The following is a 115343-nucleotide window of genomic DNA, read 5'->3' as shown; positions in this document are numbered from 1 at the left end:
CTTCAATATCAACAAAATAGTATATATAGTATTCCTCATACAGATGTTTCTGAATATATGAATGTTAGTTATCGTCATGTGCTATACGTCATTGAGCAATTCTGTGAGTTGGGAGTATTAAAAAAAGAAAAGGGAAAAGAATATATTATTTCTGACATAGAAAAATTGAAGGAATTACAGGAAAAGTAATAGGATAATCATTTGACACAGAAAGCGTTTTCAAATGGTTACCAAGATAACCTTTTGTCAGGGAACCACTGGGTTTTCGTGGCATCATTTTTGTCTGCTCAATAGAAGCCTTGGGGACGCTTGGGTTGTTTCCAAGATTATATATCCATACAATAATATATGCTGATAACACTATAAAATAAAAAGGTTTTCTTTAAGGAATAACCAACTCCTGTCCTATATAGATCACATCTACATTATCCACGCCGACATTTGCGCTAAGAAGATCCGAAAAGGATACGCCAAATCTCAAAGCAATAGAATACAAGGTGCCTCCTGGCTGTACCGCATAGGTACGGAAACTTCTTTCAGAAGGAATGATCCGAACATCTGTGCCGATGGTGACCACTGCATAGATGAAATTCACATCCTCATTGAACATACGGATGCAGCCATTAGATACGGTGTTACCAATCGAAGCAGGATTGTTGGTGCCGTGGATGCCATAATCCTTATAGAAGCGCATCCGTCGTGTATCGAATACACCATCTGGATTGGGGGCTTTTTCCGTGATTTTGAAAGTACCTGTAGGACTAGCTATACTGGGTTTACCAATAGCAACAGGATAAGCGGCTTGCAGTACTTGACCCCTTGATTCTAATCTTAATACTCCCATAAAGGGAAATGTTTTAGGAACACCTCCAAAACCACCTTTCTACTATCATATGTGGTAGGAAAGAGATTGGCGTCTACTATCCCAAATAAAACTTCGCACACTTTTTTTCATGAAAACAAAAGCAATTCATTATAATATATAATTACAGCCGAGTGCTGTGGAAGCAAGCTTAATGCGGCAGTTTTGAGACTGCGCGGTGCATTTGATCCATGATCCTATGTATGCCTGAGCTTGCCCTAAGAGAACTGATGTGTAGAAGGTTCAAATCCTTCCTCAAACCTCAGGGGTTTGTGTAGCTCAATTGGTAGAGCGGTCAGCTATGGTTGCACCTATGGTGTGGGGTTCGACTCCCCTCTAGGTTACCCTGTTAAGGTAAATTCAAATCAAGTGGCTGGATAAGAGGGCTTAGTCCGGCAGGAAATTATCCTGCAAGACAGGCAGAAACTGACCTTGTGCATAAAAGGATATCGTATGTAGGGTAGGCGAGTACTACTTTTAAATTGACTCAAAGGACTTACTGCCTTTCGGTTGATTTAAGGCATACTTAATTTGAGCCCGTCAGAATTTGTTTTAAGTCCCTTAAACAGTCCTGCGCAAATAGGACACCTGAATGTGTCTAAAATATAAACGAGGTGAGACGTATGAAGTACATAGTAAATACCCATGAGGTAGGTCTGTTGTTTGAAAATAACAGTTTTATCAAGGCATTACCTTCAAAAACCTATTATATGATGCCTTTTACAAAAAAATGGATACTTTCAGTAGATATGGCAGGTAAATTTGAAGTGGGGCACGAATTATCCCTGTTCTTAGATGATGATTTTTTGGCAAATAAATTGGATGTTATCAATCTGAAGGATAACGAAATTGCATTGCATTATGTTGATGGGAACTTCTGCGATATTCTTGTCTATGGCTCTCACGCCTATTTCAATACCATAAAGAAGCATACATTTGTTGTAATCGATACAAACTCTCCCTTTTTACCAGATCGTGTTGATCTGAATATATTCGGTAGAGAATATTTCAGAAAAGAGGGTTTTAAGTATATTCATTCATACAGTGTACCTGCAGGTAAAATTGGAATTCTTACGGTCAATGGTACGTTTTTAAAAATCCTTTCATCGGGAAGCCATTATTTCGTAAGGGGGATAAACACTGTAGAGGTAAGAATAGTAGATGGAAGGAAACAACTGCTTGAAATATCGGGACAGGAACTACTGTCTGAAGATAAAGTAACCCTTCGCATGAATTATATATGCCAGTATAAAATAGTAGATCCTGTCAAAGTAACCATGGAATTTGATGATTTTGAGCAGCAGCTGTATATAACCATGCAGCTTGCATTAAGAGAATATGTAGCTACCAGAAAGCTGGATGAACTTCTTGCACAGAAGCATGAAATAGGCAGTATCATACTTAATTCTGTCAGACATAAGCAGGATGAGTTTGGTATAGCGTTAATAGAGGCAGGTGTTAAAGATATTATCTTGCCTGGAGATATAAAAGAGATACTGAATACAGTCTTGATTGCGGAGAAAAAAGCCTTTGCAAACGTAATAACCAGGAGGGAAGAAACCGCCTCCACAAGAAGCTTGTTAAATACTGCAAGGTTAATGGAAGAGAATAAGACCTTGTATAAGTTAAAGGAGCTAGAGTATTTGGAGCGTATCTGTGATAAGGTTGGAAGTATCTCACTTTCAGCAAACGCTGGAATATTGGAGCAGTTAAGTCAACTGGTAGCACAAGAGAAATGAAAATAGGCCTTAGGCTGTGAACCTAGGGCCTATTGAACATATGGAACTGTTTTTGTACCCTTTCAATAAATTTGGTTCTAAAATCTGGAGGACCTAATACTTTTATAGCAGGTCCGTAGGAAAGGAGTAGAATTAAAAGCTCCTGCTCATCATCATCGGTATAATAGATTTTAATACTGCATTTACCAGATTCTTCATGAAAGCTGGAGATTCTTTCATAATTGGACAGGCCAATAAACACGCGTTCGAAGCCTTTGCGAAGATTATAGACCTCTATCTCAATAGGCTCTGTTTTGCGTTTGGCAGCGATGAAAGATTCATAATCCAACAGAAAGGATTGCTTGAGCACAGTTATCGATACGATTCTGGCAAGATTGATTTTCACATAGAGATTTTCCTTTTCTTCCTGTATGCGAATACCACATATGCGAAACTTATCATCACGAATTCCATACTCCAGTTTATAAGGCGCAAGTTTCATTGTCTTACGCTCACCCTTTGAAGTGTTAAAGCAGATTTTTAGTGCCCGGTTATCCCTTATTGCCCCAAGAATACACTTAAAATTAGAAATATATTTCTCATCGGCATAATCATCTCTATCCAAGGCAGTTTCTTTAAAGGCAATGTTATCCACATTAAAAAGGGGAGCCGTATCCCATAGGGCTTCATGGATTTCTTTAAGCATGTCTTCGTCAAAAAACAAATGGATCTTTTTATCAGAAAGGACACTTTTTATAAAGGACTTCTGCAAATTTGTCAAGGGCTTTGCAGGACTGGACTGAAGAATAGAAGCATAACCGGCGCCGGATTCTTTAAGCAGATTATATCCCTGTTTTCCCTGAGCGATAACCTCAGGGGTAAAATATAGATTGCTTTCAGAAAAACCATATTGTGCAACAATATCATGGATATCTTTCAGGGTAAGCTCAGACGACATTGCTTTTTTAAGTATTTTTTCTAACATCCAATAGTACAAGCCATATATTTCATTATAGATACTATCCATCGTTCACACCTTCTAAAAATAGATTGGCATATATCAGTCTTCATACATTGCCAGCATAGCATGAATATCTCTTTTAAACTGTGAAATGATATGGGCCTCGCTGCCCTCAATCTGAAGAATACGACCAATAAATGTTCTAAGCCATGGAACCATTTCAAGACTATCCGGTATGCCTATACTGTATTCAAAAATATTATCTTCTATTTTCGTAAGCGTACCATGTTGACCTTCTCTTCGAATACGTTCAAGTACATATTGTTCGGTAGCTTCATCTATTTGAAGACGCACAGTTAGGTTATGGAGTTTTTCTTTCGTTTGAGGGGTAATTGAAAAAGAATGTTTCATACGAAGTTGATAGTCCCTAAAAAGGTTGTCAAATTCAGGACAGATTTCACCAAAATCCACGTCCTTTATATAATCAATTCGTACTGTGGAGAATTTCCTGCTGTTCTCATGGTATATAGCTGCATAACGCCTTCCAGATTTTGTATTGCTTAAAATCTGAATGGGAACACAAGGATTTTTTCTATTTCTATCACCTTTAGCAGGGATCATTGTCAGCGTGACCATCCGTTTCATCTCTATGGCCTCAAGCAGTTTTAATACAATTTCATCGTCCAATGTCTGTGAAAAATAAATTTGTTTATAGATAAAAGGACTGTCCTGCTCATTGTTTATGGAATGACCCATGAAGCCTCCCGGCAAAATGTTTTTATAATAGGATAAAGCCATGTTGAGGCTTTCACTTGTTTTAGGGGAGAGACGATGAAGTGGGTTAGGTGGCAAAGAATAATGCAGGGTTTTGCCGGATTTTTTCCCTTCCAGTATACCGAGCTGGGTATACTCTTTAAGCTTATTGCGAATCGTCATGGTATCCATAGGCTCACTGGCGCTGAAGGCTGTAGTATAATCATCACTAATGATTTCAGCAACTTCTCTTACACTTAAGCTTGTATGCTTTGAAAAAATGTCGAGAATTACAAAGTGAAGAAAGCAATCTTTTTTTGTAAAAGACTTGGTTTGCCATACTTTAAAAAGTGGATTGGATGTTTTTGCAATGGTATTTGAGGATATTGAAATGCTTTTTCCTTTACTATCATGGGTTTTAACAATCAGTTCACTAAGATAACTTTCTATCCGTCTGCGCTCATTGTCATAAGTGCGTGGTGAAAGTCCATCGAAATCGCCTCTTCCTTTGAAGCCATAGATAAAGAAGTCCCTGGTAAAGGAACGAATTTTTTCAAAATTTTTAATAAGTTCCGTATATCCTGCCATAAGCCATCTCCAAAATAATTAAGTCATAATAAACACTAGCTTTGTTCGTTAAGGAGGTATCAACTAGATTATAACATGTAGACCTTTTACTTTCTATAAAATCCCTTCGCAAACTTTTTTAAAAGATTTATCAGATTTTCCAGTGTATAATAGAAACAAAGCTGAAAGGAGAAGGAATTTTATACATTGGTATGGAATAAATTATGAGGGAAATCTTTCCCTATAAAAAGAGTGTCTAGGACGCTTTCGCTAGGAAACCCTAGGTTTCCTTCGACGACAGCAAAGCTGTCTGAGCACCTTCCTGAAGGCGGCAGGGGATTTCATCCCCTACGGTGCTGGACCGTTAAGAATAAATTGTAGGGGCGACCTGTGGTCGTCCGTAGGATGAATTGTCATCCTAAATGGAGTGAAGGATCTTTGGGTCGCACTATCCAACTATTACGACTTAATTTTACCATAAGAGGTACACAAATAAAATGTTATGATTTCAACACTATTCTTTAACAGAGCATTTATAAAAAATGATAAGTTATGAGTGCGTGAAATGCGTACAAATAATGTGAGGTTAAGGTACAGTTTGTAAAAATTGTACTATATCTATGTGGATGAAAATTAAGAGAAATCATATACTACAAGATATTGTAAAAGATCTGAAGAAAATGAAGTTGTAAGATCAAAGGACGAATATGAAAAAGTGATATAACTATTGCACTATCAAGCAAAAGGAAGTTAAAGCGTAATAAAATATTGATACATTAAATATAGAAATTAAAATGCAGGGGTACTGATAAAACATCGTTTCCTAGATCTCAATATCAGTAAAACAAAAAGGTATATCGAATTTCGAGTATTTGGCTCAAAATTTGATATACCCCTTTTATTGTTTATAGGTCTAAATTATTGTACAACAGGAAAACCTTTATTGATCCATCCTTGTGGCGCATTGGATTCCATACCCATGCCGCCATTTAATGAAACTGCATCATAGCCAAGCATCTTTAAACCTGCTACGGTTTGACCGGCAGTTTGGCCTGTGTAGCAGTAGACTATAATTTTCTTATCCTTAGGTAATGTGTTGAATTTTTGTTCCATTCCCTTACCGAATGGAATATTCATAGCGCTTTCAATATGACCCTTAGCATAGTCTTCTGCACTTCTGATGGAAAGGAAAATCACACTATCATCCTTTGCATCTAATAGAGCCTTTGCATCATCTTCACTAATTTTGTAATTAGCATAAGTTGTACCTTTTACGTCGGCTAATCCTTTGAAATAGGCTTCTACTGCAGTTTTGACATCTGCAGGGATATCGGCAGGTGTTCCCTGTGGGAAATCATTGGATTCTGTTTCTGTGACATCTGCAATGCCTTCAACCTTAGATATACCAAAATCCCATCCAAGATTTACAGATTTTGCATCAAAACCTGCCATATTTAATAATGCTACTGCCTGACCAGCCGTTTGTCCTGTGTAGCAATATACCATAAGGGTTTTGTCTTTAGGCAATTTGCTCAGGTTATCGCTAATGGCTGTTCCCCAAGGCGCATTGACTGCCCCTTTTACATGCCCTTTATCATATACATCTGCCTGTCTGATATCTAAGATGAACATATCTTCTCCTGCTTTTACTTTGTCAATAAAATCCTTTTGACTAATTTTATAAACATCTTGAGGCATGTTTGCAAAGTAGGCATTTGCGGCTGTTTCTACTGCACTTGGAGCACTTGTCTCAGGAGCTGCAGGAGCAGGAGCCGGTGGCTCTTGTTTTGCTCCGCAGCCGGCTAAACTGAAAGATAAGCTTAAAATAAGTAGAGCTACAAGAAACTTAAAGCTATTTTTTTTCATCATTTCTCCCCCTTACAATCAATTACTCTGTTATTTTTTTGTCATAATTAATTATAGCAGAAAGACATACTTATCTTGTAATCGTTTTCCTTATATAGCATAAGCATTTGTTATAATCAATCCTTTTATAAAATGTAAAAGAACTAGGTTTTTCTAGTTCTTTTTAAGAGGGTTTATGAATTGTCCTGTTGATTTGACTCTACTTTTAAGCCTTCAGGTCTTTGAACTGGCAAGGAAGGATTTGCAGACCATTCTACCCAGGCGCCGTCATAGAGCTTAAGATTGCGATAACCGGCATTATAAAGAGCTAGATAGGTTTGTGCACCTCTGATAGAAGTCTTACAGTAAAGAATAGTAGTTTTTTCAGGGGTAATTCCCTTTTCGATATATTGGATCTTGATATTCTCAATGGATTTGTATGTACCATCCTTATAGTTGTTTTGGATATAATCAAGGAGGATAGAACCCGGTATCGTGCCCTCGTTGAATTCTTCTTCTGTACGGGTATCCAATAGAACAACATCCTTACTAGGGTCATTGACTTGTGCTTTTACATCTTCTATGGTAGCAATCATGTCTGTATTTTTGTCTTTTGCTGCATAGGTTGTTTCCATAATACCAGGTACATCTGAAGTAACCTCAAGACCAGCATTTTTAAGGGCTTTATATCCGCCGCTAACCACCTTTACATTTTCATGACCGTAAACCTTCAGCGTCCACCAAAGTCGAGCTGCATCCATATTGTTGGTATTGTCATAGATGATCACCGTAGTATCATTTCCGATTCCGCTTTTTCCTAATAGGTCTTCAATTTTTGTTTTTGAGACTAACATATTTGAAACGGGTACATTTATCGTAATATCCTCTCGCTTAATATTTACTGCGCCTTTAATATGTGCTGTTGCATATTCTTCTGCACTCTGCATATCGACTAAAACCGCGTGATTTTCATTTAACAAAGCTGATACGTTGCCTGCTTCAATAATATTTTGTCCGCTCCCCTCTACTTTTGTAGAAGTACACCCTATTGTCAAAAGCATTAAAGTAGCTATTAAAATAATAAATATCGATCTTACCATTCTTTTCATACTTTTGCCCCCTTCATATAGAAATCAATATTGTTAAATAATGCACAATTCTCCTTTTATTATACTTGATTCCTTTCTGCTATTGTTATAAGTTTTTCAAATATTATATCGAATTATTTGATACACCCATAGGGTCAAAGGCGTATATCCCAATTAAAAGAGTGTGCTATAATGATTTTAGTATCAATGCAAAGGAGTATGCTATGACAAAACAGAAGCAGTTGCATAAAAAATATTTATTATATGCTTTTTTTATCGGGTATTTTTTACTGAATACCATTTTTTTGACCAGATTTCCCTTTATACACTCTGACGAATCTTGGTTAAGCGGCTTATCTAGAAATATGCTGGAGAATAAAAGCTTTTCGGTGACAGAGTCCTTCTATGATTTAAAAATCAGGAATCCCCATGCTATAAAAATACTCTTTCATATGATTCAGGTTTTATTTATTCAATGCTTTGGCTATAGCCTGTTCAATATGCGTATGATATCGCTTTTATTTGGGTTGCTCTCTTTAGGGTATATGTATAAACTAAGTGCATATATTTTTAATTCTTCCAAGTGGGCTGTATTGGCCATGCTATTGCTGAGTATGGATATACAATTCATCTATGCCTCCCATTTTGCACGGCAGGAGATTTTGCTTGTTTGTGTATTATCATATGGACTATACTTTATGTTTTCTCGAATGGATGAAAAAGGATACAAAAAGGATCTTTTGCTTGGAGTACTGGTTGGACTAAGCATTGGACTGCATCCAAACAGTTTTGTGATTGCTTTGCCCTTTGGTCTTATTTATTTGTACCACATCTGCCTTACAAAAAGAACGCACCTAATGAATTTATTACTGTATGCTTTTACTGTAGTAGGCTTTGCAGCAGGCTTTGTGCTTTTGAGTATTTCCTTTGACCCCAATTTTATTAGAAATTATATGGCTTATGGACAAAGCGAATTTGAAGTCTTGCAGCCGATTTCTTCAAAAATACTCCAGGTAAAGTATTACTATCTGAAACTATTTTATCAAGTGAGTGGAACTTACTATACGCCCAATATAAAACTTCAAGCGATATTATTTTTAAGCGCCTTATTTTTTTCAACGATAATACTTTTTAGAAGGAAGGGGAGAGAGAAAGAGAATATTTTGTCAATTCTTTTAGGGATTTTTGCAGTAAATGGTGGGAATATAATCATTGGCAGGTATAATCAGACCAGTGTTATTTTTTTATTTCCATTATTTTATATTTTAGTTATTTATGCTGTGAAAAATCTGCCTATGCTTTATCGAAGACTGTCTGTTGGAATCATCTTTTTTTTGATTTTAATGGCAACAACGATGCAGATACTTCCTTTTGCTAATCCTACTTACGATCAATATATTGCTGAAATTTCTAAGGTTGTACCCTCTGATTCTGTTGTGCTTGCAAACCTCAATACAGAGTATTATTTTGAAAATGGGAAACTTTATGATTATCGAAATTTAGCATTTTTGAAAAATCATGAGATGGATTTTGAGGAGTATATTTATAAAAATCAAATTCAATATATTATTTATCCGGAAGAGATGGATTTTATTTATGATACCCGTCCGGTCTGGTATGGGCTTTATGGAAATTTGGTTTATTATGAAGAAATGAAAGCATTTTTAACACAAAAATGTGATAAAGTCTATGAATTCACCGACTCTGTCTATGGCATTCGAATCGTTAGATATATGAGTACAAAGGATTGGAAAATAAAGATTTATAAAGTCCGTGATAATTAATAATGGAGCAGATTTCTGCTCCATTATTAATTATATTGCAATCTATTTGCCATTGAACCGAATCAGCATATTGTTACCAGCTTCGTCGTATATGCCTAACTGGTCATAAGCACGTTTAATATTTGATGACAAATCCACAGCACTTTTTCCTTGAATGATCATATAGCCTGCTCTTTGGGTAGCATTGGCGATTTCTTTGATTTCTGTTCCAATTTGAAAGTTGTGCTTTGCCTGCAATACACCAGGGAGTTTTTTGATTTTCTCCATATCTGTTAAAGCTTTAATAATACAAGTCTTCGCAAAAAACATTTCTACGGAAACATGTTTATCCGTTGAATACAAGTCAAAGTGCTTGAGTCCAGTAGGATCGATAGTTTTTCCAAGGGCACTATCAATAAGCATATCCAAAAGATCAATGCCTATAATTTGTGGAACATATTCATCCTCATAGGCTCCTCCAATACGGCAGGCAATTTCATTGACTTTTATGCCTTCCTCGCCAATGAGCATTTGGAAATAGATAGGGCCATTTTTGATTTGAAAGGCGGCTACAATATTTTTTGTAATGGAGAGAATTTCATCATAATATTTTTTCATATATTTAGAGGGGAAATGATGACCGATACAAACACCGATATGAGGATAATTGTTAAAGGTTAATCGATCTACAATGGAAAAAACATAGGTTTCTCCATTAATTACCCAACCGCTAACGGTAATCTCATCACTGGGATAAAATCTTTCAAGTAAAATCTCCTTTTTCCGCGAAAAACTCAATACATCATCAAATAGATTGCGGATATCATTCATGGAATCTAATTTATATACGCCTCTTTGCCCTTGGCTGTCCAGTGGTTTAATGACGACTGGAAATTGAAAGCTATATAAATCACTGTCTGCAAAGTCTTTCTTTAATAGTGCAAATGCAACGGTAGGAATTTTATTTTGAGCAAATATTTGTTTCATCACTTTTTTATTCGTTACAGCCTTTGCAGTTTTTGCATCAATGGGAGAAGGAAGGTTAAGCGCTTCCGCAACTTTTGCGGCAGTATACACAGGCTGATCTGTTCCGATGGTAAGAACCCCGTCAATTCCATATTTTTTAGCAACTTGGATATTTCCATCAATATCAAAGGTACTAACGTTTTCGCTATAATCTCCATAGGCTTTCCCAGGAGCATGAGGATAGAAATCAGACACAATTACAGTATGGCCTTTTTCCTTTGCTCGCTGGATTACATTTAACTGAATGTTACTTCCACCTAAAACTAGAATTTTCATGGAACATACTCCTTACCATTGAATATTTTTTATTACAAACTGCGGTTTTTTCGGAAACGGCAAGTATTTGGAAAAACTTGAATAGTAGAGAATGACCTTTATAAATAGCTTGATTAATGTATAGGGGTTATAATTTGATTCTCCGCATTTCCTCTGGTCATGTATAACTGGAATGTCTGCTACATTGGATGTGACTTTAAAAATAATCGGCGCTAAATAGACGAAAGATGTTGTGTTCAAAATAAGCTGCTTTACAATATTTCTTCGCATGATTCGAAAACTGCTGACTTGAACACCAGAAGGTTTTGCACATATTTTGTTAAATAACCATCGAATCAGCTTGGTTCCAACGTTGCGATATTTGGGATGATTTTTTTTTATGGGAATACCAAAAACCACATCATAGCCTTCCTCCAGCTTTTTCAGAAGTTTTTCTATTTCCTCCGGAGGATGCTGTAAGTCATCATCCATGGTAATAATAAATGTACCTTCTGCATAATGCAAACCGCACATTAAGGCATTTTGCTGACTAAAGTTTCTTTCTAACTGTATAAGTTTAATCTGTGGATGGTGTTTTTTTAATCGCTGCAGTTCCCTATAACTATCATCTTGGCTATGATCATCCACAAGGATGATTTCATATTGTATAGTGCATAGTTTTTGAAGCGTATGCGTAAGCCGCAGAATCAACTCAGCAAGTGTTTTTTCACTATTATAAACAGGGATAACAACTGAAATCTGAATGACCATTTATAATTCCCCAAACGCGTCGAGACAGCTGGAAAGGTGTTTTTGTATATAGGCAAGCTGTTCTGCAGTCATCCCTGGATAGATGGGCAATCTTAGCAAACACTTGCTAAGGTTTTCAGTGAGGGGTAAATCATTCTGATGATAGCCGAGTTTTTGTCCTGCTGTGGAGCTATGCAATGGAACAAAGTGAAAAGCAGTAGCGATTCCTTTCTTTTTCAAATTGCCCATTAGCGTATTTCTCTCTCTCTCATTTCTACACAAAATGGTAAACAAATGAAAATTGGGTGTGCAGTCAATGGGTGTTTGAAGCATTTTAATGATTCCTCTATCCACATACCTTTTAAGAAAGTTTTCATAATAGCTGTGAATGGCTCTTCTTTTTTGAGTGATATGATCCATTGACTCGAGCTGCGCATATAAAAAAGCCATTAAAAGATCTGAGGGAGTATAACTTGATCCCATATCTACCCATGAATATTTATCAATTTCCCCAAGCATGAATTGCCTGCGATTGGTCCCTTTTTGCCTAATGATTTCAGCTCGATACAGAAGTTGCTCATCACTGGTATTTAACAGCAGCGCGCCTCCCTCTCCACAGGTATAGTTTTTTGTGCCATGAAAACTATAACATCCCATATGTCCCCAAGTCCCCAGATGCTTTTCTTTAAACTTTGCATTGACTCCTTGTGCAGCATCTTCAATAACATACAAATGATAGGTCTCTGCCAATGTCATTATCTCACCCATTTTACACGCAATTCCTCCATAATGTACAGGAATGATCGCTTTTGTGTTTTTGCTAATTTTCCTTTCTACGTCTTTTACATCAATATTTAAGGTTGCTTCTTCAATTTCTGCAAATACAGGCTTTCCTCCATGAAGCATCACTGCATTTGCAGTAGAAGGAAAAGAAAAGGAGGGCATGATGACTTCATCCCCTGGCTTTAAGTCTATCAATAATGCTGCCATTTCAAGGGCATGGGTGGCAGAAGTGGTCATGACCATATTTAGGATTTCAAACTTATTTTTCAGTAGGGATACAACTTTTTCTGTATAGTGGCCATCTCCACTAATTTGATGTTGTTCCATAGCCTCTCTGATATGGTTGATTTCTGTACCGATATAGTAAGGTTCATAAAAAGAAATATTCATAGCAAGCCCCCATTTAAATTGAGCGATACATTTGCAATCACAGATTTATTAGATATAGAAAGGGTAGTTTCTCAGAGGATTGATCATAAATATCTAACCACAGTTTAAGGATACTCGTACAAAATTTATATGTAAATGGTATAATAAAAGTAGTAAATAATGAATAAAGAGGGGATAACATGCGTGAGATAGATTGCTTAGGCGAATTTTGTCCGATTCCTGTTCTAAGAATTAAAGAAGCGCTAAAGTCAATGTCGGCTAATGATACAATAAAGGTTATTACAGATCACAGCTGCGTTTTGCAATCTATCTTAGACCACTATAGTAAAAAGAGTTTGAAAGTAGAATCTCAGGAAGTAATGAATGGTATCTGGGAGATATTTATCACAAAGCTTTAGCAAAAGCTTTGTTCTCCGATTTTCTTTATGTATTGAATAAACGCTTTTACACTGCTATTATGCAGTTTTTCTTTTTTATAGAGAATATAGATATCCTGCTTCATGTCAAAATCGCCAATGTAAATCTGCTTGAGCTGTTTTGTATAGATTTCTTTTTTAGCGGAGATATAAGGTACAATTGCAAGTCCATATCCTTTGATTACTGCTGATTTTAGTGATTCAATGGAGTCTAAAGACAGGGAAATATTAAAATGATCCAAGTTATAGCCTAAATCCATTAAATATCGATTGATCTGTTTTTGTTCTCTATGGATGTTGTTTAACATAAAGAGTGGATAGCTGATTAAATCCTTTAGACATACATCCTGTCGAATATTGAAGCCTTCTGATGCCACAACAATTAATTGTTCGGCCCCAACCTTTGCATAGGATAGATCTTTATCTTCGGGCTTCCCGTAAATAAATCCCACGTCACATACATCATTGAGAACATTCTGCTCGACCTGATTTGAAAAGGCTGATGCAAGATTAAATAGCAATTCAGGAAAATTTTGCTGAACGGTGTATAATGTACAGGGCAGTGCATAGGTCGCTAATGTTACATTAGAATTGATTCGTATGGTAGCATGATTGCTGCTGATGGCTTTTAAATCCTCAAGCATATTTCCATAGCCCTTGACTAAGGTTCTAGCATACTTTTCGACAATCTGACCTGCTTCCGTAAGCTCCACCCCTTTATTACTTCTGTTTAAAAGCTTATATCCCAACATCTCTTCCAATCGTTGGATTTGTTGACTTAATGCAGGTTGTGAAATGTGAAAATTAACTGCTACCTTCGAAATACTTTTCGCTGTGGCCACTTCATAAAAATACTTTAAATATTCAATATTCACTTGAATCCCTCCTGCTCAGCAGATACCCTAACTTCTTACCCATGATTTTTGTGTTATCTTTTTAACATTATTATAGCATAGACTTTACTATAATTATATCTTATACCCCAAGATGCATTATAACTTATCTTTATATTATATAATCATATCAAATAATCATAAATTTTCATCTATGATATAATGTATTTAGTCATCATTGTTAAAAAAGTATCGATTTTAAGGAGGGTGATGCTATGTCTGAATCAAATGTTAGCAGCCGTACTTCCTCCAGAAGAAGAGAAGGTGCCGGTAGAAAGCCTAAGAAAAAGCAACAGCCCTATGGGATTGCGCTACTGGTAGGCGTAATTGCATTTGGCATCTATCTATCAACGATCTCTGCTAAGCTTACTCTTTTCTGGATACTAGGTTGCTGCTTTGGGGTGATTCTTCAGAAGTCTAGATTTTGTTTTACGGCTTCCATGAGAGACCCATATCTTACAGGAAGCACTTCTGTTACTAGAGCTGTTCTGATAGCGTTTGCAGTAACTACCATCGGCTTTACAGCTATCAAATACGGCTATTATAGCAAGGGTTTGCCGATTCCTGGCCAAGGCTATGTAGTGCCAATCAGTTTAGCCACAGCTGTAGGCGCTTTGCTGTTTGGTATCGGTATGGTTATCGCTGGTGGCTGTGCTTCAGGGACACTCATGCGTGTTGGCGAAGGCTTTACGATGCAAATTTTATCTTTGATTTTCTTTGTCATCGGTTCCCTTTGGGGCGCTCATGACTATGGATGGTGGAAGTTAAATTTTATGCTGAAGGGACCAACGGTATTTTTACCCGATCTCTTTGGATGGTTTGGAGCAGTTGCTGTTCAACTTTTACTGATTGCTGGATTATATATCCTTGCTGATAAGTGGGAGAACAGAAATCAAGAGCAATAATATTCATAAATTGTTAAGGAGGATTATTTTATGAAAGAGGTAATGTTAGATTGTTTAGGAGAAGCTTGTCCAGTACCATTGGTTAAAACAGAAAACAAACTAAAAGAATTAGCAGTGGGTGACTTTTTAATCGTTCAAATTGACCATAGCTGTGCAATGAAAAATGTTCCTGAATGGGCAAGAAAAGAAGGGCACAATGTTGAAATTGAAGAAGTAGATGATGGGGAATGGGAAATTATTATTGAAAAGACCAAGTAGTTTTATTTGGGGGTGAAATTTTGAACCTTTATGAAAGCAAGTTTTATAAAATATGGGTGAAGGGTGCTTGGACCTATGTGACAGGCGCAATTCTTTTGTCGATTTTCCAGATTGCAACACTGGCCTCTACCGGTGATCCCTGGGGTGTTAGCGGAGCTTTTGCCAATTGGGGAGCTTGGCTCTACAGAGCGGTAGGCGGTAATGTAGATAAATGGTATTACTTTAGCAGTGAAGGTGCTCAGGCTACTTTAGAAGCTGGATTTTTAAAGGATCCTGGTTCAATTAGAAATCTAGGTACAATCGTAGGAGCTTTATTGGCCACCTTACTTGCTTCACAATTTAAAATTAAAAAGATTAAATCAGGCAAGCAAGTTGTGGCTGCGTGCGTGGGTGGTTTATTAATGGGATACGGAGCAAGGATTGCCTTTGGCTGCAATATTGGTGCATTATTTAGTGGGATTGCTTCATTATCATTATCAGGATGGGTGTTTGCTATTTTCCTATTTGCTGGTGCTGTAATAGGGAGTAAGCTGCTGGTAAAATTCTTTATGTAGTTTGGAGGGGTATTCATGCAGAAGAAAGTAGAGAAGTATGATGTAGTAATTATCGGTGGCGGAGCGGCTGGTCTGACCGCGGGTATTTACTGTGGTCGTGCCCGGTTAAAAACCCTGATTATAGAAAAGTCCTTGGTAGGAGGACTTGCAACATACACCAATGAAATAGAAAATTATCCTGGTTTTCCAGAAGGAACAACCGGTCTGGGCTTAATGGATCTATTTCACAAACAAGCGAAAAAATTTGGCGTGAGCTTTAAGTTAACAGATGTAAAAGGTGTGCAGCTAGCAGGTGAAACCAAGATCGTTGAAACCTTTAGAACTAATTATGAAGCAAAGGTTGTTATTGTTGCCTCTGGCGGGAAGCCTAGATTGACTGGTGCAAAAGGAGAAGCAGATTACTTGTATGACAAAGGGATATCCTTCTGTGCTACTTGTGACGCAGCTGCAAACACAGATAAAACGGTTCTTGTCGTTGGTAGTGGAGATGCAGCGATTGAAGAGGGTATGTTCCTCACGAAATTCGCAAAAAAAGTAATTGTCTCCGTACTACATGATGTTGGAAAAATGGATTGTAACGAAATTGCGAAGGAGCAAGCTTTATCTAATCCCAAAATGGAGTTTATTTGGAATACAGTAGTAGAGGAATTTGCAGGAGAAGGACATTTGCAAACCGTGATCTTGAAAAATTTAAAAACCAATGAACGTATTCCTGTTGAAGTAGATTCTTGTTTCTTATTTATTGGCTACCTTCCCAATACGGAAATATTCAAAGATATTTTGGATATGAATCGAGGGGGTTACTTAATTACCAATGAGAAAATGGAGACAAATATAGAGGGTGTATTTGCAGTCGGAGATGTAAGAGATAAGTTTCTTAAACAAGTTGCTACGGCTGTTGGAGATGGAGCCATAGCAGGTTTTGGTGCTGAAAAATATATAGCAGAAAGCGAACTTTTCCATCAGCAAATTATGAAAGATGATATAACTGGTATTATTTATATATATAATGCCGTCGACCCTAAATCCAGAGAATATTTAACGACTATAGAAAAAATGGAAGAGGAATATAAAGGAAAAGCTAGATTTACAAAGGTGGATATCTATAAATCTGCAGGTATAGCTAATCGACTAGGGGTAAAGGACGTGCCCTGTATTGTAATGATAAAAGATGGCAAAATCAGTGAGGTTTTTACAGATGGCTTTACAGAAAATGAGATTGCAGCAACAATCAATAAGTCAGTTTTAGTTTAGTACAAAGGGATTTGAGAATTTTAATAGAAAAACTTTACTTTTCAAAAACACACTTATTAAAAATTGAATGAGATAATCATAAAGCTTGCTTAGCTGATTTAATGCTATATTTAGAATTGAATCAGCTGGGCAATTGTTTTTTTATAGAAAAGCGAGGTTTTTTAATTAAAAGGGATCAGAAGAATTTAGTTGAATTTTGAAAAGGATATCGACAAAAAGAAATTTCTATGCTACAATTAGAATGAATTAAATTTAATTCATTCTAGCATGGAGGTTATAAAGTGGAAGATACAAAAGCTGATATATTTAATTGTGCGAAAGAACTATTCAGTACCAAAGGCTATAAAGATACCAACATTTCAGACATTACGAAAAAAGTTGGGATAGGGACAGGAACATTTTATAAATACTATGCCTCAAAAGATGAACTTTTTTTGGAGATTTATCTGAAAGAAAACGAAGAACTGAAAAAGAGTATTATGAAATCAGTAAAATTGGACGGAGATCCTATAAAAATTGTACAAGAAATAATTGCAAATAACCTTGACGGCATGAGATCGAATCCGATACTGAAGGAATGGTATAATAGGGATCTCTTCAGCAAGCTTGAGAAGGAATTTTATAAATTGGGCGGAATAAAGCGCATAAACGAATTAATGAACGGCAGTTTGATGGAAATAATAAAAGCGTGGAAAGCCCAAGGAAAGTTAAGGGATGATATAGATGACGATATGATACTGGCCATTTTTAGTTCCATACCTTATATTGACATTCATAAGGAAGAACTGGGAATACAATATTTCCCCCGAATTCTGGAATACCTAGAGGAATTTATAATGAAAGGTCTGACTGATTGCCGGCAAAAATAAATACGGTGTATTTATTTTTGTCAATAAGTGAATGAATTAAAAAATGTTCATTCGCAGCTAAAGCAATTCAAATCCAATATAAAGGGAGGATATCAACTTGAAAAATAATGATTATAGTATTAAGCTGAACAATTCGATAAGTGATTTCTTTCATGATGCCCTGAGGATTATCGTAAAAAAACCAGCAATGATGGAGTTTGTCCTTCAAAGCATTTACTTTCAGAAGAAAGCTGCTCAAACAAGGATGGAATATGAAAAGCAGGAACTTAAGGTTCCACCATATATGATCATCAGTATAACGAACCGATGCAATCTTGCGTGCAAAGGCTGCTATTCTAAGGCACAGCACAGACCAGTTGAAAAAGAGATGAGCTGTGATAGATTACAATCAGTAATTCTGGAGGCAAAAGGTCTGGGTATCTCGTTCATTTTTCTTGCGGGCGGTGAACCGCTTATGAGGCCTGACATCCTTGACATAACAAATGAAAATCCGGAAATAATCTTTCCTCTTTTCACAAACGGAATACTGATTACTGACGAGATCATTACTCGACTAAGAAATCAAAGAAATGTAGTCCCCATAATCAGTATGGAAGGATATGAAACAGATACAAATGAAAGAAGAGGCTCCGGTGTTTATGAACACCTTCAGAAAACGATAAAGAAACTGAAGCATTCCGGTATCTTTTTCGGTTACTCATTTACTGTTACAAGAAAGAATTTTGATACACTGACTGACGAAGCCTTTATCAATAAATTATTGGCATCGGGCTGTCAATTGTTTTTCTTTGTGGAGTATATTCCGGTAAAGGAAGCGACGGAGGATCTTGTGATTTTGGAAGAACAGCGGATTGCGCTTGCCCAAATTTTGGATTCCTTCAGGGCTAAATTCCCGGGACTGTTTGTAAGTTTTCCGGGCGACGAGAAGGATTATGGTGGATGTCTTTCGGCAGGGCGGGGATTTATTCATGTCAGTGCTGAAGGCGACGTGGAACCTTGTCCATTTGCGCCCTATTCTGATGTAAATATAAGAGAAGTATCATTAAAAGAGGCGCTACAGTCCGAATTGATGAAAAAAATCCGTCAAAACCATACCGGACTGAATGAACCGAAGGGCGGGTGTGCATTATGGAATAAACGGGAATGGGTAAAATCCTTGCTCTAAAAATAAAAAAGGTGGAAAAAAATAGATTGCTATGAAGAACAATAAAGTGGTACTTAAAAGTTCGTCAGGAAGTATTCGTATATTAAAAAATAACTGAGAATATTAATTGCCGCTGTACAGTAAAGAAAATGGTATTGTATACAATGATAACATTGTGTGCAATGCCTTTTTTTGTTACGATGGAATAAGAAGCTTTTATTAAATATTATAAAAATTTAGAGAGGTGATTGATATGACGAAAGCGGTAGATATTGATTGGAGCAAATTGGGTTTTAACTACATAAAGACAGATTACCGCTATATCTCTGTATGGAAGTCTGGAAGCTGGGACGACGGTAAGTTAACGGAAGACAATACCCTGACCATAAGTGAAGGCTCAGCGGCTCTTCATTATGGACAACAGTGCTTTGAAGGCTTGAAGGCATACAGAACAAAGGATGGGAAGATACAACTCTTCAGGCCGGATCAGAATGCAAAGCGTATGAAAAGCAGCTGCAGACGGCTCTTGATGCCTGAAATCCCAGAAGAAAAATTCATCGGTGCTTGTGTACAAGTTGTAAGGGCTAATGCACACTATGTACCGCCGTATGGCACAGGTGCTACCCTCTATCTCCGGCCTTATGTAATCGGAGTTGGGGACAATATCGGTGTGAAGCCTGCTCCGGAATATATTTTTGGCGTATTCTGCATCCCTGTAGGGCCCTATTTTAAAGGAGGCATGACGCCTGTCAACTTTATTGTTTCCGAGTATGACAGAGCAGCACCCTACGGAACAGGTGCTGCCAAGGTAGGAGGCAACTATGCCGCAAGCTTGATGCCCCATGAGGTGGCTGTAAAGAAAGGCTTTGCAGACTGTATTTACCTGGACCCTTTGACTCACCGTAAAATCGAAGAGGTTGGTGCTGCCAACTTCTTTGGAATTACTAAGAATAATAAATTTGTTACACCAAAATCCGAATCCATCCTTCCAAGTATCACGAAGTATTCTTTGATGCATGTGGCGAAAGAATATATGGGTATGGAAGTTGAAGAAAGAGATGTCCTGATTGATAAGCTGGATGAATTTGCAGAGGCCGGAGCTTGCGGAACCGCCGCAGTCATTACGCCTATCGGAGGGATAGAATATAATGGGAAACTTCATGTATTCCATAGCGAAAAGGAAGTAGGACCAGTCACTAAAAAGCTCTATGATATACTTTGTGGAATTCAATTCGGAGATGTGAAAGCGCCCGAAGGCTGGATCGTTGAAGTAAAATAAATGAGCTGTTATACATGATAGGAGAAGAAAAACATGGCAATAGAGAAGGTTAAAGAATATTTTAAACAATACGGCATGGCAGACAAGATCCTAGAGTTTTCTGAATCCAGCGCAACGGTAGAACTTGCCGCACAAGCATTACACTGTGAGCCTCAGCGAATAGCAAAAACACTTTCCTTTCATTTAGGGGATAGCGTGATATTAATTGTTGTAGCCGGTGATGCCAAAATTGATAATCGAAAATATAAAGAGCAATTTGGAGTAAAAGCAAAAATGCTTGATTTTAATGAAGTTGAAGCGCTGATCGGTCATGTTGTCGGAGGTGTATGCCCATTTGCCGTGAATAAAGAGGTAGAGATTTATTTAGATGTATCTTTAAAGCGCTTTGAAACCGTTTTTCCTGCTTGTGGCAGCGGGAATAGCGCAATTGAATTGACGATAGATGAGCTAGAGAAATATTCAAGGTTTCTTCAATGGATTGATTGCTGTAAAGGATGGAATGAGTTGTAAATTGGGAGAAAAAAGAATTGTGCCCGGTAGTGCAATCGGCTTACTGGCTATATGTCTGTTGATAGGAGACGCTGCTGATGAAACAAGGCAAGCGTACAATGAAGAAATACGTTATTTTGTAGAAAACAATAAAATAAGCGTGAATATCAGCCTCCGCTTTACTCATGGTTCTTATATCGGATATTTCATTGTAAATTACAAATACAGTAACAATAATCTTATCATAGAACAGATAAACTTTACGGCAGGAGGCCCTAATAGCTATAATTGAAATTTCTGTCTAAGGTATGTTAAAAACGATTAGTAAACTAAAATAAAAACAGTGATCCCTTTAGCACGCCCCCAATAAAGAAGTATTTGTACAGCACCCGGCATAGTCAGTTTTGGCTATGCCGTTTTCCTGTTCCTTTGCCGTTTTCCCTGAAAGCCGTTCCTGCCCCCTTATGGCGGCGTTTCCCCACATTAGCACGGTCCCCGCACTTCGGGTATTGGGGCCCCCACAAAGCTACGAGGCTTTGCGCCGACGAGGCCCGAAGTGCGGTTCATGGCTGTGCTTCTCCTGCGGTGGGATCCCTTTCGAACGGTCATTCACTTGTGCTGTCCACTGATGAACTAATCCAAGTGTATACTTTTTTGACCGCCCGTTCCGTATATCCACAAGGTTGGAAAACAGCCTGACGCTGGAGCAGTTGGAGAAGCAGACAGGTATTTCAAAATCCGCTTTGGGAAACTATGAAATAGAGGATTACAAGGACATCAGCCATACCAGCATTTTGACGCTGGCGAAATTCTACGGCGTGTCCGCTGATTAGCTGTTAGAGCTGACCGAAACAAAAAATCACCCAAATGCAGACCTTGCGGAACTACATTTGAGTGATGAAATGCTAGGGCTATTAAAAAGCAGGAAAATCAATACCCGCCTGCTTTGTGAGATGGCGGCGCATAAGGACTTTGTGAAGCTGTTGGCTGACATTGAGATTTATGTGGACGGCATTGCCCGTATGCAGATACAAAACCTGAATACGCTGGTGGATATGGCAAGGGTGAAAATCACGGAGAAGTATCAGCCTGGCGGGGAGGATACCCATATCCGGCTGTTGGAAGCCGCCAACTGGGGATTGATTATACCAAGCTGACACCGGAGGAATTTCAATTGCTGATGAAGGTATTGGCGAAATCCAAGCATTTGAATATTTCTAAGAGGAAACGCAGGAAGAAGCGGAAATAAACTTGTAATGCTTGGACTTATTTGGTAAGATCGTATGGAAAATAAATACTTGGCAGCACATCATGCCAGTTAAAGTTCAATAATCATATCTATATTTGGGAGGTACCTGAAATATGAAAAAAACGTATTTATTTGCTATATTACTATTTGTTACACTTTTAACAGTTTCGTGTACGAGGCCAGCTTCTGAAAGTGATAGGCATACGGATTCCATATTTCCAACGGCAATGAATGCAACACCGGAGCCAATGCCGCTTACTCCGCTGGAAGAGTATATTGCTCTTGTTGAAAGCTATATTGATGGTGCTTCATTTCAGCAGATGGACGAAAGCAGAACAAAACAAGTATCTGATATGCTGATGGGACATTACGATATCATAGGGCGAACAGCAGGAGATGGCATGGATTATTACTTGGCCGTCCGACGTAAGGATGCTCCCGTATATGATGATTTTAGCAGCATTGATATAGGATATTTTTCAGAAGCCGGTGTAAAGAATGAAGTTCTTCAAATCGGCTATTACGATAAGGATATTGATTCAAACATTCTATATGAGCTTGAAGGCTATGATCTTCTTGAGTTACCTTTTGGGAATAAAAACCTTGACTGCTTTTGCTTCAGTGAAAGCAAAAGCTCTGATGAATATGCAAATCAGACATTCATTCTTGCATTTACGCAAAATGGAAGAGATCGGCTTGATTTTATTAGAAAAAACGCAGGTTTGTCGTTATATAGCGCAAATTCTCCCCGCATTGAATTTTATTATCAAGACAAGGATACCATAAATTTCTATTCATCGCCATACTCCTGTTTCATCAACATAAGCGGCAATGAACTCGAAGAAATTAGCAGCCTATTCTCATCTTCGGAGGGTATAGATAATGTAAAATCACGACAAGATGCATGGAAGTATCTGCATGAAGAAGACAGCTCCATACGCTCAACAGGTGCCAGACTGCATATAGACGGGAAGCAATATGAGTTTATGGGCAATAGTAATTCAGCAGGTTATATCATGTCTACTATGGATGAGCAGGGATTTATTGCCCTTGAATACAACGAAGCCGTATATAGCTTTGTTATGGATAAAATAAAGAATGTCATGGAAATAGACTACGGAAGCTTTGATGCACAATGGTTTAAAATTCCTCTCAAGAGTGCCAGTATTGATTTTCCGGAAAGTGTAGAGCAAGCCGATGGCTCCTATACCACTGATTTGCGGTCGCAGACCGTAAATACTCCGGAAAAGCTCAATGCGTTGTCAAAGCTCATGAATAGAGCGATAAACAGCGAGGAGATATACGGTTTTTCCGGCTGTCCTTACATTGCTTCGATAAAGTTCACACGCGAGGACGGCGAAATTCTGCGTGTATTTATCGCTACCGATTCCTGTGATTCCATGACATATGATGGAAGGATAGGTTTCGAATATGGTAAACAGTCTGATATGGCGGAAATTTTTGATGAAGCTATGGCAGATAGGTTGCTAAATTAGTATTTTCTAATTTAGCTTAGCAGGGGAATGAAGCATTATGATGAGCTTATAAATCCTATCTTATCAATAGGGTTGATGCAAAAGAAAGAGTAATCCCGCAAAAGCATCTAAACGGCTTCGCTACGTTTGTGGCAATTGGTTGGTTTATGCAGTGGGCCCTGCCCCGCGCCTCCTCCAAAGAACAGGAATAGGGCATATGCTCCACGGACGGAGTTCTAGGGGGGACGCCTCTGGATACCTTGCGGGACTTTGGGCCAATTTGTCCCGAAGTTCAGACGATAGACGGGGCTTCATATACGCCCTGTCCGCTGCTGAAATCGGACTGTCATTGGCGGCTTTCCTGCCGTTTCAAACGCCCTTGCCCTCCCCGGCGGCAACGCTGGCAGAGCGTATAACACACTACACTTTGATTCGCAAAGTTGTGTGCCAAAGGGTGCCCCTTTGGAAACCCTATTTTGAGTGTCGCGGCTTTGCCCTACCCCTCAAAATACAAAAGACGGGTTATCAGCTTTACGCCGATAGTCCGTCTTTCGTTGTCACATTCCGCTTGCCGACTGCCCAATCTGAATCTTTCTCGATACTTTTTTATTAGGTGTCAGCCTTTGCAGCAGCATTGTTTTTATATAGTCTAAAGTTTACTCGGAGTAGTTGAAGAAGTATATATAAGAGTTTTATGTATTTATTTGTCATAATTGCTTGGTACAGCAGATGCATTGTAGATGACGAGTTATCCAGTTCATTAGAAAAAAACTTTGTAACGGATTGCTTAAAAAGAGCATTATCTACAAGAAAACCAGAGATTACAAATAGCGACCAGGGAAGCCACTTTACCAATCTACTTTTCGGTAATCTATAACGTTTCTAGATTATTATAATAAGATAAAATATGTTCAATAAATTTTTGAATAGTACTCGAACGAACATCCTTATGCGTGACAATAGCAGTGTTTCTTCTAATGGGATTATTTATCCTTAGCGTTGCTAAATTATCGTTTCCCGTAGCTACTTTTTTTGATAGCAGTGATACTCCATAATTCTCATTGATTAATCCCAATATTGTATCTACCTGATTCGATTCAAACGCAATTTTAGCGGGAATATTTAAATATTTAAGCGTAGTTTTTATCACAGTATTTAGGCTGTATCCATTGTCAAGTATAACAAGTTTTTCGTTAGCTAATTCACCCCAATCTATTTTCGTTTTCGAAGCAAGCTTATGATTCTTATTAACGATTAAATAGTATTCATCCTCTAAAAGTGTAAATAGATTTAAGTTTTCTAAAGAGTAATTTGAAATATTTGAACTATTTAAGAACGGGTATATGATGTGAGCGATAAACGCCATATCAATCTTACAACTGATTAGCATATCCATTAAGCATATAGTATCACCTTGTTTGATATTTATATCAAGACTTGGAAACTTATCTAAAAAAGAAGCAATTGGGGTTGTTAGTCCTACTTTACTCATATGTTCTATACTACCGATATTTATTGAGTGACTGTTACTATACAATTGTACTTTCTGTAGAGTATTGTAATATTCATCTAATAATATTTTAGCATGTTGTAGTAACTCTTCGCCTGCTAATGTTAGGGAAATGTTTCTAGTATTTCTATTAAATAGTTTAACACCTAACTCTTTTTCCAATTTTGCAATATGTTTAGATAATGAAGACTGAGATAATAATACCTCATTAGATGCTTCTGTAAAACTTTTGTTTTTGGCAATACTGATAAAATATTCAAGTTGTAAAAAATTCACATATCCACCCTCTTTTATTTTGGGATTGTTAACACCGCTAGCGTTCCCAAAGATTAGCAATCCAGAGTCTAAAATATAAGAAGCTTATTGCGGATAAACCTCCAATTATATAAACATGAGAAATGACCATCTATAAAAAAACCATTGCTGTCTAATCGCCTGTCTGTCCCAGATAAGGAGCGAAACATATCTGCCAAATGGCAGATCCTAATCAAACTTTCCAAATGCACCTTCTTAACTTATAGTTTTAAGCATTAATCTTAGAAATTTTGAGAGTCATAAAATGATGACTGTATGTATTTTAATAATTTACAGTTTTTCGTATACGATGATACTCTTTTTTTCTGAGATTTTTTGTTGTGCATAGTTTTCGAAAATTTCTTAAAACTATCTTGTTTTTTAAAGAATATAATTATTTCTATAAAAAATCAATATAAACAGAAAGATTTTCCTGTCATTTATTCTGAATGTGAATAAATGACAGGAAAAACTGAATTGATAGATGAGCTAAATTAAATTTATAATAAAAATGAACTAAGTGACTGTAATTATACGAAAGGAGAACGATTTCATTCAGTAACTAAAAAATTATTAAGAAATAGGAGGGAGAAAATGGAGCTTATTGCTTTATTATTTACTTTCATAGCATTAATGCTTCTTGGAGTTCCTGTAGCTATGACTATGTTTGGTGCCTCTATTGTGTACATAATAATGGACCCAACCCTAAGCTTAGCCAATATTGCCACTAAAGTGGTAGGTGGGGTAAGCTCATATTCTCTTTTGGCGTTACCATTATACGTTATGGCAGGGGAAATTATGAACTCTGCTGGAATAACTAGAAGATTATTTAATCTTCCATTAAGCTTCATAGGACATGTTAAAGGTGGCCTTGCTCATGTCAATATATTAGCGAGTATGTTGTTTGCAGGAATGTCAGGGTCTGCTATTGCAGATACGGCTGGTCTAGGTAAAATAGAAATGCAAGCCATGGAAGAAGAAGGTTATGATACGGGATTCAGTGCAGCAATAACAGCTGCATCATCAACTGTTGGGCCTATTGTACCACCTAGTACAACTTTAATTGTATATGCTACAGTGGCTGAAGTATCAGTAGCTAGATTGTTTTTGGGTGGATTAATGCCAGGTATTATTATGTGCACACTTATGATGATGTACGTCACATTTATTGCATCAAAACAATATAATTTTCCAACTAGAAGCAAAAACAGTTGGGAAGACAGATTTGTTGCGTTCAAAGAAGCAATTTTTCCTTTAATTACACCAGTAATTATAATTTTAGGTATTGTCACAGGAATAACAACTGCGACAGAAGCAGGCGCAGTAGCGGTGATTTATTCACTTTTTCTTTGTTATTACTATACTCGATTTACTCTTTCAAAATTTATAGAAATCATGAAAGCTGCATTTAATACAACAGCTCAGATTTGTTTTATAGTAATAGCATCAGCATTATTTGGATGGGTTATAACAATTGCAAAAGTGCCGGATTTAGTAGGGAATTATTTATTTGCCCTAGGTGCAAGTAAATGGATTGTACTCCTATTGATAAATATATGTTTACTTTTCTTAGGATGTTTCTTGAGTATTACATCTTCAATACTTATTGCTACACCTACGCTTGTTGTTTTAGCATCCATGTATAATATTGATTTAGTACACTTAGGTATTGTAATGACCTTAAACTTAACAATAGGATTGCTTACGCCACCAGTAGGTTGGAATTTATATATTGTCAGTGGACTTGCAAATATTTCATTCGAAAGAATGGTTAAATCAGTTATTCCATTGCTGATACCATTACTAATATCTCTATTGATTATTACTTATTTTGATCAAACGGTTTTATGGTTACCCAATTTAATTATTAAGTAAAAAGGAGAGATGAAAATGAAGAAAGTAGTAGGTTTAGTTTTAGTAGTAGCCATGTTCATGGTGTTGTTAGCAGGATGTAGTCAAAACGCTAGTTCATCTGGCTCATCACCAAGTGAGCAAAAATCACAGCAGACGGGGAAAAAAGAACCAATTGTTCTAAAGCTAGCAGTGGAAAGTGCGGTAGGTACACCAGGAGAAGTATCTGGACAAGATTTCAAAAAAATGGTAGAAGAAAAAACGAATGGTGAAGTGATGATTGATTATTATCCAGTAGGACAATTAGGTACGGGAGATGATTTAACAGAATTGCTGCAAACGGGTTCTGTAGATATGTCATGGAGAGCTATTGATTGGTATTCAAAATTTGAGCCAGGCTGGAATATACTTTCAATGGGATTTTTGTTTAGAGACCAAGAACACCTGAATATGTTTTTGACAAGTAGTAAAAATGAAGAATTCAAAGCAAATATAGTAAATAAGGCGGGATTAAGAGTATTAGCAGATAATGGCGTAGCTGCTCCAAGAGTCGTCATATCTAAAAAACCAATCAACACGCCTGAGGATATGAAGGGCATTAATATGCGGGTTCCTGAAATTGAGATGTATCTTAAAACATGGACTGGTGTAGGTGTTAACGCTGTTTCAGTACCTTGGGGAGAGGCATATATGGTATTACAGCAAGGTACAGTTGATGCGTTGGAGTCGCCGCTAGGTTCTATCTATGGCATGAAATTCCATGAAGCAGCTAAATATATTACAATGACTAATCATATTTACAGCCCATATGTAATGGTTATCAATGAAAAGTCATATAACAAGTTGACCGAGGAACAAAAGACAATTATTAGGGAAAGCGCTTTCGAGACAGGAAAACTATTTTCAAAATACGATTCGGAATCTGCTGATATAAAGGTACAAGAAATGATGAACCAAGGTGTAACCATCAATAAAACACCTGATATTGCTGCTTTTCAAGCTAAAATGGAAAGTGTAGTAGAAAAAAGTGAAAAGGACCGATTGTGGCCAGAAGGATTATATGATTACGTACAAAGTTTGAAGTAGTTTATATATATACTTATTCGTTACTATTAAGGGGTAGAAAGCTATTAGGTTAGTCTGCCCCTTGATTGTATCAGTGTAGAGTATGGGTAAAGTTTTTAATCATTTTGTTTTCTAATACAAAAATTGAACAGGATTTTAGCAAATGTCTATTTTGAAGTTAATCACTATATTAAGATAGGGAATTACACAAAGTTCAAGATAGTTCCAAGTGGAAGGAGTAATGTAATGTATTCAATATATAAAAAGATACAAAGTTTAATTATCAGAATGTTCTACATTATCGTTTATACAGCCTCAATTATAATACCAGTTATTTTAGCTATTCAAGTCATATTCAGATATTTTTTAAAAAGTCCAATTCCTGGAGTCGAAGAATTAGCTAGTGCATCATTTATTTGGCTTGTTATTTTTGGATCAGCTATTCTTTTTAAAGAAAAAAAGCATATAGCTGTTGATATGTTTGTCAGAAATAAATCGGAAAATATAAAAAAAATTATAGATATAGGCAATAACGTATTTATGCTCTTAATTTTTGCAGTATTGATATATAGCTGTTATATTTCAATACCAAATCAAATGTTTTACAAAACGGTGGTTTTGAAAATCTCAAGATCAACACACACCATTGCTTTGATGATCAGTTTCATTTTTATGTTGATGTGCTGTATAGAGAATATTATGAGGGGCTTATTGGGAGGACATATAAATGCCAAATAAGAAATATGCTGCAGATGTAATTGTTGTCGGAGGAGGATTGGCAGGAGTAATTAGCGCAATTATTGCAGCTAGAAATGGATATAAAGTTATTTTGATTGAGAAAGGAAGTTGTTTAGGCGGCATTGCCACTGCTAGTATGCTCGGAGAAATAAATGGAGCCTATTTGAATGGTGAGATAGTGGTTTCTTCTATTGGAGAAGAAATCATAAATAATCTTGCAAAAAGAGAAGCAGCATTATTTGAGGACAATATACCAATGACATCGAACCCTGCAATACAGGTTGATAGAGTTAGATACAACAGCGAATACTTGAAAATTGTATTAGATGAAATGGTTGCTAAGGAAAATATTCAATTATTCTTCTGTAGTAATATAAAAACAATTGAAAATAGTAATAATAATATCCAAATTACGCTGACAAATTTATATGAAGATTTGATTATAGATGGACGAGTACTAATTGATTCCACGGGTAATTCAGAATGTATTTATATGCTTAGAGAGAAAACAGTATCAACCTGTAAAGATAAGAAACAAGCTGTAACTGAAATATTTAAGATGGGCGGAGTTAATATCGTTGAGTTTAATAAACTCAAAACAGATGAAATACAGGATATAATATTAAAAGGTACTACAAGCTCTATTTTACCTAGTAATATTATGAGCATGCTAAGGGTTCCGGGTACAAATGATATTGTTATAAATTGTACGAGGTGTGAGAATATTGACCATGAGTCCATAGAAGATATTTCAATGGCATTGATCGAATTGCGTCAGCAAATCAACAGGATTATTCCGTTCATTAAAGAAAATGTGAGAGGATGTAAGAACGCTTATTTAAGTGGTATAGCATCGTCAATTGGAGTTAGAGACAGAAGAAGAATAGATGGTATGTATGAATTAACAGGAGATGATCTCATAGCCTGTAAAACTTTTAAGGATTCGGTTGCTGTAGGTGTCTATCCTGTAGATCTGCATGTGAGGACAAACAAAAACTCCAGTGTTGAATTTATAAAGATTGGCGGTAATGGGATATATAAAATACCGTATAGAAGTATGCTAACCAAAACGTTAGATAATGTAATAGCCAATGGTAAATGTATAGCAGCAGATGATGTAGCTTTTGGAGCATTTAGGGCTTTAGGTTCGATTATGAATATTGCAACAGCAGCAGGAGCAGCAGCATCTCTGGCGATTAAAAACAATAGCAGCGTAAAAAATGTAGATATTCAGGAATTGCAAGGAATGTTAAGAAAGTTAGGAGTTAAAGAAATTTGAATGAATTAATAACATTGAGTATCCGTTTAGTAAATCAGATTTTTTAGTTTGGAACTTAGTAATTGTAAAATTGATACGGTAAATCTTACCACAAGTAGCGGTACTTTTGGATAGGGTTTTGGAAAGGCTCTTCCTTTGGTTAGTAGCGAAAACATACAAAGGAAGAGTGTCTATTTTATGGAATCTTATGTGTTAGAGTTCTTGATATAGAAACGGAAAAGGCCAAAATATTAAAGCTGATTACTACTCCTTTTGTTATAAATAGAAGGGGTAGTTTTTTTCAATATAATAATTAATTATGGCTCAAGTTTTGAGGGAGATTGACCTTAATTCAAGAACCATCCCTTGTAATATGTAGTTAGAAGGATTATTCATTTTAAGATTTTAAAAGTCCGAACAATCATCAAAAAGGGTATATGCATTTTGAAGGATATAAATGTAACCGTCCCAGGGAAGAATTTTCTATACCCGACATTCAGACTATTATTCCATTTCAAAAGCATATACGTTTTGGCTGGTTGGGATCACTTATTCCCGTTTAACGCGCAAGGCTGTAATCTCTAGGGAATGGAATGGATAATCCTCCAAAACTATACTAAGGAGGAATTTCATATGAAAGGAGAATTTCCAGTAATAGGGGCTGATGTGGCAAAAGACTTTTGCTACTATGCTGCGCTTTCTCCAACAGGTGAAACTTATCTCAAACCATTTAAGGCTTTAAACACAGGAGAAGGACTAGCTTCAGTCATCAACCAAATAGAAAAAGTGGAGAAAGCCTTTAATAGGAAACCAGTAATCGTCTTAGAATCCACTGGTCACTATTCAAATCGCCTCGTCCACTTCTTCACACGCCATAACTTGAAGGTATATTTAATTAACCCTCTCCTATCTCATTCTATCAAAAATTCCACGGTTAGGAAAGTCAAAACAGATAAGGTAGACGCTGAGGAACTTGCAAAGATGTACTTCTTTATGAACTTAAAAGAACATCAAATGCAGGATGAGTACCTTGAGAACCTAAAGATATTAACCCGTACCCATTATCATCTTTCAGAGCAAAGAGTTAGTGTAATGAATCAGTTAAAAGCTGCTATCGAACAGGTTATGCCCGGATTTACAAAGGTTTTTAAAAGTATTTCCTGTAAAACATCCCTAGAATTATTAGTTCGTTATCCGTCTCCAACATCTTTTCTAGAAGGAACCAAAGATGATATTGTTCAAATCGTCAGAACTACCTCGAGAACATCTATGGCCTATGCTACGAAAAAATATGAACTCATTCTGAAGAGTGCACAGGAAGGGAAGGAGACTGGAATTCTATTAACTGCCTATGAACAAATCATCATTGTCTATGCAAATCATTTAAAGCATATTAATGAACAACTTGATTTGATAGATAAAAAGATAGAGGCTTTAGCAATCAACATACCTGCAATTCAGCTACTTCGTAGTATTCCTGGTATAGGTAAAAATCTAGCTCCTATCATAGCTGGAGAGATTGGAAGCATTGCAAGGTTTCAAAGTTCTAAGCAGCTTGTAGCCTATTGTGGCATTGACCCATCCGTTAAACAATCAGGTAACTTCATTGGGACAAAGAATAAATTTACAAAGGGAGGATCTAGATTTATTCGCAAGGCACTCTATATTGCAGCCACAGTAGCCATTAGACAAAACCCTAACGGGCAGTACGTCAACAAAGTTATTTATGACTACTATCACAAAAAGATACAGATCAAAGCTAAAAAACAAGCTTTAGGAGCAGTGATGAACAAACTCGTAAGGATCATATTTTCTGTACTTAAAAATGAGAATCCATTTGTCTTAATCACGCCTGAAGAGCAAGTGAAAATGCATCGGTCTAATGTGAAGATAGTAGCCTAGAGAAATGTATTAGCTAAACTGAATATTTTACTTTAGCTCTTTTAAAAAGTTCGGCAGAATAAAAGGGCTGATTCCTATGCCCCTTATCAGTAAATCGTTATTTAAAATTTACTCTTGACATCAGTTAGCTGGTCTGGATTGATATTGATAAGAAATAAAAAATTATTGAAAAACGATAAAAAATTATTGAAAAATTAGATTAAATCGTATAAGATAGATTCAGATATATATTCGGAGGGTCATAGAAAGGAGTTATGAAAATGAAAATAATCGGTGAGAAATCACTGGCATCGGCTGTAAAGATTTTACTGGATTTAATCTTTCTTAGCGGGATTGGAATACTGCTCTCACTGCCTGTCTCTGTACGATGGTATCTGGCTCATGTCCATGGCAGCAGGGACGAAAGGATGTACTATTTTCTACTTGGATTATTAGCAATTACAGGTATATTAGCCCTGGGCATTGTAAGAGAAATCCGAAGGATATTTAACACATTAAATGGAAAAGATCCCTTCATCATAGAGAATGTAAAGAGTTTGAAGCACATGGGCATATTTTCCTTTGCCATTGCGTTTTGTTATGGAACCAAAATATTCTTCCTAAATTCTTTTTTCACCATTATTATTTTGATGATCTTTGTGATTGCCGGATTTTTTTCAATTATTTTAGCAGAGGTTTTTCGGAAAGCCGTAGAAGTAAAAGTAGAGAACGACTATACCATATAGAAGGAGGGGTATCATGGCAATTATTATCAATCTAGATGTGATGATGGCCAAACGCAAAATAGGTGCCATGGAATTGGCCAATAGAATTGGGATTACCCCTGCAAATTTATCTATTTTAAAAAATAATAAAGCAAAGGCTATTCGCTTCTCTACTTTAGAGGCAATATGCAAAGAGTTGCGCTGCCAGCCTGGAGATATTTTAGAGTATGTAGAAAGTGAGGGGGATAATGAACAGGATGGAGAGACAGAAAGCTAGGCTGTTAGCATTAGTCGTATTATATCTGTGTATGATTGGGGCTGCTTTTAGATTATACTTGCTTTACCGGTACGGGTCTGTAGAAGATTTGCTGTTTATTATCAAACCTGTTGCATTTTTGGTGGAAAAAGCTTTGGGAATTAGATTTTATTATGATCAGGATCTTGGATTTGTGAGCCAACAAGGAAATGTGGTGATCAATCAAGCATGTTCTGGTATCAGATTTTGGATTGCTGTTTATTGTATGCTAGGTTTTTCCTTTGTATCCAGGGTGAAAAGTATTGGGAAAAAGTATATGATGACTTTCGGTTTTGTCTTATTTTCCTATGGGATCACAATTTTTGCCAATGCATCCAGAATTATTACAGCTATAGGAATTTTGAATTTGGCTATTGTTGAAAGTACCACTTCAGAAAGATTCCTCCATCAATCTATAGGGGTACTATTTTACTGGATCTATCTATGTATTATTTATGTTCTTTTTGAAAAGTTGATTAGAAAAGAGGGAAAATATGAAAAAGCTGTATAATCCGTTTTTTATCCTATTTACGGTAACCCTTCCACAGTTGTTAATGATGGGGATATTTGCAAGGATATTTTGGTTCTTACATACAGAATTTACAGAAAAACAAGTTTTTCATTGGACTGTATTTGGGAGCTTGCTGGGGATTGTTTGCTTAGGGTTTACCCTTTATGGAATTTTGCGATGGAAACAAAAAAAAGAACTGCAAATCTATGTTGCCTACGGCATATTTGTTTTCTATTTCTGCTTTTTAATTGCCTACTTTTTCATTTATACAGAAATGATTCCTGCTGCGATTCCATCTTATATGCTTATGGGGATAACTCCTGGTATCACCACATTAACCCTTACTATGCCGGCCCTGGCCCACGGTGCCTTGCTCATTATAGAAAATACTGTAGAGCACTATCAGATGCAATCTATTTTAAAGCCCTTTTTCTTTATGATCGCTATGCCCCTCTTCTGGTATCTATTGATGAATCTTTTGAGTATGGGAAGCTTATCAGGGATGCATGCATTTGAATATATGTTTCCTGTTATATTTGTAATAAGTTCGGCAGCATTTTTGCTTTTATTTGTGACCATTCTATATATTGCATTAAAACGAAAATCCAATCTTTGGAACCAGTATATAGGAGCCATGGTTTTTCTTGGTTCTTTAATGGGTTTAACTCTCAATCAATCCTTAGGGAATCTATTCGGAGATTTCTCTCATTTTGGATTCTATTTGTGTAATATGGCAGCAACCGGTGTGCTCATGATTCCACCCGTTACGAAGGCAAAAACAAGGCTGTTTATTTTCATGACAAAGGGGTGCCTGCTATGGTATAGTTTATACTTCTTTATGGTGTTTTTACCCTATATCCCCCTGTCTTTGATGGGTATTATTGTGTTTGGATTAGGAATATTGCTGCTGGTGCCTATCGTATTGCTATTTCTTCATATGCAGTCTCTATGGACAGATTATGGATATCTTCAGCAGTTCTACAATAAACGAAGGCTTATCGCCATTTTTGTCCTGCAGTTATTAGTGATTCCTACAATAATTGGGATTACAGTAAGACAGGATCAAAAAAATCTAAATCAGGCGCTACAGTATACTTATCAACGGGGCTATCAGGAAGAAAAAATGCCTTCAGTCAACAGACCGGGAATACGCCGGGCACTTCAAACCATCAAGCATATCAATGGAATGGATTCCGGAAGGAACAATTTTTTTACAGGGAGGACCAGTACACCCTATCTTACTTCCCTATATCATTATTATGTGCTGGATAATCTATCGATTTCACCGGATAAAGTGAGGAGATTGGAAGAAATATTCTTTGGAGAATATAGTGGTAGGGAAGTACTTGGAAGGACTGAAGCCAATACAAGTACAGATGTACGGATCAATGAAATCAAAAGCGAAACCCTATATGACCCGGAACAACAGGTATATCGGAGTTGGGTAAATTTTGAATTAGAAAATACCCTGGATCAGCTTAGCGAATTTTATAGCATTTTTACTATACCGGAGGGAGCCTATATCAGCAATTATTATCTCTATGTAGAAGGTGAGAAAAAATATGGAATGATTGCCGATAAGCGAGCTGCAAACTGGATTTATGAACAGAATAAGATACGCAATAGGGACCCGGGGGTATTAACCTATCTGTCCGGTAATGAAATCGAGTTTAAGATATTTCCATTTTTAGGAAATGAGGTCCGGAAAACAGGGTTTGAAATCCTCCATCGTGCGCCAATAGAGCTTAGGATTGGAAGCGAACGTTTATCTCTCCAAAGTGCTACCTCAGCCACCTATGCAGGGAAACCGGGAGATAGGACTCTCCATCCTCAGATCCAGTATCTAACAAAGGAAATGAAGGCGGAGCTTCCTCGTATGATTCGAAAACCTAAGTATTATTTTCTTTTGGATTATTCCAAAGGCAATGAAAAAAATACCGATGAATATATCCAGAGAGTGAAACACTTTATTGAAGAACAGGGAATTCATGAAGCAATAGGTGAAATCATTGGGGTTAACTTTGAGGAAAATAGAGTTAAATACCAGAAAGGCTGGGAAGATCAGCTTCAAGGAACAGAGATTAAAGGCGGGTTTTATACTGATTTTCCGGTAAAAAGAATATTGTATGAACACTATAGCTGGCATTTGGAAGAAGAGCCGATTTTTGTCATGGTAACAAATGCAATTGAGAAGACTATACTTTCTAAGGATTTCAGTGAGTTTAGATTTACAAACCCTGAGGGGCTTAAATATTACCACTTGGAAAATACAGAAAGGTTGATGGAGCACTCTTTGGAAATCCAGCCAGCCTATGATCAGGGAAAAGTTGCTCTGGAAATCCCCCAAAATCCTGTTTTACTATGGACGGGGGAGGATGGAAGAAATATCTATTTGCCTGATGATGGACAGGACAGCATAATATTATTGGAAGATCGTTATGATGTGACCCCGGATGAATTCAAAGGACCGGGCTGGGAGAATGGGGTTATGCTCCAAGCTCTGTATAGAAGCTATTTGCTGCATCCTGAGCAGTATTTCGAAAAATCTTTGTCACTTGTAAAAGGCAGCATTACCAGTCATGTGATGAGCCCGCTCACTTCTTTTATAGTATTGGAAAATCAGGCCCAGGAAAAGGTAATGTTAGAGAAGCAAAAACAAATATTAGAAACAAAAAAGCCCCTTGATATAGGAGATAGGATAGAGATGAATGAACCACCCTTGCTGATAATGATTTGTTTGGGAATAGGCTTCCTAATGATTAGGAAGCTTTGGAGGAAAAGAAAAATAAGCGGGGAATTATTCTAATTAAGGGTTGATGCTATATAATAAACAGCAGTATCCTTTTGGAATGGGATAAAGGCACCAGAGTAATGGAACATCATATACCTGAATCAAGTGAGGATGCACCTGACTTGATTCAGATATTTTTTAAAGGAATTACAGAGCTGATTTCTGTTAATTTATCTAGTTACTAGAGCGGCTTAATCAACTTGTGCAAGATGTTTAAAGAAAGGCCATTTAGTTCAAGAGCCCTTGCTAAATTTCTATAGAAGGAGGCAAACAACCATGGTTAAGATTTTTGATATTAATTATGACGAAATTAACATCATCAAAAACCTTTGGGAGAAAAACAGGCAGTATCATGAGGTAAATTCAGAACATTTCAAGGATTTGTACCATTCTATTGACTTCGATGAAAGAATGAAGGCTTTCGATGTATTTGATAAAGATACAATGGTAATAACTGTTGCCCAAAATGATGATAAATATATTGGCTACTGCATATCCACCATAAATGATGGGAAGGGAGAAATTGATTCACTGCATGTGGATGAGACTTGTAGAGGGAATGGAATTGGGAAGGAACTAATGATTAAACATATAGAATGGATGAAAGAAAAGAACTGTAAAGTGATTGGGGTGACGGTATCCCAGGAGAATGAATCGACAATCCTATTCTATAAGAAGCTTGGTTTCTATCCAAATACTTTATATATGCAACTCAAATAATAGATATGAATGTGCTTGCGCAATGCCGTATTATTCAGAAATGAATTTTACGGTATTTTTATTTTATGATTTAACGACGCTATACTGCATAATTTACAGTGGAGTATATTTCAAGGGGATTTCGAAAGAATTTACTGCACCACATTTGGGTCTAGTATTTTTATGATACAAGTTTAAATAAAGAAAAAGTAATCGAAGTACTTAGAAGAGCATAGACAAGAGAACCGTCCCCTTGTCTATGAATACTTTGCTAAGCCTAATAAACCTTGACAAAACATAAGTCTTGTGCTAAGATACAACTAAAACGAACGTCCGAATTAATTATAGGTTTGGAAGGATACAATAGTTTAGAGGCCATGCATTTAGTAAAAATGATATCAAAACAAATGAAAATAAGGAAAAGTTGCAAAGAAAGATGCCCAACACTTTACAAAAGAATTAGTAAAAAGAGGGGAAGAACAGAGAATTCAACTAAAAAAGCTCATTAAGAATGAAGTTAGAGAAGCTTTGAGTCATTTGAATGTAGCAACAAAGAAAAATATTATTACAGAAGATGAAATCAATTGATTAAAATAATAACTAGTATGAGTTAACCTTTCAATAAAACCACTAATGATAGGGCGGGAAGAATAGGATGATTAGCAGAGGATTTAGCATCAAAAGGTACAAGGAAATTATAATGGTTTTTTCTAAGCACGGTTTTGGTTTATTGATGGATCAGCTTGGGATTTTTAAGTATCTCAAGCTTAAAAGGGAGATTTCCGATACTGACGCTAAGTTTAACAATATAGGGCTTTCTGCAGGAGAAAGACTAAGGCTGTCATTGGAAGAACTTGGACCTGCCTTTATCAAGCTAGGTCAGATTTTAAGCACAAGGCCAGATATTTTCCCGTCTGATGTTATTGAAGAACTGAAAAAGCTTCAGGACTCGGTACCACCATTTTCATTTTCTGAAGTGAGAGCAGTAATTGAAAATGAATTCGAAGATGAGTTAGAAAATATTTATAAAGAATTCGAGGAGAAGCCAGTGGCTGCGGCTTCCATATCCCAGGTTCATTGTGGAAGGCTCAACACGGGAAAACTAGTAGCTGTTAAGGTTCAGCGACCAGGGATTGAAAAAATCATTAACCTTGATCTCAATATTTTAAAAGACTTGGCCTATTTTGTTGATCATCATACTCAGTATGGGAAATTGTACGATTGTAGTGGAATGGTGTTTGAATTTGAAAACATAATAAAAAACGAATTAGATTTCAGGAAAGAAGCGGAAAATGCTGAGATTTTCAAACAGAATTTCAGTCGGGATGAAGGGATTAAGGTTCCGGAAGTAAAATGGATTTATACTACAAGAAGTGTCCTTACCATGGAGTATATTGAAGGCATTAGAGTGGATGATTGTTCAGCCTTGGATATAGCTGGTATTGATAGAAAAATGCTGGCTAGGAAAATTGCTGCATCGATATGCAACCAGATACTAAGAGACGGTTTTTTTCATGCAGATCCCCACCCAGGAAATATTCAAATTACATCGGATGGGACTCTTGTATTTCTTGATTTGGGAATGGTAGGACACCTGAATGAGAATCGCAAAAGAATGATAACGGATTTTTTTATCGGGGTAACTTCAAGAGATAGCAGAATGGTGGTTAAGTCAATTATTGACTTAGATACAATGGAAAAGCACAGCGATATAAAGAAGTTTGAGAAAGATGTAGATAGAATTATTGAAAAATACTTAACATTGCCATTAGATAAAATGAAAATTGGAGATTTATTTCATGAAACATTCAATATTGCATTTTCAAATCATATAAAGATTCCTCGTGAATTTGCATTGATAGCCAAGACACTTGGAAGCCTCCAATGCTTGGTGGAAAGATTGGATCCTGATCTTAATGCTCTAGTTGTAGCAAAGCCTATTGCAAAAAAATTAATATACCAGTCTTTTTCCACCGAAAGGTTTAGGCATGACATGAAGAAAGATATTAGGAACTATAGAGATCTGTTTAAGGCGTTTCCCATCACAATGCTTGATTTTCTTAGAAAAATGGAGACTGATAATTTAGTATTACAGCATGAATTAAAAGATATAATGAATATTCAAAGATGCTTTAATAAAGGGATTAACAGGATGGCCTTTAGTATCGTATTGCTTGCTGTAAGCATTATTATAGCAGGAATCATTATAGGGTCTGGACTGAGTGCAAGTTCAGGAGAGGAAATGTATCTTTTAAGCGTAGGGGTTTTAAAAATTGGATTAATAATTGCTGTAATCATAATTTTAGGCTTAATTATTTCAGTAATGCGTGCAAACCGTCTATAGAATTCATTAGAAAAATATTAAACTTGGTATAAAGAGAAAGGAAAATAGAGACAGTTTTTGCAACGATTTGAGAAAAGAAGTTTATAAACAGGGAGGGGGTAGTTGTTTTTTTTGTTCCATTTATGGGTTTTGATGCTGCTTTGATTTTGTATTCTGCTAAATTGGTGGATAATATTATAAAAAGCCCTTATGCAGCGTAAAGCTAATAGTATTTCAATGTATTTTAACAAAAGTTAATGTATTTATATAGAATGTGGCGGATAAGACTTGCGTGGTTTTAAGGCAAATAGACTATTACTATGATAATAAGAAGTCTTATTATTTTTTCAACCAATTAACACGGACGTCTGAACAACATTTATAAAAACCGAAAGGAAAAACAATCATAAAAAACTGACATATGTTTGAGCAGTTTAGAAAAAGAGGGAGGTAAATCATTTGAACATCAGTAAAAAAAATATTCTGCTATTTTGCATTGTAACAATTGCTATATTCAGCTTGTTGGGATTTGGAGGGCAAAACCAGACAGAAGTAAAAGAGGGAAAAGTAGTAACAGTTCAAAAAATTATTCAGTCTAATTATCCGGTAGGCATTGATTATTTAGGATATGTCAAGGCTAAAGAAACAAAAAATTATTCATTCATAACAGGTGGAAGAATAGAGGAGATTTATGTTCGAAAAGGACAAAAAATTAAAAATGGAGATATTCTTGCAAAACTAGACACTACTTATTTGCAATATGCTAATTCTATTGAGAGCAACAATATGGCAATTGCAGAGAATACCCTAATAAAAACAAAGGAAAGTTATGATACCAATATAAAAAATACCGAGATAAATATAAAAACAATGGAAACGGCTATTGAGGCAGCAAAAATCGGCTTAGACACCTTTAAATCTCGTGTTGATGCCCTAGAAACCCTATATAAGCAAGGGAGTCTAGCAGAAAAAGAATGGGAAGTAGCAGTAGCCGAATACAAAGCTAAGGAATCAGAGTATGAAGGATTACTTGGATACTATGAAACTGTAAAGAAAGATTTTGAGAATTTAAAGCAAAATAAGGAAAAAGATATTCAAATAGCTTCAGCCAATATAGCAATGGTACAGACGGCCCAAGCTCGTGCGCAGGAAAATATTTCTGACGCAGTGCTAAAGGCTGATGCAGATGGATATGTTCTTGATATCGCTTTTAAAAAAGGAGAAATTGTAGGAGCGGGATACCCTGTGGTTATTGCCAAAAGTGAACAGTTGATTGTAACAATCGGGGTGTCCACAGAGGACTATGGGAAAATAAGTAAAGAAAGTAAAGTGAAAATAAACGATGTGCTTGACGGAAAGATAGATAGTATTGCTCTTTATCCCGATGAACAGACGCGAACGTATGCTGTAGATATTGCCTTTGAAGGAGAGCTTCCCATTGGTGAAATTGTAGATATTACTATATTACAGGAGGAAGAAAAAGGGAAATTTGTACCTATTGAGAGTGTATTTAATATAGATGGTATGGATTATGTGTATGTAGTAGGCAAAAACAATAGAGTCAGTAGACAGCAAATTATTGTAGAGGATGTAAAAGGAAGTCTGATAAAAATCTCAAATCTTGAAGAAGGCTTATTCGTAGTAACAGAAGGAATAAAAACTCTAAGGGAAAATGACATAGTGAAAACTGCAGAACCGGGAGAGGTAGATAAATAATGAAAAAGGGATTTGTAGAAATGATCATTGAGAAGCACTTGTTTGTAACTATTGTTATGGTGATGCTCATGATTTCAGGAATCTATTCATATGTAACGATACCAAAACAGAATTTTCCTGAAGTTGTCTTGCCTGTGGCTGCGGTAAATGTTGTATATCCAGGTGCTTCCGCAGAGGATATGGAAGAACTTGTGACAAAAAAGATTGAAAATGAGGTAATGAAACTTGACGGATTCGATTCCTGCAATTCTCAGACCCTTGATAATATTAGTATAGTTATGGTTTCACTAGATATGAATTTAAGTCAGGAGCGCGTTGATAAAAGCTTTGAAGAGCTGAGAAGAAAAATTGATGATTTAAAACCATCTCTTCCAAAGGGTGTAGCACAGGTTGTTGTTCAGACGGATATCATGGATACGGCAGGGGCATTGTTTACAGTTACAGGAGAAGGGGTTTCTGGTGATGAACTTGCGCAAAGGACCGAAGAACTAAAGGATAAACTTAAGCTCTTAGATGGCGTCAAAAAAATTGATATTACAGGTAAGCTGGAATCAGAGGTAAAAATTACTGTAAATAGTGTCAAATTGAATCATATAGGCATTTCCCTTACAGAATTAGCAAATATTATTTCTGCACAGAACAGTATAATTCCAACAGGAACAATTGATATAGAAAATAGCAAAATTACAGTGAATTCAAGCGGGAAATTTAAGAATATTGAAGAGATTAAAAATATTGTCGTGGATGTCTCTCAAGATACTGGCGCGATTTTAAAATTATCTGACATTGCAGAGGTCAATATCAAAACACCGGATGATATCCCTAAGTATCTATTCAACAAAAAAGAATCGACTGTATTGGCATTGTATTTAGATAAGGGTTTGAATGTAGTAGGTTTAGGAGATTCTATCCGAACTACGGTTGAAGAATTCAAAACTACACTTCCAGATAATATACAAGTAAATGAGGTATATTTTCAGCCTGATGTTGTCAATGATGCAATAAAAGATTTTATTAATAATCTTATTGCATCCATTGTGCTGGTTATTATCGTCATTATGTTAGGGCTAAATTTTAGAAACGGCATAGTTGTTTCAATTGTCATACCTATTGTGATACTTACTAATTTTATTATTATGAAACTTTTAGGGATAGATATCCAATTTGTGTCACTAGCTGCATTAATCGTGGTTTTGGGAATGCTGGTTGACAACTCCGTTGTAGTAAGTGATGCGATCCAGACCAGGCTGGATAATGGAGAGGATCGATTGAAAGCAGTAGTAAATGGAACACAGGACGTGGCAGTACCTGTATTTGTATCTATGTTGACAACCGTTGCAGGTTTCTTATCTCTGTTAACACTTACAGGTGCATATAGACAGCTGGCTTTTAGCCTCCCAACAGTAATCATTACCTGTCTCGTGATTTCTTTTGTGGTTTCTATGGTGATTACGCCCTTTATGTCCTATTCGTTTTTAAGAAAATCTGATAAATCCGAGGGAAAAGTTTCAAAAAAACTTGCAGACCTGTACGATAAAATCTTTCAAAGGGCATTTAGATGTAAGGGAAAAGCGCTTACAATAGCCCTTTTATTTATGATTGTGTGTATCAGTTCTCTTTTGGTGATTGATTTTCAAATTATAGGAAAAGCCAACAAGGATGTTATTACCATAGAGGTTATGGGAAACAATGAAGTGGATATTCGTAAAACAGAAGCGGTTATTCATCAAATACAAAATATTTTAGATGAACAGCCAGAGACCAGATACTATTTGTCGGGAATTGGGATTGGCGTGCCTAGATACGATTACTCAGTTCTACCAAGATCACAGTTTAATAATGTGGGGGATGTATTTGTAAAAATTGATCTTAAAAAGAGCAAAAGATTCAAAAATACCAGTGAAATAGTGGAATACTTGCAAGGTGAATTTGACAGTAGAGTAACTGGTGGTAAGGCTATTGTAGATGAGTTGGGAATTTTTGCTTTCACATCAAAACCAGTTGAAATGAAAATATATAGTGATGACTTAAATGATTTAAATGATGCTTCAGATAAAATAGTAGAGCTTATGAAAAATATTAAAGGCACAAAAAATATTGATAATGGAAGAGAAGTTGCAACCTACAACTACTATATTGATATGAACACCAATATACTTAGTTCATTAGGGCTTTCCAAGGCAGAGGCTCAAAATGAGTTGAGCATTGCCCTTATGGGAAGAGATGTGTCTATTTACCGTCAACAGGGTAAGGAATATAATATTGTTCTTGAAAGTGATATTGACAGTGAGAACAGATTAAAGAATTTTAAAGTAAAGGCTTCTGCTACTGGGGCAAAGTACAATGTTCAGCAATTCTCAGATGTGGCATTAAAACCACAAATCTCATCTATTAGCAGATTGGATGGACAGAGAGGAAGAGCAGTAGGCGCCTTTGTTGTGACTGGTTACAGCAATATAGCTATTCAAACAGAATTAGAAAAACAGATTATAAAACTAGATTTTCCTGATAATATCAGAATGGAAAAATCAGGAGAGAAAAAAGATTTTATGGAGGTACTGATTTCTATAGGAAAGGCAGCTGCTTTTTCAGTAATACTGATTTTAATGATACTGATCTTCCAGTTTAATTCCTTGAAAACGCCATTGATTGTATTAATTTCAGTGCCATTTGGAGCCGCCGCAGGTATCGCCGGGCTATATTTAACGGGTCAAAACATAACTTTCTTTGCACTTATGGGGGTACTAAGCCTCTTTGGATGCGCCCTTGCAAATGCCATTGTACTTGTTGAGTTTATTAATAGTGAAAGATTAAAGGGAGTTCCTACTGAAGAAGCTTGTAAGGTGGCTGGAGCAAAGCGTTTTAGGCCCATTCTCATGAGTACTATGACAACGGTACTGGGACTCTTACCTTTAGCAGCAGGAGGAGATACTTTGTTTATACCAATGGCAATATTACTTATAGTTGGATTGAGTGTTTCTATGATAATCAATCTAATTTTGGTACCCATTGTTTATGACATGACAGACAATTGGGAAAGGAAAAACATAAATAAATGGATGAAAAAAGAAAACAAAATAATTAAATTCTTGAAAAATCGGGTTAAGGGAAAACGAGAGATTGAAAGTTGATTTAATATACGTATATAATTGGTGAAGATATTAGGATTCCCAAATTAATCAAAGCATAGCAAATGTGTATGAATTCTATAAATTACAAAATATTAAGGCTGTTATCCAAAAACCATAAGGTTATTTGACAATTTGAATTTTTTTATTATACAATATAGTTGGACGGATGTCCGATTAATTTGGGAGGAATAGGATATGTCTATTGAATTAGAAAATATGACTCAATCTCAAAGGATACTGAAAGCAGCTTTAAAATGTATCGGTTCTAAGGGTTATGCCAATGTGTCATTACGAGATATTGCAGATGAAGCAGATGTGGTGTTAAGTCAATTGAACTATTATTATAAAAATAAAGAAGGGTTGTTTTCAGAAATAATAAAAACCCTGACTCAACAATATTTAAGCGAGGTTGAAGAAAATTTAAAAAAAGGTAAATCAGGAAAGGAAAGACTAAACTTTTTAGTTGAATACTTTCAAGAGATGTTAAGAACAAAACCTGAATTATTCACACTTCTTTTTGATTTAACTAGTATGTCTCTCTGGTCAGAGACTTTAAAAGAACTTCAAAATGGGCTTTTCAATAGTATCGTGGCTTTAATAGAAGAATATATTACCAGCGAATTTGCCGGCAAAGAAGAATTTAAGTTTGTTTCGCCTATGATGTTGTCTAGACTGATGTTAGGTACACTGTTTGGAACTTCCATACAGGTAATGCTTGCGAATGAAAAAGAAGATATGATTCGTTCCTTATCCACATTAAAAGTCCTGTTTGAATAAATAGGGCGAACTGAATCTGACGAAGAGTATAAAAGAATAGCCCTGCGCAATACGTATAAAGATTATTGTGCAGGGTTATTTCCTATGTTTATCAGTAGGCTTTAATTTAGCTGCGGGTTTCGATTAATTGATAATTAAGATCTCCGAATAGGTGAATGATTTTGTCGAGTTTTTGGCGAAAGTTTATAAATATTTAAGAATTTGTTTATATGAGGTTTAGGTTTGTGTTCTATAATTGAAAAATAGAATGAATATCGACATGAAGAAGGGGGAGATGATGGCATGAAAGAAGAAAAAGATCCTAAAAAGCCGATTATTTATTATTATATGGCAGCGATGATTATTGTGATGCTTTTAAATGCTTTTGTTTTTCCATTAGTGCTAAAGCAAAAGATTAATCAGGTTGACTATGGTACATTTTTAACACAAATTGAAAATGAAAAGGTAAAAGTTGTAGAGATAGAAGAGAATCAGATTGCGTTTATAGCTGTCGATGAAGAAGATAAGGAAAGTATATATATTACTGGCCGAATGGATGACCCGGAGCTGGTGAATCGTCTCCACAAGGCGAACGTTCAATTTTCTAAGGTTATTCCAAAACAGAATTCACCGTTGATGAACTTTATACTGACTTGGATTTTTCCAATCATTTTATTTATTGGAATTGGGCAGATCTTTGCAAACTCTATGCAAAAGAGAATGGGTGGCAATGCCATGACCTTTGGAAAGAGCAATGCCAAAGTTTATGTTGAAGCACAAACAGGAAAGACCTTTGCAGATGTTGCAGGCCAAGATGAAGCAAAGGAGGCTTTAACTGAAATTGTAGATTTCTTGCATAATCCGGGTAAATACAAAGATATCGGTGCCAGCATGCCTAAGGGCGTTTTACTGGTAGGCCCTCCCGGTACAGGGAAGACACTTTTGGCAAAGGCGGTTGCAGGAGAGTCGAAAGTACCTTTTTTCTCAATTTCGGGCTCTGAATTTGTGGAAATGTTTGTAGGGATGGGAGCGGCAAGAGTGCGGGATCTTTTTAAACAGGCACAGCAAAAGGCTCCTTGTATTGTATTCATTGATGAAATTGATACGATTGGTAAGAAACGGGATAATGGCGGTATTGGAGGGAATGATGAAAGGGAACAGACTTTAAACCAGCTGCTAACAGAGATGGACGGGTTCAATGGGGAAAAAGGCGTTGTGATTCTTGCGGCTACCAATCGACCGGAGACCCTTGATAAGGCTTTATTGCGTCCGGGAAGATTTGATCGTCGTGTACCGGTAGAATTGCCTGATTTAGCCGGACGTGAAGCAATTTTAAAGGTGCATGCTAAAAAAGTAAAGGTAGATAAAGAGATTGACTTCAATGCAATCGCAAGAGCAAGCTCCGGTGCATCCGGTGCAGAACTTGCTAATATCATCAACGAAGGTGCCCTTCGAGCAATTCGATGCGGCCGTAAGCATATAATACAAAGTGATTTGGAAGAGGCTGTAGAGGTTGTCGTTGCGGGTTATCAACGAAAGGGTGCTGTGATCTCGCCGAAGGAAAAGCAGATTATTGCATACCATGAAATTGGACACGCCATTGTTGCGGCAAAACAGACGGAATCTGCACCTGTGCACAAAATTACGATTATTCCCCGTACATCGGGTGCGCTGGGTTACACCATGCAAATATCCGAGGGGGAGAATGTACTCATGACGAAGGAAGAGGCATTTAATAAAATCGCAACCTATACCGGTGGTCGTGCTGCAGAGGAACTGATTTTCGGGACATACACTTCTGGAGCTTCTAATGATATCGAGCAGGCAACAAAGATTGCACGTATGATGGTAACACGTTTGGGAATGAGTAAAAATTTTGATATGATGGCATTAGAAACGGTTTCAAACCAGTATTTGGGAGGGGATGCCTCTTTAATGTGCTCTCCTGAAACAGCATCAAAAATTGATGAAGAAGTACTTGATATTATTAAAAAAGCCCATGAGAAAGCCATTAATATTCTAAAAGATAATATTGACAAGCTTCATGAATTATCCAGATATCTTATTGAAAGGGAGACGATCACAGGAGAGGAGTTTATGAAGGGATTAGCTGGATAAAACGATATGTAGGAATATATTATGAATAAAGAAACAATCATAGGTGGTAGAGGAAAATTCGTAATAGATGGAAAGAGGTACAAAGGATGATGACGATTAAAAAACGGCTGGGACTATCCTATGCTGCAATGCTGATAATTCCTATTGTTCTGACGACTATTGCGGGGATGATGCTGAACAGCTTATTCCTTTCTGAAGGAGGCTATCAGATACTGAAACACAAGAATCCTGTTGAAGTGCTGCTGGATCTGAGTCAGCGGGTTTCTTGGATGGTTAATAGCCAAATACTGGATCATCCGGACAAATTTATGGAAGCAAGTTACATTGAGAAAATGCAAAATGAAATTGGATTCAAGAATGCAGGGCTAATCGTCAGGAAAGATAATGATATTTTATACGTACCAAAATTTTTAGAGAATAAGCAAGCTCAGATTCAGCTTATGCCGTTCAAAGGCATTACAACAGATGAGATGAATGCACTAAATAAACAGCAGGATATTATTTATGTAAGGCTGCAGGATTTTTATTTTAGTGATCGCAGTGAAGGTAGTGTATATCTGGCTTTTGATACAGTGCCGCTAGAGGCTGAATATTTTAAGCTGCGGTCGATTTTTATCATTTTCGCTATCCTGAGCATGATCATTGCAAATGGCATACTGACGCTGCTGGTATATCACAGTATAATGAAACCTTTAAAAGAGTTGGAACATGCATCGAATGCAATCAAAGAGGGCAATTTTAATTATCGAATAAAGAATGTTTTTAATGATGAGTTTGGTGCAGTAATTTCGTCTTTTGAAGGAATGCGGGAGCAGTTAAAAAAGTCTCTGCAGGTGCAGCATCAATACGAAGAGAATCGAAAGATACTGCTTACCCATATATCTCATGACTTAAAAACACCCATTACTTCTATCAAAGGATATATTGAGGGGATCCGGGACGGTGTAGCCGATACCCCGGAAAAAATGAAAAAATATATTGATACGATTTATCGGAAAGCCGGAGATATGAATGAATTAATTGATAATCTATTTCTTTTTTCAAAATTAGATCTTCAGAAATATCATTTTGATTTCAAAATTTTTGATATTGTCCATTATATAAAAGATATGGGGGAAGAACTACAGTTTGATCTGCAGAAGAAAGCTGTAGTGCTGGATTTGGAATATCCTGACAAAGAAATAAGTGTCATCGGTGACGGCAATAATTTAAGAAGAGTGATTCTGAACATTATTGATAATGCTATAAAATATGCCGGACAAGATCAAATCCATATTTTTATCCGCATAAAGGAGTTGCAGGACCATGTTCTCTTAGAATTTAAAGACAATGGAAAAGGCATTTCTAAAGAAGCCCAGTCTTATGTTTTCGATGAATTTTATCGGGCAGATCCATCGAGAAATATGAATACCTATGGCAGCGGATTAGGACTGGCTATTATTAAGAAAATTATTGAGGAGCATGGGGGTAAGGTATGGATAGAAAGTGAAATCCACTGTGGAACAAGTATCTTCTTTACCTTAAGAAAAGTAACAAAGGAGGGGGTTATATGAAAAAGATACTAATCATTGAAGATGACATCAGCATTGCAGAGTTGCAAAAGGATTATTTAGAAATCAATCAATTCAAAGTTGATATAGAGACTACGGGGGATGAAGGGCTAAAAAAGGCATTGGAGAATCCTTACGATCTGGTTATTCTTGATCTAATGCTGCCTGGCAGGGATGGTTTTGAAATCTGCAAACAGATTCGATTGAAAAAAGAGATTCCCATATTGATGGTATCTGCTAAAAAAGAGGATATCGATAAGATACGGGGATTGGGTATAGGTGCAGATGATTATATGACCAAGCCCTTTAGCCCAAGTGAACTGGTGGCTAGAGTGAAAGCCCATATTTCAAGGTTTGAGAGATTAACCTCAGGAGATGAGGGCAAAAAAGAACAGATTGTTATTGGTGGCTTAAACATTGATAAAGCTTCCAGGAGAGTTTATGTAGACCAAGAAGAAAAACTGCTAACGACAAAGGAGTTCGAACTATTGTGCCTTTTGGCGCAAAATCCAGAGAGAGTCTTTAGCAAAGATGAAATTTTTGAAAAAATATGGGGATGGGATTCACTGGGCGATATTGCAACGGTAGTGGTGCATATCAGAAAGATTCGGGAAAAAATTGAAAGGGATCCGTCCAATCCCAGGTATATTGAAACCCTTTGGGGTTCCGGGTATCGGTTTAAGGCATAAATGCAGAAAACAGTGTTAATATAAAAATGTCATGAAGTCAGGGGGAATAAGAATGAATGTGTTTGTTCAATTGATATGGATTTTTGCACTGGCTTTGGTTATAAAACGTATTTTTAAAAAGATGATACCGGTGCGTGTAAGTCCATTAAAAGACAATGTGCGTAAAGATAGTGAATGGGGAGAAAAGAAGGACTTAGTGAAAGAGATTCATGCTCATAGGGAAAGACTTGTAGAAATGGTAGAGGATGAATATTGCAACGTATATATTCCAGAGGATAAAGCATACCCGGTAATAGATGTGCATGGAAAAACACATTATTTTTGCAGTTTGGAATGTAGAGAAAAATATTTGCTGGAACATAGACACTTGAAAGCGTCCTAGATCAGTGTAAAAGGTGATGGAACAATACAATTTGTACAAATGATATTTATAGGGAGAGTAAAATGAATAATGTTAAACTATTTACTGACAGTACATGTGATCTGTCGACAGAAATGCTTACGGAAAATGACATCTCTGTAATACCTTTATATATTACCTTCAACGAGTTAAGCTATAAAGACAGTATAGATATGAATACTGCGGAATTGTATAGCAAGGTAGATGCGCTGGGCATACTTCCTAAAACAGCTGCGCCAACACCTTCTGATTTTTTAAACGCATTTAAACCTTTTGTCGATGCCGGAAAGGATATTGTTTATATTGGTTTATCTTCCCAACTGTCTTCAACGGTACAGAATGCTTTGCTGGCTGCCCGGGAATTTCCAAAAGGGAAAGTAAATGTTATAGATTCGCTGAATTTGTCTACTGGAGTGGGAATACTGGTTATGAAAGCAGTAGATTTTAAAAGAGAGGGTTTATCTGCAAAGGAAATAACGGAGCGTATAAGTGAAATAGTGCCAAAGGGCAGAACTTTCTTTACCATTGATACTTACGAGTATCTATATAAAGGAGGAAGGTGTTCAGCAATGCAAGGGCTTGTCGGCAGCATGCTGCAGATCAAACCAATTACCAAGCTGGTTGATGGAAACATTGTTTTGTATGATAAACAGCGGGGCCGAAAAAAAGTACTGGCTTCATTGCTGCAAGAGATAAATAAGGACTTAGAGAGAATAGATCCCAGTAGAGTATTCATCGTAAATTCCTTTGCAAAAGAGGATGCAATATATCTGGAGCAAGAATTAAAAAATAAGCTTAATTTAGGAAATGTAGTTATAACAGATGCCGGCTGTGTGATTTCAAGTCACTGTGGCAAAAAAGCTTTAGGAATAAGCTATATAACCAAATAGGGTTTAGTATAATTAAGAAATAAAGACAGTGTAATAAAAGAAGTAGTACAAAATTGAAAAGAAATGGATAAGAATCCATTATCATTTCGAACACAGCTGTCATTAAATTTTCATATTGGGATGTGACTGGCATGCGAATGAATTATTTAGAAAAGAAAATATTTGATGCACTGTATGACGGAGTGCTCATTGCAGATCAGGATACGATCGTTAGATATATCAATCCTGCCTATACCAGAATAACGAAGGTAGAAGTTGACGATATTGTGGGAAAACCACTTTTAGAAGTTCGGCCAGGTGCACAGCTTCCTTCTGTCATAAAGAGCGGTAAAAAACTATTGAGAATTCCAAGAAAGGTTGGAGAGGTAGAGTATATTGTAAATATGGCGCCTATTATAGAGCAAGGGGAGATCATAGGCGGGATATCTATATTAAATGAGATCAATGATATCTATAAGCTAACAGAGGCATTAAATCAATCCAATATGATGATAAAAAAACTAGAAAAATATATGAAGACTATGGGAAAAGCAAAATATACCTTCGAGAATATTATTAGTATAGACAAAAATTCTTTAGAGACAAAGAATTTAGCCAAGAGAATAGCCAAAAAGGATTCCAATGTACTGATTACTGGAGAAAGCGGGACAGGTAAAGAATTGTATGCGAATGCCATACATAACGCCAGTGACAGGCAAAATGGACCCTTTATTGCAGTAAACTGTGCTACTTTTGACAGCAACTTGCTAGAAAGTGAGCTTTTTGGATATGAAGAGGGCGCATTCACAGGCGCTAAAAAGGGCGGGAAAATAGGGTTGTTTGAAGTGGCAAATGGAGGCACGCTATTTTTAGATGAAATTTCGGAAATGAATTATGGCCTGCAGGCAAAGCTGCTCAGAACCCTTCAAGAAAATACAATACGCCGTATAGGCGGATTAAAGGAAATTCCAATCGATATTCGAGTGATTGCTGCTACAAATAAAAGCCTTGAAAAAATGATAGAAGAAAATCGTTTTAGAAAAGATTTATATTATAGAATTGCTGTTTTTCCAATAAACATTTATCCATTAAGAGATAGACGGGAAGATATAAAATATCTGATAGAGAATTTTTTAGATGAAATGGGCAGAAAAATAAATAGGCAGGTCAATGTTTGTGAGGATGTAATGAAGCTCTTATATAGTTATGGCTGGCCAGGAAATATAAGGGAGCTGAAAAACACAATAGAGTTTGCGATAAATATGACAGATGAAGATATCATTAGACAAGAGCATCTCCCCAAAATTATTCAATCAGAAGGGGTTAAGAAAAATCTTGTGAAACTAAAAAATCTGGATGAAATTATTAAAGAAACTGAGATTGCAGAAATAAAAAAAGTGATACTTATTTATGGAGATACTGTAGAAGGGAAAAAGAAGGCTGCTGAAGCCTTAGGGATATCTTTAGCAACACTGTATAATAAACTAAAGCAATAAAAAGACATTTTGGAAATAAAGTTTCTAAAATTTTAGAAATCTGTTTTATCATTTCTAATATCTTAGAAATGATAAAAAGATATAAAGCGATTAGGTATAAGCATTTGTTTATACATCTATGCAGTAGGGGTATTTGCAGTCGGCAATAAGTAAAAAGAATAGAAAAAAGAGGAAATCCTTTGCGCATTTCTGTTCTATCTCCCTTTAAAAGCAGAGATGAATTTCTAATTATTTAGAAATTCATCTCTGCTTTTAAAGTTTTCTCTATTTAAATAGGATGGATGAATGCTTATATTTCCAAGAGGCGGCTCATCTGGAGAAATACCTAGAATTGCAATGGATTGATAAAAAACAAACATTAAATGGTTCTGGGCCGTATGAGATTTAAACTTGAAACTTTTTTAAAAAAGAGAGAATGGCATGATACTTGCTAAATTATTCATTTGAAAGAAAAAAATTAATAAGGAGGAATTTTGAATGTTAGCATTACTTGGTTTTTTTACGATTATTGTTTTATTAGCACTTATTATGACAAAAAAAGCTTCACCTGTAGTAGCACTTGTAGCAGTACCTACCATAACAGCGGTTGTTGGTGGATTTGGTGCAGATGTTGGAAAATTTATTACGGATGGCATCAAGTCTATAGCTCCGACGGGAACGATGTTTATCTTTGCTATCCTATTCTTTGGTGTTTTAACGGATGCAGGGACCTTTGAACCAATCATTAATAAAATACTCCAGGTAGTTGGAAAAGATCCCGTTAAGATAGCGCTGGGTACAGCAGTATTGGCAATGCTGGTTCATCTGGACGGATCGGGTGCAGTTACTTTTTTAGTGACAGTTCCAGCAATGCTGCCGCTGTTTGATGCCCTTGGAATGCAAAGAACCACTCTGGCTACGATTGTGGCATTGTCGGCTGGTACAATGAATATCCTACCATGGGGAGGCCCCACAATAAGAGCGGGAACTGCCCTGGAGGTACCTGTTACAGAATTGTTTAATCCTATACTTATTCCTTTCTTTGCAGGGCTGGCCTTTGTATTATTTGTATCTTACCGTCTTGGGAAGAAAGAAAAGGAACGGATTGGAAACTTAGATACTGCAAATATAAATGTGGATAGAAAAGTAGATGAAGAAAAGGCAAAGATTGCTCGCCCTCATCTTTTCTTTGTAAACGTTGCGATTATTATATTGGCTATTGCTGTTTTAATTATGGATATGCTTCCAGCTACAGTGATATTTATGTTAGCTTTTGCTATTGCACTAACCATTAACTATCCGAATGTAAAAGATCAGAGAGATCGAATTGACGCCCATGCAAAGGCGGCGCTTATGATGGCAAGTATACTCTTCGCTGCAGGTGCATTTATAGGGGTTATGCAAGGCTCAGGAATTATCAAGGAAATGGCTGCTTTCACAGTGTCCGTTATTCCTACTTCTTTAGGTAAGTTTATACCTGTGATTACAGGGCTGATTGCGATGCCTGCCAGTTTATTATTTGATCCGGACTCTTTCTATTTTGGCGTACTTCCGGTACTTGCAGAAGCTGCTAAAGGTTTTGGAATAGCAGGAATTGAGGTAGGAAAAGCGGCCATTATGGGACAGATGACTACCGGATTTCCTGTGAGTCCTCTAACAGGAGCTACATTCTTACTGGTTGGACTCACTGGTGTTGATTTGGGAGAACACCAGAAGAAAACGATCCCTTATGCTTTTGCAACAACAATCATCATGTTAGTTGTTGCCCTAGTTGTAGGTGCTATTAAACTATAGATTGCATAGCTGTGTTATTAAAATGGATATAAAAACTTAGGAGGTCAGTGGAATGAAAACAATTCGCATAGGTGCTGGTGCTGGATATGCAGGAGATAGATTAGAACCGGCATTAGAGATCATGGAAAAAGGCAGCTTGGACTATATTGTTTTTGAATGCTTAGCAGAAAGAACAATTGCTATTGCACAAGAGCAAAAATTGAAGGACCCTGGTAAAGGCTACAATGGACTTTTAGAATATCGTATGAATAAGGTACTTCCTTTATGTGTTGAAAAAAAGGTAAAAGTGATAACCAACATGGGAGCTGCCAATCCTTTGGCTGGAGCAAAAGCTATAAAAAAGATAGCTGAAGAGAAAGGGATCAAAGGATTAAAAATAGCCGCGGTATTAGGAGACAATATTTTTGAAAACATAGACAAGTATCTGGACTATGATGTACTTGAACTGGAAACAAAACTGGAAACTATAAAGGATCAAATTGTTTCAGCAAATGCCTATACGGGAGTAGATGGGATTGTAGAGGCATTAGAAAATGATGCAGATATTATTATCACCGGGCGTGTAGCAGACCCTTCCTTGGTTCTTGCGCCTATCATGTATGCATTTGGATGGAACTGCGATGAATACGACAAAATTGGAAAGGGGATCATGATAGGACACTTACTGGAGTGTGCTGGACAAATAACAGGGGGATATTTTGCAGATCCAGGGTACAAGGATGTAGATGATTTATGGAATCTTGGGTTTCCGATTGCTGAAATTAGCGAAAATGGGGATGTAGTAATCACAAAAGTAGAGAAAACAGGCGGAAATGTTACTACAGCTACATGTAAAGAGCAGCTAATTTATGAGATTCATGATCCCAGCACTTATATAACGCCGGACGGGATAGCGGATTATACCAATATAACCATGGAGCAGATTGAAAAAGATAGGGTGCTGGTCAAAGGTGCTACTGGCCGGCCAAAGACGGATACTTTAAAGGTAAGTATCGGATATAAAGATTGTTTTATAGGAGAAGGGGAAATGAGTTATGGCGGTACCGGCGCCTATGATAGAGCAAAGCTAGCGGGAGAGATTGTGGAGAAGCGGTTAAAGGCTACTGGTGTAAAGGTTGAAGAACTTAGGATAGACTATATCGGTATAAATTCCCTTTACAGGGATCAAATCAGTGATGCTATGTTCCACGACAGATCACTTTGCAAAGAGATACGCTTAAGGGTTTCAGGAAGAACAATCAATAGAAGTGATGCAGTAAAAATAGGCAATGAAGTAGAGGCATTATATACCAATGGACCAGCTGGCGGCGGCGGTGCTACCTTAGGGGTAAAAGAGATTGTCTCTATTGCTTCTATTTTTATACCAAGAGATGACATCCAAACGCAAATTCATTATGAGGAGGTTTAAGAAATGAAATTAAAAGAAATCGCCCATTCCAGAACTGGTGATAAAGGAAATATCTCAAATATTTCTTTAATTGTATTTAATGAAGCAGACTATAAGCTAATTGAAGAAAAGGTTACAGCAGCGCGTGTAAAAGAATGGTTTAAAGACATCGTGCAAGGAGAAGTGAAAAGATACGAGCTGCCTAAGTTAGGTGCCTTAAATTTTGTGATGGATAAGGCCCTCGGCGGCGGTGTGACTAGATCTCTTGCACTGGATAAGCATGGTAAAAGCCTTAGCTTAGCACTCCTTGAAATGGAAATTTAAATGAAACAGCTGCATTTTGAATGCAGCTTAGATTGATAAAAAGCAAACCCCTATATTCTTACGGTATAGGGGTTTGCTTTTTATCAATGGAATGGAAGGCTCATTAAAAGTTCAGTAACAGACCAGTAGCTATGGCGTATTGGAATACAAATAATAAGTATATCGGTCTCCCACATAATAAGTTTCTGTATACTCAAATATTTCGCCACTTTCTAAGAAGCTGGGGTGGACAATTTTAAGAAGTGCAGTATCATTAATTTCCAGGAGCTTTTTTTGTTCCACCGTAGGAAGTGTAGCATTTACAGCGTAATTTGAAACTTTTGGCAATATTCCTAAATCATCTTGAATGTATTGATAAAAGGAACCTTCTAAGGTACTGATGTCCAAGGCTGGCACGATATCACATTTTATATAAGTATAGCTTAATGCGATTTTTATTCCATCAGCTGTACGAATTCTAGAAAAATAATTGAAAGAAACAATGAAAGCGATGACACCGCATCATTATTTTATCGGTTCTCCGGTAAGCAGTTATACGCCGTCAGAGAAAGATTTGATTACTGATTTTGTAGATGATCCTTTCTTCTCTGTGTGGGAATATATTCAACCGCTGCAAATTGTCGCTGCACTGGCACCTATAGAATTGGGAATTAATCCTGATATCCCGGCTGATCCAAAGTTTCATCAGAAAATGGGAAGCAAATAAGTCAAAAAGGGTTGCCTAAAGCAGGCAACCTTTTTATAAAATTGGGGAAAGGGAGAAGGCAATATAGGCATGAATGGAGGCAGGCCATGTGTATCTATATTAAAGCATCGAAAATCTACTGTGAAGAGGGGGGGAAAAAGGGGTTTTTAAAGCTGGAAAAGGGAAAGTTTGCTGGTACATATGAGGAAATACCAAAGGGAGCCGAATACATTGATTATGGTAATCATCGTATTATTCCGGGTATTTTTGATACCCATAACCATGGGGCTATGGGTTACTCGGTTAAAATGAGAAAAACAAAAGACTGTATTGAAGAAATACGGGGCTACCTTAAAGCATTACCAGCCCATGGCGTTACAATGGTGTTTCCAACTGTAATGGGTGATTTTGGGCATGAGGCAATTGCGCAAGTGACGGAGGAAAAGCTGCATGGCGCAAGGATTGCAGGGATTCATTCCGAGGGGCCGTATCTAAGCAGGGTAGGAGAAAATGGCAGACCCAAGCCTTACCCGGAAATATCATTAGAGGCGACAAGGCACATTGTTAAAAGGTCGGGGGGAAAACTAAAATTATTTGCGCTGGCACCGGAAATCCACGGCACGGAAGAGGTAATTCAATACCTTATAGAACACAATATAACAGTAGCCATTGCGCATAGCAACTGTAATGCCATGCTGACACGGAAGGCTATTGATGATGGAATTACTGTAGCAACACACCTTGGAAATGTTATGACAGGAATTCATCATAGAGACATAGGCGTTTTAGGGGTCTGTTTATTGGATGACAGGGTAGATTGTGAACTCATTTGTGATGGTATCCACATATGTAATGATATGCTGCAACTGATTTTAAAATTGAAAGACAATCGCCGTATCATGATGATATCCGATGGCACACCCTTTTCAGGCGCGCCAGCCGGTATGTATGCAGGAGAAACTAACGGGTCTGTTTTACAGGTAGAAAAGGATGGACGTATATTAGATGAAGATGGCAGAATCAATGGAAGTTCAAAAACTGTTTTAGACGGAATAAGAAATCTGGTAGAAAATCTTCACATGCCCTTGGAAGAAGTTTTGCCCATGGCATCATTGAATCCATGCCGAAAATATGGATTTGCAGATACAAAAGGCTCTATTGCGCCGGGAAAAGATGCAGATTTTGTTGTCATTGACGAGGGGTTCCAGGTTGTTGCTACATATATAATGGGAGAAAAAGTATACAGTATAGGACAAAAAGGGGAGTTGTACAATCCAGACTTTATAGAGCTGAATAAATTATTATAATACAGCTGAATAGTGCCGGATACGGATAAAGGGGGAGAATCATGGCAGATAGGATTGATCGCTATAAGAGGATTAAAGCGGTAATATTTGATTTGGATGGTGTACTGGTGGATACAGAAGTGATATATGTAAAACGAATGGAGGAATTTTATAAAACACATGGCATAATGCTTCCAAAAAAAGCCTTGAATGCAACCGTTGGGGGCACCTTAGATGTTAGCTGGAAGAAATTGAAAGCGCATAGTCCAAAAGAATGGGATATTGAATTTTTTAGGAAAACCTATCGGGAATATGCTGCTACCCGGGAGTTTTGTTACAAAGAGCATCTAAATGAGGGGGCTATGGAGGTGCTAAAGGCACTAAAGAGACAAGGGTATCTAATGGCGCTGGCATCTTCCACACCAATGGAACGGCTAAACCGTGCAATGGATGAATGCAATCTGAAGCCTTATTTTACATCTGTTTTGAGTGGAGAAATGTTTGTTGAAAGCAAGCCCAATCCTGAAATTTACTTAAAATCAGCAGAACTGCTGGGATTTCCTCCGTCGGAATGCATTGTTGTAGAGGATTCTCATTATGGAATACAATCTGGAAAAAGGGCAGGCATGAAAGTTATTGCAAAGCGCGAAATGAAGCTTGAAATTGATCAGAGCAATGCAGACTATTTTATTCACGGCTTGAGGGAAATCATACCACTGTTAGAAGAAATTAATTCGTAGGACTGGAGTTTAAATTGAAAAACAATTCTGAAATGGCGTTTCAAAATCACTTGCAAAGGTCCCATGTATGTAGTAATATAAAATTAAAATGAAACAATGTTTCAAAGGGGGAAGGTATATGAATATCAAAGAAACAACCGATAAACCTAGTTTTTCTACAAATCAAATTCTGAAATTTGCAATTCCATCGCTGATTGGTTTATTACTATTTGTCATTCCACTTCCCTGGGGCGGCGGATCACTCACCATTGGAGTTGGATATCTGGCGTCACAGTTTAGTGCATCATTTGGCAAAGCCTTGCCAGGATTTATGGTATATGTTGTAATTACAAGTGCTGTTATTACGCTGCTCTCAACCATAATAAAACCCAAATTTATTTTAAACAGCAAATTTTTAAAGGACTTATTGATTGTTAATCCGCTTACATTAGCGATTCGAGTAATCGCAGCAGTATTTGCTTATGTAGTTTTATATTCTGTAACTGCTGTTGGATTTGATAAAATATCAGATCCGAATACCGGCGGTGTTGTTGTGAACGATTTATTTCCAGTCCTAGCAACCTGGTTTTTCTTCTCAGGATTCTTTTTGCCCTTATTAATGGAGTTTGGATCAATGGATTACTTAGGAACATTAATTCGTAGATTTATGAGACCCTTATTTAAGGTTCCAGGTCGTTCGGCTATAGATGCAATAGCATCATGGATTGGTTCAGGACCAGTAGGCGTTGTTATTACGGACAAACAATATCAGGAAGGTTATTATACTTCTAAGGAAGCTGCAATTATTTCTGTATGTTTCTCTCTAGTATCGTTGCCATTTGCAGTATTTATTGCAAGCTTTTTAGAGTTGTCCGTAAGCTTTATAGCTTTTTATGGTGCGATCAGCATTTCTTCTTTTATAGCTGCTATAGTTTTACCACGAATTTATCCTTTAAATAAGAAATCGGAGGCGTATTTTGAAGGTGTCGATGTTAAAATTAACGAGGAAGTACCATCAGGGAGAAGTATTCATGACTGGGCCCTTGAACGTGGTATTATTAGAGCTGAACAGGCTCCTAGTTTCATGGGAATTATTAGCTCAGGCTTAAAAACTGTTGCGGATGTATATTTTAGTTTAATGCCAATCGTTATGCTGCTAGGAACAGTTTCATTAGTCGTGGCAGAATATACGCCGCTGTTTAGTACGATTTCTAAACCATTAATTCCATTGTTTAATTTAATGAAAGTACCGGATGCCTCATTGGCAGCGTCCGCTACATTGGTAGGATTTGCAGATATGTTTTTACCGGCAATTTTTGTTAAGGGTTCTGAATTTGAAATTACCCGATTTATTATTGGTGCACTTTCTTTTACCCAGTTAATTTATTTAACAGAAACAGGTGCGATTATTCTCCGTTCTAAGATTCCAGTTAATTTTAAAGATCTACTGATAATATTCTTAGAAAGGACGGTCATTACACTGCCGATTATCGTTATTATGGCACATTTTATATATTAAAACAGAATGAATATCGCTAGATGTCGCCGATGAGGAATTTAGAAATATAAAAATATAAATAACCCGGTTCTATATTCGAAACTTAGTTTCGAATATATTTTGTCATCGTTATGAAACGGTGTTTCAATCTAAGCTTTGTTCCATAACGATCTCATGAAAGCCAAAAGTCATCTATTAAAAGGACAAAACATACAGGTATGGATGCTGACGAAGAGGGGGATATATTAATGAAACATAAATATATTGCTAAAAGATATTGGAAGGATGCTACAACACCTATGGGACAATCCGATGTGCTGGCAAAGCAATATAGTGATGTTATCGATTTAAGCCTGGGAGATCCGGATTTAGTAACGGATGATATTATTATTGAAAATGCATTAAAGGATGCCAAGCAAGGACATACAAAATATACCGATTTCCGAGGGGACATTGAATTAAGGAATGAAATACGAAAATATTACAGAGAGGAATATCAGCTGGAATTAGAAGATAAAGAGGTGATGGTGGTCACTAGTGGATGCTTGGGGATGTATCTGGCATTAGAGGCGATTATTGACGACGGAGACGAAGTAATCATTCATCAACCATGCTTTACACCTTATATGCAGCAGATTGAACTGGCAAGAGGGGTGCCGGTTATTTTAGATACCTATGAGCATGAAGACTTTCAAATTAGCATAAATCGCCTGGAACAACTCATCACAGAAAGAACAAAGGCGATTATAATAAATTCACCCAATAATCCTACAGGAATCTGTTTCACAAAAGAAACACTGGAAAAAGTTGCTGCTATTGCAAAGCAATATGATCTGGTTGTTATTGCAGATGACATATATGGATTGTATAGTTTTGAAGAACCTTTTATTCCTATCAGTACATTAGAAGAAATGAAAGAGAGAACCATTACGATTAACAGCTTTTCTAAAGATTTCACCATGACTGGATGGCGGATTGGCAATGTCTTAGCGCCAGCATATATTATAAAAACAATGCAGCAAATTAACGAAAATGTGGTATTCACAGCGCCCTCCATATCGCAAAGAGGTGCTATTTATGCACTTAGACACCGAAAGGAAATTCAACCTAGGATGCTGGAAGAATATAAAAAGAGAGTTTTCTATGCAGCCGATTGGATAAATAAAATATCAAATATGTCGGTGTTGAAACCAAGAGGAACATTTTATCTGTTTGCAAATATAAAGAAAACAGGGCTCTCATCAGCCGAAGCGGCTAATAGAATACTTCACGAAGCCCATGTACTTACATTACCGGGAACTGCCTTTGGAAATTGTGGAGAAGGCTATATTCGTTTAGCCTGTACCTGTACAACGGATAAATTAAGAGAGGCCTTTGAACGTATTTCGAAGATGGATATATTTAGAGATTAAAGACATGAACGTGGGAATCAAAAAAAGAGCAATTTTGCTCTTTTTTTAATTAGATATATTTAGTAGATTCTGAAATGCTTTTTGCACAATCCATTAGCTTCTGTTTGATTTTTTCCATTCCCTTAAACTTCAATCTGCTTGTTGGGCCGGATACGCTAATTGCTGCTATGATTTTTCCGTCTATATCCTTTATTGCAGAAGCAACACAGGACAAACCATATTCGTACTCTTCATGATCAAAAGCAATATCCTCTTCTATAATAGAACCTTTAATCTTTAAAAAATCTTTTATATCAATAATTGTATTGATCGTCCGTTTTTCAAGCTCATTCGATGAGAAATATTTTAGTAATTCTTCTTCTGTAGCATGTGATAAAAATATTTTTCCCATAGAAGAACAGTTTAATGGACTGATGGGGATAAGTTTTGATACTAAAGAGGAAGATTCCCCTTCTTCGCTGTAAACGGTTAAAACATTTTCTTCATACTTAATGCCAATATTTACGGTTTCACCGATTTCTTGAGACAGTTTCTTAACAATTGGGGATGAAATACTAATTAGATTCATTCTCTCTTTTGCTTTATTGCCATACTTAATCAACCCTTTTCCCAGAATATATTTGTCATTTTCAGATCTTTCTACAATATCCCACTTATGAAGGGTATTTAATATTCTAAATATATTTGCTTTAGGAAGATCAAGTTCTTTTGCTATCTGGGAAATGCCGACGGGATCTTGGTGGTTGGATATATAGTAAAGTATTTCGAAGGCCCGGTCGATCATTGTTATATAATTTGTGTCATTCATATCATGACGCACAATATCACCTCAAATTATTTATTCGGTACAGGTTTAGTTTTTAAACGCATGATGGAAAAAGAATTATTATAAGCAAAGGAAGTCAGTGATTCAAGTGTCTTTGAATATAGAATAACCAATATAAAGATTCGACAACAATTAGATTTCTCCTTTGAGGAAACTCTACAAATTTTATTAATGTTATATAGAGAGAATGACTTGCAGTCCGTATTGTTCCCGATATAAAAATTGAACTTCCGAATCACACATCTATAGGATTTATTGTATAATTGGAATATGGGATAGGTAGGAATGCTATAAACAACATATAACAGGAAATTTGCAGGTTTATTATATCTATTTGTAACTGCTTCAAATAATATAATGTAATTTGCAAATATTAAATAAAATACAAAACTATCTAGGATTTAGGGGTGAATTTAAATTTGAGTGCAATTGGACATATTCTCATTTGTGATGATCAATTTATTATCCATGAGACAATTCGTGCATATTTAAAGGCAGATGGATTTGCTTATGATTCTGCTTATGACGGAGAAGAAGCTTTGAAAAAAGCTTATGAAACGAAACCCGATTTGATTATTTTGGATATTATGATGCCAAAAATAAATGGAATTGAAGTGTGCCGCACCTTGCGCAAAACCACAGATGTACCAATCATTATGTTGACTGCTAAAGGAGAAGAAATAGACAAAATTCTGGGTCTGGAGTTGGGCGCAGACGACTATATTGTAAAACCCTTTAGCCCCCGGGAAGTAGTGGCACGTGTAAAAACAGTCTTGCGCCGCAGAACATCCCAGCGCAAAGAGAATGAGCCGATAATACGTTATGAAGGGTTAGACGTGAATATATCCTCCTATGAGGTGCGGTTAAACGGGGAAATTGTTCATTTTACGCCCAAAGAAGTGGAAATCTTGTATTTATTGGCTTCACATCCCGGACAAGTTTTTGATAGGGAACAGATCATCCAGAAGGTCTGGGGAGATGACTATTTTGGTGATACGCGAAGTGTAGATACTCAGATCAAGCGTATTCGTCAAAAACTTTCTTGTGAAGATGTAAAATGGAGTATTAAAAGTATCTATGGAGTGGGTTATAAATTTGAAGTGCAAAGCTAAAAAAGAATGATTTTAATAGAATGCAAGGACCTGTTCTATATGAATCCGCCATGAAGAAAGCTGCGTTGCAGGCTGCTTTAACTGCGGCAGAAAAGGAGTTATTGTGAAGAAGAATGTATTTATTAGACGTATTCTCGCATTAATTATAGGTACAGTTGTATTATACGCCATTCTCAATACCATAATCTTTGTACACATAGCAAACGATTTGTTCATAGAGATGCAAATGCGGGAGCTTAAGCCACGTGCAGAAGTAATTGCTAATTTAGTACTGAAATACCAGCAGGGATTGATGACAAAGAATGAACTTGATGAGCAGTTCTTAGTCAACAATGCAATATGGAATGCTGCTGTGTATGTGTATGACAAACAAGGCAATCTCATAATAAGAAATGAAGAAATCTTAAGAACACGACTTCCACGGGAAGCCCATCGGTATATAACCCCTGTACTGAATGAGGTCTTTGGAGAATACCTTGATTCTGTCTTGACCGGACGAGAAGTTATTGCTACGCAAAGTGAGAAAAATAGGCGTTCATTTCTTGTGGTAGGAGAGCCTGTTATCCATAATGGCACCATTACCGGGGCTGTTTTTCTCACCAAACTGCCGGAAGAGCTTTTAACAGCTCTGCTCGGTTTGAGGCGCTCGATGATGGTAAGTGCATTGGGTGTTTTATTATTAATGATTTTTCCGGTATACGCGCTTACAAGACATATTGTGAACCCATTGAAGCAGATGAGAGATGCAGCCATCAATATGGCAAACGGAAATCTTACAGAACAAGCAAATGAAGACTATAAGGGGGAATTTGGAGAGTTGGGACGTTCTCTCAATTATTTGTCAGCCAGACTGTCTGAAACCATTTCTGCTTTAGAGTTGGAACGAAACCGGCTCAAGCAGACTATCGACGGTTTATCGGAAGGGATTATTGCTATAGATGCAGTGGGAAATATTACACATGTTAATCCTGCAATTTATAATATTTTTGGTATCGGTAATGATGATGGACGTATGGGAATAATCCCTGTTGGAGACATATGGAAAGATTTTGATAGTGTCCTTTTGCAAGGAGATACGATCGTTCGTAGCCTGAAGTGGAAGCAAATGGTTCTAAGAATTACAATTTCCCCTTTAGAGGATGAACAAAATCATATTGTAGGAACAGTTGGTTTGTTCCGTGATGTTACAGAATCCGAGCGTCTAGAACAGACACGGCGTGAGTATGTTGCCAATGTGTCTCATGAACTGCGTACACCGGTATCTGCCCTGAGGGCATTGGCAGAAACTCTAGCCGATGGTATGGCTCCTGATGAAGATACGAAAAAACGTTATTATACCCACATGGTGCATGAAACAATGAGACTTACGAGACTTATCGATGATTTGCTTATATTGTCCCGGCTCCAGTCAGACCCCCATGCAGTACAGCGGGAAGCCTTTAAAATCAATAGACTTATGGCGGATGTAGCTGAACGCTATGCGATACTTGCCGGTGAAAAAGACGTCCGGTTTAATTTTACACTGCTTTCTGAGGACGTAGTATTATGGAGCAATATGGGTTTAGTGGAGCAGGTATTGATTATCCTCCTGGATAATGCCATAAAGTATACGCCCAAAGGAGGCAGCATTTCACTATATGCTTCTTTAGAGGAGGATATGGTTAAGGTATCTGTATCTGATACGGGAATAGGCATAGCTGCAGAGGATATCTCTTATATATTTGACAGATTTTATAAGGTTGATAAAGCCCATGCCACGCAGGGAACTGGATTAGGGCTTGCTATAGCCTTTGAAATCATTCAGCGGCTGGGTGAGCGAATCGTTGTGGAGAGCCATCCGGAAGAAGGCAGCACTTTTACTTTCACCTTGTCCCGTAATCCTGGGCCTGGAATCAAATCTTTATAAAATAGTACTGAAGTTTTTATACACTTCAGTACTATTTTTTTGTATAAATAGGGGTTGTAGGGGATGAAATCCCATGCCGTACTAAGGAGGGTGCTCAGACTGCGATAGCAGTCGTCGAAGGGAACCTAGGGTTCCCTAGCGAAAGCGTCGTAGACGCTCTTTTTGTATTGTCACAATCTTTCATACTCATGCCATTTTTTAGCCACATTGTTTTGATATCATTCTATTATCCCAATAAGAAATAAGGTGAATGAGATGAAACAAAAAAGAACAGTTTTGGTCTGCGTTACAGATCAAAAAAATTGTGAACGGTTGATTAAAGCAGGGCATATGCTTGCAAAATCACAAGACATGGAGCTTAAGGTATTAAGCGTCCAATCCCGCTGCAAATTAAAAAAAATTGAACAGGCGCCCTTGGAATATTTGTTTAATGTGTGCAAATCTCTGGATGCAGAAATGAAGGTATATTGGAGTGATAATGTTAACAACGTGGTTCATAATTATATCCTCAGCAACCGGGTAGCAGAATTGGTCGTAGGAGTACCTGAAAAGATGATGCAAGGCAACTTTGTTTACGATGTTCATCAAGCGTTTCCAGATATCCCTATATCTGTCATAGATGAATCAAATCTTATGAAGACTTTAAGTTTTCAGGAAGTATAAATTCGTGATGGAGAAAGTTAACCTTAAAAAAACTGTTTATTATAGGAGGATCATCCATGGAAAAAATAAAAAGACCTAAAAAAATGATGGTGATTGGCTCAATCGTGCTTGTAATCGCTATTTTGTTAACGGTTAGCGTTTTTTCTGCAGGAAGAGACAGAAGCACTTTTGTTACAGGCTATACTGAGCTTTCCAGAAATGAGCTGGTGAACAGCATTAGCGTATCTGGAACCGTAGAAAGTTATCATGCTCAAAATGTCTATTCCACTTTGAATTATCCGGTAAAAGAGATTAACGTAAGCGTAGGAGATTCAGTGAAATCAGGAGATATACTGGCAAAACTGGATACGGCATCATTAGAGCTGGATATTGCACAGCAGCGCAGTACGCTGGAAAATTCTCAAAAAACTGCAGCGATTGATTTAGATAATAAAAGGCGCACTTATGAGAACACCAGGAGCCAGCATGAAAATGGACTGAATGCAGAGCTGATTAATGCTGAAAATAGCCTTAAAACAGCGGAATCAGATCTTCAAACAAAACAGACAACTTATGAGAACAATAAATCTTTATTTGCGTCTGGCTTTGTCTCCCAGCAAGAATTGGATCAATCTGAAACAAATTATAAACTGGCTGTAAGCAATTATGAAAAGGCGGCGGCAACCCTTAAAACCACAAAGCTAAAATTGGAGCAGGATTTAAAAACAGCAGAAGCCAACTTTAAAAGTGCGGAAGCCAATTACAAAAATGATAGTCAGAGAATTGCCCTTCAAAAGCTTGAAAAGAATCTTGCTGATTCGGCGATAAAAGCACCGGTGGATGGAACCGTCACGGCGGTGTATGCCGTAGTAGGCTCTCCAGGTAATGGACTTTTATTTGTGATTGAAGATACAGAAAGTTTAATGGTTACTACCTACGTAAAAGAATATGATGCGGGAAAAGTGCATCCAGGGCAGCAGGTAACCATTAAATCCGATGCTACAGGCAATAGAATTTTAAATGGAGAAGTCGTTAAAATTTCGCCTGCATCTGCAAAAAATGCTGCTGGTGCAACGATTTCTTCCAGTACAGTGGAGTTTGAAACAGAAGTTGCAATTCTAGATTATGATCCGAAATTGAAAATCGGAATGAATACCCGCATCAATATCATTTTAGAGAAAAAGGACAGCGTTTATGCAGTACCCTATGATGCAGTTACGGTAAATTCTGATGGGCAAAATATTGTCTATGTGATTGCTGATGAGAATGGTAAAAAAATAGTCAAGGAGCAGATCATAGAAAAAGGAATGGAGACGGATCTATATACAGAGATTTCAGGAGATGGATTAGCTGACGGTGTCATAGTAGTAAATGATACGGCCAGTGTAAAACCTGGTGATGTGATTCATTTGCAAACAGCAGGGAAATAGGAGGCAAATATTATGAATGATATCATGATTGATGTTCGTGATCTGGTTAAGAAATTTTATATAGGCAGTCCAAACGAACTGGAAATTCTGAAAAATATATCGTTAGCAGTAAAAAAAGGAGAATTTGTATCCATTGTAGGGGCTTCCGGGTCCGGAAAAAGTACATTGATGAATGTGATTGGAGCCCTAGACCGTCCAACTTCAGGAGAATATGTTTTGGATGGAGCCCCTATCCAAAACATGACCGACAATGAACTATCGGATATCCGAAACAAAAAAATAGGATTTGTGTTTCAGACATTCAATCTGATACCGAGAAATTCTGCATTAAAAAATGTAGAACTGCCAATGCTTTATGCGGGGATGGATAGAAAAGAAAGAAGAGAAAGAGCAGAGGATCTTTTGGAGCTTGTGGGTATGGCAGATAGAATGCATCATTTGCCCAATGAGCTTTCCGGTGGACAAAAACAACGTGTAGCAATATCTCGTGCCCTTTCCAATGAACCAGCGATCATTTTGGCTGATGAACCTACTGGAGCATTGGATTCAGAAACGGGAAGAATGGTGATGGATCTTTTCCATAAGGTACATGAAGCAAAGGGAACGACCATCATATTAATCACACATAACTATGAATTAGCGGAAGAAACTCAGCGAATTGTGACGATAAAAGACGGTAAAATTCTTGATGAAAAGATGAATCTAAGTTATCGTACGGCTGAAAGAGAGCGGGGGGAGAGCTGATGAATTTAACAGAGAATATACTCCTGGCTTTGGCTGGTTTGAAGTCAAATAAGATGCGTGCATTGTTGACCATGCTGGGTATCATCATAGGAATCGCATCGGTTATAGCCATTGTAACGGTAGGAAATTCACTTACCGCTTCGATTACCTCTACAATGGAAGATATGGGGGCTAATTCAATTATGGTAAGTATAAGGGAGCGCGGGGGCGATGAATTTGATCGTGGACCTCGTATGCCTGGCTCTGCTGCTGCTACTCCCGAGGAGAGCGACCTTCTAACAGATGAAGATATAGAAGTATTTACATCACGATTTAGTGACAGAATTGAAACCATAAGTCTATCTCATGGCGTTGGCTCTGCTAAGGCTCAGGACGGAAGACTTTACGCAAATGTGAGTGTGACAGGCGTCAACGACGGATACCAAAAGGCGAGCAACGTAAAGGTTACTGCTGGACGATTTATTACGGAGCAAGATATAAAATCAGTAAAGAAAGTCGCGGTTGTATCTGATAAGCTGGTGAATAATATGTTCTCAGCCGGAATAAATCCTTTAGGCCAGGAAATAAAAATATATTCTGCTGATAGCATTGAGACTTATACAATTATCGGGATTTATAAGTATGAGACCTCATCCTTTATGCCCAGCCCTTCCTCAGAAAAGGACATGAGCACCAGCTTCTATATTCCAGTGAGCTTGGCAAAGCAGGATGCTGCAACGAAGAATTATCAGACATTTACAGTAGTTACAAAAACAGGCGTGAATGCTGCACTTTTTACGGAAGACATAAAAAACTATTTTTCAAAGGTCTATGAAAACAATACGAAGTGGGAGGCAAGTGCAATGAATATGGAAAGTGTCATTTCAAACATGACTTCCATGTTGAGCACTGTTTCCATTGCGATTTCGGTCATCGCAGCAATTTCACTTTTAGTGGGCGGCATTGGTGTCATGAATATTATGTTGGTTTCAGTTACAGAGCGTACCCGTGAGATTGGTACAAGGAAGGCTTTGGGGGCGAGAAACTCCTATATTAAAGTTCAGTTTATCGTGGAGTCAGTGATTATTTGTATGATAGGAGGGATTATTGGGATTATCCTAGGGTTAATCCTTGGTGCAGTAGGCGCTGCACTCTTAGGATATCCTGCGACGGCATCTCCTGGGATTATTCTTTTAAGTGTTTCTGTAACCATGTTGATTGGCGTGTTTTTTGGATATTATCCTGCCAATAAAGCAGCAAAGCTTGATCCTATTGAGGCACTCCGGTATGAATAAGGTTTAATAGATAGAAGATTCATCAATATAAGAAAAGGGGTTTCGCCATTTAGAGCGAAACCCCTTTATTGCATTTTGTGATTATAATATAGAGAAAGGCAGAGGGTTTACACCTCCATGATGATCGGTAGAATCATTGGTTTTCTCTTCGTTTTTGTATAGAGATAATCGCCTAATGATTTTTTGACATGGTTCTTAATGGTACTCCAATCTTTTCCTTGACACTCAGCAAGTCCACTTTTTGTAATTGCGCGTATTTCTGCAATCAGTTCCTCTGATTCCCGTACATAAATAAAGCCTCTGGAAATGATATCCGGGTTGGTTAGCGCCGTACCTGTTTCCTTATCAATCGTTATGATAATAATAACCATCCCATCCTGGGATAAGAGTTTTCGGTCTCTCAATACAATGTTTCCGACATCTCCAACACCCAGACCATCTACAAATACTTTACCGGAAGGTGCGTTGCCGGCAAGTTTTGCTTGTGAAGAATCTAATTCTAAGATATTGCCTGTATCCATGATAAAAATATCCTTTGTAGGCATACCTAATTGTTCTGCAAGAAGTCCATGATGTATAAGATGTTTATATTCACCATGCACCGGCATGAAAAATCTGGGCTTAACCAAGCTATGAATTAATTTTAATTCCTCTTGGCAAGCATGTCCTGAAACATGAATATCCGCTAATGATTCATAAATTACCTTAGCGCCCTTTTGAAACAAATTGTTAATTGTTTTTGAAACCATTTTTTCATTTCCCGGTATAGGTGTTGCGGATATTACGACTAAGTCTCCGGGAACGATCTCAACCTGTCTATGGGTGGCCGATGCCATTCTGGACAATGCAGCCATGGGTTCTCCTTGACTTCCTGTAGTGATGATCATTAGTTTTTCAAAAGGATAGCTATTGATATCGTTGATATCGATGAAAGTACCTTCTGGAGCACTCAAATATCCTAATTCCAGGGCAACATTCACTACATTGACCATACTTCTACCGGAAATCGCTATTTTTCGGTTAAAATTAACAGCTACATTGATGATTTGTTGAACGCGATGAATATTGGATGCGAAGGTAGCTACGATAATCCGTCCTTGGATATTTACAAATATTTTCTCAAAGGTTTCTCCTACAATTCTTTCCGACAATGTATAGCCCTCACGTTCAGCATTTGTACTGTCGCACATAAGGAGCAAAACTCCTTTTTTCCCTAATTCTGCAAATCGTGCTAAATTTATTGAAGCTCCTTCTATAGGGGTATAATCTACTTTGAAATCGGATGTATGCAAAACGATGCCAACAGGCGTATGGATTGCCAGGGCAGCAGCATCTGCAATGCTATGGCAAGAGTGTATAAACTCTACTTGAAACACGCCGAGTTCAATTGTTTGGCCTAGTTGAACCACTTCCAAAGTAGTGTCAGAAAGCATACGATGTTCTTCCAGTTTTGTTTTTAACAAGCCTAGAGTGAGTTTTGTTCCATAGACAGGTACGTTGAAATCTCTTAGTACATAGGGTAATGCTCCGATATGATCTTCATGTCCGTGTGTTAAGACAATCCCTCTAATCTTGTCTTTTTTGTTTCTTAGATAGGTAAGATCTGGGAGAACCAAATCAATACCCATCATTTCATCTTCAGGAAAAGCAACTCCACAATCTACGATAATAATATCTTCGTCATATTCAAAGACTGTAATGTTCTTTCCTATTTCACCCAATCCACCTAAGGGTATGACCCTTAACTTCTTTTTGCTTTTCGACATAATAATCTCCACCTTGATTTTATTTATATATATATATTGATCGATAGAACGTTAAATAAACCTGGTATTTTAAAACACTCTGTGTTCAAAAGAACTTCTTAATTATAAGCTATTTTAAACAATAAAACCACTTATATAGATCTGTGACTGAGAAATTTAACATTCAACCCGATTTTATTCCAGATCCTGGTAGGGGGGACTATGTGTCCTCTCGAAAATGAAGCGGGCAGACACACAGGTCTGCCCCTACGGTCTTGGATGGATAAATAAGGATCGGCGAGAGCGTCGATCCCTACATTACTGTTTTAGATTTACCTAGGGAACGGTGTTTCACCGTTCCGTTGAATATTAAACTTCTCAGGTATTCCTTGAAGCATATATTAGATATTTTACTTTTCACAAACAGCCACCATTAAATAATATTTTTTATCTGGTTTTGGGATTTCAATTGTCATATCGAGCTGATGATACATGGTGACTTTTCTAAATGGCTTTAATATATCCATGAATTCTTCTTCCGTATATTGATAGACATGATAGGGGTTGGAACAAGGGTGATCCTTGCCACGTCCGAAGGGAGTGGAAAGAATAAGGGTTCCACTGGGCTTAAGCAAGTTATATAGATTTTGTATAAACTTTGTGTCTCCATCGAAATGCTCAATGGTTTCAAAGCTTATAATAGTATCAAACTTTCCGTAAATATTATGAAGTTCTTCGTTCAATGCATCATCGACAAAATAAGATGCTCGCGGATAGTTATAATGATTTATGGCATAGTCGATGCTTTCGGAGCAGTTATCAATTCCTACATACTCTGTAATGGTGTGATTCCTATTTATTAGTATTTCACTGCCATAACCTACGCCGCAAGCGATGTCTAAAATTCTGCCCCTACAAAACTTCCGGGCAAATCTATAACGAAATAAATGTTCAAGCAATATTCCGCTCTTTGGACTCATTAATTTGGGGATCACTCTTTCTCCTGTATATTGCATGCTACTGTCCTTTCAGTTTGATTTACAACTATTTATAATTAAATAATATTTAATATAATTATACCAAATATATATAAATGATTCATAAGGTTAAAGTTCAAGATAGATAATTTCATAAAATAGGACTTATAAAAAATCTTCTGTGAAAATCCATGGAGGATTTTTTTGTTGGAAAATACGCCTTATTTAAGTAAAGAATATATTACCATCTGCAAAACTGAAACAAACGGACCTAAAAAAATTAGCAGGCACGTATTCTTTAACATCCGCAAAGGACAATTACAGACAGATAAAGGGAGGACAAATTTATGAAAAAAGCGATTATATCAGGATTGATGGCAGGATTATTGACAATTACTCCGGTATTTGCAGACACAACAAATATAGTAGAGGCTGCTCCTGGAATAACACCTGACAGTGTATTTTATGTAGTGGACAGATGGGTTGAGGATATTCAGCTTGCATTCAATGGAAATCCAGAAAAGAAAGCAGCGTTATTGCATCAGATGTCATTGGAAAGACTTGCAGAAGCGGAGAGAATGCTGGAGGAAAATAAAGAAGAGCATGTTAATACTGCATTTGAAGGATATATCTTTAAGTTAGAATTGATTCAAGAGATTATAGGAGAACTAATAATAAACGAAGATATTTCTGATGAAATAAAGGAAATGTTAAGCAATCGCTTAGAGGAGCTTACTGAGATTCGTGATGAAACGATAGCTGTAGTTGAATCAGAATTAAAAGTAAAAATAGAAGAGAAGGTCGACAGCGCATACTTAGTGGCTAATATCGTAAAAGGGCTGGATGTAGAGAAAGTCAAAGCACTAAGATCTGAAATGAAATTAGGTTATGGACAAATCGCCCATGTCTTTCGATTGGCAGATGCTGCAGACCTGTCTGTCGAAGAAGTGGCAGAACTGCTGAGTCAGGGAAAAGGTATCGGGCAAATAGCGAAAGAATTAAACGTACATCCCTCTGCACTAAAAGGAAAGAATAAAAAGGCAGTACATATTGATGTAAACATTACTGCTGAAAATGCTGATCAAGAAGAAGTGGAAGAAGATAAGGAAGGTCAGGAAAGTTTAGGAGCTAAAATAACAGAAACTGCTAAATCAGAAAAAGTAAAAAAACAAATTAAGACGATTCTAAAAGATTCTGAAAAGAAATATGGTACAGCGTTAGAAGCAGCTTCTCGAAAAGAAGGTACTGATGAAAAAGATAATCAGGAAGAAACTAAGACAGAATCACAAGAAAAAGAAGAAAATCCTAAAGTGAAGGGAAGCAAGGAATCGGAAAAAAAGAAAGAAGTTGTGAAGCAAGAAGAAAGGGTAAAATCAGAGAAATCAGAATCTGTTTCAAAAGACAATAACGGAAAGAAAAAGAATTAATATATGGTAAAATGCGATAGGCGATTCATTTTGGCTTATCGCATTTTGTCTATTATAGTGAAGTATGCGTTCCATTACTTGACAAGAGCAGAAAAATATTCAAAAATGGGATAAGACTTATTTTATTACTTTAGAATAGTGAGGTGGAAAAATGGATTTTAAAAAGCTGATAGGAAATGCAAAACAAATTGAAGGCTTTAAGTGCAGAGTCTGTCCTCAATGCAATGGTAAGGCTTGCAGGGGGGAAGTACCTGGACCTGGAGGCAAGGATTCGGGGATGGCTTTTATAAGGAATTATGATAAGCTGAATGAAATCAAGGTAAATTTAGATACCATATATGCGCCGGTATCTGTGGATACATCTCTGGAACTCTTTGGAAAGCCGTTTAGATATCCAATCTTTGCGGCACCGATTGGAGGATTGATCCCCAACTATGGTGATAAACATGGTATCGATGATTATCATTATTCCAAGGCTATCATAGAGGGCTGCAAGAGGGCTGGAACCATAGGCTTTACTGGAGATGGTGCAAAGGATGAATTTTATACAGAACCGCTTCGGGTAATCCAGGAAAATGAAGGATGGGGTATTCCTACAATTAAACCATGGAAACAGGAGGAAGTGATAAAACGAATTGAACTGGCGGAAAAGGCAGGAGTTCCAGCTGTTGCAATGGATATCGATGCAGCAGGGCTTATACTCTTAGCTATGGCAGGAAAGCCGGTGAGTCCAAAACCCGTCGAAGAACTAAAGGAAATTATTTCTGCAACGAAACTTCCTTTTATTTTAAAGGGTATTATGACTGCAAAGGGAGCAGAGAAGGCGCTGGAAACAGGAGCTTCTGGCATCGTAGTATCCAATCATGGCGGAAGGGTATTAGACCATACACCAGCTACTGTTGAGGTACTGCCTGAGATCGTAAGGGCTGTAGGTGGAAAAATGAAGATACTTATTGATGGAGGTATCCGTACAGGACTGGATGTTTTGAAGGTACTGGCTCTGGGTGCAGACGGTGTGTTGATCGGGAGGCCTTATGTGGTTGCCGCCTTTGGGGGAGCTGCAGAAGGTGTAGAGTTGTATACGAACCGGATTGGTGTTGAGCTGGAAGAGGCTATGCTTATGACGGGATGCGGCAGCCTGCAGGAAATCACTAGCGAAGTGATCTATAAGTAATTCTTACATCTTGTATCAAGTATTTTATATTGTAAATCATGTCTGCTGTAGAGGTCTTTGATCCTCTACAGTTTTTTTATGAAAAACGATAAAGGATTTGTAGGCTGTAATGGCTAGCGTGGGTAAATATAATTAAAATCATTTTGTTGAATAAGTATTGCTACATATTGGAGAACAATATATAATAAAAATGTACTCATTTAGTATGAAAGTATAATATTTGTCCATAAATTATTTACAGCGCTAGGGGGTGTAACCTGTGCCATGGCAACGCAAAGTGAGATCAAATACAATCGATTAATGGAAAAGGCGGAGGAACTTTTTATAAAATTAGGCTATAAAGCAGTTTCTATGGATGATATCGCTGAAGCAGCAGGTATAAGTAAAATGACAATCTATAAGCACTTCTCTTCAAAGGAAGATCTTTTCCTAAAGGTAACCTTTTCACTGATGGAAAAAAACAGCAGACTGATAGACCAGGAGATGAAAAACATATCTGGAGTATTGGAGAAAATAGATTTTCTTATGAACTATAATATGAAAGCCACAAAGGACTTCTCTCTTGCTTTTTATAGGGATGCAATGTCCATTCCTTATATTACAGAAAAGTTATTAGAAGAAAAATATAAAATTAGCAGAGAGATGTTTGAAAGGATTATTAGGGAAGGTATGGAAAAGGGAGAAATTAGAAAGGTCAATGTAAAATTTGTGACAGATATGCTGATTATGATTGTTGGCGGCTTTGCAGAATGTTTTTTAGACAAAATCAACAGTATGGAAGAAATAGATCAAGTGGTAGCAGATTTTTATGATTTTCTAAAATATGGCCTCTTAGGGGGACACGGGGTGAAATAAATATGAAGAAGGATGTCTTACTGAAAGTAGAAAAAGTCAGCAAACTTTATCAAATGGGGGAGGTGACAGTAGCAGCAGCAAGGGATGTATGTCTCGAGCTATATCAAGGAGAATTTGTTGTAATACTGGGGCCTAGCGGTTCAGGAAAGAGTACACTGTTGAATATTTTGGGAGGAATGGACTTACCCAGTGACGGAAACGTATTTATGGAAGGAGAAGACATTACTAAATATAACGATAGAAAACTGACAGCTTATCGCAGGGAAAAAATCGGGTTTGTCTTTCAGTTCTATAATTTGATGGCGAATCTAACCGCTAGAGAAAATGTTGAATTGGCTACAGAAATCTGTAAAAATGCCTTAGATATTGACGAGATACTGGAAGCCGTGGGATTGGGAGACAGAAAAGACCATTTTCCAGCCCAAATGAGCGGTGGCGAACAACAGCGGGTAGCGATTGCCAGAGCAGTGGCGAAAAATCCTGCATTACTGCTGTGTGATGAGCCGACAGGCGCCCTTGATTTCAAAACAGGAATAAAGATTCTTACGTTATTGAGGGAGATCAATGAAAAATATAATAAGACAATTGTCATTATTACCCATAACGTACCGATTGGAGAGATGGCAGACCGGGTCATTAAGATGCGGAGCGGGGAAATTATTGAGACAAAGGTAAATGACAATCCAATCCATCCTGAAGGGATTGAGTGGTGATGAAAAAATTAGATGTAAGATTGTTGAGATTAATTAAAAATTCTAAAGGACAGTTTATATCTATTGCAGTGATGGTAATTTTAGCATTGACCATCTATGTTTCCTTCAGTATGGTAGCGGATAACTTAAATGACTCCATCTTTCATTATTATGATGTTACCAATTTTGGAGATGTTTTTGTAGAAGTGGTGAGAATACCAAAAACTGCAATAGACCGGTTGCATAGCATAGAAGGAATAGAAGCAGCCCAGGGAAGAATCAGCAGTGATGTGCCTCTTCGAGTGGAAGATCCTAATGAAAAGGTAAGGGTACGGGTGGTTTCCCTTCCGAAAGAAGAAGGTGGGATTAACAGCATATATACCATTGAGGGAAGAGAAATAAAAGAAAATCCCAAAACCACAGCAGTACTTCAACAATTTGTTGATGCCAGGGGTATGGTGTTGGGAGACACAATTACCCCTTATATTGCCGGGCGAGAGTATCCTTTGGATATCGTTGGGATAGTAGGCAGCCCTGAGTATATTTATCTAATGGAAAATGAAGAAACACTGATGCCGGCGGCAGAAAAATTTGGGGTCATCTATGTGACAGAGGATTTTGCTCAATCGACTTTGGGATATCAGGGCAGCTATAACGAGGTAATGATTAAGATTAAGGATGAATACATCCATCGAATTGACAGTATAGTGGATGAAATCGAGGATCAATTGGATCGTTACGGAGTGAAGCGAATAATTAAACGGAAAGACCAGCTAAGTCACAGCATGATGATGCAGGAAGTAGAATCACTAGAAGCAATGTCTACAGCGATTACTTTACTATTTTTAATCTCAGCGGCAGTGATTATTAATATTATGTTATCTCGAATTGTGAAAAATGATAGGATGTCTATCGGCGTGATGAAGGCATTAGGATATAACAATTTGAATGTAATGGGACATTATACCAAATTTTCACTAGCAATGGGAATCGTTGGTTCTATTATAGGAATTATTCTCAGCATACCCATATCAGCGGCATTTACGAAAATGTATATTTACTATTTCAATATTCCTATGTTTCAGATGAAAATTTACTATATCTATATTGTATACGGAATCCTATTAACCAGTGTATTTTGTGTAGTATCAGGACTGATAGGGGCAAGAAGTGTGCTGAAAATAATGCCTGCAGACTCCATGCGGCCCGAGGCGCCTAGAGCTGGGGGCAGGATTTGGCTGGAAAAGATCAAATTTATTTGGAACCAAATCTCCTTTAGCTGGAAAATGGTCATAAGGAATATATTAAGAAATAAAAAAAGAGCTGCTTTTTTAGTCTTTGGAATTGCTCTGACCTTTGGAATTACTATGGTGCCGGTTTTCATGTCCTCTGTTTGGAACAATATATTTATGCTGCAGTATGGAGAGTTTCAAACAATGGATTACAATATTGATTTTGCCAGCCCCATGAATCATAATGCGCTCAGGGAATTATCCAAGATTATTGAAATAGATCATATTGAACCCAAGGCAGAGGTTCCCTTCGAATTAAGAAATGGCTGGAAAAAGAAAGCCGTTAGTATTATTGGGATACCCAGGAATACGCAATTTTATCATTTTAAAAGTCCGTTAGGTCAACCGGTAAATTTGCCCCAAAATGGAATTATTTTGGCGGAAAGGTTAGCAGATTCCCTAGGTGTAGGTATCGGGGATACAATTGTGATAAAAAACTTTATGCCGGATAAAAAGGATCAATTTATTGAAGTGAAAGGACTTGTTGAGCAATACTTAGGAACCAATGCTTACATGGATATCGAGGCAATGAATGATCTGCTTGGAGAAAAAGGGGTGATTACTGGAGCGTTAGTAGATTCCAGAGACGAGGTAGTGCCTAAGCTGCGGGATGTAAAGAATATCAGGCAAGTACAGTCGGTGGAAGATATGAAAAATAGCTTTCTAGAATTTATGGATATGATGATTTATTCTGTAGGTGTAATGATGTTGTTTGGCGGAATCTTAGGGTTTGCCATTGTATACAATGTGACTATTATCAGTATCAGCGAAAGAATGATGGAATTTTCCTCTTTAAGAGTACTGGGCTTTGAAAAGAAAGAAATATATAAGATGGTGAGTAGAGAAAACGGTACGATGACTTTATTGGGAATACTTTTTGGAGCGCCGGTAGGATATGGTATGTGTGTCGGTATTGTTTCTGCTTTATCAACGGATCTATACAGTATTCCAATTATGATCAACCCAAGCAGCTACATTATAACGGCATTGGCTACGGTCCTCTTTGTTACCATTGCCCAGTTGGCAACCATCCGAAAGATTTATAAATTAAATTTTATGGATGCACTAAAGAATAGAATTTCGTAATCTCAATTATGCGTAAGGGATGTGAGTAAAGTGAAGAAAAAAATCATTGGAATTATTCTTGTGGTTATAGCAGTTTCAGCAGGCGCAGTATTTATGATGAATAGAAGCAACGCTGTAGATGTAGAAGTTGCAGTTGTCGAAAGAGGAAATATTGCAGAGTATGTAGAGGAATTGGGTCTTGTCGTATCAGAAAATAAAGGAAATGTTTTTTCGCCGACGGCCGGTAAAGTAACGGAAGTATTGGTAAAGGTAGGGGATCCGGTAGAGAAGGGAGCCGTATTGGTGAAAATTGACAGTGAGCAGCTTACACGGCAGATCATGGAACTAGAGGCCCAAAAATCTGTGATTATGGCTCAATATAATGAAGCGAAGAAGCCTGCAGATAATAGGGAAATTGAGAAACTGGAACTGCAGTTAGCTACACAGGAAAGAAATGTGCGGGAAGCCCAGAGAAAAAGAGACAACAGCAAAACCTTATATGAAGCAGGGGCGCTTAGTTATGAGGAGTATCAAGCCGCTGTTACTGCATTAGAGACAGAAACTGCACAACTGGAAAGCTATAGACTGGATTTAGAACTGCTGAAGAAGCCAATTTCTGCGAATGTAGCCTCACAGTATGAGGCTCAGCTTCGGCAACTGGATATTCAAATAGAGGAGTTGCGAAGCAGAGGCCAAGACTTTGTGATTACTGCTCCGGTTCAGGGAACGGTTATGATGAAGACTGTTGAGGCAGGCACTTACCTGCAGCCTGGAACGCAGGTAATGGAGATTGGAGACCAAGAAGCTTTATACATTGAAAGCGACGTATTGGTGGCAGAGATTGGGAAAGTGAAGGTAGGTGCACCTGTAGAGATTTCTCATAAGGATTTAGGTATCGATGGCATGCAGGGAAGAATAAGAAAAATTCATCCCCAAGCTTTTAGCAAAATCTCCGATTTAGGAATTGAACAAAAAAGAATTAAGGTAGAAATAGATATAGAGGATGTCATTACAGGACTTCGTCCCGGATACGACTTAGATATTAAGATTATCATCAACAGTAAGGAAAATACACTGTTGATTCCTGAAAATGCAGTATTTCAGCAGAATGGCAAGGATTATGTTTTTGTTAATGAAAACAATACTGCCGTACTAAGAGAAATTCAAAAAGGAATTGAGAGCAAGAGGAAAGTAGAGGTACTCACAGGTTTCGAAGAGGGGGAAGAGGTTATTCTTTCGCCTAGTGAGAAATTAGAAAACGGAATAGCCATAAAAAAATTATAGATTTGCCTTAAAAGTGAGATTTTAAAAGATTTATTGGTTAGAATAATCCGGTACATTGTATCGGGTTATTTCTTTGGGAATTTTGAAATAGGATAATAGATGAAGGGAGAAAATAGCAGGGAAAAGTAAGAAAAAGAAGAATATATCTATTTATAGAAAAGGAGCTGAAATGAATGAAGAAGCCTCTGGTTATTGGACATCGAGGGGCTGCAGCCTATGCGCCGGAAAATACGATGGCATCTTTCCAAAAAGCGTTAACTTTGGGAGCTGGTGGTATAGAAATTGATGTACAGATGACTAAAGATGGCCGCTTGGTAATATGTCATGATGAAACGGTAGACCGTACTACCGATGGAAGCGGTGCAATTCAAGCACTAACCCTTAAGGAGATTCAGATGCTTGATGCAGGGAGTTGGTTTAGCGAGAATTTCCGAGGTGAAAAAATTCCGGTATTGGAAGAACTATTAGATTTTTTGCGGGGAAGGGATATCCTATTAAATATAGAATTGAAAAATGGCATTGTTCTATATAGGGGATTAGAGGAAAAAGTGTTGGAAGCACTCCGCATTTATCATATGGAGCATTATACCATCCTCTCCTCTTTTAATCATTATAGCCTGCTGAGACTTAAAGAACTAAATCCCCGTATAAAAACAGGCGTCCTGTATGTTGCAGGATTAGTAGAACCTTGGGAATATGCACGGCGAATAGGGGCAGATGCCCTGCATCCGATTTACTATAGTGTATTGCCTGAGATTGTGACAGGAGCGCAAGTACATCAAATGCCAATCTATACCTATACGGTCAATGAAATGAAAGACTTGGAACGAATATTCAGCTTAGGCGTAGCCGGGATTATTACGGATTATCCCGATCGTGGGAAAATTGCAGCCGATAAGGTTTTTAGAAAGGATTAGGATATTGGAGGGAAGTCAATGGAGCATTTTCATCGTTATGCCCAGCCTTTTGATTATGAAGGGGGAGAAGAAGGCTGTTTGCTCATTCATGGATTCACCGGCACTCCTGCACATATGAGATTGCTGGGGGAAAGTTTACATAAGGGCGGATATACTGTTAAGGGAATTTTACTAAAAGGCCATGGTACAAAAATGGAAGATATGGAGAAGGTTACCTGGCAGGATTGGCTGCAGGATGCAGTAACCGGCTATGAAGTTTTGCGCCGGACATGCAGTAAAGTTTACGTTATGGGCTTATCCATGGGAGGCGTATTGTCTCTTTTACTGGCGGAACAGTACCCGGTGGATAAAGTGGTGCCTATTGCTGCGCCTATAAGGATTTATGACCGAAAAGCTCATGGAGCACCCTTGTTGAAATATTTTCAGAAATTCAAAATGTGGGGAGGTAGTGGAGAATCGTCAGCGTCAGAGGAATTTACAGACTATAAATTGGGATACGATGGATTTTCTGTTGAAGCGCTGTGTCATTTGCTAAAACTCATGAAAATGGCGGAAAAAGGCCTTCGGCAAATTCAATGCCCGGCATTAGTGGTTCAGTCTAAGACTGACGAAACGGTTAGGCCTGTCAGCGCCCAAATTATTTATGACAGGATTAAAGCCTTCCAAAAAGAAATCCTTTGGCTCGAGCGCTCAAAGCATGTGTGTACTATAGGGCCGGAGCGGGAAATGATGCATAAAAAAATACATGAATTTCTACAGAGAACCTAGAATACTAAATTTTATAATAAATTACCTATTGGCACCTTCTGCCACCCCTTGTGCATATATTGATTAAAAGGGACTTTGTTTTTGAAAGTGAGGGGGATGGGATGACAGAGCATGAACAGAAAGAAGTTGTACAGCAGGGAATAGATTTAATAGGACAATATGGGCAGTTGTATGATTATCATAAAAAAATGGCAAGATATCACAACCAAAATTATCAGGCTATGGCTGGGAAGAGATTAAAGGTACGATCTCCCAAAAGTGACACAATGGCTGCTATTACAAGAAAAAAGATAGGGCGCTGGCCTTTGGACCTAAGCTACCCTGAAATCGGCGGGTTAAAAGATTTAGAAATTCAAAAAAGCATTAATGAACTTATTTTAAAGAAAAGTTATGATTTAGTAGAAAATCAAAAAAAAAGATCGAGAAATTTTATGCAAATACGGGGAGCCTATGAAGTAAAGTTGAATAAAAGAGGTTTGCTTAGTATCTATTTTACGAATTATGTTTTTAGTAAAGGCACTGCCCGTGGATTAACGCTGGCAGACTCACTGACTGTGGATTTAGACACTGGAAAGGTATATAACCTGAAGGATTTCTTCCAAGAGGGGAGCAATTATATTCAGCGCTTGAGCATACGAATTAAACATCAAATCAGAGTTGGAAAAATTCAGTTGATTACTGATTTTCATACGATTCATAGTGATCAACAGTTTTACCTGACAAATCAAGGCATCGTCATTTATTTTCAAACTTATGCCTATACGCCCTATTATTATGGAATCCCACAGTTTACAATTCTGTATCGGGATATGATAGATTTAATGATTGCAGACGGCCCATTACCCAGATTGTTTTGATTACTAAAGCAAAGCAATAAACAAAGAGAGCGGCTTTATAAATAAAAGGGGCTCTCTTTGTTTATTCTGAGCTAGAGAAAAATCTAGTATGATTCATTTTTACACCTCGATTCTAAAACTGTGACAATGAATATACTATAAAATATGCAGGGGATAAATATTGGGAGAAGGCAAAAGAGAAAGATTCTTATAATTTTTTTGCCTGAACAATGTGAAATGAAGTATACTAGTATTAAAAGAATTTAATTGTATAATGGCAGGGAGGAGATTCTATGAAGTTTACATTTGTACATAATAATATCAATGTTTTGGATTTAGAAAAAAGCGTGGATTTTTATAAAAAGGCGCTGGGACTAGTTGAAACAAGGAAGAAAGAAGCATCTGACGGAAGCTTTATATTGATATTTTTAGGGGATGAAACAACCCCTCACAAGTTAGAATTAACGTGGCTTCGTGATCGCACAGAACCCTATGATTTGGGAGACAATGAGATACACATTGCATTTACTACAGATGACTATGAAGCAGCTCATGCATTACATAAGGAAATGGGCTGTATCTGCTATGAAAATGAGGCCATGGGAATATATTTTATAGAAGATCCCGATGGATACTGGATCGAGATCTTACCGGAAAAAAGATAGGCTTCTTTAAGTAAAGAAAAACTAACCTTTCTATCAAAAAAGAACACAGATTTTTGTGTTCTTTTTTGATAGAAAGAATTCTAGTTATGACGCTGTTCCTCTTTCAGCATAGACATAAACACTTTTACGGAATCAGTGGTATCCTCTAACTTTTCTTTTAATATAGAAAAATTTTTGGATATCTTTGCGTCTTTTACAGTACTGTTATTGTCAGAGGACAGTAAAAGCTCAATACCGGCGATGTGTTCAAAATTCTCGTATAAGCTCGCCTCGATAGCTTTCATTTGGTTCATTACTTCATGCAGGGTTTTTCGATCGTCCACGGGATTCATCCTTTCTCCATGTATTCTATTTTATATTATAAACTTTTTTTTCGTCTTTCATGCTTCCTCTTGTTATGCCTTTGTATGCTGATTCATAGACTGCAAGCTCCGGACTCAATAATTCGGGCGAAAGAATCACAAAATCACTGCGGATTCATACATTGAATATAGGGCATAAACTGTTAAGGAGGTTTATCATGGTACAGTATCTTTCGCAGTTTAATTTAATTTGGGTAGGAATTATTGCCAGCCTTGCAGCGGGATTGGCCACTGGTGTAGGGGCTTTCCCGATTTTCTTTACAACAAATATATCAAAAAAGTTACTGGATGCATTGTTAGGAGTAGCGGCAGGTGTTATGCTGGCAGCGACCTCTTTTAGCCTGATTGTTCCTGCTATTGAGAAGGGTGGAGGAGGTATTAGAGGTTCTGCCATCGCTGTAGTCGGTATCCTTTGTGGAGGACTTTTTTTAGACTTTGTAGATAAATTTTTTCCAGATACAAACTTGCTTTCGAATGCCATGAACGGCAATGATAAGAAGAAAGCACAAATGCCTGTATTGTCACCAAAACTAAAAAAGGTTTGGATTTTTGTATTAGCGATTACCATTCACAATTTTCCGGAAGGCTTAGCTGTAGGCGTTGGTTTTGGGGATGGAGATATTATTAATGGTTTGAGTCTTGCGGTTGGTATTGGATTGCAGAATATTCCTGAAGGGCTTGCTGTAGCATTACCACTTTTAAGAGAAGGCTATAGCAAGAGGCGTGCTTTTTTAGTAGCCCTTGCAACAGGTTTGGTAGAGCCCATCGGGGGGATTATGGGTGTCGGACTGGTGCAAGTAGCAAGGCCAATATTGCCCTTTGCCTTAGCCTTTGCCGCGGGGGCAATGCTTTTTGTTATCAGTCATGAAATCATACCAGAAACACAAACCCAACAGGGCCATTCTAAACTAGCAACTCATGCACTGCTGATAGGATTTGTAGTGATGATGTTTTTAGACAATACATTAGGCTAGAAAAAGCATGCAGGTTAAAAAAATATCTGCATGCTTTTTCTATATGGATTATAGAAGGATTATTTAAAGTCTTAAAGAATAAAGAAAGGATAAAGGATTGTTGAGGAAAAAACTAAACAAGGAGAGGATCTCGTGAGTTATCTAATAGAAATCATAAGAAAAGCAGAACAGAATACAACTGTATGGACAGGAGGGACAACAACCCAATTGGCCATTTTTCCGAAGGATGCACTGTACAGTGAACGGAATTTTTTATGGCGGATGAGTTCCGCAAAGGTGGAGGTAGAGGAATCGGTTTTTACATCTCTTCCTGGTATACGGCGGCTGATCATGGTGCTGGAAGGTGAACTGCAACTGGATCATGAAGGACATCATAAGATTGCTTTAGCTCCATTTGAGCAGGACCGCTTTCGTGGAGATTGGACTACAAAGAGCCGCGGAAAGGTAACAGATTTTAATTTGATGATGGCAGATGGTTGGGAAGGGAGCCTGGAGGCAATTACTTTGCCAAAGGGAGCAGCTAGAAGATTTGCTTTGCCGGATAGCATTTCACCTGCTGCTGTTACAGAAGCGATATACTGCGTAAAGGGCAAAATTGATATTCGTGTGGATGAAAGGACTGAGACCCTTGAATCGGGAGATTTCTTTTCTCTTTTAAGTGAGAAAAAGACCAGCGTAGCATTGGCGATAATCAATTCTAATGAAAATGAAACACAGGTTGTACATGCAAGGGTATTTCATGAAGAATAATAAAGTGTTAAAAAAACAAAGATATGATAAAATTGATGTCTTTGTTTTTTTATTTAATTTAAAATAGTTTTGTTAAATAGGACATTTGTCCTTTTCCTGGAACTTAACCTTGGGTACACTAGAGCTATAGGATAAATAAGGATAACTAAAATAACTATGAGGATGGAAATGATGAGAAAGATCTATAATCCAAAACTGCTGGAATCCTATATTGAAAAGTATAATTTAAAAGATATATGCAGTATAGAAGTATTAAAAGCCATGGAGTTATTCAGCTATGAACGGGGTGAACAAATCTGTACAGTAGGCGAGCCACTTGACTGCATGTTTTTTCTAGTAAAGGGAAAGATGAAAGTTTACACAACCATGGAAAATGCCAAATCACTGTTGCTGAGATTTTATAATCCATTAAGCATTGTGGGAGATATGGAGTTTTTATCATCTTATAAAGTCCGCTGCAATGTAGAATCTTTAAAGGAATCCTTAGTTATTGGAATAAAGTTTGAAACGTTGATGCAGTATGCTTATGACGATCCAAAGTTTTTGAGATTTCTGAATAAAAATATTGTCCACAAACTCTATACGATTTCGAACATGACTTCAATGAATTTGCTCTATCCCGTCGAAAATCGATTTGCTAGTTATTTGCTATCTGTGAATGTAGATGAACAAGATTCTTTATACAGGGGCGAGATAAAAACTTCTAAGCTTACAGAAGTTGCAACTCTTTTAGGAACCAGTTACAGGCATTTGAACAGAACGGTACAAGATTTCATTGCAAAAGGGATTATTATAAGGGAAAAGGGTTTTATTTCGATTAAAGATATAGAAAAGCTAAAGCAATTATCCTATGGAAATCTCTATGAGTAAGAAAGGAAAGGAGACAGAAGGCTATGTCAGGTATGATATATTCTGCTCTGGCAGGGATACTGATCGGATTGCAAAGTATTTTTAATGCGAGAGTTGGTGAAAAGGTTGGATTATGGGGAGCAAATGTGCTGATACACGGGGTGGGATTTTTGCTTGCCTTGATAATATTTTTTAGTCTGCGGCAGGGGGATTTTAGCAGGATCAATGAAATTAACCGGTTATATTTGCTGGGCAGCACCTTTGGCGTTATGATTGTCTTCAGTGCCATGAAAGGGCTGTTGCTTTTGGGGCCAGTTACATCTATTTCTATTGTAATGGTGGCGCAGCTTATGGTAGCGGTGATCGCAGAGGGTTTTGGATTGTTCGAGACTGCCAAAATGAGCCTGAATCCAATGAAGATTGTAGGAATCTCTATGATGCTGCTAGGAATCTTTCTATTTAGATCTAAATGACAAATCTCCAGAAAGCCGTAAGGGGATTGGAAAAAGTAAAGAAGATGTTGAATAGCCCATAAGGGTATTCAGATATACAAAAAAGATTCGTTATTTACTAGCGAATCTTTTTTGTATGGGCAGATGTTTATAAAAATATTTGAATGAAATGAAAAAATTAAAATCTAAATTTAGAAAATTTTGAAAAATAATTTGAAAAATAATTTTGAGTTAAAAAAATAAGAAAGAAATTATCCGAAATAATAAAATTTTTTATTATTTTTAAATCCTTAATAAATGCGAGTTGGTATCGTTTGCCTAAAATCGCATAATATTTCATTATTCAGAAAATTTTAAGAATAGTTATTGACAGAATACCTGCTTGATTCTATAATAGATTTTATAGTTTTGCAAGCAAATGACTGGAGTTAAACAAAAATTGTAAAGATTATTTTTTTTTAGGAAAAGCTTGAGACAAAAATCTGTGCATTCATATTTATTAATAAAAATGAATAAATATGAGTTATTATCTTTCTCAAATTTCAAAATACTTGATATTTATTAAAGTTGGAATTATTTTTATCAGAAAAAAATGTCCTTTATTTTGATTTGTGAAAGCTAAAATATAAAAAAAAATGGGGGAATGAAGTGTGAAAAGAAAATCAGTATTACTGATCTCAATGCTTTTAATTGCAAGTTTAATATTTGCAGCTTGCGGTACTAAGCCTGCAGAACCAGCCGCTCCAGCGGCAGGGGAACAGCCCGCAGCAGAAGGGGATATTATAATTGGTGGTATCCTACCGATGACAGGTGCAATTGCAACCTTCGGACAGTCTTCTAAAAAAGGTGTAGATTTATTGGTTGAACAAGTGAATGCACAGGGTGGTGTTCTTGGAAGAAAAGTGGTATTTGTAGCTGAGGATACAAAAAGTACACAGGCAGATTCAGCTACGGCTATACAAAAACTTATCCAGCAAGATAAAGTAGTTGCTGTTGTAGGGGAAGTGGCCAGCTCAAACTCCTTAGCAGCTGGACCGATTGCACAAGACGCAAAGGTACCGATGGTATCTGGTTCTTCTACAAATCCTGCAGTTACAGAAGTAGGAGATTATATTTTCAGAGCTGCCTTCATTGACCCATTCCAAGGGGCTGTTATGGCAAACTTTGCGAGTAAAGATTTAAAAGCTGTGAAAGCAGCCATCATGACAGATGCAAACAGCGATTATTCTATCGGATTAGGAAATGTATTTAAGGAAGTATTTACAGCAAATGGTGGTTCTATAGTATCAGAAGTTTCCTTTGTTAGTGGAGATACAGACTTCAATACAATCCTAACAACGGTTAAGAACGCTAAACCAGATGTAGTCTTTGTACCTTCTTACTACGACACAGTTGGTTTGATCTTAAACCAAGCTAAGAACAATGTTGGATTCCCAGCAGAAGTGAAGTTCTTAGGAGGAGATGGTTGGGATTCTCCAGCATTATTCGAATTAGCTGGTGATGCGGCAGATGGCCACTATTTCAGCAACCACTACTCACCAGATGTGGATTCTCCAGAAGTAAAGGCATTTATTGATGCTTATCAAGCGAAGTACAATGAAGTACCTGATGCATTAGCGGCTCTTGCTTATGACGCTGCAAATATGATCCTTAAAGGCATTGAGAAGGCGGGTACAACTGAAGGACCTGCACTAAGAGATGCAATCGCAGCAATTGAGTTAAATGCAGTAACAGGTAAGATTAAGCTTAACGAAAAAAGAGATCCAGTGAAGAGTGCTGTTGTAATTATCGTTGAAGATCAAAAACAAAAGTACTTTACAACAGTAAATCCATAAGAAAGACTAAGAAAAGTGAGTGAAGAGGGGTATAGACCTACCCCTCTTTCATTTAATACTGGCAAGTCCTTATATTTGTCGTACTATGTAACAGAAATCGTCTAAGAAAAGGAGTGGGACTGTGGCAGAATTCTTACAACAGCTAATTAATGGGATTTCCCTTGGAAGCGTATATGCGTTAGTGGCTCTTGGATATACCATGGTTTACGGAATTGTACGATTGATTAATTTTGCCCATGGGGATGTCTATATGCTCGGCGCTTTTGCAGGATACTTTGCGATTAGAACCTTTAAACTGCCGTTTTTTGCAGCCCTAATCGCTTCAATGGCTGTTTGTGCGATCCTAGGGGTAGTAATGGAGCGGATCGCCTATAAGCCATTGAGAAATGCACCAAGAGTTGCAGCGTTGATGACAGCCGTTGGATTATCGATGTTTTATCAAAACTTCACCATCTATCGGATTGGTGCACAGCCGAAAGCATTTCCGAAGATGGCGCAGGTAAATTGGCAGGTGATGGGGGTTACAATCAGTAACAGCCAGGTGCTTATATTAGGAACTGCAGTTGCCCTTATGATTATTCTTCACTTTGTTGTACAACATACAAAGATGGGTAAGGCAATGCGCGCTGTTTCCCTTGATCGAGATGCGGCGATGTTAATGGGTATCAACGTAGACAACACTATCTCTTTCACCTTTGCCATTGGTTCTGCACTGGCAGCTGCTGGGGGTGTTTTAGTAGGACAGTATTATGGTGTCGTACAGCCTTTAATGGGAGCACTTCCTGGTTTAAAGGCCTTTGTAGCAGCAGTTTTAGGTGGGATTGGAATCATTCCTGGTGCCATGATCGGAGGATTAATTCTCGGAGTTGCAGAAGCGGGTGTCAGCGCCATAGGATTTTCTACTTATCGTGATGCCGTTGCCTTTGCGATCTTGATCTTAATATTAATCGTAAAGCCTGCTGGTATCTTAGGGAAAAATGTGAGAGAGAAGGTGTAGGTGAACGCTATGGATAAGAAAAGATTAATCGTTGTTGTCGGAGCAATCGCTTTAGGAATCATCCTTCAGTTACTCATCTGGAATGGCGTGCTGAATGCCTACTATGCACAGGTGTTGACGATGATGAGTATATTTATCATTATGGCTACCAGCCTTAACTTAATTAATGGAATTACAGGACAGTTTTCATTAGGTCATGCAGGTTTTGCGGCTGTAGGCGGTTACTTCTCTGCCATTATCACTACGCGATTGCAATTACCTTTACCTGCCCCCATTTTATTTACGGTGTCATTGTTGGTGGGAGGGTGTGTTGCAGCCCTTGCTGGGTTTTTGATCGGTTTACCGACCTTGCGGTTAAAGGGTGACTATCTTGCGATTGCTACCCTCGGTTTTGGGGAAATCATTCGTGTTCTATTTTTAAATTGGAAATATGTAGGTGCTGCGGCAGGTATGTGGGGAATCCCTGGGTATACGAATTTTCTATGGGCATATATGCTGGCGGTCTTAACCGTTGTATATATCGTACATTTCATGAATTCTTCCCATGGACGGGCGTGTATTTCAATACGAGAGGATGAGATTGCTGCAGAAACCATGGGGATCAATACAACGAAATATAAGGTAATGGCCTTTACTTTCGGTGCATTTTTCGCTGGTGTTGGCGGGGCGGTATTAGGGCACTTAATTCGTTTGTTGCATCCAGCTACTTTCAGCATGACTTTTTCTGTAGAGATCCTGCTGATGGTCGTATTGGGCGGTTTAGGCAGTATCACCGGTTCTATTTCTGCAGCCATATTGCTAACTTTCGTTTCAGAAGCACTTCGTCGTTTTAATGAGCTCAGAATGGTCATCTATGCATTGATGTTGATTGGAATTATGCTATTCAGACCGCAAGGCTTATTCGGAAGAAAAGAATTTTCACTGGATTTGCTTACGAATTCAAAATTAAACTTTAAATCATCAAAGAATAGAGGTGGAGAGCATGCCGATTCTTGAGACAAAGCAACTTATTAAAACCTTTGGTGGATTGACTGCTGTAAATGGATTTGAAATTTATTTGAACAAGGGTGAATTAATCGGATTGATCGGTCCCAATGGTGCAGGTAAAACGACAGCCTTTAATATGCTGACCGGTGTGTATCAGCCGACCTCAGGAGAAATCAATTTTTTAGATGCAAGTATTGTAGGGCAATATCCTTACGAGATTACTCAAAAAGGGATTGCAAGAACTTTTCAGAATATCCGACTGTTTAAAGATTTATCTGTAATTGATAATGTGAAAATTGCTTATCATCAAAATGTAAGCTACAGTGTATTGGATAGTATATTACAGACAAAAAAATATAGACAGGAAGAAAAAAAAATCACTGAAAAAGCATTGGAGTTTTTAAAAATATTTAAATTGGATCATAAAAGTCAGGAATATGCGAAAAATCTTCCCTATGGAGAACAACGAAGATTAGAAATTGCTCGTGCACTGGCAACAAAGCCAAAGCTTGTGTTGTTGGATGAGCCAGCAGCGGGAATGAATCCACAGGAGACCCAAGAATTGCTGGGATTAATCAAATGGATTCGAGAATATTTTGATTTGACAATTCTGCTGATCGAACATGATATGTCCTTGGTCATGAATGTTTGTGAACGCATCTATGTATTAGATTATGGAAAAATTATTGCCCATGGAACACCTCAGGAAATCAAATCGAATCCTAGGGTTATTGAAGCTTATCTAGGAGAGGAGGTTCCAGTATGCTAAAGGTAAATGACTTGAATGTATATTATGGAGGAATTCATGCGATTAAAGGGATCTCATTAGAGGTAGAGGAAGGGCAAATTGTTACTTTGATCGGCGCCAATGGAGCCGGAAAAACAACGATTTTAAGAACCATATCCGGTTTGAACAAAGCGAAGAGCGGAACAATTGCTTTTAAAAATACGGAAATCCAAAGCATGGCTGCGCAGAACATCATGGCCATGGGTATCTCACAGGTACCGGAGGGCCGAAGAATTTTTTCTGCCATGACCGTATTGGAAAATCTTCAACTGGGAGCCTATCTCAGAAAAGATAAGGCGGGTATAAAAAAAGACATGGAGCGTGTCTTTGACAAATTTCCTCGATTACTAGAAAGAATAAAGCAACAGGCAGGGACTTTAAGCGGTGGGGAGCAGCAGATGCTGGCTATGGGCCGAGCCTTAATGGCCAGGCCAAAACTGCTGCTGCTGGATGAACCTTCAATGGGGCTAGCACCCCTTCTGGTACAGGCAATATTTTCAACGATAAAAGAATTAAACCAAGAGGGAACCACTATTCTTTTGGTAGAGCAAAATGCTCATATGGCACTGTCTATTGCGCACCAGGCCTATGTACTGGAAACAGGACGAATTGTTCTTTCAGGAGATGCAAAGGAATTGGCTTGTAGTCCTGAAATTTCGGAGGCTTATCTGGGTGGTTCTGTAGGGCACTAGCAGATATAAGATAGATAACATCTTAAATATATACTTAAAATGGGTAGGGGCAGGCCTTGTGTCTGCCCTTATAATGTTGAATGTTAACCGTCTCAATATAAAATAGAGCGTTGTATTTCTAAACCGATACAGGGGACCTCAAACCTGTTAAAAGAATAACTTTGTTACTATGCCGGCAAATTCGGGTAAACATCATACAAATGATATATTGTGGGGGGACGAAGGATGTCAACTGAAAAACTTTCTTTTCGTGACGCTTTATATGAACCGGAGAAATTTGCTGTAGTTTGGGAGTTGGTTCCGGGGCGAGGGGCATGGGAACAGTCCCAGGATCAGGTACTGAAAATGGCTGAATTGGCAGCGAAGGATTCAAGAATTAACGGAATTACCATCACAGACAATCCAAGTGGGAAACCTGCTATACTGCCATATCCACTGGCAATGGAAGCAAAAAAGCTGGGTATTGAAACCTTAATTCATTTTACCTGTAAAGATAAAAATAGAAATGATATAGAAAGTGAGCTGCATGCACTGGCCCGATCTGAGCTTAAGAACCTGCTGGTGATGACGGGAGACTACACGACAGAAGGTTTTTCAGGCAGGCCCAAACCGGTATTTGATCTTGATGCAGTGCATACCCTTCGAATGATTGAAAAAATGAATCAGGGTTTGGAAATCCATGGACATAAAGGGAAGATAAAACTGCAGGCAACGGAGTTTTTTGGAGGAGCTGTGGTTTCACCTTTTAAGCTAAAAGAAGGGGAGGTAATGGCGCAGTACTATAAACTACACAAAAAAATTGCCAATGGGGCTAAATTTATTATAACGCAGCTAGGATATGATGCCAGAAAATTTGATGAGCTTCGTAAATATATGGACCTGAACAATTTTAATATTCCATTGCTTGGAAATATATTTGTGTTATCCTTACCGGTAGCAAAGCTCATGAACAAGAATAAGATTCCGGGCTGTGTGGTTACAGACGAAATGATGTTTCCTCTTCATAATGAAAAACAAAAATACGGCAATTCAAAAGAGCCCCAGCTGCTAAGGGCAGCAAAGCTTTATGCGCTTCTCAAGGGATTAAAGTATGATGGTGTAACCATTGCAGGACATGGCCTCGAATATTCGGATATACAATACATTTTAGATAAGGGTGAGGAGCTGGCACCGAATTGGATGGAACTCATTGCAGAATTTAATTATCCGCAGCGGGATGGTTTTTACTTCTTTGAAAAAGATGAGACGACTGAATTGAATACAAACAATCCAGTGGATAGAACAAAAACGGGGTCGGCTAAATCGTCTATTTTAGATGCTATGTTTCATATGGTTCATAAAGTGGGGTTTAATCAGAAATCATCACTATTCCCTGTAATTAGAACGACTGCTCGTGTTATAGATAAAACTTTCTTGAAAAAACCCTTTACTTATTTTGAATATATGACAAAAACCATTACCAATGAATGTTGTTTTTGTGGAGATTGTGCCATGCATGAGTTAGCCTTTCAATGTCCCATGTCGCAATGTGCCAAACAACAGAGAAATGGAGCCTGTGGAGGAAGCCGGGATGGATGGTGTGAGGTTTATCCGGAAAAACAAAAATGTATATATGTAACCATGTATGAAAAATTTAAAGCTGCCGGAAAGGAAGAAAGCATGAAGAAAGGCTATATACCACCTTGTAACTGGGATTTATACAGAACCTCTTCGTGGTTGAATTATTTTAATGACAGAGATTACAATAGTAAAACAAAAGAGAATGAATAGAGGATATACGCATTAAGTATTAAGAATATAATCTGTCTAAAAAAGATCGTAGTGACTGCTGGTGAAGCAGACACTACGATCTTTTTTAAAGTGTAGTGTGGGCTTTTTTAGTACTCTGACTAAAACAGTAGCAAATCTGTTCTGTGAGAATATATATGTATTGGGACAGGATTTAAGAAGTAAGGCGTGTGCTGTAGAATACTTTAGAATATTGTATTGGTCTTGAGACACTAGGAACAGAAGACAAAAAGAATGAGCAGGCTTGCAGGTTATAAAGGGAAAGAAATATTTGAATGGGAGGGATTATTTTGCCTATATTGTTCTTAACACCTACAGATGCAGCAGTAATATTGCAACTGCTGCCAAACCAAAACTTTGGACCTGCAGAAAATCTGCTGGTGGGACGAACTTTTGCACCCAATGATGTATTTAGAAGCCTTTTAAATTTCGACATAAGTGCAATTCCACCAACAGCCTTTATTACGAAAGCTACGTTAAGACTTTTATTTTTCCAAAAAATCGCACCGGGCATACAACCCTTGACAGCCAGAAGATTATTAAGTGGGTTTTCTCAAAATACAGTAACGTGGAATACACAGCCGAATACTGCAGGAGGGTATGCCTATGAGACCCTGTTGGCTGACGATCTCGTAGGTGATTATATTTACCTGGATTTAACAGGTCTGGTGCAAGACTGGTATAGTGGACAGTTCCCCAATAATGGATTGATGCTTACTACCATAGAGACAGAAACCAGTTTAATGGGATTTAGAGGCTATGAAGATGGCAATGTTCCAAACTGGCCGACCCTTATTATTGAGTTTGAATTTGCTTTAGGTCCGACAGGTCCGACGGGTCCAACGGGAGCGACAGGCCCGGCAGGCCCAACAGGAGCGACAGGTCCGGCAGGTCCAACAGGAGCGACAGGCCCGGCAGGTCCAACAGGAGCGACAGGCCCGGCAGGCCCAACAGGAGCAACTGGTCCGGCAGGTCCAACAGGAGCGACAGGCCCGGCAGGCCCAACAGGAGCAACTGGTCCGGCAGGAGCAACAGGAGCGACAGGCCCGGCAGGTCCGGCAGGTCCAACAGGCCCGACAGGTCCAACAGGAGCGACAGGCCCGGCAGGTCCAACAGGAGCGACAGGCCCGGCAGGTCCAACAGGAGCGACAGGCCCGGCAGGTCCAACAGGAGCGACAGGCCCGGCAGGAGCAACAGGAGCAACCGGCCCGGCAGGCCCAACCGGAGCAACTGGTCCGGCAGGAGCAACAGGAGAGACAGGTCCGGCAGGCCCAACAGGAGCGACGGGCAGCAGTGCAATCATTCCATTTGCGTCGGGAGGACCCGTCGCAATGACTACAACGGTAGGAGGACTCGTCGACACAGCCGGTCTTGTTGGATTTGGAAACTCCGCTAGCAACATTAGTGCTGCCGGAGGAATGATAGACCTTACTGGCGCGCCGCTATTCCCAGTCATAGATTTCGCATTTTCTGTCCCACGTGCCGGTACAATTACTTCTATTGCTGCATTCTTTAGCACAACGGTAGCATTAGCTCTTTTGACAGAGACTGTAACCGTAACAGCACAGCTATATATATCAGGTGCACCGGATAACACCTTTATTCCAATTCCAGGTGCAACTGTAACACTAACGCCAACTCTCAGCGGTATAGTTGGAGCAGGTACGGTTCTTACTGGATTTACTGATGGTCTGGTAATCCCTGTTGCCCCTGAAGATCGCCTATTAATGGCCTTTACAATAACAGGTACAGGTATAACGGTTCTTACTACTGTTACAGGTTATGCCAGCGCAGGGGTGTCGATTGTTTAATCGGATTTTCTAATAAAAATAAAGGCTCAGCGGTTGTTGAGCCTTTATTTTTTGCAAAAAGAAGCATAAAAGTAAGCGATATTATAAGTTTTTATGAGACTTTAAGATTGTTCATGAAAAGGTTAAGCTACAAAGTGTTTCAATCACATAATTATGAGTGCGAAAATACGATATATTGAGATGTTAAGATATTGTGAATGGTGAGGTGGTTGTATGCCAATGATCAGTTTATGCATGATCGTAAAAAATGAAGAAAAAGTCCTTGCGCGGTGCTTGGACTCCGTCCAGGGAATTGCAGATGAAATCATTATCGTGGATACGGGCTCTGAAGACAGCACAAAGAGTATTGCCCAAAATTATACGGATAAAATTTATAACTTCCAGTGGATTGATGATTTTGCTGCTGCCCGGAATTTTGCTTTTGAAAAAGCTACTATGGAATATATTTTGTGGCTGGATGCAGATGATATTTTCATGGAAGCAGATCAGAAAAAACTATTAGAGTTAAAAAAGACTCTAGATCCATCTGTAGATGCAGTAGCTATGCACTATCATTTAGCCTTTGATGCTAAAGGAAATGTAACCTCCAGTTTAAAAAGAAACCGCCTTGTAAAACGATCGAGAAATTTTCGCTGGGAAGGGGCTGTACATGAATGTTTAGTAGTAGGAGGGAATATTTTTAATAGCGATATCGCGGTTACACATAAAAAGGAACGTGCAGATACTGTGAATCGTAATATAGAAATATATGAGAGACGATTGGAAAAAGGTGAAGCTTTTTCCCCAAGAGATTTATATTATTATGCCAATGAACTTTTGGACCATCAACGACATCAGGAGGCTGCAGAATATTATATTAAGTTTTTAGATACAAAATTGGGCTGGTATGAAGATAATATTGCTGCATGCGGAAAGCTGTCAGATATTTATAGTCATCTGAAAGACTGGGACAATGCAATGAAGTTTAGTTTACAATCCTTCAACTATGATGTACCTAGAGCAGAAGCTTGCTGCCGGATAGGATTTTTATTTTTGAATAAGAACATGGTTAAGCAGGCAGCTGCCTGGTATCAAATCGCAACACAATTGGAAAGGCCTACAGACAGCCTGGGATTTACAAGTTATGCATGTTGGACCTGGCTGCCGCATATCCAGCTGAGTGTTTGCTATGATCGAATGGGATTGCATCAATTGGCCTATGAGCATAATGAAAAGGCTAGGGCCTATATACCCAATGATGAAAGAGTTTTATATAATAAAAGATATTTTGAAGACATCCTGAAGATCCATGATATTGCTAAATCGTAAATATAGAGCAATAGAACAGCCCATTCTCAATCGAAACCAAGGCAGATAGCGGGCTGTTTTTTTCTTTATAGAAAGAGCATGGAGAATATTCACACATTATGGCTGTCCACATAGTATGAAGTGGAAAGGAGGGAGTGATATGCCCATATTGTTTTTAACGCCAACAGATGCAACCATTGTATCGCAGTTTCAGCCAAACACCAGCTTTGGCCCGCAAGAGAACCTTTTTGTTGGACGAACTGCAGTGCCGGGAGATGTATTTAGAACCTTATTAAGATTTGATATAAGTGCAATACCACCGGCATCGGTTATTACAAATGCCACATTAAGGCTCTTCTTTTTTCAAAAAATAGTACCTGGTGTACAGCCACTAACGGCACGACGATTATTAAACGGATTCTCAGAAAATACAGTGACCTGGAATACCCAGCCGACGGTTGCAGGAGAACCTGCATTTGAGGCAGCCCTGTCTGAAGACCTTGTAGGAAACTATATTTTTTTGACTCTAACTCCGATCGTACGAGGCTGGCATGAAGACCTATTTCCCAATAACGGAATACTGCTTACCACATTTGAGGACCAAACGAGTTTAATGGGATTCAGAGGATATGAGGATGGAATGGTTGAAAATTGGCCTACGCTTATTATTGAGTTCGAGTCAATAGTGGGCCCGGCAGGAGCCACAGGCCCAGCAGGCCCGACGGGAGCCACAGGCCCAGCAGGCCCGACAGGAGCAACAGGCCCAACCGGTCCGACGGGAGCAACAGGCCCAGCAGGCCCCACAGGAGCAACAGGTCCAGCGGGTCCAACGGGAGCAACGGGTCCAGCAGGCCCGACAGGAGCAACAGGCCCAACCGGTCCGACGGGAGCAACAGGCCCAGCAGGCCCCACAGGAGCAACAGGTCCAGCAGGTCCAACGGGAGCAACGGGTCCAGCAGGTTCGACGGGAGCAACGGGTCCAGCAGGTCCAACAGGAGCAACAGGACCAGGTGAATTTGAATGGGGAGAAGAGTGTATCGTTTGGGCTGATTCCAGTGCTGTAGGGCCAGGTAATGGAACACCGTCTGAACCTTTTAATTCCTTGCAGGATGCGATTGATTCAGCTACAAATAGTCCAATTGCAGTTACGTTAGGTATGAGGGCCCGTTGCATCGTCTTAATTGCAGCGAATTCATCTTTTGACGAAGATATTCTGATACCCCCTGCAAGACATGTACAACTGCTTGGATTAGGACCATGGGTACTTGGAGATTCATCCTTAGCTAACTTTGCTTCATCTGTTCCAAGGAATGTTACCATTCAAACCAGTCAGGCTGCGGAAAATGTATATCTTATGCAGGGTCCTGCTTTTGTTGCGCGCCCCGTAACAGTTATTGGTACTTTTGATAATGGGACATCTGTGAGTACACATACTAATTATACAGATGGCGCCATTATTAGCGGGAATGTTATCTTTCAAAACGTAGATATGGTAGACCCCTTTACAACAATTGAATTTCAACTGCTGAACGCTAATGTTGTAGGAAGTATTGTGCAATCCGGGCATATGGGTATTCTTAATACGTATGTTTATAATAGCCGAATTAATAACATGGTGCACAATGGCTTGCGAATTCAGCGTATGGTTGATAGTCGAACGGATGGAACGGTAAATGTGGCCGGGTATTCACATATTACAAATAGTTTTATTAACGGAAGTATGACTGTCAGTGCAGCACTTACCGATGTGCCACCAACAGGAATTTTTAGTAGTCAGTTTAGTACCATAACCTGGACTGGACCGCTTGTTTTGGATACTGCATCAAATTTCTATTTTGTCAACAGTGGATCGACTTTGGTTGGAGCTAAAACGATACTCTTTAGTCTTGCATGATTATATAATTACCCTAATTTGGAAATTTCAATTATGATTTATCCGGATCAAAAGCTTGTTTTTAATGGGATTGCATCGATTGGCCTATGAGCATAATGAAAAGGCTAGGGTATATATACCTAATGATGAAAGAGTTTTATATAACAAAAGATACTTTGAAGACATCCTGAAGATCCATGATATTGCTAAATCGTAAATATAGAGCAATAGAACAGCCTATTCTCAATCGAAACCAAGGCAGATAGCGGGCTGTTATATTTTTATAGAAAGCTCCTGAAAAATATTCACACTTTATGGCTGTCCACATAGTATGAAGTGGAAAGGAGGGAGTGATATGCCCATATTGTTTTTAACGCCAACAGATGCAACCATTGTATCGCAGTTTCAGCCAAACACCAGCTTTGGCCCGCAAGAGAACCTTTTTGTTGGACGAACTGCAGTGCCGGGAGATGTATTTAGAACCTTATTAAGATTTGATATAAGTGCAATACCACCGGCGTCAGTTATTACAAACGCCACATTAAGGCTCTTCTTTTTTCAAAAGATAGTACCTGGTGTTCAACCGTTAACAGCACGGCGGTTAGTAAACGGATTTTCAGAAAACACCGTAACCTGGAATACCCAGCCGACTGTTTCAGGAGAACCAGTATTGGAGACAGTTTTGGCTGAAGATCTTGTAGGAAACTATATTTATTTGAGTCTAACCCCGCTGGTACAAGGCTGGTATGAAGACCTATTCCAAAATAACGGAATACTGCTTACCACATTTGAGGACCAAACGAGTCTAATGGGATTCAGAGGATATGAGGATGGAATGGTTGAAAATTGGCCTACGCTTATTATTGAGTTCGAGTCAGCCATAGGCCCAACCGGTCCAACCGGTCCAGAGGGTCCGACAGGTCCGACGGGAGCAACAGGAGCCACAGGAGCCACGGGGGCAACAGGAGCAACAGGAGCCACGGGGGCAACAGGAGCAACAGGGGCAACAGGAGCAACAGGAGCTACAGGAGCCACGGGAGCCACAGGGGCCACAGGGGCCACAGGGGCCACGGGGGCAACAGGAGCAACAGGCCCAACAGGCCCAACCGGAGCCACCGGAGCCACGGGAGCAACAGGTCCAACCGGAGCCACGGGAGCCACCGGAGCCACGGGAGCCACGGGAGCAACAGGAGCCACGGGGGCAACAGGGGCCACGGGAGCAACAGGAGCCACGGGGGCCACAGGAGCAACAGGGGCAACAGGAGCAACAGGAGCCACAGGAGCAACCGGGTCTACAGGAGCCACGGGAGCCACAGGGGCCACGGGAGCAACAGGAGCCACCGGAGTCACCGGAGCCACGGGAGCCACGGGAGCAACAGGGGCAACAGGGGCAACAGGAGCCACAGGAGCCACCGGAGCCACAGGGGCCACCGGAGCCACAGGTCCAACAGGGACAACCGGGGCCACAGGAGCAACAGGAGCAACAGGAGCAACAGGAGCCACAGGGGCCACGGGAGCAACAGGAGCCACGGGAGCAACAGGAGCCACAGGGGCCACGGGAGCAACAGGGGCAACAGGAGCCACCGGAGCCACAGGAGCAACCGGGTCTACAGGAGCCACGGGAGCCACAGGGGCCACAGGGGCAACAGGAGCCACGGGAGCAACAGGAGCCACGGGGGCCACAGGAGCAACAGGGGCAACAGGAGCAACAGGAGCCACAGGAGCAACCGGGTCTACAGGAGCCACGGGAGCCACAGGGGCCACGGGAGCAACAGGAGCCACCGGAGTCACCGGAGCCACGGGAGCCACGGGAGCAACAGGGGCAACAGGGGCAACAGGAGCCACAGGAGCCACCGGAGCCACAGGTCCAACAGGGACAACCGGGGCCACAGGAGCAACAGGAGCAACAGGAGCAACAGGAGCCACAGGGGCCACGGGAGCAACAGGAGCCACGGGAGCAACAGGAGCCACAGGGGCCACGGGAGCAACAGGGGCCACGGGAGCAACAGGAGCCACGGGAGCAACAGGAGCAACAGGAGCCACCGGAGTCACCGGAGCCACCGGAGTCACCGGAGCCACCGGAGCCACAGGGGCCACAGGAGCAACAGGAGCAGGATTAGCTTCATTCGGCTACGTATTCCATCTTGCCACAGGTGCTAATGATACGGTCGCTGCCGACTCAGATGTGCTTTTCAGCAACAATGGTCCTCTGGTTGGCATAAGTCACATTACAGGTACTTCAGGAATAACTGTTACAAATACCGCTAATTATGAAATTCATTATAGTGTTAGTGTAACAGGAAGTACAGGTGCAGAAATATCCATTGCGGTAAACGGAACTGTCGATCCATCCACACGGATTGCTATTCTGGATGTACCGGATCAAATAAGCGGCGAGGCTATCTTAGGTCTCACAGGCGGAAGCGGAATTTCCTTGCGTAACAGCGGAACAGATTCATTCGTCATGGATCCGGCTCCGCAAGTAGGTGCACAATTGACTATTATTCAATTAGATTAATTCAACAACAAAGCCTTCCATTTAGTGGAAGGTTTTGTTGTTGGGTACAATGACTATGTCTCAATCACATAACACAAAACATGTCATACAATGTATTGAACTATGAAGATTGATGAGGTGATCCTATGGTAACGATTAGTTTATGTATGATTGTAAAAAATGAAGAGAAAGTTTTGGACAGATGTCTGGAATCGTTTAATGGAATTGCAGATGAAATCATTATTGCTGATACAGGTTCTGAAGACTGTACAAAGGAAATAGCCCAACGCTATACGGATAAAATCTATGATTTTCAGTGGATTGATGATTTTGCAGCGGCCCGCAATTTTTCTTTTAGTAAGGCTTCTATGGAATATATTCTTTGGACTGATGCTGATGATATGCTGTTGGAGGAAGATAGACAGAAGTTTTTGCAGCTCAAAGAAGTACTCAACCCAACGATAGACTGTGTGACGATGAATATCAATTTAGCTTTTGATCAATATGGAAAAGTCACACACACAATAAGAAGCAACCGTCTTGTAAAGAGAAGTTGCAGTTTTAGATGGGTTGGCCCGGTACATGAATATCTGGAAATGGGTGGAAATATTTTAAACAGCGATATTGGGGTAACACACAAGAGAGTCCATCATGATGTAGATAGAAATATAAAGATATATGAACAGAGGTTGAAAAACAATGAAGAGTTTGGTCCAAGGGACTTATATTATTATGCCAATGAACTTCTTGATCATCGACGGCATCAAGAGGCCGCAGAATACTATATCAAATTTTTAGATGCTGGTAAGGGGTGGTTTGAGGATAATGTTGCTGCTTGCTGGAAGCTTGCAGATATCCATATCATTCTTAATGACTGGGATAATGCTATGAAGTATAGCTTGCAATCTTTCAAATATGATACGCCTAGGGCAGAATCCTGCTGCCGCATGGGGTTCTTGTTTCTAAACATAAATATGTATAAGCAGGCTACTTTTTGGTATAAGCTCGCTACACTGCTGGAAAAGCCTAACGAAAATATGGGATTAACAAATTCTGCCTGTTGGACCTGGCTCCCCCACCTCCAGCTATGTGTCTGTTATGACAGGCTAGGACTTTACCAATTGGCTTATGATCATAATGAGCTAGCTAGATTGTATATACCTGATGATCAAAGAGTTCTATATAATAAGCAATATCTTGAGAATACGTTAAACATTAAGAATAATGGTGATCAGTAAATGAAGGGACTTTGGAATTGTATTATCTAACATATTCAATTTTTCGCAAGACAGAAGGGTTGACTTTGTTAGAGTAGGGTCTTTGCTATGATCAGCTAGGGCTATACGATTTATCCTATCATCACAACAAAATAGTGCTATCCTATGGACCTAACGACCAAGATGCTTTAAATAATCTCAGCCTTCTTAAAGAATTGTTGAAGCAGAAGCAGTCTCTTCAAATTTAGAGAAGCCAACCTGTAACCATACCTGCTTATCCATATAGTATGAATTGGAAAGGAGGGAGTGATGTGCCTATATTGTTTTTAACCCCGACAGATGCAGCAGTAATATTGCAACTGCTGCCAAACCAAAACTTTGGACCTGCAGAAAATCTGCTGGTGGGACGAACTTTTGCACCCAATGATGTATTTAGAACCTTATTAAGATTTGATATAAGTCCAATACCGCCGGCGTCAGTTATTACGAACGTCACATTAAGACTCTTCTTTTTTCAAAAGATAGTACCTGGTGTTCAACCGTTAACGGCACGGCGGTTAGTAAACGGATTTTCAGAAAATATCGTAACATGGAATACCCAGCCGACTGTTGCAGGAGAACCAGTATTGGAGACAGTATTGGATGAAGATCTTGTAGGAAATTACATTTATTTGAGTCTAACCCAGCTGGTACAAGGCTGGTATGAAGACCTATTCCAAAATAACGGAATACTGCTTACCACATTTGAGGACCAAACGAGTCTAATGGGATTCAGAGGATATGAGAATGGAATGGTTGAAAATTGGCCTACGCTTATTATTGAGTTCGAGTCAGCCATAGGCCCAACCGGTCCGACAGGAGCAACAGGCCCAGCAGGCTATACAGGTCTATTGTCTGTCAATCGAATCTATGTGGCCAATAGATTTTCTAACAATGTTTCTGTAATCGATGGAATGACAAGTTCAGTGATTGCAACCATTCCTGTAGGCAATAATCCTAGTTTTGCTGTAAAAGTCAATCCAATAACCAATAGAATTTATGTTTCAAATCTGTATTCACGCAATGTTTCTGTGATTGATGGTATTACCAATACGGTGATTGATACCATTCAAGTGGGGGAATGACCGTCAGCTATTGCTATTAATACAAGCAGCAATCGCATTTATGTAACTAATTATAACTCAAATAATGTTTCTGTAATTGATGGAAAAACGAACACGGTGATTGCAGCGATTCCTGTGGGAACAAATCCATGGGGGGCGGCAATCAATCCATCTACCAATAGCATTTATGTATCCAATAGATACTCTTACACTATCTCTGTAATTGATGGGATATCAAATGTAGTCATTGCAACCCTGGTAGGAAGTATAAGCGGAATGCGGCCAGCAGATTTGGGAATTAATCCAGTTACCAATCGGATTTACGGAACCAACTATGACAACAATAACAATGTGTCCGTGATTGATGGTTTAACCCATACAGTCATTGAAACCATTAGTGTGGGGACGAATCCCTATGGAGTAGCAGTCAATCCAAATACCAATCGCATTTATATCAGTAACTCTGGAGCCCACAATGTTTCTGTCATTGACGGGGTATCCAATGCCGTCATTGCTACCATTGCTGTGGGAACAAATCCCGGGGGAATAGGCGTGAATGTAAAGACCAATATGATTTATGTGTCTAATGAAAACGATGATACGGTTTATGTAATCCGAGGCCTGACCAATGAATTGCTTGGGTCGATTGCTGTGGGGGATGCTCCCTGGAAAATAGATATCAATCCTTAGATGATTAGATGAAAGATAACAGGCCTTAGAAGGCTCAACGCAGAAGAAAGTTGGGCCTTTTCATATCAAGGTTTGAATAGGGGAATGAAACCATGGCTTGCAAATAGCATAATATTTTTCATTATGCCCGTGAACGCCATCAAGAACAACAGTATGAAAGGGCTTTGATTTCTATTTGCAATTCTTAGCAGATGAAAGGAATACTGCCGAAAATAAAGTTTTGTGCGCAATAGTTATTATCATCTGGGCGATTATTCATGCAGCTAGGATGCTATGATTTGTCCTATCTGCATAATCAGCTTGCATTAGCTTATCGACCAGGGGATAAAGATACTTTGCACAATCTTGCTGTGCTTGAAGAACTGCTAAACATAAGGGCATCAACCGTTGATCCTTGAGGATTGAAAGACAGTATTTATTACATAATCAAAAAAAGGTACAGGAACCTCACCGATTCCAGTTCTATTCATATATATGGTATAGAAGCACAGATAAAAATTGATAGAACCATTTAGGAGAGAGAACTGTGAGATATAAAGACAAAAAGATATTAGTGATTGGCGGAACCGGTACCGTTGGAGGGAAAATTGTTGAGGAGCTGTTAAAACAGGAGCCAGCGGTTATCCGCATATTGAGTAGAGATGAATATAAACAGTTTTTGATTGGCAATACCTTGAGAAATCAGAAGAATATTCGCTTATTGATTGGGGATGTAAGGGATTATGACCGGGTGGAGCGTGCATGCAGGGATATCGACATTGTGTTTAACTTAGCTGCCATGAAGCATGTACCTGCCTGTGAATACAATCCAACGGAAGCGATGAAAACCAACATTATCGGGATGGATAATGTAATTAAGGCCGCTAGAAATCATAATGTTGAAAGGGTACTCTTTACCAGTTCAGACAAAGCCATTAACCCCACCAATGTTTATGGGGCAACAAAGCTTTTGGCAGAGAGAATTACCCAGGCGGCGAATTTCAGCAGAGGCAGTGCACAGACAAAGTTTGTTGTTGTACGGTTTGGAAATGTAATGGGTTCAAGGGGATCGATCATTCCTTTATTTGAAAAACAAATCTTAGAACAGCGAAAGATCACGGTTACAGATCTCAATATGAGTCGATTTATGATGACCCTTACTCAAGCTGCGGCGCTTACGATGCAGGCTGCTGAAAACTGCTTAGGGGGTGAGATTTTTATATTAAAGATGCCAGTGATCAGGCTGCGTGATTTAGCAGAAGTAGTGATTGAGGAAACCTGTAAAAAACATGGGATTGATCAGCAGGAGATAAAGATTGAAACCATTGGGATGAGACCGGGAGAAAAGTTATATGAAGAGCTTATGACAGAGGAAGAATCTAAATTTGCTTTTGATTTGGAGAAAATGTATGCGGTATGTCCTGTGACCTATGAGACAGAAAAGTTTAGAGATTTTTATAAAGGCTGTAGGGCTGCAGGGATCGGAAGCTATTGCTCCCATCATATGGAACCGATCACGAGAGAGGAGATCAGGGCATTGCTCCATGAAGAAGGAATATTGTAGGATAAAAAGCTATGGATTATCTAAGCTGAAAAATATAGATAGACGCTTCTAAAATGAAAGATAATTGTAAGCAACGGGGCCTCTGTGCTGTTCCGAAAAACGGGCAGACCTGCGTGTCTGTCCGCTGCATTTTCGGGAGGATACGCAGGTCCTCAACTACGTATATGCGCTTTAAAAGTGTAAATTTATATAGACCTGTGATTGGATATTGCATTTTATATGCGGCTCGACGAGGGCGTCGATCCCTACATTCCTGCTTAATGTTTACGTAGGGAACTGTGCCCTCACAGTTCCGTTGAATATTTAATTTCTCAATCCCAGATCTATCGGTTTTATAAATAGAATTTTATCAGACGAGGGGGCAAAAAAATGAAAGTATTGGTAACCGGTGGAGCAGGCTTTATCGGACGGTGGGTGGTAAAAAGACTGTTAGAAGAAGGACATCGGGTATGGGTTTTAGATAATTTGTCAAATGGGCGAAAAGAAAACCTCGAAGAATTTCTTCATAGGGAGAACTTAGAAAAATTTGTGATTGGAGATATAAAGGATCAAAAATTATTAGGTGAACTTTTCCAAAATAAATACGAAATATGCTATCATTTGGCAGCCAGTATCAATGTACAGGATAGTTTAGATGATCCTGAAACCACCTTTAACAATGATGTATTAGGTACCTTTAATGTCTTAGAGGAATGTAGAAAGCATAAAACCAAGATGGTATTTATGAGCACCTGTATGGTATATGACAGAGCCTATAGTGAAAGTGGAATCACAGAGCTTCATCCGGTGAAGCCAGCTTCACCCTATGCAGGAAGTAAAATTTCGGGAGAAAGCCTGGTTTTATCCTATTGGCATGGATACCGACTGCCTGTTGTTGTGATAAGACCTTTTAATACCTACGGACCTTTTCAAAAAACTGGTGGTGAAGGGGGCGTAGTAGCCATATTCATCAAGAGAAATCTAGAAGGAAAAACACTTGATATCTATGGGGATGGAAGGCAGACAAGAGATCTGTTGTATGTAGAAGATTGTGCCCGTTTTGTCGTGGAGGCAGGTTATCAGGATATCGTCAATGGAGAGGTGCTCAATGCAGGTACTGGAAGGGATCTATCAATCAATCAGCTTGCTGAACGGATCGCTGATACAGAAGAACAAATTACCCATATACCACATATCCATCCTCAAAGTGAGATTCAGAAGCTGTTGTGCGATTACTCAAAGACTAAAGCCTTAATGGGGTGGAAGCCAGAGATTCCTTTAGAAGAAGGAATTAAAAAGACAGAGGCATGGATAAAAAATCATCTAAAATTAGTTTAAGCGAGGTATGATCATGAAGGATATATTGGCGATTCACGGTGGAAAACCCGTAAGAGAAACTTATTTACCCTATGGCAGGCAGTGGATTGATGAGGAAGATATAAAAGCAGTTGTAGATATATTAAAGGGAGACTATTTAACAACAGGACCAACCATCAAAGCATTTGAAGAAAGAATAGCAGATTATGTTCATTCAAAATACGCAGTGGCAATTTCCAACGGCACTGCAGCCCTTCATGCAGCCTGTTTTGCTGCTGGAATCAAAGAAGGTGATGAAGTGATCACTACCCCTATGACATTTGCAGCATCAGCGAATTGTGTGCTATATCAAGGGGCAACGCCTATATTTGCAGACATAGACCCTAAAACCTATAACCTGAATGTAGAAGCTGTGGAGCGAAAAATTACAGAAAAGACAAAGGCAATTATTCCTGTAGACTTTACAGGGCAAGCTGTGGATTTAGATAAGATCCTAAAGCTGGCAGAGAAGTACGGCCTCATAGTTATTGAAGATGCTGCCCATGCATTAGGCACATCTTATAAAGGCAAAAAGGTAGGAAGTATCTCTGATATGACCACCTTCAGCCTTCATCCAGTGAAGCATATTACAACAGGAGAAGGGGGCGTAATCACGACCAATGATGAAACCTTTTATAATCAGTTACGAATGTTTCGCACCCATGGCATTACGAGAGATGCCCGTTTGCTTGAACTTAAAGGGCAAGGGGCATGGTACTATGAACAGCTGGCATTGGGATACAATTATCGGATTACAGACATCCAATGTGCATTGGGTATGAGTCAATTAGGCAAATTAGAATCTTTTATTCAAAAGCGCAGAGATTTAGTTAAACAGTATCATGGAAGCCTAGCCTCCATTGATGGGATCATATTACCCTATGAATCAGCCTTTTCGGATTCAAGCTGGCACCTCTATATTGTTCAATTAGCCCTTGAAAAGTTCACAGTAGGAAGAAAGGAAATCTTTGAAGCCCTACAGGCTGAGAATATCGGTGTAAATGTTCATTATATTCCAGTGTATTATCATCCTTATTATCAACAGCTTGGGTATAAAAAAGGTTTATGTCCAAATGCAGAAACCCTATACGAAAACAGCATAACCTTACCCCTCTTCCCGATGATGGAAGCCCAAGATGTAGAGGATGTAGTCACTGCAATAAAAAAAGTGCTGAATTACTATAGAAAAGCATAAAGAAAGAGATCGTTTTAGTATGGGGGGAGAATTGCATGGTATACAATATCATTGAAGTTGCCAATACCCATGGGGGCAATTTGGATTATCTGCGAGACCTCATAAAGGAGTTTGAGGTGTTCAAAAATGGTTTTGGTATAAAGTTTCAACCCTTCCGATATGATGAGATTGCCGCCTCTGATTATGCATGGTATGAAGTTTATCAAAGTCTTTATATCCAGGAGGAAGATTGGGCAGAGCTTATTCATTATGCCAGCTTGACGAAAGATGTCTGGATTGATGTATTTGATAGATATAGTATCTGCATTCTACGTCAACATATAGATCTCATAAAAGGGGTTAAGCTCCAAGCATCGGTTTTGATGAATCAGTCCTTATTAAAGGCATTATCGGATTTAGATATGTGTGGCAAAAAATTGATTATCAACGTTTCCGGATTTGAGATAACAGAAATTGGAGAAATGCTGTCCCATATGGATGCGGTAATTAATCCGCAAGAAATTCTGCTGGAAGTAGGTTTTCAAAGTTATCCTACGGAGCTTATGGATGCTGGAATATCAAAAATAAAAGAAATTAAATCCCATTTTTTGAATCGAATTGTATTTGCAGATCATGTAGACGGCAGTAGTGAAGATGCGCTGTGGCTGCCTGTGATGGCCGCCATGATGGGAGCAGATGTGATCGAAAAGCATGTGATGCACAGTCAGTTGGAGACAAAATACGATGGGTTTTCCAGTGTAAAAATAGAAGGTTATAAAAGGTATATCGCTCAGCTCAATCAATATATTGCCTTATCTGCTCAGCCCTTTATCAATGACAGGGAAAGGGAATATTTGCAGAATTCTATTCAACTGCCGATACTTACAGGCAGTAAAGAAAAAGGTACGCTCATAGCATCAGAGGATATTTCCTATAAACGTACGGGTCAAAGGGGACTGAATACCAAAGAATTAAAAGCTTTGATTTCAAGCTTTCATATCCTTGCAGTCGATAAAAAATCAGGAAATACATTGCAACCACAGGATTTCAAAAAGGCAACCATCGCAACCATCATTGCGTGTAGATTAAAATCAACAAGGCTGCCTAAAAAGGCATTGCTGCCTATTGGAAAGCAGTCTTCGATTGAATTATGTCTTAAAAATGCCTTAAGGTTTCAAAATGTAAATCATACGATTCTGGCCACCTCAGATTTAGAAGAAGATGCAGCCCTCGAAGGATTTACCTATCGTGAGGATGTCATTTTTCATAGGGGAGACCCGGAAGATGTGATTCAGAGGTATTTAGATATCGCGAGAAAGCTGAAGATTGATGTCATTATACGTGTTACAGGGGATTGTCCTTATTTATCCAATGAAATATGTCAGTTTCTGCTAAAGTCTCATTTTGAAAGGGGTGCAGATTATACCTGTGGTATCGGGGCGGCTGTAGGAACAAGCCTTGAAATTATAAATACAGCGGCTTTGGAAAAGGTAAAAGCCTATTTTCCTAGAGCCGATTATTCAGAATATATGACTTGGTATTTTCAAAACAATCCGGAGTATTTTAGCATCAACAAAGTAAATCTTCCAGAAAAATGGTGCAGAGATTATCGGCTGACTTTAGATTATCCAGAAGATCTGGAGGTGTTTAATGCTATTGAGAACTATTTTTCAGAAAAGAATATGGAATATACCTTAGAAGCCCTATTTGATTTCTTAGATCAAAATCCCGAGGTGCCAAAGATGAACGGGCATTTAACGCTCAAATACAGATCCGATGCAGCACTCATTGCCTTATTGGATGAAATGACTAAAATTAAGGGGTGAAATGAGGGAGTAGTATGTGTATTCAATTTATTTTGGCACAGCAAAAGGACTGTGACTTGTTATTTCAATGGACAAATGATATAGACGTAAGAAATAATTCCTTTTGTTCAGAACCTATCGCTTATGAATCCCATGTAGAATGGTTTCACAGTAAAACCTGCTCCGATCAATGTCTGCTATATGTTTGTTACCATGGGGAAGAACCCATTGGACAAATCAGAATAGACATCCTTGATGGCATCGGGTTCATTAATTATAGTGTTGCCAAAGCATATAGAGGAAAAGGTTACGGAACGATGATGCTTAAAGGGATATTTGATGTGATACAGCAAAACAAAACGAGTATGCGTAAGCTTTTAGGAAGGGTTAAACATGAAAATATTCCTTCACAAAGGGCATTTGAAAAGGCGGCCTATGCTTTTAGAAAGGAAGAGGGCTATATAGAGTACTACAAAGAATTATAAATGGAGATGCTTATAGAGGTGTGATTGAGAAATTTAATCTATCCATTCAAGATCGTAGGGGCAGACCTGCGTGTCTGCCAGCTACATTTTCGGGAGGACACACAGGTCCTCCCCTACCAAAATCTAGGTAAAAAATGGGATTGAATATTATATAAAAAGGTAGGGATTGACGCCCTCGTCGATCCGCATATAAATTAGGATTCTACATCACACAGCTATATAGATAAGTTTTCTTCAATACAAAAGCAAAAAATATATATTAAAGGCGTGATGGGGGTAATCCTATGAATCATGAAATCAAAATAAAAGATAGAATTATTATTGGAGAAGAGACACCCTGCTATGTGATTGCGGAAATGTCGGCAAATCATGCAGGGGATATGCATAGAGCATTTGAGATCATACATGCAGCAAAGGCATCCGGCGCTGACTGTATAAAGGTTCAAACCTATACACCCGATACCATGACCATTGATTGTGATAATGAGTATTTTCAGATCAAGACGGGGACCTGGCAGGGAGAAAATCTATATCGTTTATATGAGAAGGCTTATACCCCATGGGAATGGCAGTATCGGTTAAAAGAAGAAGCAGAGAAAGTAGGATTGGACTTCTTATCCACAGCCTTTGATCCGACCTCTGTAGACTTCTTAGAAAGCTTAGGTGTTGATTTTTATAAAATTGCTTCCTTCGAAGCCAATGACCTGCCATTGATTCGTTATGTGGCATCGAAAGGAAAGCCAATCATTTTATCTACAGGGATGGCAACCTGGGATGAAATCACTGAGGCAGTAGCTGCCATAAAAGATCAAGGAAATCATAAACTATGCCTATTGAGATGTTCTAGTGCATATCCAGCCATACCCCAAGATATGAATCTGAAAGCTATGATGCATCTAAGGGACACTTTAGGTGTTTATGTAGGTTTATCCGACCATTCTTTGGGTGCAGTAGCTGCAATAACAGCGGTTGCATTAGGTGCTAAGGTAATTGAAAAGCATTTCTGCATCAGCCGAGAGATTGAAAACCCCGATGCCAGTTTTTCCATGGAACCTCATGAATTTAAAAAAATGGTAGCAGATATACGAGCGGCAGAAACGGCTATCGGGGAGATCAATTTTGAAGTATCTGATAGAGAAAATACCAATAGAATATTCAGAAGATCGATCTTTGTCGTTGAAGATATGAAAGCAGGAGAGTTATTTACCAGTCAGAATACAAGGATTATTCGACCTGCTGCGGGATTAGCGCCAAAGTATATAGAACAGATATTAGGCAAAACAGCCACAAAGGATATTCCCCGAGGGACACCCTTGGAGTGGAGTATGGTGAGATCCACAAATGAATAATAGAGAATATGTTGTGGGGATTCGTGCCGATGGCGGGCAAGGCATTGGCATGGGGCATATCATGAGGTGTCTCGCCTTAGCGCGAGAATTTAGGAGAAAGGGAAACACGGTATATTTCATATGCAAGGCAGCAGAAGGAGCGAAGAAAATTATAGAAGAAGGATTTGAAGTCCTTTTATTGGATAGCGGAGAAGCTACAGAAAGAGATGTAGACTTTAATTTGGGGTCTAATCTGTTAAAAGAGGCCTATGAAATGGTTCCGCTGATAGATCAAAAAAAGATAGCGGTATTGATTATTGACACCTACGATGTTTCAATAGAATACTTTTCAGCCCTTAAGACCCAAGTGAAAAAGTTAGTCTATATTGATGATTTAAAGAAAGCGGTATATCCAGTAGATATGATTATCAATGGGAATCTTACCAGTGAATATATGAACTATCAAAAGGATTATGGGGACCAGCTGTTACTGCTGGGACCGACTTATAATATGATTCGAGAAGAATTCATAAATCAGAAGCATAGAAAGATCCACAAACAGGTGCGTCATATTATGATCACTACTGGAGGGACAGATCCGCACCATATGACTTCAAGACTTTTAGATATGATTTTGTCAGACAATAAGGATCTGAACTTAACCATCCACCTTATCATTGGAAGCCTATTTAGAGACATCACAGACTTGAAAAAAATAGAAGAACAGGATCATCGCGTAATATTACATGAAAATACAGCCCGTATCTCAGACATCATGAGATTAGCAGATATAGGGATTTCAGCCGGAGGCACGACCCTTTATGAACTTGCTGCCTGCGGGACCCCCACATTGGCTTTTATTTTGGCAGAGAATCAGGAATTTCTAGTAGGAAAAATGGATGAAGCGGGTTATGTCATTAGCTTGGGATGGTTTCATCAGATAGAAGCCTCCGGATTCTTAAAACAATTAAAAGCCTTGATAAATAATTATACACAGAGAGTACAAATGAGCAGACGGGCCCAGAAATTAGTAGATGGCAGAGGTATAGAACGTATTGTAATCGCTATCGATAAAATGATGAAGGGGAGCAATGAATCAAGCTCACTCTTGCTATAGCGGGAGTGAGCTTGATTTTCTATTGTGAAGAAGTTTCTCAAGATCGACGAGGTTTTCTATCTCAGAATAATACTGACCATAAAATGCTTTAAAGCGTTGAAAATATTTTTCTAGCAATGTGTTGATCTCGGGAGCAGCTGCGAAGCTGCTTAATAGTTTGTTCAGGGATATAAAGAGATTTGCAGGGTGAAGATCTTTAAAGAGGATACGGGTATTTAAGAGGGCTGAAGAATTATAGGTTATATAAATCTTATCCTTTAAAATAGAATTGTTTTCAATATACTCATTTAGATAAATGATTTCCCAGGGAATATTATCACAAGGTAGGATGTTCACATCCAGATCCCTATATTTTTCCATATGGTCTGTAGGATGCTTCTTTACAAGTACATTCGATGGGTGTACGGTTTTCATGATCGCTGACAATAGCTTTTTTTCTTCCTCTTGTGACGTAATATGGGCAAGGGCAAGCGGTTGGTCAAAGAATAAAATATCCCACTTTTGTTTTTGATGGGTATAATTAAATAAATGGTTTAATTCATTGCAAAATTCAAATTTTAAATCTGTATCAAGATACTCATGAAATCCAATGTTTTTTAAGGACTTTTCTAATTCGCTCACATAAAGGCGTGTATCAAACAGCCAAATTTCAGACACCTTACCAAAATCTATAGGATCATGATAGGGAGAATATTTACTTTTCCAATGCTCTACCGCTTCTTTGATATAGTAGGTTGCGATACCCTCTTCTGTAAGAATAAGCTGCGTAGCACTTTGCACAGCTTTCATCAATAGCAGTTGAAAAATGGAACCCCAGGAAAAATAATGGAGTATATCGAACTGATTCAGGTCAATTTGTTGGAGCTGTGCTTGGATAAAATCCTGTGATCGGTTTTTCTCTTCGACAAAGTGAACCTGATCCCATAGATTTAAAGCAATGGAACGTGGATAGATTTCTTGATGATAATGGTCAGAGAGGATCAATATTTTGTAGTCGTTTTTATATAGGGTTTTTGACAAAATATAGGAAACAAATACATGGTAGGGGGTTAAGCATGAAAAACAAACCTTTTTGTAATCGCTCAATGGAATTCACTCCTTCTAGTAGAATGGATTCTTTTTAGAATTGACTGGTTAGTACTTATAAACTGAATAACCGATTTCTGTCAATCAGTTATTTAATGAGGGGCAGGTTTCGTCCCTGCCCGCTATTACTTCTTCATATATTCTGCTAAAAAAATACGCCGATATTTTTCGTAACCATTTTCAACATTTACAACGCCACAGTCATGGATACACCAAGGACTATTTTGCTTTGGAACCGCCACTTCATATCCGGCTCTTTCAAACTCCATACTTTGTGAGGTATCATAAAAGTGCCAACCGTCAAAGAGATCTTCTCTCCATGGAACATCATATTGGGTGATCATCATCAGACCATCGATTGCTTTTACTTTCTCGTATTCATTTTCTACCTGATTAAAACGCAATAGTGTCATTTTTCCGGTATGACTATCAAAAACTTGCCCGTATCGATGGGAAGACTCCCACCATATACCGCTGGAGGGGATCGTTTTGGCTCCGGCCATACCCATCAATCCAATATCAGGGTATTTTTCAAAAATCATTAGAAAATCCTTTATAAGGTTCCTGTTAAGAATGAACACATCCTGGTGCAAATAGACTTTATATTTGGCATTAGAATCCCTGATGGCCCTGTTATATCCCATTGTCATGCTTTTGGCGTTCTTGATGCACAGGATTTCTACATGATAACCCTGGGGGATATTGAGCTGTCTTATGTGGGCAAGTGCTTTTTCATAAACTTTTTCGTCATTCACAACTGTAATAAAGCAAATCTTTTGAGGATCTGCAGCAGGCTGTGATTCTTTTACCATAGGAGAACCTGTTTTTTCTGTGGTTATAGATGTCTGCCAAGATATAGAATCCTCTATAGGATAAAGAAAATTTGGATCTGTATAGACTGGAGACCAAGGGTCAAATCCCCACTTATCTATAAATTTCTTTCGATTAACTGAAAGAATGTCTCCGAATTCTTGTCGGTTTTTACTGAAGGATGCACTGCCAAAATGATGGATAAATGCATCCTTACACAACATCAAACGATAGCCGGCTTTTCGAATCCGGTAACAGTAATCATCATCCTCAAAATTTCCTGGAGAAAACTGCTCATCCAGGAGGCCGATTTTTTCAACCACCTCTCTCTTTATCAGCAGGCAAAACCCGATTAGCCTCGATCTTTCTTCCCAGAGGGCACTGTTAGAGATGTTGTTTTTTTGGGCAAAGGGTACGATCTCTGCGATGGTTTTGTAAGGAATGGGTATGGTCTGGTAATTGGAGCAGGAATTTGTCACGGCACCTACGGCTCCGATATCCTCCGCGCTATAGAGGCAAGTAGACAGATTAGAAAGCCAATTGGGCGTAACAATGACATCGTTATTTAATAATAGTATACTATCGCCCTGTGCAATCTTTATCCCCTGGTTGCAGCCTTTGGGAAAGCCAAGATTTTCATTGTTGAATACTGCCCGGATATCCTTTTGCTCCTTGAGCCATTCTACCGTACCGTCAGTGGAGTGGTTGTCGACTACAATGATCTCATAAGTTCCTTCGTCCGTATACTTCCGAATGCTGTCGATGCAGAGTTTTGTATAGGA

102 protein-coding genes and 1 pseudogene (2 of these 103 cut by a window edge) are annotated in these 115343 nt (G+C 38.4%); 86 read left to right on the top strand and 17 right to left on the bottom strand.

The annotated features are described in order from the left end of the window. Positions 1 to 189, top strand: the 3' portion of a protein-coding gene (locus Gferi_RS07430; protein ID WP_069975059.1) for a cyclic nucleotide-binding domain-containing protein. The gene continues 429 nt to the left of window position 1, outside the view; 189 of the gene's 618 nt are visible here — the last part of the coding sequence; the start codon falls outside the window, past its left edge; it ends in the stop codon at positions 187 to 189. A gap of 193 nt (positions 190 to 382) precedes the next feature. On the opposite strand, the gene Gferi_RS07425 is transcribed toward Gferi_RS07430, so the two are convergent. Then, the gene (locus tag Gferi_RS07425; RefSeq protein ID WP_069975057.1) at positions 383 to 844 is read right to left on the bottom strand and encodes a L,D-transpeptidase family protein; all 462 of its coding nucleotides are present in this window, start codon (positions 842 to 844) and stop codon (positions 383 to 385) included. Positions 845 to 1485: 641 nt separating this feature from the next. Between Gferi_RS07425 and Gferi_RS07420 the strand changes: the two genes are divergently transcribed. Next, positions 1486 to 2601 (top strand): slipin family protein, encoded by a 1116-nt coding sequence (locus Gferi_RS07420; RefSeq protein WP_069975055.1) that lies wholly within the window; start codon positions 1486 to 1488, stop codon positions 2599 to 2601. A 22-nt stretch (positions 2602 to 2623) separates the two neighbouring features. Here the strand turns inward: Gferi_RS07420 and Gferi_RS07415 are convergent, their stop codons facing one another. From Gferi_RS07415 to Gferi_RS07400, 4 genes are all read right to left on the bottom strand, one after another. Beyond that, positions 2624 to 3607 carry a WYL domain-containing protein gene (locus tag Gferi_RS07415; protein ID WP_069975054.1) on the bottom strand — a complete coding sequence of 328 codons (984 nt, stop codon included), beginning with the start codon at positions 3605 to 3607 and terminating at the stop codon, positions 2624 to 2626. Positions 3608 to 3640: 33 nt separating this feature from the next. Continuing rightward, the gene (locus Gferi_RS07410) at positions 3641 to 4882 is read right to left on the bottom strand and encodes a WYL domain-containing protein (RefSeq protein ID WP_069975051.1); all 1242 of its coding nucleotides are present in this window, start codon (positions 4880 to 4882) and stop codon (positions 3641 to 3643) included. An 897-nt stretch (positions 4883 to 5779) separates the two neighbouring features. Continuing rightward, positions 5780 to 6730, bottom strand: coding sequence for a rhodanese-like domain-containing protein (locus Gferi_RS07405; protein ID WP_330389615.1), 951 nt, complete (start codon positions 6728 to 6730; stop codon positions 5780 to 5782). A gap of 170 nt (positions 6731 to 6900) precedes the next feature. Next, positions 6901 to 7815, bottom strand: a complete 915-nt coding sequence (locus Gferi_RS07400; protein WP_069975048.1) for a sulfurtransferase — start codon at positions 7813 to 7815, stop codon at positions 6901 to 6903. Between the two features lie 203 nt (positions 7816 to 8018). On the opposite strand from Gferi_RS07400, the gene Gferi_RS07395 reads away from it, so the two are divergent. Beyond that, positions 8019 to 9578: an ArnT family glycosyltransferase gene (locus tag Gferi_RS07395; RefSeq protein WP_069975046.1), complete on the top strand. Its 1560-nt coding sequence runs from the start codon at positions 8019 to 8021 to the stop codon at positions 9576 to 9578. A gap of 42 nt (positions 9579 to 9620) precedes the next feature. Here Gferi_RS07395 and Gferi_RS07390 read toward each other — a convergent pair whose 3' ends face one another. Genes Gferi_RS07390 through rffA form a run of 3 tightly spaced genes read right to left on the bottom strand, consistent with a single transcriptional unit; the run spans position 9621 to position 12761 of the window. Beyond that, entirely contained in the window at positions 9621 to 10859 is a 1239-nt protein-coding gene (locus Gferi_RS07390) for an ATP-grasp domain-containing protein (RefSeq protein WP_069975044.1), read from the bottom strand. A gap of 12 nt (positions 10860 to 10871) precedes the next feature. After that, positions 10872 to 11609 carry a glycosyltransferase family 2 protein gene (locus Gferi_RS07385; RefSeq protein WP_069975042.1) on the bottom strand — a complete coding sequence of 246 codons (738 nt, stop codon included), beginning with the start codon at positions 11607 to 11609 and terminating at the stop codon, positions 10872 to 10874. Next, a complete protein-coding gene (gene rffA, locus Gferi_RS07380; protein WP_069975040.1) occupies positions 11610 to 12761 on the bottom strand; it encodes a dTDP-4-amino-4,6-dideoxygalactose transaminase in 1152 nt (383 codons plus the stop codon). A 179-nt stretch (positions 12762 to 12940) separates the two neighbouring features. On the opposite strand from rffA, the gene Gferi_RS07375 reads away from it, so the two are divergent. Further along, positions 12941 to 13159 (top strand): sulfurtransferase TusA family protein, encoded by a 219-nt coding sequence (locus Gferi_RS07375; RefSeq protein ID WP_069975039.1) that lies wholly within the window; start codon positions 12941 to 12943, stop codon positions 13157 to 13159. Here Gferi_RS07375 and Gferi_RS07370 read toward each other — a convergent pair. Continuing rightward, on the bottom strand, positions 13156 to 14052 hold the full coding sequence (locus tag Gferi_RS07370) for a LysR family transcriptional regulator (RefSeq protein ID WP_069975037.1): 897 nt from the start codon (positions 14050 to 14052) through the stop codon (positions 13156 to 13158). The two genes, Gferi_RS07375 and Gferi_RS07370, sit on opposite strands and share 4 nt — an antisense overlap. A 233-nt stretch (positions 14053 to 14285) precedes the next feature. Between Gferi_RS07370 and Gferi_RS07365 the strand changes: the two genes are divergently transcribed. From Gferi_RS07365 to Gferi_RS29440, 13 genes are all read left to right on the top strand, one after another. Next, entirely contained in the window at positions 14286 to 14975 is a 690-nt protein-coding gene (locus tag Gferi_RS07365) for a YeeE/YedE thiosulfate transporter family protein (RefSeq protein WP_069975035.1), read from the top strand. A 30-nt stretch (positions 14976 to 15005) separates the two neighbouring features. Continuing rightward, positions 15006 to 15233 (top strand): sulfurtransferase TusA family protein, encoded by a 228-nt coding sequence (locus tag Gferi_RS07360; protein ID WP_069975033.1) that lies wholly within the window; start codon positions 15006 to 15008, stop codon positions 15231 to 15233. Between the two features lie 20 nt (positions 15234 to 15253). Further along, positions 15254 to 15787, top strand: coding sequence for a YeeE/YedE thiosulfate transporter family protein (locus Gferi_RS07355; protein WP_069975031.1), 534 nt, complete (start codon positions 15254 to 15256; stop codon positions 15785 to 15787). A gap of 15 nt (positions 15788 to 15802) precedes the next feature. Next, entirely contained in the window at positions 15803 to 17041 is a 1239-nt protein-coding gene (locus tag Gferi_RS07350) for an FAD-dependent oxidoreductase (protein WP_069975029.1), read from the top strand. A 281-nt stretch (positions 17042 to 17322) separates the two neighbouring features. Then, positions 17323 to 17910: a TetR/AcrR family transcriptional regulator gene (locus Gferi_RS07345; RefSeq protein ID WP_069975027.1), complete on the top strand. Its 588-nt coding sequence runs from the start codon at positions 17323 to 17325 to the stop codon at positions 17908 to 17910. A 97-nt stretch (positions 17911 to 18007) separates the two neighbouring features. Further along, positions 18008 to 19075 carry a radical SAM protein gene (locus Gferi_RS07340; RefSeq protein ID WP_069975025.1) on the top strand — a complete coding sequence of 356 codons (1068 nt, stop codon included), beginning with the start codon at positions 18008 to 18010 and terminating at the stop codon, positions 19073 to 19075. Positions 19076 to 19307: 232 nt separating this feature from the next. Continuing rightward, positions 19308 to 20333 (top strand): branched-chain amino acid aminotransferase, encoded by a 1026-nt coding sequence (locus Gferi_RS07335; protein WP_069975023.1) that lies wholly within the window; start codon positions 19308 to 19310, stop codon positions 20331 to 20333. A 33-nt stretch (positions 20334 to 20366) separates the two neighbouring features. Beyond that, positions 20367 to 20843: a YbaK/EbsC family protein gene (locus Gferi_RS07330; protein ID WP_069975021.1), complete on the top strand. Its 477-nt coding sequence runs from the start codon at positions 20367 to 20369 to the stop codon at positions 20841 to 20843. Continuing rightward, positions 20833 to 21114, top strand: a complete 282-nt coding sequence (locus Gferi_RS07325; protein ID WP_069975019.1) for a hypothetical protein — start codon at positions 20833 to 20835, stop codon at positions 21112 to 21114. The genes Gferi_RS07330 and Gferi_RS07325 overlap by 11 nt, the downstream gene beginning before the upstream one ends. Before the next feature lie 391 nt (positions 21115 to 21505). Continuing rightward, positions 21506 to 21655, top strand: coding sequence for a helix-turn-helix domain-containing protein (locus Gferi_RS29595; RefSeq protein ID WP_456297977.1), 150 nt, complete (start codon positions 21506 to 21508; stop codon positions 21653 to 21655). A gap of 57 nt (positions 21656 to 21712) precedes the next feature. Continuing rightward, on the top strand, positions 21713 to 21979 hold the full coding sequence (locus tag Gferi_RS29590; RefSeq protein ID WP_456297976.1) for a hypothetical protein: 267 nt from the start codon (positions 21713 to 21715) through the stop codon (positions 21977 to 21979). Positions 21980 to 22184: 205 nt separating this feature from the next. After that, complete coding sequence (locus Gferi_RS07315) at positions 22185 to 23567, top strand: hypothetical protein (RefSeq protein WP_069975017.1); 1383 nt, start codon at positions 22185 to 22187, stop codon at positions 23565 to 23567. Positions 23568 to 24240: 673 nt separating this feature from the next. Then, complete coding sequence (locus Gferi_RS29440; protein WP_408607488.1) at positions 24241 to 24423, top strand: DDE-type integrase/transposase/recombinase; 183 nt, start codon at positions 24241 to 24243, stop codon at positions 24421 to 24423. Here the strand turns inward: Gferi_RS29440 and Gferi_RS07305 are convergent. Continuing rightward, positions 24418 to 25332, bottom strand: a complete 915-nt coding sequence (locus tag Gferi_RS07305; RefSeq protein WP_069975014.1) for a LysR family transcriptional regulator — start codon at positions 25330 to 25332, stop codon at positions 24418 to 24420. The two genes, Gferi_RS29440 and Gferi_RS07305, sit on opposite strands and share 6 nt — an antisense overlap. Before the next feature lie 612 nt (positions 25333 to 25944). Here Gferi_RS07305 and Gferi_RS07300 point away from each other — a divergent pair. The 23 genes from Gferi_RS07300 to Gferi_RS07190 all read left to right on the top strand — a co-directional run bounded on the left by Gferi_RS07300 (position 25945) and on the right by Gferi_RS07190 (position 55696). Next, positions 25945 to 27225 carry a TRAP transporter large permease gene (locus tag Gferi_RS07300; protein WP_069975013.1) on the top strand — a complete coding sequence of 427 codons (1281 nt, stop codon included), beginning with the start codon at positions 25945 to 25947 and terminating at the stop codon, positions 27223 to 27225. A gap of 15 nt (positions 27226 to 27240) precedes the next feature. Next, positions 27241 to 28287 (top strand): TRAP transporter substrate-binding protein, encoded by a 1047-nt coding sequence (locus Gferi_RS07295; RefSeq protein ID WP_069975011.1) that lies wholly within the window; start codon positions 27241 to 27243, stop codon positions 28285 to 28287. A gap of 225 nt (positions 28288 to 28512) precedes the next feature. Further along, positions 28513 to 29004, top strand: a complete 492-nt coding sequence (locus Gferi_RS07290) for a TRAP transporter small permease (protein ID WP_069975009.1) — start codon at positions 28513 to 28515, stop codon at positions 29002 to 29004. Further along, a complete protein-coding gene (locus Gferi_RS07285) occupies positions 28994 to 30283 on the top strand; it encodes an FAD-dependent oxidoreductase (RefSeq protein ID WP_069975007.1) in 1290 nt (429 codons plus the stop codon). The genes Gferi_RS07290 and Gferi_RS07285 overlap by 11 nt, the downstream gene beginning before the upstream one ends. 612 nt (positions 30284 to 30895) lie before the next feature. After that, positions 30896 to 32164 carry an IS110 family RNA-guided transposase gene (locus tag Gferi_RS07280; RefSeq protein ID WP_069975005.1) on the top strand — a complete coding sequence of 423 codons (1269 nt, stop codon included), beginning with the start codon at positions 30896 to 30898 and terminating at the stop codon, positions 32162 to 32164. Between the two features lie 260 nt (positions 32165 to 32424). Next, a complete protein-coding gene (locus Gferi_RS07275; RefSeq protein WP_069974998.1) occupies positions 32425 to 32889 on the top strand; it encodes a DUF2975 domain-containing protein in 465 nt (154 codons plus the stop codon). 13 nt (positions 32890 to 32902) lie between these two features. Continuing rightward, positions 32903 to 33145 (top strand): helix-turn-helix domain-containing protein, encoded by a 243-nt coding sequence (locus tag Gferi_RS07270; protein ID WP_069974997.1) that lies wholly within the window; start codon positions 32903 to 32905, stop codon positions 33143 to 33145. Next, a complete protein-coding gene (xrtK, locus tag Gferi_RS07265; RefSeq protein ID WP_069974996.1) occupies positions 33126 to 33674 on the top strand; it encodes an exosortase K in 549 nt (182 codons plus the stop codon). The genes Gferi_RS07270 and xrtK overlap by 20 nt, the downstream gene beginning before the upstream one ends. Continuing rightward, positions 33658 to 36480, top strand: coding sequence for an MSEP-CTERM sorting domain-containing protein (locus tag Gferi_RS07260; RefSeq protein WP_069974995.1), 2823 nt, complete (start codon positions 33658 to 33660; stop codon positions 36478 to 36480). Before xrtK ends, Gferi_RS07260 begins: the two co-directional genes overlap by 17 nt. A gap of 261 nt (positions 36481 to 36741) precedes the next feature. Beyond that, positions 36742 to 37185, top strand: a complete 444-nt coding sequence (locus tag Gferi_RS07255) for a GNAT family N-acetyltransferase (protein ID WP_069974994.1) — start codon at positions 36742 to 36744, stop codon at positions 37183 to 37185. A gap of 634 nt (positions 37186 to 37819) precedes the next feature. After that, positions 37820 to 39508 carry an ABC1 kinase family protein gene (locus Gferi_RS07250; protein WP_069974992.1) on the top strand — a complete coding sequence of 563 codons (1689 nt, stop codon included), beginning with the start codon at positions 37820 to 37822 and terminating at the stop codon, positions 39506 to 39508. 438 nt (positions 39509 to 39946) lie between these two features. Beyond that, positions 39947 to 41203, top strand: coding sequence for an efflux RND transporter periplasmic adaptor subunit (locus Gferi_RS07245; protein WP_069974990.1), 1257 nt, complete (start codon positions 39947 to 39949; stop codon positions 41201 to 41203). Next, positions 41203 to 44334: an efflux RND transporter permease subunit gene (locus tag Gferi_RS07240; protein WP_069974988.1), complete on the top strand. Its 3132-nt coding sequence runs from the start codon at positions 41203 to 41205 to the stop codon at positions 44332 to 44334. The genes Gferi_RS07245 and Gferi_RS07240 overlap by 1 nt, the downstream gene beginning before the upstream one ends. 195 nt (positions 44335 to 44529) lie before the next feature. Then, entirely contained in the window at positions 44530 to 45111 is a 582-nt protein-coding gene (locus Gferi_RS07235; protein ID WP_069974987.1) for a TetR/AcrR family transcriptional regulator, read from the top strand. 282 nt (positions 45112 to 45393) lie between these two features. Next, complete coding sequence (ftsH, locus tag Gferi_RS07230) at positions 45394 to 47208, top strand: ATP-dependent zinc metalloprotease FtsH (protein WP_069974982.1); 1815 nt, start codon at positions 45394 to 45396, stop codon at positions 47206 to 47208. A gap of 86 nt (positions 47209 to 47294) precedes the next feature. After that, positions 47295 to 48761: a sensor histidine kinase gene (locus tag Gferi_RS07225; RefSeq protein WP_083273424.1), complete on the top strand. Its 1467-nt coding sequence runs from the start codon at positions 47295 to 47297 to the stop codon at positions 48759 to 48761. After that, positions 48758 to 49447 carry a response regulator transcription factor gene (locus Gferi_RS07220; RefSeq protein ID WP_069974981.1) on the top strand — a complete coding sequence of 230 codons (690 nt, stop codon included), beginning with the start codon at positions 48758 to 48760 and terminating at the stop codon, positions 49445 to 49447. Before Gferi_RS07225 ends, Gferi_RS07220 begins: the two co-directional genes overlap by 4 nt. A 52-nt stretch (positions 49448 to 49499) precedes the next feature. Further along, positions 49500 to 49829 carry a hypothetical protein gene (locus Gferi_RS07215; protein ID WP_069974980.1) on the top strand — a complete coding sequence of 110 codons (330 nt, stop codon included), beginning with the start codon at positions 49500 to 49502 and terminating at the stop codon, positions 49827 to 49829. Positions 49830 to 49891: 62 nt separating this feature from the next. After that, positions 49892 to 50737, top strand: coding sequence for a DegV family protein (locus Gferi_RS07210; protein WP_069974978.1), 846 nt, complete (start codon positions 49892 to 49894; stop codon positions 50735 to 50737). A 131-nt stretch (positions 50738 to 50868) separates the two neighbouring features. Further along, positions 50869 to 52212 (top strand): sigma-54 interaction domain-containing protein, encoded by a 1344-nt coding sequence (locus Gferi_RS07205; RefSeq protein ID WP_069974976.1) that lies wholly within the window; start codon positions 50869 to 50871, stop codon positions 52210 to 52212. 477 nt (positions 52213 to 52689) lie between these two features. Beyond that, complete coding sequence (locus tag Gferi_RS07200) at positions 52690 to 53985, top strand: CitMHS family transporter (protein WP_069974974.1); 1296 nt, start codon at positions 52690 to 52692, stop codon at positions 53983 to 53985. Positions 53986 to 54037: 52 nt separating this feature from the next. Next, positions 54038 to 55393: an acyclic terpene utilization AtuA family protein gene (locus Gferi_RS07195; protein ID WP_069974972.1), complete on the top strand. Its 1356-nt coding sequence runs from the start codon at positions 54038 to 54040 to the stop codon at positions 55391 to 55393. Positions 55394 to 55396: 3 nt separating this feature from the next. After that, positions 55397 to 55696, top strand: a complete 300-nt coding sequence (locus tag Gferi_RS07190) for an AtuA-related protein (protein ID WP_069974970.1) — start codon at positions 55397 to 55399, stop codon at positions 55694 to 55696. 129 nt (positions 55697 to 55825) lie between these two features. On the opposite strand, the gene Gferi_RS07185 is transcribed toward Gferi_RS07190, so the two are convergent. Continuing rightward, positions 55826 to 56152 (bottom strand): UTRA domain-containing protein, encoded by a 327-nt coding sequence (locus Gferi_RS07185; RefSeq protein WP_257785995.1) that lies wholly within the window; start codon positions 56150 to 56152, stop codon positions 55826 to 55828. Positions 56153 to 56177: 25 nt separating this feature from the next. On the opposite strand from Gferi_RS07185, the gene Gferi_RS07180 reads away from it, so the two are divergent. From Gferi_RS07180 to Gferi_RS07160, 5 genes are all read left to right on the top strand, one after another. Beyond that, positions 56178 to 56402 carry a phosphoheptose isomerase family protein gene (locus tag Gferi_RS07180; RefSeq protein WP_069974966.1) on the top strand — a complete coding sequence of 75 codons (225 nt, stop codon included), beginning with the start codon at positions 56178 to 56180 and terminating at the stop codon, positions 56400 to 56402. An 86-nt stretch (positions 56403 to 56488) separates the two neighbouring features. Beyond that, positions 56489 to 57688: an N-acetylglucosamine-6-phosphate deacetylase gene (locus tag Gferi_RS07175; RefSeq protein WP_069974964.1), complete on the top strand. Its 1200-nt coding sequence runs from the start codon at positions 56489 to 56491 to the stop codon at positions 57686 to 57688. Positions 57689 to 57729: 41 nt separating this feature from the next. Continuing rightward, complete coding sequence (locus Gferi_RS07170; protein ID WP_069974963.1) at positions 57730 to 58407, top strand: HAD family hydrolase; 678 nt, start codon at positions 57730 to 57732, stop codon at positions 58405 to 58407. Positions 58408 to 58525: 118 nt separating this feature from the next. Continuing rightward, positions 58526 to 59905 carry a YjiH family protein gene (locus tag Gferi_RS07165; protein ID WP_083273422.1) on the top strand — a complete coding sequence of 460 codons (1380 nt, stop codon included), beginning with the start codon at positions 58526 to 58528 and terminating at the stop codon, positions 59903 to 59905. A 227-nt stretch (positions 59906 to 60132) separates the two neighbouring features. Next, a complete protein-coding gene (locus tag Gferi_RS07160; RefSeq protein WP_069974961.1) occupies positions 60133 to 61296 on the top strand; it encodes a pyridoxal phosphate-dependent aminotransferase in 1164 nt (387 codons plus the stop codon). Positions 61297 to 61345: 49 nt separating this feature from the next. Here Gferi_RS07160 and Gferi_RS07155 read toward each other — a convergent pair whose 3' ends face one another. Beyond that, a complete protein-coding gene (locus Gferi_RS07155; protein WP_083273421.1) occupies positions 61346 to 62116 on the bottom strand; it encodes an IclR family transcriptional regulator in 771 nt (256 codons plus the stop codon). A gap of 425 nt (positions 62117 to 62541) precedes the next feature. Between Gferi_RS07155 and Gferi_RS07150 the strand changes: the two genes are divergently transcribed. The 6 genes from Gferi_RS07150 to Gferi_RS07125 all read left to right on the top strand — a co-directional run bounded on the left by Gferi_RS07150 (position 62542) and on the right by Gferi_RS07125 (position 69230). Continuing rightward, positions 62542 to 63234 (top strand): response regulator transcription factor, encoded by a 693-nt coding sequence (locus Gferi_RS07150; RefSeq protein ID WP_069974959.1) that lies wholly within the window; start codon positions 62542 to 62544, stop codon positions 63232 to 63234. A gap of 103 nt (positions 63235 to 63337) precedes the next feature. Continuing rightward, positions 63338 to 65140, top strand: a complete 1803-nt coding sequence (locus Gferi_RS07145; RefSeq protein ID WP_236932707.1) for a sensor histidine kinase — start codon at positions 63338 to 63340, stop codon at positions 65138 to 65140. Between the two features lie 255 nt (positions 65141 to 65395). Next, entirely contained in the window at positions 65396 to 65803 is a 408-nt protein-coding gene (locus Gferi_RS07140) for an adenine nucleotide alpha hydrolase family protein (RefSeq protein ID WP_236932706.1), read from the top strand. A 56-nt stretch (positions 65804 to 65859) separates the two neighbouring features. Further along, the gene (locus Gferi_RS07135; protein ID WP_069974957.1) at positions 65860 to 67212 is read left to right on the top strand and encodes an HlyD family secretion protein; all 1353 of its coding nucleotides are present in this window, start codon (positions 65860 to 65862) and stop codon (positions 67210 to 67212) included. A gap of 12 nt (positions 67213 to 67224) precedes the next feature. Next, the gene (locus Gferi_RS07130; RefSeq protein ID WP_069974955.1) at positions 67225 to 67956 is read left to right on the top strand and encodes an ABC transporter ATP-binding protein; all 732 of its coding nucleotides are present in this window, start codon (positions 67225 to 67227) and stop codon (positions 67954 to 67956) included. Continuing rightward, positions 67956 to 69230 carry an ABC transporter permease gene (locus Gferi_RS07125; RefSeq protein WP_069974953.1) on the top strand — a complete coding sequence of 425 codons (1275 nt, stop codon included), beginning with the start codon at positions 67956 to 67958 and terminating at the stop codon, positions 69228 to 69230. The genes Gferi_RS07130 and Gferi_RS07125 overlap by 1 nt, the downstream gene beginning before the upstream one ends. 107 nt (positions 69231 to 69337) lie before the next feature. Here Gferi_RS07125 and Gferi_RS07120 read toward each other — a convergent pair whose 3' ends face one another. Beyond that, positions 69338 to 70996 carry a ribonuclease J gene (locus Gferi_RS07120; RefSeq protein WP_069974951.1) on the bottom strand — a complete coding sequence of 553 codons (1659 nt, stop codon included), beginning with the start codon at positions 70994 to 70996 and terminating at the stop codon, positions 69338 to 69340. A 389-nt stretch (positions 70997 to 71385) separates the two neighbouring features. Beyond that, on the bottom strand, positions 71386 to 71991 hold the full coding sequence (locus tag Gferi_RS07115; protein ID WP_069974949.1) for a class I SAM-dependent methyltransferase: 606 nt from the start codon (positions 71989 to 71991) through the stop codon (positions 71386 to 71388). Positions 71992 to 72299: 308 nt separating this feature from the next. Between Gferi_RS07115 and Gferi_RS07110 the strand changes: the two genes are divergently transcribed. The 10 genes from Gferi_RS07110 to Gferi_RS07065 all read left to right on the top strand — a co-directional run bounded on the left by Gferi_RS07110 (position 72300) and on the right by Gferi_RS07065 (position 82927). Next, positions 72300 to 73379, top strand: coding sequence for a DUF5667 domain-containing protein (locus Gferi_RS07110; protein ID WP_069974947.1), 1080 nt, complete (start codon positions 72300 to 72302; stop codon positions 73377 to 73379). Positions 73380 to 73530: 151 nt separating this feature from the next. Continuing rightward, positions 73531 to 74553: an alpha-hydroxy-acid oxidizing protein gene (locus Gferi_RS07105; protein WP_069974945.1), complete on the top strand. Its 1023-nt coding sequence runs from the start codon at positions 73531 to 73533 to the stop codon at positions 74551 to 74553. Between the two features lie 264 nt (positions 74554 to 74817). Beyond that, positions 74818 to 75408, top strand: a complete 591-nt coding sequence (locus tag Gferi_RS07100) for a TetR/AcrR family transcriptional regulator (RefSeq protein ID WP_069974943.1) — start codon at positions 74818 to 74820, stop codon at positions 75406 to 75408. A gap of 2 nt (positions 75409 to 75410) precedes the next feature. Next, a complete protein-coding gene (locus tag Gferi_RS07095) occupies positions 75411 to 76121 on the top strand; it encodes an ABC transporter ATP-binding protein (protein ID WP_069974940.1) in 711 nt (236 codons plus the stop codon). Next, positions 76121 to 78478 carry an ABC transporter permease gene (locus Gferi_RS07090; RefSeq protein WP_069974939.1) on the top strand — a complete coding sequence of 786 codons (2358 nt, stop codon included), beginning with the start codon at positions 76121 to 76123 and terminating at the stop codon, positions 78476 to 78478. Before Gferi_RS07095 ends, Gferi_RS07090 begins: the two co-directional genes overlap by 1 nt. A gap of 30 nt (positions 78479 to 78508) precedes the next feature. After that, positions 78509 to 79741 (top strand): efflux RND transporter periplasmic adaptor subunit, encoded by a 1233-nt coding sequence (locus Gferi_RS07085; RefSeq protein ID WP_069974937.1) that lies wholly within the window; start codon positions 78509 to 78511, stop codon positions 79739 to 79741. 173 nt (positions 79742 to 79914) lie between these two features. Beyond that, entirely contained in the window at positions 79915 to 80658 is a 744-nt protein-coding gene (locus Gferi_RS07080; RefSeq protein WP_069974936.1) for a glycerophosphodiester phosphodiesterase, read from the top strand. 18 nt (positions 80659 to 80676) lie between these two features. After that, positions 80677 to 81426 carry an alpha/beta hydrolase gene (locus Gferi_RS07075; RefSeq protein WP_069974934.1) on the top strand — a complete coding sequence of 250 codons (750 nt, stop codon included), beginning with the start codon at positions 80677 to 80679 and terminating at the stop codon, positions 81424 to 81426. A 101-nt stretch (positions 81427 to 81527) separates the two neighbouring features. Further along, positions 81528 to 82283, top strand: a complete 756-nt coding sequence (locus tag Gferi_RS07070; protein WP_083273420.1) for a DUF3298 and DUF4163 domain-containing protein — start codon at positions 81528 to 81530, stop codon at positions 82281 to 82283. A gap of 272 nt (positions 82284 to 82555) precedes the next feature. Then, a complete protein-coding gene (locus Gferi_RS07065; protein ID WP_069974932.1) occupies positions 82556 to 82927 on the top strand; it encodes a VOC family protein in 372 nt (123 codons plus the stop codon). An 80-nt stretch (positions 82928 to 83007) separates the two neighbouring features. Here the strand turns inward: Gferi_RS07065 and Gferi_RS07060 are convergent, their stop codons facing one another. Continuing rightward, entirely contained in the window at positions 83008 to 83250 is a 243-nt protein-coding gene (locus Gferi_RS07060) for a hypothetical protein (protein WP_156782340.1), read from the bottom strand. 197 nt (positions 83251 to 83447) lie between these two features. Here Gferi_RS07060 and Gferi_RS07055 point away from each other — a divergent pair, with 197 nt between their 5' ends. The 25 genes and pseudogenes from Gferi_RS07055 to pseG all read left to right on the top strand — a co-directional run bounded on the left by Gferi_RS07055 (position 83448) and on the right by pseG (position 112665). Further along, positions 83448 to 84263: a ZIP family metal transporter gene (locus Gferi_RS07055; RefSeq protein ID WP_069974928.1), complete on the top strand. Its 816-nt coding sequence runs from the start codon at positions 83448 to 83450 to the stop codon at positions 84261 to 84263. A 132-nt stretch (positions 84264 to 84395) separates the two neighbouring features. Continuing rightward, positions 84396 to 85013, top strand: coding sequence for a HutD/Ves family protein (locus tag Gferi_RS07050; RefSeq protein ID WP_069974926.1), 618 nt, complete (start codon positions 84396 to 84398; stop codon positions 85011 to 85013). A 168-nt stretch (positions 85014 to 85181) separates the two neighbouring features. Continuing rightward, positions 85182 to 85883 (top strand): cyclic nucleotide-binding domain-containing protein, encoded by a 702-nt coding sequence (locus tag Gferi_RS07045; RefSeq protein ID WP_207645806.1) that lies wholly within the window; start codon positions 85182 to 85184, stop codon positions 85881 to 85883. 23 nt (positions 85884 to 85906) lie between these two features. Beyond that, complete coding sequence (locus Gferi_RS07040; RefSeq protein ID WP_069974921.1) at positions 85907 to 86335, top strand: DMT family transporter; 429 nt, start codon at positions 85907 to 85909, stop codon at positions 86333 to 86335. Between the two features lie 629 nt (positions 86336 to 86964). Then, entirely contained in the window at positions 86965 to 88149 is a 1185-nt protein-coding gene (locus Gferi_RS07035; RefSeq protein ID WP_207645805.1) for an ABC transporter substrate-binding protein, read from the top strand. 121 nt (positions 88150 to 88270) lie between these two features. Then, entirely contained in the window at positions 88271 to 89146 is an 876-nt protein-coding gene (locus tag Gferi_RS07030; RefSeq protein ID WP_069974919.1) for a branched-chain amino acid ABC transporter permease, read from the top strand. A 9-nt stretch (positions 89147 to 89155) separates the two neighbouring features. Continuing rightward, positions 89156 to 90142, top strand: coding sequence for a branched-chain amino acid ABC transporter permease (locus tag Gferi_RS07025; RefSeq protein ID WP_069974918.1), 987 nt, complete (start codon positions 89156 to 89158; stop codon positions 90140 to 90142). Next, positions 90129 to 90902, top strand: a complete 774-nt coding sequence (locus Gferi_RS07020; RefSeq protein WP_069974916.1) for an ABC transporter ATP-binding protein — start codon at positions 90129 to 90131, stop codon at positions 90900 to 90902. Before Gferi_RS07025 ends, Gferi_RS07020 begins: the two co-directional genes overlap by 14 nt. After that, positions 90896 to 91612 (top strand): ABC transporter ATP-binding protein, encoded by a 717-nt coding sequence (locus tag Gferi_RS07015; RefSeq protein WP_069974915.1) that lies wholly within the window; start codon positions 90896 to 90898, stop codon positions 91610 to 91612. Before Gferi_RS07020 ends, Gferi_RS07015 begins: the two co-directional genes overlap by 7 nt. 225 nt (positions 91613 to 91837) lie before the next feature. Next, positions 91838 to 93382: a methylenetetrahydrofolate reductase C-terminal domain-containing protein gene (locus Gferi_RS07010; RefSeq protein ID WP_069974914.1), complete on the top strand. Its 1545-nt coding sequence runs from the start codon at positions 91838 to 91840 to the stop codon at positions 93380 to 93382. Between the two features lie 308 nt (positions 93383 to 93690). Continuing rightward, positions 93691 to 95211, top strand: a complete 1521-nt coding sequence (locus Gferi_RS07005) for an exosporium glycoprotein BclB-related protein (protein WP_069974912.1) — start codon at positions 93691 to 93693, stop codon at positions 95209 to 95211. A 213-nt stretch (positions 95212 to 95424) separates the two neighbouring features. After that, a complete protein-coding gene (locus tag Gferi_RS07000; protein WP_069974910.1) occupies positions 95425 to 96519 on the top strand; it encodes a tetratricopeptide repeat-containing glycosyltransferase family 2 protein in 1095 nt (364 codons plus the stop codon). Between the two features lie 139 nt (positions 96520 to 96658). Continuing rightward, complete coding sequence (locus Gferi_RS06995; protein ID WP_069974908.1) at positions 96659 to 98392, top strand: DNRLRE domain-containing protein; 1734 nt, start codon at positions 96659 to 96661, stop codon at positions 98390 to 98392. 334 nt (positions 98393 to 98726) lie between these two features. Further along, positions 98727 to 100889: a DNRLRE domain-containing protein gene (locus Gferi_RS06990; protein WP_069974906.1), complete on the top strand. Its 2163-nt coding sequence runs from the start codon at positions 98727 to 98729 to the stop codon at positions 100887 to 100889. A gap of 125 nt (positions 100890 to 101014) precedes the next feature. After that, entirely contained in the window at positions 101015 to 102106 is a 1092-nt protein-coding gene (locus Gferi_RS06985; RefSeq protein WP_069974905.1) for a tetratricopeptide repeat-containing glycosyltransferase family 2 protein, read from the top strand. A gap of 290 nt (positions 102107 to 102396) precedes the next feature. Then, positions 102397 to 103209, top strand: a complete 813-nt coding sequence (locus Gferi_RS28780) for a DNRLRE domain-containing protein (protein WP_069974904.1) — start codon at positions 102397 to 102399, stop codon at positions 103207 to 103209. A 9-nt stretch (positions 103210 to 103218) separates the two neighbouring features. Next, positions 103219 to 103302: pseudogene (locus Gferi_RS29435) on the top strand (hypothetical protein); the annotation flags it as partial. A 3-nt stretch (positions 103303 to 103305) separates the two neighbouring features. Then, positions 103306 to 103878 carry a YncE family protein gene (locus Gferi_RS28005; protein WP_069974903.1) on the top strand — a complete coding sequence of 191 codons (573 nt, stop codon included), beginning with the start codon at positions 103306 to 103308 and terminating at the stop codon, positions 103876 to 103878. Positions 103879 to 104404: 526 nt separating this feature from the next. After that, a complete protein-coding gene (locus Gferi_RS06970) occupies positions 104405 to 105421 on the top strand; it encodes an SDR family NAD(P)-dependent oxidoreductase (RefSeq protein ID WP_069974902.1) in 1017 nt (338 codons plus the stop codon). 369 nt (positions 105422 to 105790) lie between these two features. Continuing rightward, entirely contained in the window at positions 105791 to 106738 is a 948-nt protein-coding gene (locus Gferi_RS06965; protein WP_069974901.1) for a dTDP-glucose 4,6-dehydratase, read from the top strand. Between the two features lie 13 nt (positions 106739 to 106751). Then, positions 106752 to 107951, top strand: coding sequence for a UDP-4-amino-4,6-dideoxy-N-acetyl-beta-L-altrosamine transaminase (gene pseC / locus Gferi_RS06960; RefSeq protein ID WP_207645804.1), 1200 nt, complete (start codon positions 106752 to 106754; stop codon positions 107949 to 107951). A gap of 35 nt (positions 107952 to 107986) precedes the next feature. Beyond that, entirely contained in the window at positions 107987 to 109756 is a 1770-nt protein-coding gene (locus Gferi_RS06955; RefSeq protein WP_069974899.1) for a cytidylyltransferase domain-containing protein, read from the top strand. Positions 109757 to 109770: 14 nt separating this feature from the next. Continuing rightward, complete coding sequence (locus Gferi_RS06950; RefSeq protein ID WP_069974898.1) at positions 109771 to 110220, top strand: GNAT family N-acetyltransferase; 450 nt, start codon at positions 109771 to 109773, stop codon at positions 110218 to 110220. A gap of 284 nt (positions 110221 to 110504) precedes the next feature. Continuing rightward, on the top strand, positions 110505 to 111569 hold the full coding sequence (gene pseI, locus Gferi_RS06945) for a pseudaminic acid synthase (protein WP_069974897.1): 1065 nt from the start codon (positions 110505 to 110507) through the stop codon (positions 111567 to 111569). Then, positions 111562 to 112665, top strand: coding sequence for a UDP-2,4-diacetamido-2,4,6-trideoxy-beta-L-altropyranose hydrolase (pseG, locus tag Gferi_RS06940; RefSeq protein ID WP_069974896.1), 1104 nt, complete (start codon positions 111562 to 111564; stop codon positions 112663 to 112665). The genes pseI and pseG overlap by 8 nt, the downstream gene beginning before the upstream one ends. On the opposite strand, the gene Gferi_RS06935 is transcribed toward pseG, so the two are convergent. Then, positions 112660 to 113751 carry a polysialyltransferase family glycosyltransferase gene (locus Gferi_RS06935; protein ID WP_069974895.1) on the bottom strand — a complete coding sequence of 364 codons (1092 nt, stop codon included), beginning with the start codon at positions 113749 to 113751 and terminating at the stop codon, positions 112660 to 112662. The genes pseG and Gferi_RS06935 overlap by 6 nt on opposite strands. A gap of 125 nt (positions 113752 to 113876) precedes the next feature. Next, on the bottom strand, positions 113877 to 115343 hold the 3' portion of the coding sequence (locus tag Gferi_RS28775) for a glycosyltransferase (protein WP_069974894.1). Its footprint extends 39 nt past the window's final position; the window shows 1467 of its 1506 coding nt (coding positions 40–1506); the start codon falls outside the window, past its right edge; its stop codon occupies positions 113877 to 113879.

Source organism: Geosporobacter ferrireducens (assembly GCF_001750685.1).
Classification (GTDB): Bacteria; Bacillota; Clostridia; order Peptostreptococcales; family Thermotaleaceae; genus Geosporobacter; species Geosporobacter ferrireducens.
The sequence above is the reverse complement of the archived record's forward strand: the minus strand, read 5'-3'. Positions and strand labels throughout refer to the sequence as shown.

Bases quoted from the DNA above. Each gene is read 5' to 3' on its own strand.
- Gferi_RS07055 (WP_069974928.1), top strand. From the start codon at position 83,448: ATGGTACAGTATCTTTCGCAGTTTAATTTAATTTGGGTAGGAATTATT.
- Gferi_RS07180 (WP_069974966.1), top strand. From the start codon at position 56,178: ATGAAAGCGATGACACCGCATCATTATTTTATCGGTTCTCCGGTAAGC.
- Gferi_RS07095 (WP_069974940.1), top strand. From the start codon at position 75,411: ATGAAGAAGGATGTCTTACTGAAAGTAGAAAAAGTCAGCAAACTTTAT.
- Gferi_RS07330 (WP_069975021.1), top strand. From the start codon at position 20,367: ATGGCAATAGAGAAGGTTAAAGAATATTTTAAACAATACGGCATGGCA.
- Gferi_RS07220 (WP_069974981.1), top strand. From the start codon at position 48,758: ATGAAAAAGATACTAATCATTGAAGATGACATCAGCATTGCAGAGTTG.
- Gferi_RS07200 (WP_069974974.1), top strand. From the start codon at position 52,690: ATGTTAGCATTACTTGGTTTTTTTACGATTATTGTTTTATTAGCACTT.
- Gferi_RS07350 (WP_069975029.1), top strand. From the start codon at position 15,803: ATGCAGAAGAAAGTAGAGAAGTATGATGTAGTAATTATCGGTGGCGGA.
- Gferi_RS07045 (WP_207645806.1), top strand. From the start codon at position 85,182: ATGATGAGAAAGATCTATAATCCAAAACTGCTGGAATCCTATATTGAA.
- Gferi_RS29440 (WP_408607488.1), top strand. From the start codon at position 24,241: ATGTATTTATTTGTCATAATTGCTTGGTACAGCAGATGCATTGTAGAT.
- Gferi_RS06985 (WP_069974905.1), top strand. From the start codon at position 101,015: ATGGTAACGATTAGTTTATGTATGATTGTAAAAAATGAAGAGAAAGTT.
- Gferi_RS07295 (WP_069975011.1), top strand. From the start codon at position 27,241: ATGAAGAAAGTAGTAGGTTTAGTTTTAGTAGTAGCCATGTTCATGGTG.
- Gferi_RS07125 (WP_069974953.1), top strand. From the start codon at position 67,956: ATGAATTTAACAGAGAATATACTCCTGGCTTTGGCTGGTTTGAAGTCA.
- Gferi_RS07395 (WP_069975046.1), top strand. From the start codon at position 8,019: ATGACAAAACAGAAGCAGTTGCATAAAAAATATTTATTATATGCTTTT.
- Gferi_RS06965 (WP_069974901.1), top strand. From the start codon at position 105,791: ATGAAAGTATTGGTAACCGGTGGAGCAGGCTTTATCGGACGGTGGGTG.
- Gferi_RS07300 (WP_069975013.1), top strand. From the start codon at position 25,945: ATGGAGCTTATTGCTTTATTATTTACTTTCATAGCATTAATGCTTCTT.
- Gferi_RS06990 (WP_069974906.1), top strand. From the start codon at position 98,727: ATGCCCATATTGTTTTTAACGCCAACAGATGCAACCATTGTATCGCAG.
- Gferi_RS07255 (WP_069974994.1), top strand. From the start codon at position 36,742: ATGGTTAAGATTTTTGATATTAATTATGACGAAATTAACATCATCAAA.
- Gferi_RS07020 (WP_069974916.1), top strand. From the start codon at position 90,129: ATGCCGATTCTTGAGACAAAGCAACTTATTAAAACCTTTGGTGGATTG.
- Gferi_RS07250 (WP_069974992.1), top strand. From the start codon at position 37,820: ATGATTAGCAGAGGATTTAGCATCAAAAGGTACAAGGAAATTATAATG.
- ftsH (WP_069974982.1), top strand. From the start codon at position 45,394: ATGAAAGAAGAAAAAGATCCTAAAAAGCCGATTATTTATTATTATATG.
- Gferi_RS07190 (WP_069974970.1), top strand. From the start codon at position 55,397: ATGAAATTAAAAGAAATCGCCCATTCCAGAACTGGTGATAAAGGAAAT.
- Gferi_RS07235 (WP_069974987.1), top strand. From the start codon at position 44,530: ATGTCTATTGAATTAGAAAATATGACTCAATCTCAAAGGATACTGAAA.
- Gferi_RS07420 (WP_069975055.1), top strand. From the start codon at position 1,486: ATGAAGTACATAGTAAATACCCATGAGGTAGGTCTGTTGTTTGAAAAT.
- rffA (WP_069975040.1), bottom strand. From the start codon at position 12,761: ATGAATATTTCTTTTTATGAACCTTACTATATCGGTACAGAAATCAAC.
- Gferi_RS07205 (WP_069974976.1), top strand. From the start codon at position 50,869: ATGCGAATGAATTATTTAGAAAAGAAAATATTTGATGCACTGTATGAC.
- Gferi_RS07315 (WP_069975017.1), top strand. From the start codon at position 22,185: ATGAAAAAAACGTATTTATTTGCTATATTACTATTTGTTACACTTTTA.
- Gferi_RS07225 (WP_083273424.1), top strand. From the start codon at position 47,295: ATGATGACGATTAAAAAACGGCTGGGACTATCCTATGCTGCAATGCTG.
- Gferi_RS07160 (WP_069974961.1), top strand. From the start codon at position 60,133: ATGAAACATAAATATATTGCTAAAAGATATTGGAAGGATGCTACAACA.
- Gferi_RS07100 (WP_069974943.1), top strand. From the start codon at position 74,818: ATGGCAACGCAAAGTGAGATCAAATACAATCGATTAATGGAAAAGGCG.
- Gferi_RS07015 (WP_069974915.1), top strand. From the start codon at position 90,896: ATGCTAAAGGTAAATGACTTGAATGTATATTATGGAGGAATTCATGCG.
- Gferi_RS07170 (WP_069974963.1), top strand. From the start codon at position 57,730: ATGGCAGATAGGATTGATCGCTATAAGAGGATTAAAGCGGTAATATTT.
- Gferi_RS07115 (WP_069974949.1), bottom strand. From the start codon at position 71,991: ATGCAATATACAGGAGAAAGAGTGATCCCCAAATTAATGAGTCCAAAG.
- Gferi_RS07365 (WP_069975035.1), top strand. From the start codon at position 14,286: ATGTCTGAATCAAATGTTAGCAGCCGTACTTCCTCCAGAAGAAGAGAA.
- Gferi_RS07140 (WP_236932706.1), top strand. From the start codon at position 65,396: ATGAAACAAAAAAGAACAGTTTTGGTCTGCGTTACAGATCAAAAAAAT.
- Gferi_RS07010 (WP_069974914.1), top strand. From the start codon at position 91,838: ATGTCAACTGAAAAACTTTCTTTTCGTGACGCTTTATATGAACCGGAG.
- Gferi_RS07280 (WP_069975005.1), top strand. From the start codon at position 30,896: ATGAAAGGAGAATTTCCAGTAATAGGGGCTGATGTGGCAAAAGACTTT.
- Gferi_RS07000 (WP_069974910.1), top strand. From the start codon at position 95,425: ATGCCAATGATCAGTTTATGCATGATCGTAAAAAATGAAGAAAAAGTC.
- Gferi_RS07240 (WP_069974988.1), top strand. From the start codon at position 41,203: ATGAAAAAGGGATTTGTAGAAATGATCATTGAGAAGCACTTGTTTGTA.
- Gferi_RS06955 (WP_069974899.1), top strand. From the start codon at position 107,987: ATGGTATACAATATCATTGAAGTTGCCAATACCCATGGGGGCAATTTG.
- Gferi_RS07080 (WP_069974936.1), top strand. From the start codon at position 79,915: ATGAAGAAGCCTCTGGTTATTGGACATCGAGGGGCTGCAGCCTATGCG.
- Gferi_RS07070 (WP_083273420.1), top strand. From the start codon at position 81,528: ATGACAGAGCATGAACAGAAAGAAGTTGTACAGCAGGGAATAGATTTA.
- Gferi_RS07165 (WP_083273422.1), top strand. From the start codon at position 58,526: ATGAATATCAAAGAAACAACCGATAAACCTAGTTTTTCTACAAATCAA.
- Gferi_RS07260 (WP_069974995.1), top strand. From the start codon at position 33,658: ATGAAAAAGCTGTATAATCCGTTTTTTATCCTATTTACGGTAACCCTT.
- Gferi_RS07215 (WP_069974980.1), top strand. From the start codon at position 49,500: ATGAATGTGTTTGTTCAATTGATATGGATTTTTGCACTGGCTTTGGTT.
- Gferi_RS07275 (WP_069974998.1), top strand. From the start codon at position 32,425: ATGAAAATAATCGGTGAGAAATCACTGGCATCGGCTGTAAAGATTTTA.
- Gferi_RS07410 (WP_069975051.1), bottom strand. From the start codon at position 4,882: ATGGCAGGATATACGGAACTTATTAAAAATTTTGAAAAAATTCGTTCC.
- Gferi_RS07195 (WP_069974972.1), top strand. From the start codon at position 54,038: ATGAAAACAATTCGCATAGGTGCTGGTGCTGGATATGCAGGAGATAGA.
- Gferi_RS07120 (WP_069974951.1), bottom strand. From the start codon at position 70,996: ATGTCGAAAAGCAAAAAGAAGTTAAGGGTCATACCCTTAGGTGGATTG.
- Gferi_RS07325 (WP_069975019.1), top strand. From the start codon at position 20,833: ATGAGTTGTAAATTGGGAGAAAAAAGAATTGTGCCCGGTAGTGCAATC.
- Gferi_RS07065 (WP_069974932.1), top strand. From the start codon at position 82,556: ATGAAGTTTACATTTGTACATAATAATATCAATGTTTTGGATTTAGAA.
- Gferi_RS07385 (WP_069975042.1), bottom strand. From the start codon at position 11,609: ATGGTCATTCAGATTTCAGTTGTTATCCCTGTTTATAATAGTGAAAAA.
- xrtK (WP_069974996.1), top strand. From the start codon at position 33,126: ATGGAGAGACAGAAAGCTAGGCTGTTAGCATTAGTCGTATTATATCTG.
- Gferi_RS07210 (WP_069974978.1), top strand. From the start codon at position 49,892: ATGAATAATGTTAAACTATTTACTGACAGTACATGTGATCTGTCGACA.
- Gferi_RS07425 (WP_069975057.1), bottom strand. From the start codon at position 844: ATGGGAGTATTAAGATTAGAATCAAGGGGTCAAGTACTGCAAGCCGCT.
- Gferi_RS07405 (WP_330389615.1), bottom strand. From the start codon at position 6,730: ATGATGAAAAAAAATAGCTTTAAGTTTCTTGTAGCTCTACTTATTTTA.
- pseC (WP_207645804.1), top strand. From the start codon at position 106,752: ATGAAGGATATATTGGCGATTCACGGTGGAAAACCCGTAAGAGAAACT.
- Gferi_RS07415 (WP_069975054.1), bottom strand. From the start codon at position 3,607: ATGGATAGTATCTATAATGAAATATATGGCTTGTACTATTGGATGTTA.
- Gferi_RS07360 (WP_069975033.1), top strand. From the start codon at position 15,006: ATGAAAGAGGTAATGTTAGATTGTTTAGGAGAAGCTTGTCCAGTACCA.
- pseI (WP_069974897.1), top strand. From the start codon at position 110,505: ATGAATCATGAAATCAAAATAAAAGATAGAATTATTATTGGAGAAGAG.
- pseG (WP_069974896.1), top strand. From the start codon at position 111,562: ATGAATAATAGAGAATATGTTGTGGGGATTCGTGCCGATGGCGGGCAA.
- Gferi_RS07285 (WP_069975007.1), top strand. From the start codon at position 28,994: ATGCCAAATAAGAAATATGCTGCAGATGTAATTGTTGTCGGAGGAGGA.
- Gferi_RS06995 (WP_069974908.1), top strand. From the start codon at position 96,659: ATGCCCATATTGTTTTTAACGCCAACAGATGCAACCATTGTATCGCAG.
- Gferi_RS06950 (WP_069974898.1), top strand. From the start codon at position 109,771: ATGTGTATTCAATTTATTTTGGCACAGCAAAAGGACTGTGACTTGTTA.
- Gferi_RS07175 (WP_069974964.1), top strand. From the start codon at position 56,489: ATGTGTATCTATATTAAAGCATCGAAAATCTACTGTGAAGAGGGGGGG.
- Gferi_RS07110 (WP_069974947.1), top strand. From the start codon at position 72,300: ATGAAAAAAGCGATTATATCAGGATTGATGGCAGGATTATTGACAATT.
- Gferi_RS07270 (WP_069974997.1), top strand. From the start codon at position 32,903: ATGGCAATTATTATCAATCTAGATGTGATGATGGCCAAACGCAAAATA.
- Gferi_RS07375 (WP_069975039.1), top strand. From the start codon at position 12,941: ATGCGTGAGATAGATTGCTTAGGCGAATTTTGTCCGATTCCTGTTCTA.
- Gferi_RS07335 (WP_069975023.1), top strand. From the start codon at position 19,308: ATGACGAAAGCGGTAGATATTGATTGGAGCAAATTGGGTTTTAACTAC.
- Gferi_RS07130 (WP_069974955.1), top strand. From the start codon at position 67,225: ATGAATGATATCATGATTGATGTTCGTGATCTGGTTAAGAAATTTTAT.
- Gferi_RS07400 (WP_069975048.1), bottom strand. From the start codon at position 7,815: ATGAAAAGAATGGTAAGATCGATATTTATTATTTTAATAGCTACTTTA.
- Gferi_RS07105 (WP_069974945.1), top strand. From the start codon at position 73,531: ATGGATTTTAAAAAGCTGATAGGAAATGCAAAACAAATTGAAGGCTTT.
- Gferi_RS07390 (WP_069975044.1), bottom strand. From the start codon at position 10,859: ATGAAAATTCTAGTTTTAGGTGGAAGTAACATTCAGTTAAATGTAATC.
- Gferi_RS07290 (WP_069975009.1), top strand. From the start codon at position 28,513: ATGTATTCAATATATAAAAAGATACAAAGTTTAATTATCAGAATGTTC.
- Gferi_RS07025 (WP_069974918.1), top strand. From the start codon at position 89,156: ATGGATAAGAAAAGATTAATCGTTGTTGTCGGAGCAATCGCTTTAGGA.
- Gferi_RS07135 (WP_069974957.1), top strand. From the start codon at position 65,860: ATGGAAAAAATAAAAAGACCTAAAAAAATGATGGTGATTGGCTCAATC.
- Gferi_RS07040 (WP_069974921.1), top strand. From the start codon at position 85,907: ATGTCAGGTATGATATATTCTGCTCTGGCAGGGATACTGATCGGATTG.
- Gferi_RS07075 (WP_069974934.1), top strand. From the start codon at position 80,677: ATGGAGCATTTTCATCGTTATGCCCAGCCTTTTGATTATGAAGGGGGA.
- Gferi_RS07090 (WP_069974939.1), top strand. From the start codon at position 76,121: ATGAAAAAATTAGATGTAAGATTGTTGAGATTAATTAAAAATTCTAAA.